106 protein-coding genes, 1 tRNA gene, 1 other RNA gene and 1 pseudogene (2 of these 109 only partly in view) are annotated in these 115343 nt (G+C 61.5%); 56 read left to right on the forward strand and 53 right to left on the reverse strand.

Annotation, left to right across the window (positions count from 1 at the left end; genetic code table 11):
* Positions 1-824 carry the final stretch of a biosynthetic-type acetolactate synthase large subunit gene (ilvB, locus tag ATO7_RS00810; RefSeq protein WP_240499402.1) on the forward strand. 1042 nt of this gene lie to the left of the window's left edge, so the window shows 824 of its 1866 coding nt (coding positions 1043-1866); its start codon lies beyond the left edge, outside the window; the stop codon is at positions 822-824.
* 23 nt (positions 825-847) lie between these two features.
* Positions 848-1750 carry a phospholipase A gene (locus ATO7_RS00815; RefSeq protein ID WP_206044749.1) on the forward strand — a complete coding sequence of 301 codons (903 nt, stop codon included), beginning with the start codon at positions 848-850 and terminating at the stop codon, positions 1748-1750.
* A 14-nt stretch (positions 1751-1764) separates the two neighbouring features.
* Here the strand turns inward: ATO7_RS00815 and tadA are convergent, their stop codons facing one another.
* Positions 1765-2235: a tRNA adenosine(34) deaminase TadA gene (tadA, locus tag ATO7_RS00820; protein ID WP_083559022.1), complete on the reverse strand. Its 471-nt coding sequence runs from the start codon at positions 2233-2235 to the stop codon at positions 1765-1767.
* Between the two features lie 287 nt (positions 2236-2522).
* A complete protein-coding gene (locus ATO7_RS00825) occupies positions 2523-3452 on the reverse strand; it encodes a sterol desaturase family protein (protein ID WP_083559023.1) in 930 nt (309 codons plus the stop codon).
* Between the two features lie 295 nt (positions 3453-3747).
* On the opposite strand from ATO7_RS00825, the gene ATO7_RS00830 reads away from it, so the two are divergent.
* The gene (locus tag ATO7_RS00830; RefSeq protein WP_083559024.1) at positions 3748-4338 is read left to right on the forward strand and encodes a TetR/AcrR family transcriptional regulator; all 591 of its coding nucleotides are present in this window, start codon (positions 3748-3750) and stop codon (positions 4336-4338) included.
* The gene (locus ATO7_RS00835; protein ID WP_083559025.1) at positions 4335-5447 is read left to right on the forward strand and encodes an aromatic ring-hydroxylating oxygenase subunit alpha; all 1113 of its coding nucleotides are present in this window, start codon (positions 4335-4337) and stop codon (positions 5445-5447) included. Before ATO7_RS00830 ends, ATO7_RS00835 begins: the two co-directional genes overlap by 4 nt.
* 49 nt (positions 5448-5496) lie before the next feature.
* Here ATO7_RS00835 and guaA read toward each other — a convergent pair whose 3' ends face one another.
* Positions 5497-7071, reverse strand: a complete 1575-nt coding sequence (gene guaA, locus ATO7_RS00840) for a glutamine-hydrolyzing GMP synthase (protein WP_083559026.1) — start codon at positions 7069-7071, stop codon at positions 5497-5499.
* A gap of 13 nt (positions 7072-7084) precedes the next feature.
* Complete coding sequence (gene guaB, locus ATO7_RS00845) at positions 7085-8554, reverse strand: IMP dehydrogenase (RefSeq protein ID WP_083559027.1); 1470 nt, start codon at positions 8552-8554, stop codon at positions 7085-7087.
* A gap of 42 nt (positions 8555-8596) precedes the next feature.
* Between guaB and xseA the strand changes: the two genes are divergently transcribed.
* The 9 genes from xseA to ATO7_RS00890 all read left to right on the forward strand — a co-directional run bounded on the left by xseA (position 8597) and on the right by ATO7_RS00890 (position 20053).
* A complete protein-coding gene (gene xseA / locus ATO7_RS00850; protein ID WP_083559028.1) occupies positions 8597-9958 on the forward strand; it encodes an exodeoxyribonuclease VII large subunit in 1362 nt (453 codons plus the stop codon).
* Positions 9959-10010: 52 nt separating this feature from the next.
* Positions 10011-11105, forward strand: coding sequence for an OmpA family protein (locus tag ATO7_RS00855; protein WP_083559029.1), 1095 nt, complete (start codon positions 10011-10013; stop codon positions 11103-11105).
* An 84-nt stretch (positions 11106-11189) separates the two neighbouring features.
* The gene (locus tag ATO7_RS00860) at positions 11190-11606 is read left to right on the forward strand and encodes an SUF system Fe-S cluster assembly regulator (protein WP_083559030.1); all 417 of its coding nucleotides are present in this window, start codon (positions 11190-11192) and stop codon (positions 11604-11606) included.
* Between the two features lie 17 nt (positions 11607-11623).
* The gene (gene sufB, locus ATO7_RS00865) at positions 11624-13075 is read left to right on the forward strand and encodes a Fe-S cluster assembly protein SufB (protein WP_083559031.1); all 1452 of its coding nucleotides are present in this window, start codon (positions 11624-11626) and stop codon (positions 13073-13075) included.
* A 250-nt stretch (positions 13076-13325) separates the two neighbouring features.
* Complete coding sequence (gene sufC, locus ATO7_RS00870; protein WP_083559032.1) at positions 13326-14084, forward strand: Fe-S cluster assembly ATPase SufC; 759 nt, start codon at positions 13326-13328, stop codon at positions 14082-14084.
* On the forward strand, positions 14081-15223 hold the full coding sequence (gene sufD, locus ATO7_RS00875) for a Fe-S cluster assembly protein SufD (protein ID WP_083559033.1): 1143 nt from the start codon (positions 14081-14083) through the stop codon (positions 15221-15223). Before sufC ends, sufD begins: the two co-directional genes overlap by 4 nt.
* Positions 15220-16440, forward strand: coding sequence for a cysteine desulfurase (locus ATO7_RS00880; protein ID WP_083559034.1), 1221 nt, complete (start codon positions 15220-15222; stop codon positions 16438-16440). The genes sufD and ATO7_RS00880 overlap by 4 nt, the downstream gene beginning before the upstream one ends.
* A 63-nt stretch (positions 16441-16503) precedes the next feature.
* Positions 16504-19569, forward strand: coding sequence for an EAL domain-containing protein (locus ATO7_RS00885; protein WP_083559035.1), 3066 nt, complete (start codon positions 16504-16506; stop codon positions 19567-19569).
* Between the two features lie 91 nt (positions 19570-19660).
* A complete protein-coding gene (locus ATO7_RS00890; RefSeq protein WP_146680092.1) occupies positions 19661-20053 on the forward strand; it encodes a hypothetical protein in 393 nt (130 codons plus the stop codon).
* A gap of 37 nt (positions 20054-20090) precedes the next feature.
* Here the strand turns inward: ATO7_RS00890 and htpX are convergent, their stop codons facing one another.
* The 3 genes and pseudogenes from htpX to parE form a co-directional block, all read right to left on the reverse strand.
* On the reverse strand, positions 20091-20987 hold the full coding sequence (gene htpX / locus ATO7_RS00895; RefSeq protein WP_083559037.1) for a protease HtpX: 897 nt from the start codon (positions 20985-20987) through the stop codon (positions 20091-20093).
* 190 nt (positions 20988-21177) lie between these two features.
* Positions 21178-23394: pseudogene (gene parC, locus ATO7_RS00900) on the reverse strand (DNA topoisomerase IV subunit A); the annotation flags it as partial.
* Between the two features lie 148 nt (positions 23395-23542).
* Positions 23543-25435 (reverse strand): DNA topoisomerase IV subunit B, encoded by a 1893-nt coding sequence (gene parE, locus ATO7_RS00905; protein WP_083559039.1) that lies wholly within the window; start codon positions 25433-25435, stop codon positions 23543-23545.
* 174 nt (positions 25436-25609) lie between these two features.
* Here parE and xseB point away from each other — a divergent pair, with 174 nt between their 5' ends.
* From xseB to ATO7_RS00925, 4 genes are all read left to right on the forward strand, one after another.
* The gene (xseB, locus tag ATO7_RS00910) at positions 25610-25861 is read left to right on the forward strand and encodes an exodeoxyribonuclease VII small subunit (RefSeq protein WP_083559040.1); all 252 of its coding nucleotides are present in this window, start codon (positions 25610-25612) and stop codon (positions 25859-25861) included.
* Complete coding sequence (locus ATO7_RS00915; RefSeq protein ID WP_083559041.1) at positions 25858-26751, forward strand: polyprenyl synthetase family protein; 894 nt, start codon at positions 25858-25860, stop codon at positions 26749-26751. Before xseB ends, ATO7_RS00915 begins: the two co-directional genes overlap by 4 nt.
* Before the next feature lie 53 nt (positions 26752-26804).
* Positions 26805-28760, forward strand: coding sequence for a 1-deoxy-D-xylulose-5-phosphate synthase (dxs, locus tag ATO7_RS00920; protein ID WP_083559042.1), 1956 nt, complete (start codon positions 26805-26807; stop codon positions 28758-28760).
* An 88-nt stretch (positions 28761-28848) separates the two neighbouring features.
* On the forward strand, positions 28849-29553 hold the full coding sequence (locus ATO7_RS00925) for a Bax inhibitor-1 family protein (RefSeq protein ID WP_083559043.1): 705 nt from the start codon (positions 28849-28851) through the stop codon (positions 29551-29553).
* 54 nt (positions 29554-29607) lie between these two features.
* Here ATO7_RS00925 and cysG read toward each other — a convergent pair whose 3' ends face one another.
* Positions 29608-30996, reverse strand: coding sequence for a siroheme synthase CysG (gene cysG / locus ATO7_RS00930; RefSeq protein ID WP_276206653.1), 1389 nt, complete (start codon positions 30994-30996; stop codon positions 29608-29610).
* Between the two features lie 133 nt (positions 30997-31129).
* Here cysG and cysB point away from each other — a divergent pair, with 133 nt between their 5' ends.
* The 13 genes from cysB to ATO7_RS00990 all read left to right on the forward strand — a co-directional run bounded on the left by cysB (position 31130) and on the right by ATO7_RS00990 (position 43208).
* Entirely contained in the window at positions 31130-32110 is a 981-nt protein-coding gene (cysB, locus tag ATO7_RS00935) for an HTH-type transcriptional regulator CysB (protein ID WP_083560950.1), read from the forward strand.
* Between the two features lie 145 nt (positions 32111-32255).
* Positions 32256-33902 (forward strand): nitrite/sulfite reductase, encoded by a 1647-nt coding sequence (locus tag ATO7_RS00940; RefSeq protein ID WP_083559045.1) that lies wholly within the window; start codon positions 32256-32258, stop codon positions 33900-33902.
* Entirely contained in the window at positions 33895-34392 is a 498-nt protein-coding gene (locus ATO7_RS00945; RefSeq protein ID WP_083559046.1) for a DUF934 domain-containing protein, read from the forward strand. The genes ATO7_RS00940 and ATO7_RS00945 overlap by 8 nt, the downstream gene beginning before the upstream one ends.
* 3 nt (positions 34393-34395) lie before the next feature.
* Positions 34396-34995 carry a molybdenum cofactor guanylyltransferase gene (mobA, locus tag ATO7_RS00950; RefSeq protein WP_083559047.1) on the forward strand — a complete coding sequence of 200 codons (600 nt, stop codon included), beginning with the start codon at positions 34396-34398 and terminating at the stop codon, positions 34993-34995.
* Entirely contained in the window at positions 34989-35951 is a 963-nt protein-coding gene (gene moaA, locus ATO7_RS00955; protein WP_083559048.1) for a GTP 3',8-cyclase MoaA, read from the forward strand. Before mobA ends, moaA begins: the two co-directional genes overlap by 7 nt.
* A gap of 104 nt (positions 35952-36055) precedes the next feature.
* Complete coding sequence (locus tag ATO7_RS16700) at positions 36056-36481, forward strand: hypothetical protein (RefSeq protein WP_146680093.1); 426 nt, start codon at positions 36056-36058, stop codon at positions 36479-36481.
* Positions 36482-36672: 191 nt separating this feature from the next.
* A complete protein-coding gene (locus ATO7_RS00960) occupies positions 36673-39009 on the forward strand; it encodes a TonB-dependent receptor domain-containing protein (RefSeq protein ID WP_206044750.1) in 2337 nt (778 codons plus the stop codon).
* The gene (locus tag ATO7_RS00965) at positions 38996-39670 is read left to right on the forward strand and encodes a PepSY-associated TM helix domain-containing protein (protein WP_083559050.1); all 675 of its coding nucleotides are present in this window, start codon (positions 38996-38998) and stop codon (positions 39668-39670) included. The genes ATO7_RS00960 and ATO7_RS00965 overlap by 14 nt, the downstream gene beginning before the upstream one ends.
* Before the next feature lie 21 nt (positions 39671-39691).
* On the forward strand, positions 39692-40219 hold the full coding sequence (locus ATO7_RS00970; protein ID WP_083559051.1) for a DUF2271 domain-containing protein: 528 nt from the start codon (positions 39692-39694) through the stop codon (positions 40217-40219).
* A 23-nt stretch (positions 40220-40242) separates the two neighbouring features.
* Positions 40243-41064 (forward strand): DUF4198 domain-containing protein, encoded by an 822-nt coding sequence (locus tag ATO7_RS00975; protein ID WP_083560951.1) that lies wholly within the window; start codon positions 40243-40245, stop codon positions 41062-41064.
* A 14-nt stretch (positions 41065-41078) separates the two neighbouring features.
* The gene (locus tag ATO7_RS00980) at positions 41079-42506 is read left to right on the forward strand and encodes a sulfite reductase subunit alpha (RefSeq protein WP_083559052.1); all 1428 of its coding nucleotides are present in this window, start codon (positions 41079-41081) and stop codon (positions 42504-42506) included.
* A 35-nt stretch (positions 42507-42541) separates the two neighbouring features.
* Positions 42542-42784, forward strand: a complete 243-nt coding sequence (locus tag ATO7_RS00985) for a MoaD/ThiS family protein (protein ID WP_083559053.1) — start codon at positions 42542-42544, stop codon at positions 42782-42784.
* Position 42785: 1 nt separating this feature from the next.
* Complete coding sequence (locus ATO7_RS00990) at positions 42786-43208, forward strand: molybdenum cofactor biosynthesis protein MoaE (RefSeq protein ID WP_083559054.1); 423 nt, start codon at positions 42786-42788, stop codon at positions 43206-43208.
* 3 nt (positions 43209-43211) lie between these two features.
* Here the strand turns inward: ATO7_RS00990 and ATO7_RS00995 are convergent, their stop codons facing one another.
* The 5 genes from ATO7_RS00995 to ATO7_RS01015 form a co-directional block, all read right to left on the reverse strand.
* Positions 43212-44174: a hypothetical protein gene (locus ATO7_RS00995; RefSeq protein ID WP_083559055.1), complete on the reverse strand. Its 963-nt coding sequence runs from the start codon at positions 44172-44174 to the stop codon at positions 43212-43214.
* Between the two features lie 85 nt (positions 44175-44259).
* Positions 44260-45912, reverse strand: a complete 1653-nt coding sequence (locus ATO7_RS01000) for a sulfatase-like hydrolase/transferase (RefSeq protein ID WP_083559056.1) — start codon at positions 45910-45912, stop codon at positions 44260-44262.
* 1 nt (position 45913) lies between these two features.
* On the reverse strand, positions 45914-46747 hold the full coding sequence (locus tag ATO7_RS01005) for a formylglycine-generating enzyme family protein (protein WP_146680094.1): 834 nt from the start codon (positions 46745-46747) through the stop codon (positions 45914-45916).
* On the reverse strand, positions 46744-47850 hold the full coding sequence (locus ATO7_RS01010; RefSeq protein ID WP_083559058.1) for a glutathione S-transferase family protein: 1107 nt from the start codon (positions 47848-47850) through the stop codon (positions 46744-46746). Before ATO7_RS01010 ends, ATO7_RS01005 begins: the two co-directional genes overlap by 4 nt.
* 26 nt (positions 47851-47876) lie before the next feature.
* On the reverse strand, positions 47877-48953 hold the full coding sequence (locus ATO7_RS01015) for an MBL fold metallo-hydrolase (protein WP_083559059.1): 1077 nt from the start codon (positions 48951-48953) through the stop codon (positions 47877-47879).
* A 131-nt stretch (positions 48954-49084) separates the two neighbouring features.
* Here ATO7_RS01015 and ATO7_RS01020 point away from each other — a divergent pair, with 131 nt between their 5' ends.
* The 4 genes from ATO7_RS01020 (at position 49085) to ATO7_RS01035 (ending at position 55814) form a co-directional block, all read left to right on the forward strand.
* Entirely contained in the window at positions 49085-50848 is a 1764-nt protein-coding gene (locus ATO7_RS01020) for an arylsulfatase (protein ID WP_083559060.1), read from the forward strand.
* 237 nt (positions 50849-51085) lie between these two features.
* Positions 51086-53644 carry a TonB-dependent receptor gene (locus ATO7_RS01025; protein WP_158522974.1) on the forward strand — a complete coding sequence of 853 codons (2559 nt, stop codon included), beginning with the start codon at positions 51086-51088 and terminating at the stop codon, positions 53642-53644.
* A 7-nt stretch (positions 53645-53651) separates the two neighbouring features.
* Positions 53652-54602, forward strand: a complete 951-nt coding sequence (gene moaCB, locus ATO7_RS01030; RefSeq protein ID WP_169712856.1) for a bifunctional molybdenum cofactor biosynthesis protein MoaC/MoaB — start codon at positions 53652-53654, stop codon at positions 54600-54602.
* A gap of 3 nt (positions 54603-54605) precedes the next feature.
* Positions 54606-55814 (forward strand): molybdopterin molybdotransferase MoeA, encoded by a 1209-nt coding sequence (locus tag ATO7_RS01035; RefSeq protein WP_083559062.1) that lies wholly within the window; start codon positions 54606-54608, stop codon positions 55812-55814.
* Between the two features lie 4 nt (positions 55815-55818).
* Here the strand turns inward: ATO7_RS01035 and ATO7_RS01040 are convergent, their stop codons facing one another.
* The 9 genes from ATO7_RS01040 to ATO7_RS01080 form a co-directional block, all read right to left on the reverse strand.
* Complete coding sequence (locus ATO7_RS01040) at positions 55819-56220, reverse strand: hypothetical protein (RefSeq protein WP_083559063.1); 402 nt, start codon at positions 56218-56220, stop codon at positions 55819-55821.
* A 33-nt stretch (positions 56221-56253) separates the two neighbouring features.
* On the reverse strand, positions 56254-57324 hold the full coding sequence (locus ATO7_RS01045; RefSeq protein WP_083559064.1) for an NAD(P)H-dependent flavin oxidoreductase: 1071 nt from the start codon (positions 57322-57324) through the stop codon (positions 56254-56256).
* A 95-nt stretch (positions 57325-57419) separates the two neighbouring features.
* Positions 57420-58322, reverse strand: coding sequence for a LysR substrate-binding domain-containing protein (locus tag ATO7_RS01050; protein WP_083559065.1), 903 nt, complete (start codon positions 58320-58322; stop codon positions 57420-57422).
* Between the two features lie 10 nt (positions 58323-58332).
* Positions 58333-59604 (reverse strand): serine--tRNA ligase, encoded by a 1272-nt coding sequence (serS, locus tag ATO7_RS01055; RefSeq protein ID WP_083559066.1) that lies wholly within the window; start codon positions 59602-59604, stop codon positions 58333-58335.
* Positions 59605-59636: 32 nt separating this feature from the next.
* The gene (locus tag ATO7_RS01060; protein WP_240499403.1) at positions 59637-60005 is read right to left on the reverse strand and encodes a fluoride efflux transporter FluC; all 369 of its coding nucleotides are present in this window, start codon (positions 60003-60005) and stop codon (positions 59637-59639) included.
* Positions 60002-61294, reverse strand: a complete 1293-nt coding sequence (locus ATO7_RS01065; RefSeq protein WP_083559067.1) for a replication-associated recombination protein A — start codon at positions 61292-61294, stop codon at positions 60002-60004. The genes ATO7_RS01060 and ATO7_RS01065 overlap by 4 nt, the downstream gene beginning before the upstream one ends.
* Complete coding sequence (locus ATO7_RS01070) at positions 61291-61659, reverse strand: VanZ family protein (protein ID WP_083559068.1); 369 nt, start codon at positions 61657-61659, stop codon at positions 61291-61293. The genes ATO7_RS01065 and ATO7_RS01070 overlap by 4 nt, the downstream gene beginning before the upstream one ends.
* Entirely contained in the window at positions 61640-62272 is a 633-nt protein-coding gene (gene lolA, locus ATO7_RS01075; RefSeq protein ID WP_083559069.1) for an outer membrane lipoprotein chaperone LolA, read from the reverse strand. Before lolA ends, ATO7_RS01070 begins: the two co-directional genes overlap by 20 nt.
* Positions 62269-64617 (reverse strand): DNA translocase FtsK, encoded by a 2349-nt coding sequence (locus ATO7_RS01080; protein ID WP_276206654.1) that lies wholly within the window; start codon positions 64615-64617, stop codon positions 62269-62271. The genes lolA and ATO7_RS01080 overlap by 4 nt, the downstream gene beginning before the upstream one ends.
* Positions 64618-64870: 253 nt before the next feature.
* Between ATO7_RS01080 and ATO7_RS01085 the strand changes: the two genes are divergently transcribed.
* From ATO7_RS01085 to infA, 4 genes are read left to right on the forward strand one after another with little or no spacing between them, the layout of a single operon-like run.
* On the forward strand, positions 64871-65203 hold the full coding sequence (locus tag ATO7_RS01085; protein WP_083559070.1) for a hypothetical protein: 333 nt from the start codon (positions 64871-64873) through the stop codon (positions 65201-65203).
* Complete coding sequence (aat, locus tag ATO7_RS01090) at positions 65200-65946, forward strand: leucyl/phenylalanyl-tRNA--protein transferase (RefSeq protein WP_083559071.1); 747 nt, start codon at positions 65200-65202, stop codon at positions 65944-65946. The genes ATO7_RS01085 and aat overlap by 4 nt, the downstream gene beginning before the upstream one ends.
* A complete protein-coding gene (locus tag ATO7_RS01095) occupies positions 65933-66661 on the forward strand; it encodes an arginyltransferase (protein ID WP_158522976.1) in 729 nt (242 codons plus the stop codon). The genes aat and ATO7_RS01095 overlap by 14 nt, the downstream gene beginning before the upstream one ends.
* Positions 66662-66716: 55 nt before the next feature.
* Positions 66717-66935 carry a translation initiation factor IF-1 gene (infA, locus tag ATO7_RS01100; protein ID WP_083559073.1) on the forward strand — a complete coding sequence of 73 codons (219 nt, stop codon included), beginning with the start codon at positions 66717-66719 and terminating at the stop codon, positions 66933-66935.
* 16 nt (positions 66936-66951) lie between these two features.
* On the opposite strand, the gene clpA is transcribed toward infA, so the two are convergent.
* From clpA to ATO7_RS01115, 3 genes are all read right to left on the reverse strand, one after another.
* The gene (clpA, locus tag ATO7_RS01105) at positions 66952-69207 is read right to left on the reverse strand and encodes an ATP-dependent Clp protease ATP-binding subunit ClpA (protein ID WP_083559074.1); all 2256 of its coding nucleotides are present in this window, start codon (positions 69205-69207) and stop codon (positions 66952-66954) included.
* The gene (gene clpS / locus ATO7_RS01110; protein ID WP_083559075.1) at positions 69207-69524 is read right to left on the reverse strand and encodes an ATP-dependent Clp protease adapter ClpS; all 318 of its coding nucleotides are present in this window, start codon (positions 69522-69524) and stop codon (positions 69207-69209) included. The genes clpA and clpS overlap by 1 nt, the downstream gene beginning before the upstream one ends.
* A 63-nt stretch (positions 69525-69587) precedes the next feature.
* Positions 69588-71813: a CHASE2 domain-containing protein gene (locus tag ATO7_RS01115; RefSeq protein ID WP_083559076.1), complete on the reverse strand. Its 2226-nt coding sequence runs from the start codon at positions 71811-71813 to the stop codon at positions 69588-69590.
* Positions 71814-71955: 142 nt separating this feature from the next.
* On the opposite strand from ATO7_RS01115, the gene gspC reads away from it, so the two are divergent.
* From gspC to gspF, 4 genes are read left to right on the forward strand one after another with little or no spacing between them, the layout of a single operon-like run.
* Positions 71956-72867 carry a type II secretion system protein GspC gene (gene gspC / locus ATO7_RS01120; protein ID WP_083559077.1) on the forward strand — a complete coding sequence of 304 codons (912 nt, stop codon included), beginning with the start codon at positions 71956-71958 and terminating at the stop codon, positions 72865-72867.
* Between the two features lie 10 nt (positions 72868-72877).
* Positions 72878-75043, forward strand: a complete 2166-nt coding sequence (gene gspD / locus ATO7_RS01125; protein ID WP_146680095.1) for a type II secretion system secretin GspD — start codon at positions 72878-72880, stop codon at positions 75041-75043.
* A complete protein-coding gene (gene gspE, locus ATO7_RS01130; RefSeq protein WP_083559078.1) occupies positions 75043-76524 on the forward strand; it encodes a type II secretion system ATPase GspE in 1482 nt (493 codons plus the stop codon). Before gspD ends, gspE begins: the two co-directional genes overlap by 1 nt.
* A gap of 16 nt (positions 76525-76540) precedes the next feature.
* Positions 76541-77758, forward strand: coding sequence for a type II secretion system inner membrane protein GspF (gene gspF / locus ATO7_RS01135; protein WP_083559079.1), 1218 nt, complete (start codon positions 76541-76543; stop codon positions 77756-77758).
* A gap of 8 nt (positions 77759-77766) precedes the next feature.
* Here gspF and plsX read toward each other — a convergent pair whose 3' ends face one another.
* The 3 genes from plsX to ATO7_RS01150 form a co-directional block, all read right to left on the reverse strand.
* On the reverse strand, positions 77767-78801 hold the full coding sequence (plsX, locus tag ATO7_RS01140; protein WP_083559080.1) for a phosphate acyltransferase PlsX: 1035 nt from the start codon (positions 78799-78801) through the stop codon (positions 77767-77769).
* Positions 78802-78807: 6 nt separating this feature from the next.
* Complete coding sequence (rpmF, locus tag ATO7_RS01145) at positions 78808-79002, reverse strand: 50S ribosomal protein L32 (protein ID WP_083560956.1); 195 nt, start codon at positions 79000-79002, stop codon at positions 78808-78810.
* Positions 79003-79070: 68 nt separating this feature from the next.
* Complete coding sequence (locus ATO7_RS01150) at positions 79071-79496, reverse strand: YceD family protein (RefSeq protein WP_083559081.1); 426 nt, start codon at positions 79494-79496, stop codon at positions 79071-79073.
* Between the two features lie 36 nt (positions 79497-79532).
* Here ATO7_RS01150 and ATO7_RS01155 point away from each other — a divergent pair, with 36 nt between their 5' ends.
* Positions 79533-80138: a Maf family protein gene (locus ATO7_RS01155; protein WP_083559082.1), complete on the forward strand. Its 606-nt coding sequence runs from the start codon at positions 79533-79535 to the stop codon at positions 80136-80138.
* Positions 80139-80153: 15 nt separating this feature from the next.
* On the opposite strand, the gene ATO7_RS01160 is transcribed toward ATO7_RS01155, so the two are convergent.
* Positions 80154-80816, reverse strand: coding sequence for an HAD family hydrolase (locus ATO7_RS01160; protein ID WP_083559083.1), 663 nt, complete (start codon positions 80814-80816; stop codon positions 80154-80156).
* Positions 80817-80831: 15 nt separating this feature from the next.
* A complete protein-coding gene (locus ATO7_RS01165; protein ID WP_158522977.1) occupies positions 80832-81767 on the reverse strand; it encodes an RluA family pseudouridine synthase in 936 nt (311 codons plus the stop codon).
* 375 nt (positions 81768-82142) lie between these two features.
* Between ATO7_RS01165 and rne the strand changes: the two genes are divergently transcribed.
* The gene (rne, locus tag ATO7_RS01170; protein ID WP_083559085.1) at positions 82143-85058 is read left to right on the forward strand and encodes a ribonuclease E; all 2916 of its coding nucleotides are present in this window, start codon (positions 82143-82145) and stop codon (positions 85056-85058) included.
* A 41-nt stretch (positions 85059-85099) separates the two neighbouring features.
* Here the strand turns inward: rne and kdsB are convergent, their stop codons facing one another.
* From kdsB to ATO7_RS01205, 7 genes are read right to left on the reverse strand one after another with little or no spacing between them, the layout of a single operon-like run.
* Positions 85100-85852 carry a 3-deoxy-manno-octulosonate cytidylyltransferase gene (gene kdsB / locus ATO7_RS01175; protein ID WP_083559086.1) on the reverse strand — a complete coding sequence of 251 codons (753 nt, stop codon included), beginning with the start codon at positions 85850-85852 and terminating at the stop codon, positions 85100-85102.
* Positions 85849-86046, reverse strand: coding sequence for a Trm112 family protein (locus ATO7_RS01180; protein ID WP_083559087.1), 198 nt, complete (start codon positions 86044-86046; stop codon positions 85849-85851). The genes kdsB and ATO7_RS01180 overlap by 4 nt, the downstream gene beginning before the upstream one ends.
* Positions 86047-86062: 16 nt before the next feature.
* Positions 86063-87037, reverse strand: coding sequence for a tetraacyldisaccharide 4'-kinase (lpxK, locus tag ATO7_RS01185; RefSeq protein WP_158522978.1), 975 nt, complete (start codon positions 87035-87037; stop codon positions 86063-86065).
* Positions 87030-88784, reverse strand: coding sequence for a lipid A export permease/ATP-binding protein MsbA (gene msbA, locus ATO7_RS01190; protein ID WP_083560958.1), 1755 nt, complete (start codon positions 88782-88784; stop codon positions 87030-87032). The genes lpxK and msbA overlap by 8 nt, the downstream gene beginning before the upstream one ends.
* A gap of 27 nt (positions 88785-88811) precedes the next feature.
* A complete protein-coding gene (locus tag ATO7_RS01195) occupies positions 88812-91034 on the reverse strand; it encodes a DNA internalization-related competence protein ComEC/Rec2 (RefSeq protein ID WP_083559088.1) in 2223 nt (740 codons plus the stop codon).
* Between the two features lie 2 nt (positions 91035-91036).
* Entirely contained in the window at positions 91037-91717 is a 681-nt protein-coding gene (gene lolD / locus ATO7_RS01200; RefSeq protein WP_083559089.1) for a lipoprotein-releasing ABC transporter ATP-binding protein LolD, read from the reverse strand.
* Positions 91710-92957 carry a lipoprotein-releasing ABC transporter permease subunit gene (locus ATO7_RS01205; RefSeq protein WP_083559090.1) on the reverse strand — a complete coding sequence of 416 codons (1248 nt, stop codon included), beginning with the start codon at positions 92955-92957 and terminating at the stop codon, positions 91710-91712. The genes lolD and ATO7_RS01205 overlap by 8 nt, the downstream gene beginning before the upstream one ends.
* Before the next feature lie 96 nt (positions 92958-93053).
* Between ATO7_RS01205 and ATO7_RS01210 the strand changes: the two genes are divergently transcribed.
* Positions 93054-93416, forward strand: a complete 363-nt coding sequence (locus ATO7_RS01210; RefSeq protein WP_146680097.1) for a phosphodiesterase — start codon at positions 93054-93056, stop codon at positions 93414-93416.
* A gap of 3 nt (positions 93417-93419) precedes the next feature.
* Here ATO7_RS01210 and ATO7_RS01215 read toward each other — a convergent pair whose 3' ends face one another.
* Both ATO7_RS01215 and ATO7_RS01220 read right to left on the reverse strand, forming a co-directional pair.
* Positions 93420-94109, reverse strand: coding sequence for a glutathione S-transferase family protein (locus ATO7_RS01215; protein ID WP_083559091.1), 690 nt, complete (start codon positions 94107-94109; stop codon positions 93420-93422).
* Entirely contained in the window at positions 94106-94741 is a 636-nt protein-coding gene (locus ATO7_RS01220; RefSeq protein WP_083559092.1) for a glutathione S-transferase family protein, read from the reverse strand. The genes ATO7_RS01215 and ATO7_RS01220 overlap by 4 nt, the downstream gene beginning before the upstream one ends.
* Positions 94742-94881: 140 nt before the next feature.
* Here ATO7_RS01220 and ATO7_RS01225 point away from each other — a divergent pair, with 140 nt between their 5' ends.
* From ATO7_RS01225 to ATO7_RS01235, 3 genes are read left to right on the forward strand one after another with little or no spacing between them, the layout of a single operon-like run.
* Positions 94882-95907: an agmatine deiminase family protein gene (locus tag ATO7_RS01225; RefSeq protein WP_083559093.1), complete on the forward strand. Its 1026-nt coding sequence runs from the start codon at positions 94882-94884 to the stop codon at positions 95905-95907.
* Positions 95904-96800, forward strand: a complete 897-nt coding sequence (locus ATO7_RS01230; protein ID WP_083559094.1) for a carbon-nitrogen hydrolase — start codon at positions 95904-95906, stop codon at positions 96798-96800. The genes ATO7_RS01225 and ATO7_RS01230 overlap by 4 nt, the downstream gene beginning before the upstream one ends.
* Positions 96801-96806: 6 nt before the next feature.
* Positions 96807-97598 carry a crotonase/enoyl-CoA hydratase family protein gene (locus ATO7_RS01235; RefSeq protein ID WP_083559095.1) on the forward strand — a complete coding sequence of 264 codons (792 nt, stop codon included), beginning with the start codon at positions 96807-96809 and terminating at the stop codon, positions 97596-97598.
* Here the strand turns inward: ATO7_RS01235 and ATO7_RS01240 are convergent.
* Positions 97595-98845, reverse strand: a complete 1251-nt coding sequence (locus tag ATO7_RS01240; RefSeq protein ID WP_158522979.1) for a hypothetical protein — start codon at positions 98843-98845, stop codon at positions 97595-97597. The genes ATO7_RS01235 and ATO7_RS01240 overlap by 4 nt on opposite strands.
* A 30-nt stretch (positions 98846-98875) precedes the next feature.
* Between ATO7_RS01240 and ATO7_RS01245 the strand changes: the two genes are divergently transcribed.
* The gene (locus tag ATO7_RS01245) at positions 98876-99814 is read left to right on the forward strand and encodes a GNAT family N-acetyltransferase (RefSeq protein ID WP_083559097.1); all 939 of its coding nucleotides are present in this window, start codon (positions 98876-98878) and stop codon (positions 99812-99814) included.
* A 56-nt stretch (positions 99815-99870) separates the two neighbouring features.
* On the forward strand, positions 99871-100479 hold the full coding sequence (locus ATO7_RS01250) for an HvfX family Cu-binding RiPP maturation protein (protein ID WP_083559098.1): 609 nt from the start codon (positions 99871-99873) through the stop codon (positions 100477-100479).
* Here ATO7_RS01250 and ATO7_RS01255 read toward each other — a convergent pair.
* The 5 genes from ATO7_RS01255 to ffs all read right to left on the reverse strand — a co-directional run bounded on the left by ATO7_RS01255 (position 100466) and on the right by ffs (position 104038).
* Complete coding sequence (locus ATO7_RS01255) at positions 100466-101275, reverse strand: crotonase/enoyl-CoA hydratase family protein (protein WP_083559099.1); 810 nt, start codon at positions 101273-101275, stop codon at positions 100466-100468. The genes ATO7_RS01250 and ATO7_RS01255 overlap by 14 nt on opposite strands.
* Before the next feature lie 3 nt (positions 101276-101278).
* A complete protein-coding gene (gene recR / locus ATO7_RS01260) occupies positions 101279-101878 on the reverse strand; it encodes a recombination mediator RecR (RefSeq protein ID WP_083559100.1) in 600 nt (199 codons plus the stop codon).
* Positions 101875-102204 (reverse strand): YbaB/EbfC family nucleoid-associated protein, encoded by a 330-nt coding sequence (locus ATO7_RS01265; RefSeq protein ID WP_083559101.1) that lies wholly within the window; start codon positions 102202-102204, stop codon positions 101875-101877. The genes recR and ATO7_RS01265 overlap by 4 nt, the downstream gene beginning before the upstream one ends.
* 38 nt (positions 102205-102242) lie before the next feature.
* Positions 102243-103865, reverse strand: coding sequence for a DNA polymerase III subunit gamma/tau (gene dnaX / locus ATO7_RS01270; protein ID WP_083559102.1), 1623 nt, complete (start codon positions 103863-103865; stop codon positions 102243-102245).
* 76 nt (positions 103866-103941) lie between these two features.
* Positions 103942-104038: signal recognition particle sRNA small type (gene ffs / locus ATO7_RS01275), an RNA gene on the reverse strand.
* A gap of 124 nt (positions 104039-104162) precedes the next feature.
* Here ffs and ATO7_RS01280 point away from each other — a divergent pair.
* Both ATO7_RS01280 and ATO7_RS01285 read left to right on the forward strand, forming a co-directional pair.
* Positions 104163-104912: an SDR family oxidoreductase gene (locus ATO7_RS01280; protein ID WP_083559103.1), complete on the forward strand. Its 750-nt coding sequence runs from the start codon at positions 104163-104165 to the stop codon at positions 104910-104912.
* 13 nt (positions 104913-104925) lie between these two features.
* Positions 104926-106119, forward strand: coding sequence for a GGDEF domain-containing protein (locus ATO7_RS01285; RefSeq protein ID WP_083559104.1), 1194 nt, complete (start codon positions 104926-104928; stop codon positions 106117-106119).
* An 11-nt stretch (positions 106120-106130) separates the two neighbouring features.
* On the opposite strand, the gene ATO7_RS01290 is transcribed toward ATO7_RS01285, so the two are convergent.
* The 7 genes from ATO7_RS01290 to grxD all read right to left on the reverse strand — a co-directional run bounded on the left by ATO7_RS01290 (position 106131) and on the right by grxD (position 110674).
* Positions 106131-106748, reverse strand: coding sequence for a class I SAM-dependent methyltransferase (locus ATO7_RS01290; protein WP_083560959.1), 618 nt, complete (start codon positions 106746-106748; stop codon positions 106131-106133).
* 95 nt (positions 106749-106843) lie between these two features.
* A tRNA-Leu gene (locus tag ATO7_RS01295) sits at positions 106844-106928 on the reverse strand.
* A gap of 15 nt (positions 106929-106943) precedes the next feature.
* The gene (secG, locus tag ATO7_RS01300; protein WP_083559105.1) at positions 106944-107312 is read right to left on the reverse strand and encodes a preprotein translocase subunit SecG; all 369 of its coding nucleotides are present in this window, start codon (positions 107310-107312) and stop codon (positions 106944-106946) included.
* 21 nt (positions 107313-107333) lie between these two features.
* Complete coding sequence (gene tpiA / locus ATO7_RS01305; protein WP_083559106.1) at positions 107334-108098, reverse strand: triose-phosphate isomerase; 765 nt, start codon at positions 108096-108098, stop codon at positions 107334-107336.
* Complete coding sequence (gene glmM / locus ATO7_RS01310; protein ID WP_083559107.1) at positions 108095-109447, reverse strand: phosphoglucosamine mutase; 1353 nt, start codon at positions 109445-109447, stop codon at positions 108095-108097. Before glmM ends, tpiA begins: the two co-directional genes overlap by 4 nt.
* 6 nt (positions 109448-109453) lie before the next feature.
* Positions 109454-110308, reverse strand: coding sequence for a dihydropteroate synthase (gene folP / locus ATO7_RS01315; RefSeq protein WP_083559108.1), 855 nt, complete (start codon positions 110306-110308; stop codon positions 109454-109456).
* 27 nt (positions 110309-110335) lie between these two features.
* Positions 110336-110674 carry a Grx4 family monothiol glutaredoxin gene (gene grxD / locus ATO7_RS01320; protein WP_083559109.1) on the reverse strand — a complete coding sequence of 113 codons (339 nt, stop codon included), beginning with the start codon at positions 110672-110674 and terminating at the stop codon, positions 110336-110338.
* Between the two features lie 187 nt (positions 110675-110861).
* On the opposite strand from grxD, the gene ATO7_RS01325 reads away from it, so the two are divergent.
* The 3 genes from ATO7_RS01325 to nadC all read left to right on the forward strand — a co-directional run bounded on the left by ATO7_RS01325 (position 110862) and on the right by nadC (position 113342).
* A complete protein-coding gene (locus tag ATO7_RS01325; protein WP_083559110.1) occupies positions 110862-111437 on the forward strand; it encodes a superoxide dismutase in 576 nt (191 codons plus the stop codon).
* Positions 111438-111515: 78 nt separating this feature from the next.
* On the forward strand, positions 111516-112421 hold the full coding sequence (argF, locus tag ATO7_RS01330; protein ID WP_083559111.1) for an ornithine carbamoyltransferase: 906 nt from the start codon (positions 111516-111518) through the stop codon (positions 112419-112421).
* Between the two features lie 51 nt (positions 112422-112472).
* Complete coding sequence (nadC, locus tag ATO7_RS01335) at positions 112473-113342, forward strand: carboxylating nicotinate-nucleotide diphosphorylase (RefSeq protein WP_083560960.1); 870 nt, start codon at positions 112473-112475, stop codon at positions 113340-113342.
* Between the two features lie 263 nt (positions 113343-113605).
* On the opposite strand, the gene metC is transcribed toward nadC, so the two are convergent.
* Complete coding sequence (gene metC / locus ATO7_RS01340; RefSeq protein WP_083559112.1) at positions 113606-114796, reverse strand: cystathionine beta-lyase; 1191 nt, start codon at positions 114794-114796, stop codon at positions 113606-113608.
* A 23-nt stretch (positions 114797-114819) separates the two neighbouring features.
* On the opposite strand from metC, the gene ATO7_RS01345 reads away from it, so the two are divergent.
* Positions 114820-115343, forward strand: the 5' portion of a protein-coding gene (locus ATO7_RS01345; RefSeq protein ID WP_158522980.1) for a glycerophosphodiester phosphodiesterase. Its footprint extends 277 nt past the window's final position; only the first 524 of its 801 coding nucleotides appear in the window; its start codon is at positions 114820-114822; the stop codon falls past the right edge of the window.

Below are 115343 nucleotides of genomic sequence, written 5' to 3' on the forward strand. Positions count from 1 at the left end.
TCAAGGCCACCGACTGGCACCATGTCGGCATTCTCAAGAATGCCCTGCAGGCACTGATCGACTATGCGCGGAAAAATCCGTTGCCACATGACTTCACCGAGTGGGCGGATCACCTCAAAGCGCTCAAAGCCGCCCACCCCATGGCCTACAAGCCGGACGGTGACGACATACAGCCGCAGCATGTGATCGAGGAAATCAACAAAATCACCAAGGGCGAAGCCATTATCAGCACCGGCGTTGGCCAGCATCAGATGTGGGCGGCGCAGTTCTTTGATTTTTGCGAGCCGCGCCTGTGGCTGACCTCGGGCAGCATGGGCACGATGGGCTTCGGTCTCCCGGCCGCCATCGGCGCCCAGTTTGCCCAGCGCGAGCGCTTGGTTATCGACATCGACGGCGACGCGTCCATCCGCATGAACATCGGCGAGTTGGAAACCGCCACAACCTACGGCCTGCCGGTCAAGGTGGTGGTGCTCAACAACATCGGCGACGGCATGGTGCGGCAGTGGCAGAAGCTGTTCTTCAAGAGCCGCTTCTCCGCCACCGACAAGTCTCTGCATAAAAAAGACTTCATCAAGGCCGCCGAAGCCGACGGTTACGAATGGGCCAAACGGGTCGACAACAAGGCCGACCTGCCCGGCGTGATCGCCGACTTCCTGGCCTTCGAAGGCCCGGCGTTTCTTGAAGTCATGGTCGACCGTGATGCCGGCGTGTACCCGATGGTCGGGCCAGGCATGAGCTACCGCCAGATGATCACCGGCGATTACATTGCCAACCGCTACGACACGGCGGCCAGCGAAGAAACCGACGCCTCCGAGATGTTCTGATGCAACGCTTCGGCTTGTGCCTCATGGCAGCCGCGGGAGGCCTGATGCTTGCCAGCACGCACGCCTACGCAGCAACCAACACGACTGACGATGCCACAACAGTCGAACTGCAAGCCGAAGCTCTGCCCCAGGCTCAGCGCCGCGATCTTGAGCTGTCTGCGCGACGCAACCCCTACGCGATCTCACCGCACAAACCGAACTTTCTGCTGCCGCTGAGCTGGTCGCGGCGCACCCATGGCGCGCCCTTCAATATGGCCGACAGCGAACTGCAAAATTTCGAGGTCAAGTTCCAGCTCAGCTTCAAGGTGGCGATCTGGGAAGAACCGCTGTCACTGCCACTGGACCTGTATTTCGCCTACACCGGGCGCTCGTTCTGGCAGGCTTTCAATCGCGACAAATCCGCGCCTTTTCGCGACACCAATCACGAACCCGAAGCCTTCGTGTCGACCTTCGGCGATTGGCAGCTTGGTCCCCTGCGCGACGTTAACCTGCGCGCAGGATTCAGCCACCAGTCCAATGGACAACCGTTGCCGCTGTCACGCAGCTGGAACCGGATCTACACCGGCGTGGAAGCCCGCTGGCGGCGCTTCTTTCTCGACCTGGTGATATGGGACCGCCTGCCCGAAGATCCCAAAGACGGCCCGGATGACCCCAAAGGCGATGACAATCCCGACATCGAACGCTATGTCGGCAATGGGCAATTTTCAGTCGGCTGGGTGATCAACAACAAAACCGTGCGCGTGAGCCTGCGTAACAATCTGCGTGCGGACAATCGTGGCGCGCTGACCGCCGCCTTCACCTACCCGATCAACACACGCCTCAAAGGCTACGTCGAGTTCTTCAGCGGCTACGGCGAAACCCTGATTGACTACAACCACAGCAACGAAAGGTTGAGCTTCGGCATCGCCATCAGCGATTGGCCATAGCGCCCGACCACCATTCAGGTTTTCGTTTTAACCCGGCGCGCGCGGAAAAACTCGCGCAGCAAGCTTGCGCACTCACCCTCAAGCACACCCGGCGTCAATCTCACCGCATGATTCAAGCGTGGCGCACTGAGCACGTCATACACCGAACCGGCTGCGCCTGCCTTGGGGTCCGGGGCACCATAGACCACCCGTGCAACCCGCGACTGCACAATGGCGCCGGCACACATCACGCACGGCTCCAGCGTAACGTACAAGGTCAATCCGGGCAGTCGATAATTCCCGAGCACTTGGCCGGCAGCACGCAGGGCAACGATCTCGGCATGCGCCGTGCAATCGTGGGCACTGATCGGCTGATTGTGACCCTGAGCCACCAGCTGCTCGTCGGCCACCAGCAAGGCCCCGACCGGAACCTCACCCAGCGCCTGGGCAGCGCGGGCCTGCTCCAGCGCCTGTGCCATCCAGTATTGATCCTGCTCAATGCTCATATCTCGACATAAATCCGTTTGCTGCGCTCTAAACGCGTGATCTTCGATACACCGGCGCACCCCGCCGTGGCCGCCAATCAGATGAAACCACCAGCACTGGATGCAGCGCCGTTAAACCGTGCCCAACGACCAAAGCGCGATGACGAACCAAACGAGCAGGATGCTCCAGTAGGCACATGGCTCGCTCACGCGCGAGTACCGCCGATGCAGCCAAGTACGCCCTGTAAGCAAATCGAAGCTTAGCCAAATCAGCAGTCCAACACCGACCACTGGCCATATGTTGCCACTCATGATTGCCCCCTTCCCGTAAGGCCCTTTGATTGAGCGGCTTGTTGCAATCGCAGCGCACGAACAGCAGACCATTCAGGTGGCATGCAGATGTGACCGACGCCCTCAGCAAAGCTTTTTGAAGCTGCAATGTTAACCAGCATGCGCCAAACGCCATGCAAGAACACGACAAACGGGTTTATGGATTCGATCGGGTCGGTCAAGCCATAGATGACCTTCTCCTTCTCGGCTTCAAAACTACCAAAAAACCGGTCCCAAATGATCAGCATGCCGCCGTAGTTTTTGTCGATGTATTGAGCATTGCTCCCGTGATGCACCCGATGGTGGGACGGCGTGTTGAAGACTGCCTCAACCCAGCGGGGCAATTTTCTGACCAGTTCCGTGTGCAGTGCAGTTTGATAGAGCTGCACCAAGGTCTCAGCGAGCAGAATCATCCATGGATTAAACCCCAGCATTGCCATCGGAAGATGGAAAATCAGCGGCAAAATTCCGTCCAGTGGCCCGAAGCGATAAGCCACCGAAATATTGAAGTACGGCGAACTGTGGTGAACCGTGTGCGAGGCCCAACCCAAGCTCACGCGGTGCATAAAACGGTGCTCCCAGTAGTAAATGAAATCTGCCAACAACACCGCCAACACCAACACCCAAAGTGTGTTTGGGAGCTGGATGACGCTTGCGTATTCATAAAACCAGTACAGCGCACCGATATAGACGCCGAAAAACAGCAGGGCTATACCGATAAACGCACCGAGCGTGACAAAGTTGGTCAGCGCATCCCCAACGATCTTCCAACGAATACTTTTGCTCCGAACCTGGCTGCATAGCTCCAACGCCAAAATCCCCAGCGCGGCGTAAAAGAACCATTCACCGATCCATTCTTCCAGCGCATACAACTGCTCTTCGCTAAACCGCGTAATCAGCCAATCCATCTCTACTTCACCTACTCGCCGGAGCAGAACTGCGTGATGCAGTGACCGCTCGCAGGCAGCCCGTCCACAAGCCAACGGCGCGTTTTCTACACAAGGTTTCGGACTCTGAGCGACTCCACCAAGTGCCCCGCACAGGCGCAGGCAGCACCCTGATTTCGGGGGCAAAGCGAGGATTTATACACCGCCATAAAAGCATGTTGAGTCCTGAGTTTTGATGTTTATTGTCAACATTGATCATTTACACCCTAGCCGCGACCTGATAGATTGTCAATGTTGATTATTTACTAGAGAGACCATGCCCAGACCCAGCCTCAAAGCCGAGCGCACAAAAACCATTTTGGACGCCGTAGAAACCTGCGTGGTTGAGTATGGCGTTCACGGCACCACACTCGAGAAAATCGCCGAAGTTGCCGCTTTACGCCGCAGCCTGTTGCGTCACAACATCGGTAATCGCGACGCAATTTTCGAGATGTTCCTCGACCGGTTCTTCGAGCGCTCGGACAACGAAGTGCAGGCAATGCTGTCGTGCCTGCCAGATCAGAACCGGATCCCCCCCCTGCTCGATTTGCTCTTCGATGACTATCAGACGACCCATCAACTTGCACTTGTTGCCTTGTCATTGACGCTTGGCGCTGTCAGCGATGCCAACATCCGTGAACGCCTCCGTGCATGGAACCTGCAATTCATCGAACGTATGAGCGATGAATTACAGCGCTCATACCCAACGGCCCCGAAGAAAGATGTAGACACGATCGCAGCCGGGCTGGTCGGCATCTACTTCAACGCTGAATCACTGGCCCCACTCGGCGCTCTGCAAAGCATTCGTCAATCGTCCAAGGAGGCTGCAAGGAAGTTGATTCAGACACTAGCAGGACACGCGCCATGACAGGCATTGATTGGCATAACTATGTCCAAAAGCTCACCCAACCCATCGAATCAGCCGAGTCCCTACCCTACGAGGCCTATACCGACCCGCAGGTACTCATAAGCGAAACGAAGAACGTATTTCACAAGGATTGGGTCTTCGTTTGCAGCACGTCGCAGCTCCCCAAACCCGGCCACTATTTTGCACTGGATCTTGCGGGCGAACCGGTGGTCATCATTCACGGCCAAGACGGTCGCATTCGGGCCTTATCGAACAGCTGTCGTCATCGGGGCACCCCTTTGTTGGATGCCGGCTTCGGTCAACTCAAGCGCAACATCGTGTGCCCTTACCATGCCTGGACTTACTCCGATTCCGGCTCGCTCAAAGGCGCACCTTACTGCGGAGCTATCAAGGTCGACAGGCCAGCACACAGCCTAAGGTCATTCCCGCTTGAGAGCTGGAACGGCCTGCTGTTCGTCAATCTCAGATCAAACCCTCCACCGCTTTCATCGCGCGTGGCAGGCATCGACGAACACCTCAGACATTTTCAACTGGAACGCTTTACCAAGGGCTACAAGGGCACACCAGAATGCTGGCAAGCCAATTGGAAGCTTGTTATCGAAAACGCGATAGAAAGCTACCACCTGTTCAAGGTGCATCAAAAATCCCTGGAGACTGTCGCACCTACAAAGTATGCGTTCTACGTCGCAGGCAGCGCCGAGTGGTCGCTTACTGCAGGCCTCTTGTCGGACCGCAGATCCAAGCTATCGCGTTGGCTGAGCGGCGAAACCCATAAGACTCAACACCAGTATTTGTTGATCTTTCTGCCGCCTTCTTTTGTCGGAATCCTAACCCCCGCATCTCTGGACTGGCTTTCGGTCTTACCCCATGGCACGGACAGTTGCCGCGTCTACTCTGGTGGCACGGCCGCGTCAGCGACGGCGCTGAGCGAGACATTCACATCCGACCACTCGGCAACTTTTTTGGCCGAAGACAAAGCCATCTGTGAACGTCTACAGCAAGGCATGTCGGCAACGCATGCCAAGGGCGGGAAGCTGGTCGAACTGGAGCGCCCTCTGATTGATTTCAGACAGTTCCTGCTATCGCGGCAGTTCAATCATCCGCCGTAAACGATGTTTATCAGCCCGCCTGCAGACCTGTTTGCACGAGACTGGCGCTCTATTCCCACTCAATCGTGGCCGGCGGCTTGCCAGACACGTCGTAGACCACACGGCTCACACCTTCGATTTCATTGACGATGCGGCGCGACACCTTGTCGAGAAACTCGTACGGCAGATGCGCCCAGCGCGCGGTCATGAAGTCGATGGTTTCGACGGCGCGCAGCGCAATCACCGGGGCGTAACGCCGACCATCGCCGGTCACGCCGACTGATTTGACCGGCAGCCACACGGCAAAGGCTTGGCTGACCTGGTCATACAGACCTGCGGCACGCAGCTCGCTGATGAAAATGTCATCCGCCACACGCAGGGTGTCAGCAGCTTGCGGGTCGACCTCGCCGAGCATGCGCACGGCCAACCCCGGACCGGGGAACGGATGGCGGAACACTGATTCGCGCGGCAGCCCCAACTCCAGACCGAGACGACGCACTTCATCCTTGAACAGCTCACGCAGTGGCTCAACCAGCTTGAGCTTCATCTGTTCGGGCAATCCGCCAACATTGTGATGCGACTTGATCACATGGGCTTTGCCAGTGCTGGCGCCGGCCGATTCGATCACGTCGGGATAGATCGTGCCCTGCGCCAGCCACTTCACATCACTGAGCTTGGCCGCTTCCTCATCGAACACCTCAATAAACAGCCGACCGATGATCTTGCGCTTGGCTTCCGGGTCACTCTCGCCCGCCAGGGCGGCCATGAACCGCTCCTGGGCGTTGACCCGGATGACATTGACCCCGAGATGATCGGCGAAGGTCTTCATGACCTGATCGCCTTCGTTCAGGCGCAGCAGACCGTTGTCGACAAACACGCAGACCAGCTGATCGCCGATCGCCTTGTGCAACAAGGCCGCCACCACCGAAGAATCGACCCCGCCGGACAGCGCCAGCAGGACCTTGTCCTGGCCGACCTGCTCGCGCACGCGGGCGGTCGCATCGTGAATGATGTTGCCCGGGGTCCAGGCGCTGCCGCAGCCACAGATGTCGTGCAGGAAGCGGCCCAGAATGCGCTGGCCCTGCGCCGTGTGGGTGACTTCCGGGTGGAACTGCACACCGTAGATATTGCGCTCGGCATCAGCCATGCCGGCAATCGGCACGTCGGCGGTGCTGGCCATCAACTTGAAGCCATCCGGCAATGCGGTCACGCGATCGCCATGGCTCATCCACACATCCAGCAGACCGTGCCCTTCGTCGTTGACGCGGTCCTCGATATCCCTCAGCAACGCGGTGTGTCCGCGAGCACGAATTTCGGCGTAGCCAAACTCCTGGGTGTGCCCGCCCTCGACCGTACCACCCAGCGACTGGGCCAGCAGCTGCATGCCGTAGCAAATACCCAACACCGGCACATCAGCCGCCAAAACAGCCTGCGGCAGCGTCGGTGCATTGCTGGCGGTGACCGACTCCGGGCCACCAGAAAGGATCACACCACGGGCGTTGAAGTTGCTGATCATCGCAGGATCCACATCCCACGGAAGAATTTCGCAGTACACGCCGGCCTCGCGCACGCGGCGCGCGATCAACTGGGTGTACTGAGAACCGTAATCCAGAATCAGGATTCGGTCGGCATGAATATCCAGCATGGATTTACTCGGTTTAGGATTCGGTGCGGTAGTTCGGAGCTTCTTTGGTGATCGACACGTCATGAACGTGACTTTCACGGACCCCGGCGCTGGTGATGCGAACAAACTCCGCACGCGTGCGCATGTCATTGATGCTGGCGCAGCCGGTGTAGCCCATCGATGCGCGCAGGCCACCAACCAGCTGATGAATGATGGCCGACAAGCCGCCCTTGTAAGGCACGCGGCCTTCAATACCTTCCGGAACCAGTTTTTCTACTTCCGCGGTGGTGTCCTGGAAATAGCGATCTTTGGAACCTTCAGACTGAGACATGGCGCCCATGGACCCCATGCCGCGATAGGACTTGTAGGAGCGCCCCTGATACAGCTCGACCTCACCCGGCGCTTCACGCGTACCCGCCAGCAGGCTGCCAATCATCACGCTATAAGCACCAGCAGCAACCGCTTTGGCCACATCACCCGAGTAACGCACCCCACCATCAGCAATCAGCGGAATACCGCGCCCTTCAAGAGCCTGCGCGACATTGCTGATGGCCGAAATCTGCGGCACCCCTACCCCGGCAACAATCCGGGTGGTACAGATCGAACCCGGCCCGATGCCAACCTTGACTGCGTCCGCGCCAGCTTCGGCCAACGCGATGGCGGCATCGCCGGTGGCGATATTGCCGCCAATAACCTGCAGATCCGGGTAGGTCTTCTTGACCCAGGCCACACGGTCGATCACACCCTTTGAATGCCCGTGCGCCGTATCCACCACGATCACATCGACCCCGGCCGCAACCAGCGCTTCCACACGCTCTTCGGTGCCGGCACCGGTGCCAACAGCCGCCCCGACCAGCAAGCGCTCGCGTGAATCCTTGCTCGCGTTGGGAAAGTCGGTCGACTTCTGTATGTCTTTGACCGTGATCATGCCGCGCAACTGGAAATCGTCATTAACGACCAGCACTTTCTCAATACGATGCTGGTGCAGCAGCTCCTGCACCTCTTCCTTGCTCGCCCCTTCCTTGACCGTGACCAGGCGCGATTTCGGCGTCATGGCCTCGCTCACGGGTTTGTCGTATCCCGTTTCAAAACGCAGGTCGCGGCTGGTCACGATGCCAACCAGCTCGTCGCCATCAACCACGGGCACGCCGGAAATATGATTGGCACGGGTCAGCTTCAAGACGTCGGCAATGGTGGCGTCCGGCGCCACCGTAATCGGGTCGCTGATCACCCCCGCTTCGAATTTCTTGACCATGCGCACTTCCGCCGCATGGCGCTCAATCGACATATTCTTGTGAATGATGCCAATACCGCCTTCCTGCGCCAGAGCGATCGCCAAGCGCCCTTCCGTGACCGTGTCCATGGCGGCAGACAGCAGCGGAATGTTCAGGCGCAAGTCGCGCGTCAGCTGTGTGCTCAGATCAACCTGACGGGGCAGAACCTCAGAGTACGCAGGCACCAACAGGACATCATCAAAGGTCAAGGCTTCCTGTTGTAAACGCATACTCGGCTCCCGGATGAAATAAAGCCGGATAGTATACGCCGCATGAGCCGATTTACGCCCCCCGCAACTGACAATTCGCCACCAAACGCGCGCAGCATTTTTCAGGTCAACGAGCTGCTCGACACCCTCAAACACGGCCTGGAAATGAACTTTCCCCCGCTGTGGGTTGAGGGTGAGATCTCCAACTTCGTGGCAGCCCGTTCAGGGCATTGGTACTTCACGCTCAAGGATGCGCGCGCCCAGATCCGTTGCGCCTGCTTCCGTAACCGCAACATGGGCAAAACCCTGCCGACCGAAGGCCAACGCGTACTGGTGCGCGGACAACCAACTGTTTACACCCAACGCGGCGACCTTCAACTGATTGTTGAAGATGTCCAGGACGCTGGTGCTGGCGCCCTGCATGCGGCGTTCGAGAAACTCAAGCGCAAGCTACAGGATGAGGGCCTGTTTGATTCGGCGCGCAAGCAAAGCCTGCCCGAAAATCCGCGCTGCATCGGTGTGGTCACCTCACCTGCCGGCGCGGCTCTGCACGATGTACTCAGCACCCTGCGACGGCGCAATCCTCTGCTGCGTGTAATTCTCTACCCGAGCCTGGTTCAGGGCGCCGAAGCACCCGCAGCGCTCGACCAGGCGCTGGATACAGCGCTGCGCCGGCGCGAATGTGACGTCATCCTGCTAACCCGCGGCGGCGGCTCCCTGGAAGATTTGCAGGCTTTCAACGATGAAGCTTTGGCGCGCCGTATCGCCGAGGCTGATTTACCGATCGTGAGCGCGGTGGGCCACGAGGTGGATTTCAGTATCAGCGATTTTGTCGCTGACGCACGCGCAGCCACCCCGACGGCCGCCGCCGAGCTACTCAGCCGCGACCAAGCCGAGTGGATCCGCTCGCTCAGCCGCGCACGTCACACCTTGACGCGCGCACTGCAGGAGCGTTTGCGCATGGCCAGCCGCGAACTGGGCCACCAGCAAGCACGCTTACGAGCCCTGTCGCCGCAACGGCGCATGCAGGATCGTGGTCAGTGGCTGGACGATCTAAGCCAGCGTCTGCAGCGCGCCATAGACCTGCAATTGCGACAGTCACAGCGCCAGCTCACAACCGAGCAACGGGCCCTGCGCGACCATTCGCCGGCGCGTCGCATTGCTCAACGCCACGATCAGCTGAGCATGCTTCAATCACGCCTGTCACGTGGCACACGCCAGACCCTGGATCAGGCTCACAACCGCCTGTCTCATACCCAGGCCCGGCTCGGCGATTTGTCACCGCACAACGTGCTGGCTCGTGGCTACAGCATCACACGTCACAATGGCGCGATCGTGCGTGACGCGACATTGCCTGAAGGAAGCCCGCTGACCATTCAACTCGCCACCGGCAGCCTCAAGGCCACCGTAGGCGAAAAAGACTGAGTCCGTTATAATTACAGGCTTACTTAAGCCAATAATATGCAAGGGACTGGACATGCGCATTCTGCTTTCCGTCGCACTCTTTGGGGGGGTCGTCGGCCAAGCTGTAGCAGGCAATTACGACGATCGACTGTACATCTCGCCGAGCGCGTCTTACGTCATCACTGACGCTGGCCGCGGTGAAGACGAAGATGTCGGCTACTCACTGACCCTGGGTATGCCGGTTTCCGAAAGCCGCAACTACGAACTCGATCTGGGTTACGCGGGCCTCGGCGATACCGACCTCTACAACCTCAACGTCAACATGCTGACGTTTTTCGATCCCAACACGCCGGGACTGTTCACCCTGCTGAGCGGCGGTGTGCTGCACGCCGACGGCGGCCCGGGTGATGACTACTTCAGCGCCAATCTGGCCGGCGGTATCGGCGCCATGATTCCTGCCTTTTATGGCAGCGTGCGCCTGGAAGCCTTGCTGCGCGCAGACCTGCACTTCAATGAAGATGCTGGTCTGGGTGGCAAGAAAGCCTTCGCCGAGCCGGTCTTCCGCCTGGGTTACAGCATTCCGCTCGGCGCCAAGCCGCAGGCTGCTGCACCGCAAGGCGACAATGTTGCCGTGGTCGACCCGATGGGCGCCGACAGCGACAGCGATGGCGTCAATGACGATGCCGACCTGTGCCCCGGCACGCCGCTGGGCACCGTGGTTGACGCCACTGGTTGCGCCGTTGGCAACAACGCCGGCAGCGTGACACCGGGCGATTGCCGCCAGCCGCGCCTGGATGAAGCCGTCGACGAATACGGCTGCGCCGTGGACCGCTCGGTCATCCTCAACGACGTCAACTTCGAGTTCGACAGCGACGTGCTGACCGGCCAGGCCGAATCCGTGCTGGATGACGTAGCCCAGGTGATCTCGACCATGCCCGACGCCACCATCGAAATCGCTGGTCACACCAGCGACGAAGGCGACGAGTACTACAACATTGATCTGTCCCAGCGCCGTGCCCAGGCCGTGCGCGAGTACTTGATCAATGCCGGTGTCAGCGCTGCGCAGCTGGCGGCCAAGGGTTATGGCGACAACGCGCCCTTGAAGCCGAACACGACCATCGGCGGTCGGCGGGAAAACCGCCGCGTCGAAGTGCGCGTGGTGCAGTAAAAGCAGCCCTTCAAGGCCATTAGAAAAGGCGCAAAGGAACTTGCGCCTTTTTTATCCGCCTAAATAGGACCAAATGGGTACGATATGCTCAGACTCAGCAAACAGACGGATTACGCCACGGTGCTGCTCTCGCATATGGCGAGCGCGCCGCAGCGCGTCTGTAACGTGAGCGAGCTGGCCCAGGCCACCCATGTCAGCGCACCGATGGCGAGCAAAACCCTCAAAGTGCTGGCGCGCGAAGGCCTGATCGAATCCGAGCGCGGCGCCAGCGGTGGCTACCGCCTGAGCCGCGACCCGTCGCAAATTTCAATTGCTGACATTGTGCGTGCCATCGAAGGGCCGATCGCGCTGACCCAATGCAGCAGTCACGAAGGCTGTTCGCTGCAATCTCACTGCCAGATTCGCCCACACTGGCAGGTGATCAACAGCACCATCATCAACAGCCTGAAACAATTGAGCCTGGCCGAACTGCAAGGACCGGCCAGCCACCTGGGGCTCTGACCCAGCAAGAGGACGCTATGTCGACCGAGACCACAGAACTTGAACAGCTAATCCGCCGCCGCGAGTACCGCGAGGGCTTCGTGACCGATCTGGAATCGGAAACGGTGCCGCCCGGACTCAACGAGGATGTGGTGCGGGCCATCTCCGCACGCAAAAACGAACCGGAATGGATGCTGGAATGGCGCCTCGAGGCTTATCGCGGCTGGCTGCAGATGCGCGAGCCGGAATGGGCCAACGTGGACTACGGGCCGATCGACTACCAGGCGATTTCCTACTATTCCGCACCCAAGAGCATGAAGGACGGCCCCAAAAGCCTGGATGAAGTCGACCCCAAGCTGCTCGAAACGTACGAAAAGCTGGGCATTCCGGTCCACGAGCGCGCCGCACTGGCCGGCGTGGCGGTCGACATGGTGTTTGACAGTGTCTCTGTTGCCACCACCTTTCAGGAAAAGCTGGCCGACGCCGGCGTGTTGTTCTGCCCGATTTCAGAGGCTATTCAAAAGCACCCCGAGCTGATCAAGAAGTATCTCGGCTCGGTGGTACCGCGCAAAGACAATTACTTTGCCGCACTCAACTCCGCCGTGTTCACCGACGGTTCGTTTGTCTACATCCCCAAGGGCGTGCGCTGCCCGATGGAGCTTTCGACCTACTTCCGCATCAATGAGCGCAACACCGGCCAGTTCGAGCGCACCCTGATCATTGCTGAAGACGACAGCCACGTGAGCTATCTCGAAGGCTGCACCGCACCGATGCGCGATGAAAATCAGCTGCATGCGGCGGTGGTCGAACTGGTGGCGCTGGATCGTGCCGAGATCAAATATTCCACGGTGCAGAACTGGTACCCGGGTGACGAGGACGGCAAAGGCGGGATCTACAACTTCGTGACCAAACGTGGCGACTGCCGCGGTGAAAGTTCCAAGATCTCCTGGACCCAGGTCGAAACCGGGTCCTCGGTGACCTGGAAATACCCCGGCTGCGTGCTGCGTGGCGACAACTCGGTGGGCGAGTTCTACTCGGTGGCGCTGTCGCATCACAAACAGCAGGCCGACACCGGCACCAAAATGGTTCACCTGGGCCGCAACACCCGCTCGCACATCATTTCCAAAGGCATTTCGGCCGGTCGTGGCAACCAGACCTACCGCGGTCTGGTCAAGGTTTCGCCGCGGGCCGAAGGCGCACGCAACTACACCCAGTGCGACAGCCTGCTGATCGGCGATCAGTGCGGCGCACACACCGTGCCGTACCTTGAAACCCGCCATTCCACGGCGCAATGTGAGCACGAAGCGACCACCTCGAAGATCGGCGACGATCAGTTGTTCTACCTGCGCGCCCGAGGCATTGGCGAGGAAGAAGCGGTGTCCATGATCGTCAATGGATTCTGCAAAGACGTGTTCCGCGAACTCCCCATGGAGTTTGCGGTGGAAGCCCAGCGTCTGCTGAGCGTGTCACTGGAGGGCGCGGTGGGCTGACGCCAGGCCGGAGCGGGTTTGTCATGAGTTTCTGCAAACACGCTCAAGTACATCCATGTATCGCTTGTCATCGGCCATCCAGGCCTCTGACAGTTCGCAGAAACTCATGACAAACCCTCAAAGCGAGGATGTGCGGAACTGCCGGCTGAGTGATTTTGAATAACGTTTTCACGGCGCCATGAAAACACTGTTCGAAATCCCCACTTCGGTATCGCTACCGCCATCTGTCGCCACAAACTAAAGATTCAACATGCTGAAGATCGAAAACCTCACCGCCAACGTTCAGGACAAGGACATCCTCAAAGGTATCAACCTGAACATCGGCCCCGGCGAAGTTCACGCCATCATGGGTCCTAATGGCTCGGGTAAAAGCACCCTGGCCAACATCCTGGCCGGTCGTGACAGCTATGACATCACCGGTGGCAGCGTCCGCTTCGAGGACCAGGATCTGCTTGAGCTGGATCCGGAAGAGCGCGCCTGCGCCGGCATTTTTCTTGGCTTTCAGTACCCGGTGGAAATCCCCGGGGTGAGCAACATGACCATGCTCAAAGCCGCCGTCAACGCACGCCGCAAGGCCCAGGGCCAGGACGAAGCCACCCCGCTGGAATTGTTGCAGAAGGTCAAGAAAGCGGCGGAAACCATGAAAGTCTCTGACGCCATGCTGCAACGCGGCGTCAACGAAGGCTTTTCCGGCGGCGAAAAAAAGCGCAACGAAATCCTGCAGATGCTGGTGCTGGAACCAAAGCTCGCCATCCTTGATGAAACCGATTCCGGGCTCGACATCGATGCCCTCAAGGTCGTCTCGGACGGCGTCAATGCGCTGCGCTCGCCCGAGCGTTCGGTAGTCCTGGTCACCCACTATCAGCGCCTGCTTGACCACATCAAACCGGATTACGTGCACGTTCTGGCTGGTGGCCGCATCGTCGAGTCCGGCGGCCCCGAGCTGGCCCTGACGCTGGAAGAAAAAGGCTACGCCTGGGTCGCCGACAAGCAGCAGGCGTCGGCATGAGCGAGCAGATCGCACCCAGCGCGATCCGCTGGCCCACACGCAAACAGGAAGCCTGGAAGTACACCGACCTGGCGGCCTGGAGCAAGCTGATGCCCGAAGCATTCAGCCTTGCGCCTGCGCAGGCCGATCAGGCCCCGCGCACCCTGTGGCAAGGCGACTGCGCGCGTCGCCTGGTGTGGCTGGATGGCACGTTTCAGGCGGCCTGGTCGCACGGCGAAGCCCCGCAAGCGAGCGACAAGGCCGATCAGCGCACCTGCAGCGCGCTCAAGGACCTGATCACGCACAGCCGCAGCGAAAGCCACAGCCTTGAACTGAGCAGCGCCGACAAGTTCATCCATCTGGTCTTCGCACACGCCAGCGGTCAGGACGCGCTGTCGCACTTGAGCCTGGACATTGAGGTGCCCGACAACAGCGAAGTCACCATCATTGAGGAACATGTTGGTGGACGCGCCGGGCTGGCCAGCCAGCAACTCAATCTGAACCTGGGTGCCAACGCCCGGGTCCAGCACGTGCGCCTGCAGCACTGCGCCGCAACACAGATGCTGATCGCCGGCCAGCACGCCAGACTGGCCAACCATGCCCGTCTGTTTCAAACCCACATTGAATGGGGCGGCCGCCTGAGCCGCCTGCACAGCACGCTCGGCCTTGAGGGCCAGGGCGCGGAATGCCATTACTACGCCCTGTCCGGCCTGGGCGATCGCCAGCATGTGGATCATCAGGTCGAGGTGCGTCACGAGGCGGCCCATGCGATCAGCCGCCTGCGCGCGCGCGGCATCGTTGGCGACAGCGCCCGGCAGGTCTTCAACGGCAAGGTCTACGTAGCACGCGGCGCTCAGAAGACCGATTCCGATCAGCTGCTGCGCAATCTGCTGCTCAGTGACAAAGCCGAAGTCGACGCCAAGCCGGAACTGGAAATCTATGCCGATGACGTGCGCTGCGCGCATGGCTCTACGGTGGGACGGCTAGACGACGCGGCACTGTTCTACCTGCGCAGCCGCGGCCTGAACCGGGCCGAAGCTCGCCGCCTGCTGATGCTCAGCTTTGCCGAGCGCGTATTGCGTGAAATCCCCGACGAAGCGCTGCGTCATCAAACCCGCGATGCCTTCGCCGACCATCTCAGCCTGCAAACTCCGGCATGACAAACATGATTGATGCGCTGCGTGCGCGCTTTCCAGCCCTGCAGCAGCAGGTCAATGGCCAGCCGCTGGCCTATCTGGACAACGCCGCAACCACGCAAAAGCCCGATACGGTTATCCAGGCGCTGCTCGATTACTACCGTCAGGACAACGCCAACGTACACCGCGCGGTTCATACCCTGGCGGGGCGTGCCACGCGTGATTACGAGGGCGCGCGCGACCGCATCGCGCAATTCATCAATGCCGCCTCGCGCGAGAACGTCATCTTCACGCGCGGCACCACTGAAGCGATCAATCTGGTGGCCTACAGCTGGGCCCGTCATCAGCTCGGTGAAGGCGATGAAATTCTCATCACCGAGTTGGAGCACCACTCCAACATCGTGCCGTGGCAGCTGATCTGCAAAGAAACCGGCGCTGTGCTCAAAGCCGCCCCGGTGAAAGACTCCGGTGAACTCGACATGGCGGCCCTGCAAGGCCTGCTCAGCTCGCGCACCAAGCTGGTCGCCATCGGCGATGCCTCCAATGCCATCGGCACCATCAATCCGGTGGCCGAGATCATCACCCTGGCCCACAAGGTCGGCGCCCGCGTGCTGGTCGATGCGGCACAGGCCATGGCCCACCACAGCTTGGACGTGCAGGCGCTGGACGCCGATTTCGTGGCCTTCTCCGCGCACAAGATGTACGGCCCCACCGGTTTCGGCGTGCTCTACGGCAAAACCGAAGTGCTCGAACAGGCGCAGCCCTGGCAGGGTGGCGGCGACATGATCGAAACGGTGACGCTAGAAGAAAGCACCTGGAACGCGCTGCCCTATCGCTTTGAAGCCGGCACACCGAATATTGCTGACGCGATTGCCACTGGTGCTGCGGTTGATTTCATGCAGTCGCTGGATCTGAACGCCGTTGCCGAACACGAGCAACGTCTGCTGCAGCAAGCCACCGAAGGTCTGAACGCTGTGGATGGCCTGCGCATTATTGGCACAGCGCCGAAAAAGGCTGCCATTGTGTCCTTCGTCATGGACACCGCACACCCGCAAGATATCGGCACCCTGCTAGATGAAAACGGTATCGCGGTGCGCACCGGCCACCATTGCGCCATGCCGCTGATGGCCCGGTTCGACGTTCCCGGCACTGTGCGCGCCTCATTTGCCGCGTACAACACCGCCGAAGAGGTTGAACGCCTGATCGACAGCGTACACAGGATTGCACGCTTGTTCGCCTGAGCAGGCGTAGAGACAAAGCCCAAACTTGTCATTGCAAGCCGCTGAATTTGCTACGCTTGAAGCATGAATTCGGGCAATGACGCTGCTTTAGAAACTCCGGTGCGCTGGCTGCAAAGCCTGCGCTTCGCGTTATTGCTATTGAGCCTGTTGCTAACGCTGATCTTCGGCAGCGTAGCCGTCACGTTGAATCAGCAAGCCGTTGCCACCCCTTTGAGCGAAGCCAGCGCGGCACGCTTTTCCCAGCAACAGCACAGCCTGCAAGGCCAGTTCAACGACAAAATCGGCAATGCCGAGCGCCTTGCACAGGCACTCAACGACCTGACCGCGGAGCTATGGGGACGTGAAGCGGAATTGCGCCATCTCGGCCAGCATCTGCTTGAACAACTGCCCCCCGAATCGCCGGTGATCGCTGCTGGCATCTGGCCCGAACCGCGGGAATTTCAGCGCGACCGGGTCCGCAGCAGCCTGTATTGGACGATCCAGCATGACGGCGAACGCCAAGTTCGCTTCCACAATGACTACAACAACACGGCCAACATCAGCTATCACGGCGAAAGCTGGTACACGCCGACCCGCCATCAGCGCGAGCCTGGGTGCTACTGGACCCAACGCTACACCGACCCGTTTTTGCGCAAAGCCGTCATCACCTGTGCCATCGGCTTGCGTCGTGACAATCGATTTATAGGCGCCACCAGTATCGTCCTGGATCCGCAGCGCCTGCATCCCGATATGGCCACGATGAAACGCGCCTCACCGTTTTACCTGCTGCTCGATCATGGCCAGCATATTCTGAACGCACAAGGCATCGCACTGGAGGGCTCCGACACGTTGCCGGCGTTGGCTCAGCACGACAAACGCTTCGGACAGATCACTGTTCAACTGCATAACGAAGCCGAGCGCCGTGTCAGCAATGTCCGCCAGGACAAGCCCCAGTGGCGCGAAGAGGTCGACAAGCTCAGCCAGCAAAGCCGCCAACTCTCCCAACTGCAGGCCGAACACATCCTGGCGCGCCTGCACGCGGACAGCGACGACGCAACGCCTGGTCGCAGCGTACTGATCAAGAGCGACGCCCTTCACCAGACGGCGGTGAGGATTACACCACTGAGCAACATCGGCATACTGCTCAGCGGTCAAAATCAGGCCAGCCAGCTGGCTGGCGTCCCCTGGGATCGCTGGCTCAGCGCCAGCATCACCGCCGGGGCCATCGCCATCGCATTACTGCTTTCCTTTGTGTTCAGCGGCGGTGTCGTGCTGCGCCCCTTGCACCGACTCATCCGCCAGCTGCGACTGCCGGCTGAAGACACACATGTGGACACCACGCCGGCGCATGAAATTGGCGTCATCGGTGAACTGGTCAACGCACGACACGCCCACATCCGGCGCTTGCTTGAAGCGGCCAACCGCAAATCGCGCGCGGATGCCCGCAAGGCCAAAAACAACCCCGGCCGTGAGCAAAACAGTGATTCCGGATGGGCGGTCATTGATGCCATAGCTGATGCTGTCGCGGTGAGCGACACGCAGGGCAACATCAGCTATCTCAACCATGCAGCGGAAACCCTGACCGGCTGGAATCTTGCCCAGGCGCGTGGCCTGGATTTCGATGAGGTTTTTCACATCCTCGACCAGCACGGCAAACAGCGCCTGGCCCAGCTTGCCACACGTGCACTGCAGGCCTCACCAGCTGCGGAGCAAGCCGTCGCGGTCATGTTCAAGACACGCAGTGGGCATCATCTGCCGAGCAAGCTCAGCAGCGCTCCGATTCGAGACTCACGCGGCGCCGTTGTTGGCGCGGCCATCATTCTCAACGATGCGCGCAGCAGTCTGGGCTCCAGCGGCCCGATTGCAAGCGAATTGCGCGACAAGCTTACCGGCCTGCTCAATCGACAGGCCTTTGACGCCGAGCTGGCTTCACGCTGTGAAGCGGCGCGACAAAACCTCGCCAACACGTTTGCCCTGCTCTACCTTGATGTCGACCACATGCAGGACATCAATCAGGCCTTTGGCAGCGAGGGCGGCGATGAATTTTTGCGCCAGCTGGGGCGTCTGATCCAGAGCGATGTCGGCGAGAACAATCCAGCCTACCGGCTGAACAGCGACAAATTTGGCGTTCTGATCGAAACAGCAGACCCTGCTGCGGCTCAACTGACTGCTGAACTGCTCAGTGCCGATGTGCAAAGCTGGGGCTTCCAGTGGCATGGCGAGCGTCGTGACGTCAGCGTCAGCACCGGTCTGATCATGGTCGACAAGGACAGCGGTCGCCCGGCCGATGTTCTACGGCAGGCCGATGCGCTGTGTCAGCAAGCGCAAAATGAAGGGCGAGGCCGCATCATCAGCGGTCGCGCGCAAGCGGACAAAGAGGACCGCCGTGATGACCGCAACTGGCTGACCAACATCAAGAAAGGTCTGGCTGAAGATCGCTTTCACCTGTCAACACAGCAAATCCGTCCATTACAGCGCAACAGTGATGACGGGCACGTGTTCAGCACCTTGACCGCACTGGAGGACGACGAGGGCTTCTGGACCGGCGCAGACACTTTTATGCCGGTGGCCGAGCGTCACGATCTGGCTGAACAGCTCGATCGCTGGACCATTGATCAGGTTTTCAAGCATCTGATCAAAGATCCAGAACTCACCGTTGGCATTGATTTCTGCATCATTTCGCTCTCAGTCAGCAGCATGCAATCGCCGCGCTTTCTCGATTTCATGATTGAGCATTTCAAGGACAGCGCGGTATCACCAAACAAGATCTGCCTTGATCTGAGCGAAAACAACGTACACACCCGTTTGTCCAGCGCACGTGATTTCTGCCGCACCATGCACCGTGCTGGCTGTCGCCTGAGTCTTTCCGGGGTCTCAACCAGACCGTCCAGCTACAAGCTGATTCGCGAACTGCCCGTTCAGTTGGTGCGCTTCGATCCAGCCCTGACCCACAGTGCGGATCGCGATCCGGTGGAGCGCTTGGCCACCGAATCACTGCACCGCATTGTCCATACGCTGGGCAAGCAAAGCATGGCTTTGCAGGTTAATTCCGCCGAACTGCTGCGCGTGCTGCAGGGTATCGGCATCAACTATGCGCAGGGCGATGCCATCGCCCGCCCCACCCCGATCGTGTTTCAGGCCCAAGCTTAGGCCGTGTCCGGAATCGGCTGGTTTTGCCGTACAGTGACATAGACACAAAAGCAGGGCCTGACAACAAGGCCCGCATGATTGGGGGAACATCATGGCGAAACGCATACTGGCCTGCGTGCTCACACTCTGCCTGCTCGGCTGCACCACCACGCGGGCCGTAGAAAGAATGGAAAACGCCACCTTATCGGCGCTCAAACCAGGTGATCATGTCATCGTTGAGATGGTGTCTGACGACACCCTGGAACTGACCGTGCGCAGTGCTGACAACGACACCTTGCGGGGCATCGCCCCGGACGGTCGATTGTGGGAAATTCCCATGCGCTTGATCACCTCAGTACAACGCGCAGAGATGAATCATGAGCGTGAATTCGCCCCGGGCAGAACACTCGGGCTTGGTTTTCTAACCTACGTTACGCTCATGATCCTTGGCGGCATGGCGCTGTCAAAGGGCATCAAAGACGCGATTGACGATCACGACAACTGAGCCGCAGGAACAACACACTGCGGCTCAATATGTCTGATTAGCGCACGATCTGATCAGCGTCCTGCAGCGCCTTGATCCGCTCTTCCAGCGGCGGGTGCGTCATGAACAAGCGCTTCAGACCACTGCCGAAGTTGGGTGCAATACCGAAGGCGCTGAGTTGCTCAGGCAAGGCCCCTTGGGCCACTGGCTCACGACTCTTGAGTCGCTCAAGGGCGGCAATCATCTTGCGTTTGCCGGCCAGACTGGCACCACCGGAGTCGGCGTGAAATTCACGCCAGCGCGAGAACCAGGCCACGATCGCACTGGCCAGAATGCCAAACACGATCTGCAACACCATCACGGTGGCGAAATAGCCCAGGCCCGCACCACGGTCATTCTTGAACACGGCACGGTCGATCACATAGCCGATAACCCGGGCGAGGAACATCACGAAGGTGTTCACCACCCCCTGAATCAGAGTCAGCGTAACCATGTCACCGTTTGCGACGTGGCTGACTTCATGGCCCAGCACCGCTTCAATCTCGTCCTGGGTCATGCCACGCAACAGCCCGGTGCTGACCGCAACCAACGCGTTGTTCTTGTTCATGCCGGTGGCAAACGCGTTGACATCCGGAGAGTCGTAAACCGCCACTTCCGGCATGCCAATACCGGCCTGACGAGCCTGCCGCTGCACCGTCGACAGCAGCCAGGCCTCGGCCGAATTGCTCGGCTTCTCAATCACTTTCGCACCGGTACCCATCTTAGCCATGGTCTTGGACATGGCCAGCGAGATGAACGAGCCGCCCATGCCGAAAATGGCACAGAAAATCAGCAGCGCGCGCATGTCCAGCCCGTTCTGCGTCATGTAGCGATCCACGCCCAGCAGGTAGGCAACGATGCTCAACACCACGATCACCGCGATGTTGGTTACCAGAAACAGTGCGATTCTTTTCATTGGGGTCTGGCCCTTGGCACACGTGAAGGGGATGCGGCCACCATGGCGGCACCCTCAAATGCCCCGCTCATCCCGGGGCAACCCTTAGATAGGGGCGAACCGGTCCGGTTCAATCCCCGTTATCGCTGGCGGGTGGCGCTTCGTCTGCCGTCGGCTCACCCAGCTCGGTCGCCACCGCGCCATCACCAATAACCTGCAGTTCGTCGACTCGCTGAAGCCCACGCGGCAGCACCTGACCGCGGCTGGCACGCTTGCCGGAGAAGCGCTCAATGTCATCAGCTTTGAGCGTGAAACTGCGCTTACCGGCATCCAGCTTGAGCTGCTGACCCGGCCCCATGAGGCACCAGTGAGCAATCGTTTCACCCGCTTTGAGCCCAATCAACTTGTTGCCCTTGCCGCGCGGCAGCTGGGGCAACTCGGTCAATGGCTGGATCAGCAGACGACCGACATTGCTGATGATGGCCAGACGCAGATCTTCGGGCGGTGCCGTGAGCCTAAGCGGCGACAACACAGCCGAGCCTTTGGGCAGCGTCAGACAGGCCTTACCAGCGCGGTTACGGGTTTGCAGGTCAGCCTGGGTCACGATGAACCCGTAGCCAGCATCACTAGCCAGCACGTAACGCTGCTCCGCAGGCCCAAGCGTGAGGCCGATGAAGGTAGCGCCATCGGCTGGATTGAGCTGTGCGGTCAGCGGCTCGCCCAGACTGCGTGCCGATGGCAAGCCGTGTGAGGCCACGCTGTAAGCCCGCCCGCTGGAGTCGAGGATCGACAGCAGCTGACCGGTGCGCCCGCTGGCGGCCGCCATGAACTCATCGCCGGCTTTGTAGTTGAGGCTTTGCGGATCAACCTGGTAGCCCTTGCCGGCGCGAATCCAGCCCGCCTTGGACAGCACCACGGTGATCGGCTCGCTCGGCATCATCTGGGTTTCGTCGATCGCCTTGGCCTGCTCGCGCTCGACCAGCGGCGTGCGCCGATCATCACCATAGGTTTCGGCGTCGGCCGTGATTTCCTTGGCAATCAGCTTCTTCAGCTTGGCGGCCGAGCCGAGCAAGGCCTCGAGCTGATCACGTTCCTTGGCCAGCTCGTCCTGCTCGCCACGGATTTTCATTTCCTCCAGGCGCATCAAATGACGCAGCTTGAGGTTGAGCACCGCTTCGGCCTGAATGTCGCTGAGCCCGAAACGCTCCATCATCACCGCCTTGGGATCGTCCTCGGTGCGGATGATGTGGATGACCTCATCGATATTGAGGAAGGCAATGAGCAGGCCGTCAAGAATATGCAGGCGGTCGCGGACCACACCCAGGCGGTACTCCAGCCGGCGCCGCACGGTCTGGGTGCGGTACTGCAGCCAGTCCACCAGCAGATCGCGCAGCCCGCGCACACCCGGACGGCCATCCAGCCCGATCACATTGATGTTGATACGGTAGGAACGCTCAAGGTCGGTGGTGGCGAACAGGTGGCTCATCAGGTCGTCCGCATCCACCCGGCGCGAACGCGGCGTGACCACGATGCGGGTCGGATTTTCATGATCCGACTCATCACGCAGATCCTCGACCAGCGGCAGCTTCTTGCTGCGCATCTGGGCCGCGATCTGCTCCAGAATCTTGGAACCGCTGGCCTGGTGCGGCAGTGCGGTGATGACCACATCACCGTTGTCGTCACGCTCCCAGCGGGCACGCAGACGAACCTGGCCATTGCCGCTCTGGTACATCTTGCGAATATCGGCCGCGGGCGTAATCAGCTCGGCTCCGGTCGGAAAATCCGGCCCCGGCACCAGGGTAAACAGGGCCTCATCATCAAGCTGCGGATTGTCCAGCAGGGCCACACAGGCCTTGGCCACTTCGCGCAGATTGTGCGGTGGGATGTCGGTGGCCATACCCACCGCAATACCGGTGGTGCCATTGAGCAGTACATTGGGCAGACGCGCCGGCAGTGTGCACGGCTCTTTCAGGGTGCCGTCGAAATTCGGCTGCCACTCAACCGTGCCCTGCCCCAGCTCGGCCAGCAAAACCTCGGAATAACGGGTCAGCTTGGCCTCGGTGTAACGCATGGCCGCAAACGATTTGGGATCGTCCGGTGCGCCCCAGTTGCCCTGCCCGTCAATCAGCGGGTAGCGGTAACTGAAGTCCTGCGCCATCAGCACCATCGCTTCGTAGCACGCGGAATCGCCATGCGGATGGAATTTGCCGATGACGTCACCGACGGTGCGGGCGGACTTCTTGGGCTTGGCGCTGGCGCTCAGCCCCAGCTCGGACATCGCGTAGACGATACGTCGCTGCACCGGTTTGAGCCCGTCACCCAGATGCGGCAAGGCGCGATCCAGGATGACGTACATCGAGTAATCCAGATACGCGCGTTCGGCGAACTGGGAAAGCGGCAGGCTCTCAGGAGCCTCCATGTCAGTGATATCAACCATCGTTGTTCAACTCCAGTGCAACTCAGCTGCCTTGCAAGCTGTGTTTCGAAACTCGCTCAAGTACATCCATGTATCGCTTGTCATCGGCCATCCAGGCCTCTGACAGTTTCGAAACACAGCTTACAAGGCAAAATCGCACCTAAACTTCTATATCCGCCCGGTCGCCGTTGGCTTCCAGCCAGGCCTTGCGGTCCGAGGCGCGCTTCTTGGCCAGCAGCATGTCGAGCATGCTCGATGCCCCGGCTTCATCGACCAGTTCCAGCCGCACCAGCCGACGGGTATCCGGCGCCATGGTGGTTTCACGCAGCTGCAGCGGATTCATCTCGCCCAGACCTTTAAAGCGCGTCACGCTGATTTTGCCCTTGAGCTTTTCCGCCTGGATACGATCCAGCACACCGGCCCGCTCGGCTTCGTCCAGGGCGTAAAACACCTGCTTACCGACATCGATACGGTACAGCGGCGGCATCGCCACGTAGACATGACCACCCGCCACCAGCGGGCGGAAATGCTGCATGAACAGGGCGCACAGCAGGGTCGCAATATGCAGACCATCCGAGTCGGCATCGGCCAGGATGCAGATCTTGCCGTAGCGCAAGCCGGACAGGTTGTCGCTGCCCAGATCCACTCCCAGAGCCACCGCAATATCGTGAATCTCCTGCGAGCCCATGGCGGTGTCGCTGTCGACCTCCCAGGTGTTCATGATCTTGCCGCGCAGCGGCAGGATGGCCTGAAAGTTACGGTCGCGCGCCTGCTTGGCGCTACCGCCGGCCGAGTCACCCTCGACCAGGAACAACTCACCACGGGCCGGATCATCACTCACACAGTCGGCCAGCTTGCCCGGCAAGGCCGGCCCGCTGACCACACGCTTGCGGGTGACTTTCTTGGCCGCACGCAGGCGTTTCTGGGCGCAACTGATGACCCATTGGGCCAGGATGTCGCCGGTTTCCGGATGACGATGCAGCCACATGCTGGTCGCATCTTTGACCACGCCGGATACAAACGGCGCACATTCGCGCGAACTCAGACGTTCCTTGGTCTGACCGGCAAACTGCGGTTCCTCAAGTTTGACCGACAGCACATAGCTGACCCCGCTCCAGACATCCTCAGGAGCCAGTCGCACCCCACGTGGCAGCAGATTGCGGGTCTCCGCAAAGTCACGCAGCGCTTCGGTCAGGCCCGTACGCAGTCCGTTGACGTGAGTCCCGCCCTGTGCGGTCGGGACTAGATTGACATAGCTTTCGCTCGGTCCTTCGCCCCCGTTGGGCAACCACACCACCGCCCAGGAAGCCTCTTCATGCTCGCCAGCGAACTCGCCGGTCAGCGGCTCAGCAGGCAGAGGCTCGAGGCCGTCAAGCGACTCGCTCAGATACGCGGTAAGGCCTCCCTCATACAGCCAGGTCTCAGTTTCGCCGCTGGCCTCATCACGCAGACTGACTTCCAGCCCCGGGCACAGCACCGCTTTGGCACGCAGGGCGTGACGCAGCTTGGCCAGGGAAAACTTGGCCGTGTCGAAATAGCTTGCATCCGGCCAGAAGCGCACACGGGTGCCGCGACGCTGCTTGCCCACGCTGCCGACCACTTCCAGCTCGCGCACCCGCTCGCCATGAGCGAAGCCGATCAGATACTCCTGCCCCCCCCGCCAGACGGTCACGTTGAGGCGTTCGGACAGCGCATTGACCACCGACACCCCGACCCCGTGTAAACCACCGGAGTAACGGTAATTGTCTTTGTTGAATTTGCCCCCGGCATGCAGGCGGCAGAGGATCAACTCAACCCCAGGCACCCCCTCTTCCGGGTGGATATCCACCGGCATCCCGCGGCCGTCATCTTCCACTTCCAGCGAACCATCGCTGTAGTGAGTGACTTTGATGCGCCGCGCATGACCCTGCAGTGCTTCATCGACACTGTTGTCGATGACCTCCTGGGCCAGGTGATTGGGGCGCGCAGTGTCAGTGAACATCCCTGGCCGGCGCTTAACCGGATCCAGGCCGCTGAGTAGCTCAATCGAGGAGGCGTCGTAGACTTCGCTCATTGATTCCAATGCGTTGAGGAGGGTCGGCCCCCACGGGCCAGCAAGGCGCCGGACTATAGCAGTCATCGTTGCCGCTCCGGAACTGCGAAGCACATCACATGCCCGGTCACGCGACTGTCACATAGCGGGCCCTGTCAGGTTAAACTTGCCGCCCCATTTGGCCTGACCGTCGGTATGCCCGCAGACAACGCAACTCTGGATCAATTCGAGAAAAAATTGGCCGAACTGGAAGAACTGGTTCAGGCCCTGGAATCCGGAGACGCCCCGCTGGAGCAAGCGGTGCAGCATTTTGAGCGCGGTATGGCTCTGTCGAAAAGCTGTGAAGCCTTGCTCAAACAGGCGGAATTGAAGGTGCAGCAGCTGACCCAATCAACTGACGGCGAAGCGGTTCTGCAAGACATGGACAACGGAACCACCGACTCGTGAGCAGCTTTGAACAGTGGGCCCAGTCATGCAGCCAGCAACTCGAAAATGCCATTTCCAAGCGCCTGCCGTCGGGCGAGCAGTTTCCGCAGCGCCTGCATCAGGCCATGCGGTATGCAGCTCTCAATGGCGGCAAGCATTTTCGCCCACTGCTGATCTATGCCACCGCCGCCGCGCTGGATCTGCCACGTGAACGCGTCGACAGCCTGGCCGCCGCAATCGAGCTGATCCACGCCTACTCGCTGGTGCACGACGATCTGCCGGCCATGGACGACGACGATCTGCGTCGCGGCAAACCGACCTGCCACAAGGCCTTTGACGACGCCACCGCGATCCTCGCTGGTGATGCTTTGCAGGCGCTGGCCTTTCGCATTCTGTCTGCCGACGACGCGCTCACCGACGACCCGGCTGTGCGCGTGCGCATCATCCGCCATATTTCCGATGCGATTGGTTCTCACGGCATGGCCGGCGGCCAGGCCATCGATCTGGAATCGGAAGGCAAAAGCCTCAATGCGGCCGAGCTTGAGGCCATGCACATTCACAAAACCGGCGCTCTGATTCGCGCGGCGGTCGTCACCACCGCCTATTGCGCGCCCGACGTGACCCGCGCACAGGAAGAGGCGTTGGATCATTTTGCCAAGTGCGTGGGTCTGGCCTTCCAGATTCATGATGACGTGCTGGATGAGACTGGCGACGCCGAAGAAATGGGCAAAACCGTCGGCGCCGACCGTGCCCGCGACAAGAACACCTACCCCAATTTATTCGGCCTGAGTGAGTCCCGCAGCATGGCGCGCAGTCTGATTGACGATGCCCGCGCCAGTCTGCACGACCTTGGTGCAAAGGCCGAATATTTGCACCTTCTGGCCGAATTCGTGATCAGTCGTCGCGGCTGATTTGCCGGGTACCGTACTGGCGTTGGATAATGCCCGCACAAACAGGGAAAAACATGCCACCTAGCAAGCCGCAACCCGACAGCACGTATGCCCTTCTGGGCCGTGTCGAGAAACCCGCAGATCTGCGTGAACTGGCTCCTGAGCAGTTGCCCCTGCTCGCCACCGAAGTACGCCGCAGTCTGATCGAAACGCTCGGGCGCGTAGGTGGCCACTTTGGTGCAAATCTGGGCGCGGTAGAGCTTGCGATCACCCTGCATTACGCCTTCGATACGCCCAATGATCGCCTGATCTGGGATGTGGGCCACCAGGCTTACCCGCACAAAATCCTGACCGGACGCCGGCGCCAGCTCGACACCATCCGCAAACTTGGCGGCCTGGCGCCCTTCCCGTGCCGCGACGAAAGCGAATACGACGCCTTCGGCGTGGGCCACTCGAGCACCTCGATCAGCGCCGCAGCGGGCATGGCTGCCGCACGCAAGGTAACCGGCCAACAGCGTGATGTGGTTGCCGTGATTGGCGACGGCGGCATGACCGCCGGCCTGGCCTTCGAGGCACTCAACCACCTCGGCTCGACCGGCCTCGACGTCCTCGTCGTGTACAACGACAACGACATGTCGATCTCCGAGAATGTCGGCGGCCTGCGCGAACATTCCGCGCGACTGGTCAAGAAACTGCAGGAATCGGCAGCCACCGAATCCCTGCGCAACTCGGCGTTTGAGCGCCCCAGCGCAAGCCGTAGCGTATCGGCGGAACGTGAAGCAGGTGCGCTGTTCGAGACCCTGGGCATGCATTATTTCGGCCCGGTCGACGGTCATGACACCGATGCCCTGCTGGCGGCTTTCGAAAAAGCGCGCAACACGCCGGGACCAAAGCTGCTGCATGTGCTGACCGTAAAAGGCTACGGCTTCGCACCGGCAGAAGCCGATCCGATCAAATACCACGCGGTGCCGGGGTTTGACCCAGTCACCGGCGCCACGCCACCGAAAAAACCGCACGCCAAGCCGACTTACACCGACGTGTTCTCGGACTGGATCTGCCAGATGGCCGAAGCCCACCCGACCCTGGTCGCGGTCACCCCGGCCATGCGGGAGGGCAGCGGGCTGGTCGAATTCCAGCGGCGCTATCCGGAACGTTATTTCGACGTTGCCATTGCCGAACAACATGCTGTCACCTTTGGTGCCGGCCTCGCCGCTGATGGCGCCAAACCGGTCGTGGCGATTTACTCAAGCTTCCTGCAGCGCGGTTATGACCAGCTGGTTCACGATGTCGCCCTGCAGGATCTGCCGGTGTTGTTCGCGATTGACCGAGGCGGACTGGTTGGCGGCGATGGCGCCACCCATCATGGTGCCTACGACCTCAGCTACCTGCGCTGCGTACCCAATCTCACCTTGATGGCACCGGCTGACGAGGAAGAATGTCAGCGCCTGCTCAGCACCGGGCTGATGCACAACGGCCCCAGCGCCGTCCGCTACCCACGCGGTACCGGCCCCGGGGTCGAGATTTCAGGCGAAGCCAAACCAATTCCAATCGGCAAGGCGCGTATTGTTCGGCAGGGCAAAGGCCGCCGCCAACCGCGTGTAGCCATACTCAGCTTTGGCCCGATGCTGGCCCCGGCGCTGGAAGCCGGTGACATACTCGATGCTGACGTGGTCGACATGCGCTTCATCAAGCCGCTGGACGAGCGCATCATTCTCGACATGGCCAACCAGAACGATCTGATCGTGACCCTGGAAGACAACGCCGTCAGCGGCGGCGCAGGCAGTGCGGTCAATGAAGTTCTGCTGGCCCAGCATGATCAGGTGCGGGTCTTGAATCTCGGGCTGCCGGACCAATTCATAGAACACGGTGAACGTGAAGAACTGCTGCAGCAGTGCGGTCTGGATACCACCGGCATCCTAAGCGCCATTCGCAAGCGCTTGCGGGCCCGTGATCTGGACACCACACTGGACAACCTGCAATCTGGTGGGCGCGGCACAGTCAGCATGACCCGAGGCGGTTCACGCGACTGAGCGCCGCGCCAATGCGGTGCACAGAACTTTGCCGTAACCCGGTAATCTAATACCGCACAAACACTCTTGAGCCTTTTTGGAGACTCTTATGGACCCGTATCGTTCGACTGTTGCCACCCAGCCGGCGAGCTTCACAGCCAGCGGTGCGCTGAGCATCAACAAGGTATTGCGCAATACCTATCTTTTGCTTTCCGCGACGCTGCTGTTCAGCGCCGCCATGGCCGGACTGGCCATGCTGGTTGGCCTGCCCTACGGCGCCGGCCTGATCTGCAGTCTGGTTTCGCTGGGCCTGCTGTGGTTCGTGGTGCCGCGCACCGCCAACTCGGTCAACGGCATTTACGCCGTGTTCGCCGTCACCGGTTTGCTGGGCCTTGGCCTAGGCCCGGTGCTGAACATGTACCTCAGTGCCTTCGGCAACGGTGGCCAGATCGTCATGACCGCGTTTGGTTTGACCGGCGGTATTTTTGTTGGCCTGTCGGCCTACGCGGTCAAATCCGGGCGTGATTTCAGCTTCATGCGCGGCTTTCTGATCGGCGGCATTCTGATCGCTTTCGGCCTGGCCATCGTGTCGTTGGTCGCCAGCCTGATGGGCTTCGCCATGCAACCGCTGGCGCTGGCTGTTTCGGCCATGTTCGCGGTGCTGATGTGCGGCATGATCCTGTACGAAACCGGTGACATCGTGAATGGTGGTCAGACCAACTACATTCTCGCCACCATCAGCCTGTACGTCGCGATCTACAACCTGTTCACCAGCCTGCTGCATCTGCTGGGTTTCGCGGCCGGCGAAGAATAAAGCGTCTACAACGCTGCAAAAAGGGGCCTATGGCCCCTTTTTTATTGCGCACTATCACGCCATGCGCGTGGCTTGAAGCCAGTCGCAACGCTCCCGCAGACGCACGACCTGACCGACAATAAGCAAGCCGGGGCCTGTAATGTCACCCGCAGCCTCAACACGCTGCGGCAGGTTATCCAGCTGCCCAGTAATCACTTGCTGATCCGGGCGCGTGCCATTGAAGATCAGTGCTGCCGGCCAGTCCGCTGCCAGCCCTGCGCGGATCAGCTCAGCGCACAATGCGGGCAATGACCCCACCCCCATGTAGACCACAAGCGTTTGTTGCGCGTGCGCCAGACGCGGCCAATCCAGATCCAGGGTGCCGTCGGCCTTGGGGTGCCCTGTTACAAACACACAACTCTGGGCATGGTCACGGTGCGTGAGGGGAATGCCAGCATATGCGGCACAACCCAGCGCTGAAGTGATCCCGGGCACAACCTGAAACGGCACACCTGCTTCCATCAGTTCTTCGATTTCTTCGCCGCCACGCCCAAACATGAACGGGTCGCCGCCCTTGAGACGCAGTACCCGCTGCCCCTGACGAGCCAAACGGACCAGCAAGGCGTTGATGTCTTCCTGTGGCAAGGTGTGATTGCTCCGCCGTTTGCCCACATCGATGCGCTCTGCATCGCGGCGCACCAGATCCATGATGGGTTCCGGAATCAGACGGTCGTAAAGGACAACATCAGCCAGCTGCATCAAACGGTGCGCCCGCAGCGTCAACAGGTCGGGGTCGCCCGGCCCTACACCGACCAAAAACACCTCACCCTGCGGCATATCGGCGTCCTGCGCCTGACGCAGACTGTCATCGAGCATGGCCCGGGCACTGTCCAGATCCCCGGAAACCGCCCGCTGTGCGACCGGGCCGTCAAACACTCTCTCCCAGAACCGCAAGCGCGACCGGGGTTCCGGCAAGGTCTGCATCACGCGCTCACGGATCGCACCGCTGAGCGCGGCCAGACGGCCGTAACCTGAAGGCAGCGACTTTTCGATCTGATCGCGCAATCGGCGTGCCAGTACCGGGGCCGTGCCTCCGCTGGACAAAGCCACCACCACAGGGGACCGGTCCACAATCGAGGGCATGATCGCGGTCGAGGATTGGGCGTCGTCCACAACATTGACTGGCACACCACGCGCCTGAGCCACACTTGCGACCTGGCGGTTAACCTCTGGTTGATCGGTCGCCGCGATCACCAAGGTCGGCTGCCCGAACGCATCGGCATCAAATGGCTGCTGCAACCAACTCACCTGGCCGTTGCGTTGCTGCTCGGCCAACTCCGCGCACAGCTGCGGTGCCACGACTCGGATGCGCGCCTGGCCCTTGTGCAGCAAGCGCACCTTGCGAGCTGCAATTTCGCCGCCGCCAACAACCAGCACATCGCGCGAGACCAAGCGCATAAACACCGGAAAGAATTCCAAGACTGACGACCTCTGCAAACACCGTGAATTGCTTATTATCGCAAGCTTGTACGCTTCATCACGAGCGATATCGTCCGACTCGCAGTACACTGCCAATGATGACAACACCGACCTGCGCATGAAGCTCCGTCAGCTGATCTACATCCGCGAAGTGGCCCGCTGCAATCTCAACATCACCACCGCAGCCGAACGCCTGTTCACATCGCAACCAGGAATCTCCAAGCAAATCAAACAGTTGGAGGATGAACTTGGGGTCGACATCTTTGCCCGCAATGGCAAACATCTGGCCAACATTACGCCGGCGGGGCAACGCATCCTGGAAATTGCCGAGCGCGTGCTGGGCGACACTGAAAACATTCAGCGCGTAGCCGAGGAGTACCGCGCGGCCGATCGCGGCAATCTCAGCATCGCCACGACGCATACTCAGGCTCGTTACGCCTTGCCGGGCGTGGTCAAAGAATTCAAGGCGCGCTACCCCGACGTGGCCCTGCACCTGCATCAAGGCTCACCGCCACAAATTGCCCGCCTGGCCGCCAATGGTGAGGCCGATTTTGCTATTGCCACCGAAGCGATGGAGCATTTCGATGAACTGGTGATGCTGCCCTGCTATCACTGGAACCGCTGCATTCTGGTGCCGCCGCATCATCCACTGACTCACGGAAGCTCGGTCGGCCTGGCCGATCTGGCCCGTCATCCGATCGTGACCTACACCTTCGGTTTTACCGGTCGCTCCAAGCTGGATCAGGCGTTCACAGCACGTGGCCTCAAACCCAACGTGGTTCTCACCGCGGTCGATGCCGACGTCATCAAGACATACGTGCGTCTGGGCCTGGGTATCGGCATCGTCGCCAACATGGCCTACGACGAAGAACTCGACAAGGATCTGGTAAAAATCGATGCCTCGCATCTGTTCAGCCAGAGCACCACCCATATCGGTTTTCGCCGCGGATTGTTCCTGCGTGCCTACATGTACGATTTCATGCACACCTTTGCACCCCACCTGGGCCGTGAGGACATCAATGAAATTGCTGCGATCACCGACCCGGCAGCGCGACGCCAGCGCTGCGCCGCATTGATGGAAGCACTGCCACGCGTTTGATTCCACCATGCACGTCGCTGCCATTAGCAATATTCGTTATATCAATACTCGTTTTAGCGTCTTTATGGCATAAGCCGTCACTGGTATCCTTCGCGCCCCATGCCTCAGCAATCGCATTCAACCCGGGGCATGCCGACGGACCACCATGTATAAGTACTCCGAACTCGATCAAACCTTGGTCAACGAACGCGTCGAACAGTTTCGTGATCAAACCCGGCGTTTTCTCGACGGTGAGCTGAGCGAAGCCCAGTACCTGCCGCTGCGCCTGCAAAACGGACTGTATATCCAGCGTTTCGCACCAATGCTGCGTATCGCGATCCCCTACGGCACCCTGTCGTCGACCCAGCTGCGCAAGCTTGGCGATATCGCACAGCGCTACGACAAGGGTTATGGCCACTTCACGACACGCACCAACCTGCAGCTGAACTGGCCAAAACTCGAGGATGTGCCGGAAATCCTGGCCGAGCTGGCTACGGTGCAGATGCACGCGATTCAAACCAGTGGCAACTGTATTCGTAACACCACCACCGACGCGCTGGCCGGCGTCGCCGCTGACGAAATCGATGATCCGCGGCCCTGGTGCGAGATTATCCGGCAGTGGTCGACTTTCCACCCCGAATTCGCCTTCTTGCCGCGCAAATTCAAAATCGCGGTATCGGCCACGGCCAAGGATCGTGCGGCCACCCGCGTGCACGATATCGGCCTGCATTTGCGTCATAGCGCCGACGGCGAGCCCTGCTTTGATGTCATTGTTGGTGGTGGCCTCGGACGCACCCCGATCATCGGCGAGGTGATCCGTGAAGCCCTGCCCTGGCCGCACATGCTGTCCTATCTGGAAGCCGTGCTGCGCGTCTACAACCGCCTCGGACGGCGTGACAACAAGTACAAGGCCCGGATCAAGATCCTGGTCAAGGAAACCGGTGCCGAGCGCTTCGCCGAGCTGGTCGAACAGGAATGGGTCCATCTCAAGGATGGCGATCTGACCCTGGACCAGGCCCAACGTGAAGAGGCCATCAGCTGGTTCCCGCTGCCTGAATATCGCAACGATATCGATCGCGACGCACTGGCCCAGGCGCAGCAGCAGGATGCACGTTTCGCACTGTGGTGCCGCAACAATCTGCGCGCACACAAACAGGCTGGCTACCAGGCCGTGATCATTTCGCTGAAAGCCCCCGGCGAAGTACCGGGTGACTGCTCATCCGCTCAGATGGCCGCCGTGGCCGAGCTTGCCGATCAGCACAGCTTTGGCGAAATTCGGGTCATGCACGAGCAAAACCTGGTGCTTACCGATGTGCGCGAAGATGCTTTGTACGAGGTCTGGAAACGCCTCGATGCACTCAATCTGGCCACCCCGAACATCGACAAGGTCACCGACCTGATCTGCTGCCCGGGGCTGGACTTTTGTGCGCTGGCCAATGCCGGCTCGATCGGTGTTGCGCTGGAGCTTAACGAGCGCTTCGAAACCCTTGACGAGCTGTACGACTTCCGTGATCTGCGCCTGAACATGTCGGGCTGCATGAATGGTTGCGGCCATCACAGCGTCGGCAACATTGGCGTTCTTGGCGTGGATAAGAAGGGTGAAGAGTGGTATCAGCTGACACTCGGCGGCTCGTCACGTAATGATGCTCGCCTGGGTGACCGCCTCGGCGCCGCGGTCTCGCGCGACGGTGTGGTTGATGCGGTCATGAAAATCCTCGAGGTGTACGTGGATCAGCGCGAAGGCGAGGAGAACTTCATGGATACTTATCTGCGCGTGGGTCTGCAACCGTTCAAGGAAGCCGTTTATGCCTGATGTACTGAACCCGGACGGCAGCATCAGCGATGATCGGTGGCTGAAGCTAGAAGACGATCAATCCGTGGTGGCTGATGCCGAGATTATCGTGAGCCTGGCGCGTTGGCAGTCCCAGCGCGACGCCCTGCTGGCCGAAGCTGGCGCCGTGGGTGTCTATATAGACAACACCGAAGACCTCGATGCACTGCCGCGCAACACCTTCGATGGTGCCAGCCTGATCACGCTGCACTTCCCCGCTTTCACAGACGGTCGCGCCTACAGCCAGGCCCGCGTGCTGCGCGAACGACTGGGTTTCACGGCAACGCTGCGTGCGTGTGGCGAGGTGTTGCACGACCAATTGTTCTACATGCTGCGTTGCGGTTTCGACAGTTTCGAAATGCCGGCCAACCTGAAGCCTGACCAGGTGCAAAACGTGTTGCGCACTTTCAGCGTGGCCTATCAACCGACGGCCAGCGGCCCTCAGCTACAGCGCGCCGGCTCGCTCAACTGAAGCATGCGCCCACCCCCACGCTCAGCCACGACCGCTGTCATATTGGCAGGCGGGCGCGGGCAACGCCTGGGGGGGCGTGACAAAGCACGCCTGTGCCTGCAGCGCCGCACAGTTCTGGACCGCTTGGCTGGTCAGTTACGGCGGGTCGCCGGCGAAATCATCGTCGTACGGGCGCGCCCGCGCGATAACTTAAGACTGCCAGCCGGCTGCATTCGGGCCTGGGATCAAGATGGCTCGCAAGGTCCGTTGTCCGGTTTGGCCGCCGGCCTGGCCCGCGCCTCTGGCCATTGGTGCTTGTGTGTACCCGTTGATTGCGCGAGCTTGCCTGACAATCTGCCCGCTCAGCTGGCACGCGGTTCGCATCAGGGCGGTTATGCTCAGCACCGCGATGACCACTACTACCTGCATGCACTGCTGCCCCGCCAAAGCCGCCACCGCCTGGCCACCTTTCGGCGCACGGGCGGTCGCTCAGCGGCAAATGCCTGTCGCACACTGCAGTTGGCGCCGGTCAGCATTGTCGGTGCGCACACCGCGTGGAGCATCAACACACCCGAAGAGCGGCGCCGTCTGCACTGGCAGCGCAAGGTGATTAAGCGGTGCTGACCGACAGCTTTGGCCGCGGCCATCGCAAACTGCGCATTTCGATCACCGATCGATGCAATTTTCGCTGCCCGTACTGCATGCCAGAAAAGCCGCGCTGGATGCCGGCCAAGGCCTTGATGTCAGGCGACGACATTGTCGCAATGGCCAGGGTGTTCGTCACCGAACTGGGAATCACCAATCTGCGCATCACCGGTGGAGAGCCACTGTTGCGACGCGATGTCGTGGACATCATCGCGGGCTTGAACACGCTGCGTGGCGAAGGCCTGAAGCGGCTTTCCATGACCAGTAATGCGGCCCAGCTGGCACGTCACGCGTCGGCCCTGAGTCAGGCCGGGTTGCAGGACATCAACATCTCTCTGGATTCACTCAACCCCGACCAGTTTCAGCGCTTGAGCCGAGGGCGCTATGGCCCTGCGGATGTCATCGCAGGCATTGAGGCTGCGCGCAGCGCCGGTTTGGGCGTCAAGCTCAACGGGGTGATCATTCGCGGCTACAACGATGACCAGATCCTGCCGCTGCTCAATTTTGCCGAGACCCACGCTGTTGAGCTTCGCTTTATCGAGTTCATGCCCCTGGATGACGAGGCCCTGTGGAGTCGCGATCGTGTGGTCAGCGCTGCAGACATCTTGAACACCGTAGGCCAGTTCCACGCAGTTGAACACCTGCCCGAAGATGGCGCACCAGCACGACGCTATCGCCTGGCCAGCGGCCAACAGTTCGGCATTATTGCCACCGTGACACAACCTTTCTGCGCGCGCTGTGATCGCCTGCGCATTACCGCAGACGGTCGCTTGTACACCTGCCTTTTCGGACGTGAAGGCACCCTGCTGCGCGGTCTTGAAGGCCCGGCATTGAATCGCGCCATCCATGCCGCTGTCGGGCGCAAACCAGCCGGCTACATCGCTGAGCCGGGATACGCCGAGCGCGACGTACGCATGTACCACCTGGGCGGCTAAGCACCGGCCGCTATCCGCCAATATTCTCAAATTCACTATTGAGAATTACTCTCATTTGCATTACATTTATCAATATTGTTTGCTGATGGCTGGCGAAAACCACCATGACATCCCCGCTTGTCCATGCTGTTCCGCGGCTTTTCGTTGCAGCCCTGCTTTGCGCATGGATAACCCTGCTCAACGCGCCGACGAACGCGCCCCTGGACAGCACCTTCGCTGAATCGACTCAGGTATCCGGCTTGGCGCAAGTCATCTCGCAGGCCCAAAGCCCATTACGCACGGTCTACGGACCAAAAATCCGCCGCCGCGCGTTCACGCTAACGGCTCAAACAGCGGACGACACCGACAGTGCAGCGGCCTACCTGCTGCATGCCGAACGGCGCAGCAACTGCGCATCACACGCAGCACAGCGTATCCACATGGCATCACGCCAACATGGCGTAACTCCATTGGGCGCCATACGTCGCGGCTACCGATCCTGCCGCGACCCCAGCCGCGCGCCACCGCAACTCGTCGCGATCAGCGTCTAAACACCGGGGCATACCTGCCCCACCTCCAAACGCACATCCGCTTCACCTGCCGCTGGCGGCACACCGCTGCGGATACGCACCAACTCCTCTGACTCTGCCTGCACGGGACATGTGCGGGGTCTCTCTGCCACGGAAGCAACATGAAAACTCCAACAAAACCATCATGGATGATGTCTGTCAGCGCATGCGCTATGGCACTCACAAGCCCGGCCGCTTTGGCCCAAACTCCGGACGAGGCTACGGCTCAAGCGATCGATGTGGCCGCCGTCCAGTTCGACGAAATCGTCGTCACTGCCTCAGGCTTCGAACAGAAAATCGTCGACGCACCGGCCAGCATCTCGGTCATCACGCGCGAAGATCTGATCAAACGCCCATACATGACCCTGATTGATGCCGTGCGTGATCTGGAAGGTGTGGATGTGGGCGAAACCGCAGACAAAACCGGCCAGAAGACCATCAGCATCCGCGGTATGGGCTCGGATTACACCCTGATCCTGATCAACGGACGACGCCAGAACAACCATGGCGACATCTACCCGAACAACTTTGGCGGCAATCAGTTCAACCACATACCCCCGCTGGACATGGTCGAGCGCATTGAGGTGATCCGCGGCCCCGCCTCCACCCTTTATGGCGCCGACGCACTGGGCGGCGTGATCAACATCATCACCCGTAAAGTGACCGAGCGCTGGACCGGCTCGGCAACGCTGTCCCACAATTTCCAGGAAAATGATGATTTCGGCACCGACAGCACCTTTGATTTCGCCGCCACCGGCCCGCTGATCAAGGACAAGCTGGGCCTGGGCGTGCGCGGATCGTGGTACCAGCGCGATGCCTCCACACCGGAATACGAAGCCATTTATGACCCTGCCGGTGAGCGCCATGAGCGCGCGCTGGGCTTTGGCCGTGGCGGCAAGACGGTGGACAACACCAATCAATCGCTGGGCCTGAGCCTAAGCTGGGTGCCGGCCGCCAATCAGAGCGTGATCTTCGACATCGACCGCTCGGAGCAGGACTACGACAACGAGCCCTACACCAACAATCTGGGCAGCGTGTCCTATCCGCTGGGGACTGTCGACAGCATTGATACCGTGTGGCAGGAGCGCGGCGGCGTGGTGGCGCCACGCGTCGGCTACGGCGCCGAACAAACCTTCACCCGCGATCAATGGTCGCTAACACATCAAGGTGACTGGGACTTCGGCCGCAGCCTGCTGTCGCTGGCCTACATTGAAACCAACAACGATGGCCGCACCCTGCCCTTCTCGGTGACAGAGCGTGAACGCCTGACCGAGATGTACCGTGCCACCGGCGAATTCGCAGGCCTGGATGAGGATGCACGGCGCGCCCTGGCCGAAGCCGAATTCCTGCCCCGCCCCAAGCGCACGATGCAAAGCAACCAGTACACCCTGGACGGCAAGATCGACATGCCGTTTGAGGGCTTTGTCGGCAGCCACCACGTCATCACCGGTTTTCAGGTCATCGATGGTGAACTCGAAGACGGCGTCTTCGGCATGGAATCCGGTGGTTACGGCAATGGCACGGTGCAGGAACACCGCATGTGGTCAGTTTTCGCCGAGGACAACTGGAGCCCGATCGACGCCCTGACCCTGACCCTGGGCCTGCGTCACGACGATCACAATCTGTTCGGTGGCCATCTCAGCCCGCGTGCCTATGCGGTTTACGATTTAAGTTCCAGCCTGGTGCTTAAAGGTGGCGTCAGCACGGGCTACAAAACGCCCAAGACCACCGATCTGTATGACGGCATCACCGGCTTTGGCGGCCAGGGCACCTCGCCATGGGCGGGCAACCCGGATCTGGAACCGGAAACCAGCGTAAACAGTGAAATCGCCCTGTACTGGAATTCCGCTGACGGCAACCACAACGCCAACATCACGCTTTTCCAGAATGATTTCGAGGACAAGATTGAGCGCGCAGAAGTCAGCCAAAGTTGCACCGAAACGGGTGGCGCACGCCCCTGTGTGAATCTGGGCGATTACTACTCGGTGATCGGGGTGGGCAGCGTCAATCAGTACATCAACGTCGACAAGGCACAAATCCAGGGCCTGGAGCTGGCGGGCAAGCTTCGCCTGGCCGCACCATTGTCGCTGCGAGCCAACTACACCTACACCGACAGCGAGCGCAAAAGCGGTGACGACGCCGGCCTCCCGCTGACCCAGGCGGCCAAGCACATGTACAACGCCACCCTGGACTGGACGGTGAGCGGCCAGCTGAGCCTGCAACTGATCGGCGAAGTGCGCTCCAAGCGTTACCGTGGTAGCGAAGATGCAAACGGCAATCCGCAGTACTACAAGAGCTACGAGATTCTGCACCTGGCCGGCCAGTACCGCTTCAATCCCAATCTGTTCGTCGCCGCGCGCATCAACAATCTGCTTGACGAAGATCTGACCTCGTTCAGAACCACCTTCGACGATCTGGGTGATGGCAGCTTTGAGCCGGTCTACCTGGACGACTACAACAACAAGGACAAAGCGCGCAATCTGTGGCTGAGCGTGAATGTCAGCTTCTAAACGGCTTAACGCCACATCATCCGCCCGTCGCGACACCATGAACGGTGCTCGCGGCGGGCTTTCGCGTGGACACTTGATGGCGCTGATGCGCCAGTGGCACTGGATCAGTTCGGCCCTGTGCCTGATCGGCATGTTGTTGTTCAGCCTTACCGGCATCACCCTGAATCACGCCTCGCAGATCCCGGCCACACCTGTGGTCACCACGCTGACCGGGACGTTGCCTCAACGTGAGCTGGACAACCTGCGCAGTGCCGCCGACCACGCTGCGGCATTACCGCTCAGGGTGCGCGACTGGCTGCGCCGGGAATGGTCGCTGTCACTCGGACCCTATGAAGCGGAATGGCTGGATGATGAGGTCTATCTGAGCCTGCCACGCCCTGGCGGCGATGCCTGGCTCAGCATTGCCCTGGATGATGGTTTCATCGAATACGAGCGTACCGATCGCGGTTGGGTGTCGTACTTCAATGACTTGCACAAAGGGCGCCATGCCGGTCCGGTGTGGAGCTGGTTTATCGACATTTTTGCCGTGGCCTGCCTGATTTTCTGCATCACCGGACTGGTTCTGCTGCACATGCATGCTGCCCAACGCCGTTCCACCTGGCCCTTGGTCGGACTCGGCCTTGTTGTGCCGGCGGTACTGGCACTGCTTTTTATTCACTGAGTTGAAACACGGAGGTTCATCATGCGTTTTGCCCCCTGGGGACTCCTGCTGTGCCTGAGCTGGGCCTTGCCCGCTCAGGCGACAACGCTCGATCTGAGCATTGAAATCCCGCGTCTGGACGTCGCGCAATATCACCGCCCGTACGTGGCCGCCTGGATCGAGAACGACAGCCGCAAGGTCGCAGCCAATCTGCTGGTCTGGTACCAGCAAGACCGTCCTGGCGAGGCCGACGGCGCGGAAAAAGGCAGCAAATGGCTGCCTGACCTGCGCCAGTGGTGGCGCCGCAGTGGGCGTGCCTTGGCCATGCCGGTTGATGGTGTCAGCGCCGCAACCCGCCCGGTCGGCGCACATAGCGTGAGCTTTCAACTCGGCCAAGCCGATCTGGCGCTCGAACCTGGAGCGTACAAGTTGCGCGTTGAAGCGGCACGCGAGGAAGGCGGACGTGAGCTGATCGATATCCCGTTCAGCTGGCCGATCAACGCCCCCCAAACCATCAATGCACAAGGCCACAGTGAACTGGGCGCCATCAGCCTGACGTTCGCCCCGTGATGTCCAACTCCAAGGAACCCCTCATGAAACTCATTTCTGCCGCCGTAATCAGCGCTGCGCTGCTGACCCCGCTGAATGCCTTGGCCCACGACACCTGGCTGCTGCCGTCCAAGACGGTGCTCGCCAGCGGCCAGTGGGTCACCGTGGATGCCGCCGCATCCACCCTGCCGTTCATCAAGGATCACGCGCCGCTGCGTCTCAACGACGATAACCTGCGCATCACCGCCCCCGACGGCAGCGTAGTCGAGGCGCAAAACCTCGCCATCGGCAAATTGCGCAGCACCTTTGACCTGCAACTCACCCAGGAAGGCACTTACAAAATCGCCGTGCTTTTCGACGCCATCATGGCCAGCTGGGAAGATGGCGATCAGCGCCATCGCTGGCCACCGCGCGGCGGCAGCTTCAGCGCCGAGGGCTTTGCCAAGGCGGTGCCCAAAAAGGCCAAGAATCTGCGAGTGACGCAGATGATCCGGCGCATGGAGACTTATGTCACCGCAGGCCAGCCCGACTCAGGCGCACTCAAGCCCCAAGGCAAGGGGCTCGAACTGGTGCCGGTCACGCCATTCAATGACCTGTACAGCGACGAATCAGCCACCTTCCAGTTGCTGCTCGATGGCAAGCCGGCCGCCAATCAGGCTGTTGAGGTGATCGCCGACGGAGTGCGTTACAGAACGGCCGTGAACGAAATCGCGCTCACCACCGATAAAGATGGCCGCTTCAGCATCACCTGGCCCGGCCCCGGCATGTACTGGCTGAAAACCAGCCTGCGCGATGACAAAGCCACAAAACCGGCGACTGAACGCAGCCTCAGCTTCACCGGCATTCTGGAAGTGCTGTCGCCGTAGCTGACCATCCGCTGATGCCTGCCCCCACCACCTACAGACTGATAACCGCCGCACTGCTGGGCGTGGCCGGCCTGTTGTGGTGGTGGCAACCAGCGCCACTGATCTGGACTCAGCCCGATGCCCAGCGCCTGCTCGGCATCGGGTTGTTGCTGGCCGTGTATCTGTTGCTGTGCGCGTGGTGGCTGAAACCACAGCAGCGTGCCCACGCAGCGGGCGCCGCCGACATCAGTGTGGTTTATGCCAGCCAAAGCGGTACCGCTCAGAACATCGCACGACAAACCGCCGATGCGCTGCGCAGCGCGGATTGTGCGGTTCACAGCATGGCGCTGGAGCATTTCAAACCGGAGTTGAGCCACAGCTGCCCGCACTGGTTGTTCGTGGTCAGCACAACGGGTGAAGGCGACCCGCCAGATCATGCTCTGGCGTTCGCCCGCGCAAGCCTGCAAAGCCCGGCGGCACTGGCCGGCTTGCGCTACGCGGTCCTCGCGCTGGGTGATCGCAGTTATCCCCATTTCTGCGCCTTCGGTCACAAGCTGGACAACTGGCTGCGCGAAAGCCAGGCCAGTCCCCTGTTTCCCTGCATCGAGGTCGACGATGCCAATCCCGCCACACTCAAGCGCTGGCAGGAGTCACTGCGCGTAAGCTTCGCCCGCCGCGCGCTGAGCTGGCAGGAATCCGACTATGCCGACTGGATGCTGAGCGAGCGCGAGCATCTGAACCCCGGCAGCCCCGGCGGCGCCATTTTTCGCCTGTGCCTGACACCAACGGATCCCACCGCGCTGAGCTGGCAGGCTGGCGACATTGCCGAAATTCAGGTCCCCGACGGGCGTTCTGGCCAGGCCCACAAACGCGAGTACTCGATTGCCTCAATTGCCCAGGACGGACGCCTGGAACTACTGGTGCGCCGGATGTTTCACCCCGATGGCCGCCCCGGCCTGGGCTCGCAGCACCTGACCGAACAGCTTGAACCCGGCCAGCCACTGCGCCTGCGCATCCGCAGCAACAGCAATTTTCACCCGCCACCTGACCATGCGCCCCTGATTCTGATCGGCAATGGGACCGGTCTTGCCGGTCTACGCGCACATCTGCATGCCCGCCAGCACAAACGCCTCGGGCGCAACTGGCTGTTGTTTGGCGAACGCAGTCGCCAGCACGACGGCTTGCTCGGCGATGAGCTGGAGCAGGCTCAGCGCAATGGCGCGCTGCAGCGTCTGGACCGCACCTATTCACGTGAAGGCGAGACGCTGCGTTATGTTCAGGATGCTGTGCTGGCGGCCGCCGACAGCGTGCGTACGTGGGTGGCCGAAGGCGCCTGCATCTACGTCTGTGGCAGCAGTCACGGCATGGCGCCAGGGGTCAGCGCGGCGCTGGTCGAAATCCTTGGTCAGACTGCCGTGGACCGCCTGCGCAGTGAAGGCCGCTACCGCAGCGACGTCTACTAGCCCTGCAAATCCTCGGTCCGGTTTACAATCGGCGCATGAGGATTAGCCTGATACCTTACGGCCCGCTGGTGGGCGTGCTGGGCGAGCCACCGCTCGATCTGGAGCTGGAAGCGACCGACGCGCAAACCCTGCTGGCCGAACTGCACCAGCGTTTCCCCGCACTCGAACCCTGGACGCAGCGTATTGCCTGCGCCTGTGGTGACAGCCTGCTTGGCCCGCACAGCGCGATTCATGACGGCGACGAGATCGCTCTGATCCCGCCGGTCAGTGGAGGCTGACATGCATCTGACCCACAACGCGATCGCCCTGGAACCCCTGCTTGCCAGCACCAGCAACGCCTGCGGCGCCTCGCTGCTGTTCACCGGCACGGTGCGCGAGCACAACGAAGGTCGTCCGGTCAACGGCATGCGCTACACCGCACACGAACCATTGGCCGAAAAAGCGCTGGCCGAAATCTGCCGGGAAGCCGAACAACAGTTCGCGGTGGCCACGTGCCACATCGTGCACCGTCTGGGCGAGCTGCGCCTGGGCGATATCAGCGTGGCCATTGTGGTGCATTCGGCTCACCGCGCCGCCGCCTACGAGGCATCACGCTTTGCCATCGAGGCGCTCAAGGCGCGGGTTCCGATCTTCAAGCAGGAGTTTTACACCGACGGCGACGCCCGTTATCTGGATGGTCAGACCCTGGACGCCGCCCTGTAAATCTCAGGCCGACGTGGATGGTGTTTTCGGTGTCCAGTTCATGGCGCGAGTCTTCAACTCCCCGAACTTGTCGGACACCGATTCCAGTTTCTGCTCCCACTCCGGATTGGGTTGCTGATCACGGGTGACACTGAAGTACACCTGCATCAATGCGGTCATGCCGAAGGGTTCGATCACGGCCTGCTTCACGCCCCAGGCGAAAACCACGGCGATGACGAAGGTCAGCGGCCCGGCGCTGCCGGGGAACAAGGCCACCAGCCCGGCCACCGGCGCCAGGATCAGCATGAACACCAGCAAGGTCAGGCCCCAGATCACGATCGACAGGACCGCGGCATTGCGCAGAAACGTGGTGTAGTTCTGGGCATACAGCACCAGGGCCGTGCGCGCCGAAGCCCACGGGTTGTCGGAACGCGTGCGGATGTTGTGCGCCAGGATGACTTCATCCAGATAGGTCAGCGACAGCTCGATAACCTTGTTGAGGAACTTCACCAGGCCCTCAAGCCCCGGAATCGGCAGGATCGCTGCAATGGTGAAGAACACCCGGTTGAACGACTTGAGCACCCCCTTGATCAGCTGATCGACGCCAAACAGCACCGATGATTCGGTGAAGCGCTCGCGCACCGCCGCCTGGGCGTACTCGATCTGGCCTTTGCCCTGCGGGATCTCGCCGCCGTCCATGACCTCAACCAGCACCGCAATGTGCCCGGCCTTGACCATGTAGAGCAGATACTCACGCAGGAAATACATCGCCGCACTGGCCAGCCCGAAACCGAACAGGCCGCCGTAGGTGCCGCCGGTGGCCGCATCACCGAAGATGCTGCCCGCGCCATAGCCCATGCCGGCGCCCACACCGGTGATGAGCACGAATGCCAGCGTAATCCCGAAATAGATAAGAAAGCGGAAAACCAGAAACGGCGCGGTCTTGCCGAGCAGGCTGATCACGCCGCCGATCTGAAAATCTTTCATGACTGAACTCCATGCAGTGCCCCGATAGCCACAGCATATAAGTCACGACGCAGGTCGACTGTGACGGTGCTCTCAGTCACATCGCTCAGTTCAGCCAGTACACGTATTCATCGTCGGCGCTCTCGGCATCCAGCAGGGTCTTGTCGATCTGTACCGGCAACTCGACCAGGCTTGGCCAGGCCGGCTCAAGCATGCCCGCATTGTGCTGTGCGAGCCGTGCGCGCAAGGCTTCGACACGCTCGGGAAAGCGCGCCGACACCTCATGTTGCTCGGTCGGATCCGTATCGAGATGAAACAGCCAGGTTTTGCGCGGACGCTCAGCCACCTGCAGCTTCCAGCCGTCGGCGATAACCATCTGGTAGCTGCCTGAGCGCCAGAACAAGGCCTCATGGGGCGCCGCGTCGCGCTCGCCGCGCAGATGCGGCAGCAGATTGACGCCGTCTATGACCCGATCGGCGGGCATCGTCGCACCGGCGGCGGCAGCCGCAGTGGGCACAATATCCATACTGGTCACCGGGTGTGGGTAGTCGACACCCGCCGGCAGATGGGCTGGCCACTGAGCCAGCATCGGCACGTGTACGCCACCTTCAAACAGGGTCAGTTTCCAGCCGCGGTATGGCTTATTGACCTCGGGCAGACCAAGGTAATTTGGCGCCCCGTTGTCACTGGTCACAACCAGCAAGGTGTTGTCCGCCAGGCCGTTGGCAGCCAGCGCATCGCGCACCCGCCCGACGCTGCGATCGACCGCACGCAGCATGGCGCCGTAAACGCGCCGTCGATGATCGCTGATATGGGCCAAGGCCGCGTAATCCTCGCGTGTCGCCTGCAGCGGCGTGTGTGGGGCCCAGTGCGCCAGATACAGGAAGAACGGCCGGTTGCGATTGGCCTCGATCACCTTGACCGCCTCATCGGTGTAGTAATCGGTCAGGTAACCGCCTGGTTCGAACCAGGCTCCGCCGTTGTAGCTCGTTGCGTAGCGCATATTGGCCCACAGGAAACGGTCGATGGGGTCAAAATCCTGGCGTGAATTGACCACCTCGGGATGGTCCTGCGGCAGATACAGACCGTTTTCCAGATACAGGCTTTCATCAAAACCCTGATTGAGCGGACGCAGTTCAGGCGTGCCGCCCAGATGCCATTTGCCGATATGGACGTTGTGATAGCCGCGCTCGGCCAGGATTTCGGCCAGGGTCACCTCGGACGGCGGCAGACCGAGCTGATCGAAATCAGCCACTTCGCCGCTGCGTTGCGGATGTGTCACCACCGGCAGACGGCGCGGCGTCTGGCCGTAGATCAGCGGCGCCACCCGCGCCATATTGCCCGGCAGAGGGGTGAATTCGAAGCCGAAGCGCGTGGCATAACGGCCGGTCAGCAAGGCCGCGCGTGACGGCGCGCAGATGGCATTGGCCGCATAGCCCCGGGTGAAGCGCACGCCCTGCTGCGCCACGGCGTCGATGTTCGGTGTCGGCACTTCCGGCATGCCGCCACCGTAGCTGCTGACATCATTGAAACCCAGGTCATCGAACAGGATGAGCACCACATTGGGCGGGCGCTGCAGCGGGTCTTGCGAGGCCTGAGTCGGCCCCTGCATCCATGCCACCGGCTGGTTAGCCGCCACCGGATGGCGCAGATCGGTGAGCCAGCCACTGATGTGCAACAGGATATAGGTGCGCCCCATGTACACACTGGCGAGCACAAGCGCCAACACCGCAGCACTGATCAGCACGGCACGTTTCATCTTATTCCTTCACATCGCGGGCGCAGCGAAAGCCCACGTGCATGAGGGCCGAATCCGGCGTGGCATGGGCACGCGCACTGACCCGAAAGCCGTAACACACATGCGGATCACACAGGAACGAACCGCCCCGCTGCACCTTCTCGGTTTGCGCTCCACCGCTCGCGGGTGGATAGGGCTGATACCAGTCCGCCGTCCACTCCCAGACGTTGCCGGCCAGGTCCTCGAAACCCAATGCATCCTGGCCGTACGCCCCCACCGGCGAGGTCGCTTTGTAACCGTCCTCGGCGGTGTTGATGGCGGGAAATACGCCGGTCCAGACATTGGCCTTGTACTCGCCCTGCTCGACCAGACGGCGACCAAAGGCGTGCTTGTCACCATGACCGGCAAGACGTGCGGCATACTCAAACTCAATCTCGCTGGGCAGTCTTTTGCCCTGCGCCGCGCAATACGCCTGGGCGTCATGCCAGGACACCTGGGTCACCGGATGATCGGACTTGGCCTCGGGGCCCTGGGGCCCCAAGGGCTGACGCCAGTATGCCCCCTCAAGCAGGGTCCAGCGGCCGCTGCCAAAACGCATCACCGCCGCACTGCCCAATCGCTGCGCATCGGTTTGCACGTCGTTTTGCATCACATAATCCGCAAACGCGCTCACGCTGACCGGCCCACGATCCAGCTCAAAGCTCGGCACATGAACACTGAAAGCGGGTCGCTCATCGGGATGGCCCTGATCGTCCCCGATACGCGTGTCGCCACCTGGCAGGCGAATCATGTCGGCATGCGCCACGCCAAGCATCAAGCTGAGGCCGAGCAGGCCGCACGCCGTGACGCCTCTCACGCTGCGCCCTCACCGATCGGCCGCACGTGCAAAGCCATGCGTTGCAGACGCGGCCATGTTCCATGCATAGCTTGTTCAGCCGCGTAATCGGACAACCAGGTGTCGACCGTGGCCCGCTGCGTGCTGTCCATGTGCGCATAGGCTTCCTGCGCGCGCTGCAGCATCCACAGACTGAACGGGCGTGCCTTGCAGCGAAAGGGTCGCCCGGCCAGACTCAAGGACACCTCGCCAAGCGCACGCGAGTAACCGCGCCCCGGCGCCGGTTCGGGCACTTTTTCCAGCGCCTCGCGGGTTGCTTCCAGATAGGTCCAGAATTCGCCGAACACCGATTCGAACAGCGGTGCGAGGGTCGCGGCGATGGCGTCGTCGGGGAGAAATTCACCATCCTGCCCGTCCGGCTGCTGCATACGTTCGATCCATGCGGCAAGGTGCGGGCGCGCGGCGATCAGATGCTCCGCTGGATAGGGGTCCCGTCCCAGATGCGCGTACAGCGGGCCAATCAATCCGTAGTCGCCCAGACTGGGACGCCCGCCCAGCAGATAGCGATGTTCAGCAAAGTGGCGATCCAGCGCATCACACATGTGCTCGCTCCAGGCTTCGATCGCGTCGACCTGATCGGGCAGCACACCCAGCCCGGGCAGGAACGAACGCATGCTCATGGCGACCCGTTCGATGACCCGGTTCTTGAGCCAGCGCGGCGCATAGGGCAACAGATTGTCGCCACCCTCGGGCTGGAAAATCTCGCGGTAATTCTGTGCGAAGTGCCAGCGATAATGCATCGCGCTGGCCAGCCAGAATTCGTCCCCCCAGGCTTCCAGAAGATAGGCGGCGATGCGCTGACGCGGGCCGTCAGGCACCACCGGCGCCTGCGGAAAGCGACCTTCCAGCACATCGATGATGTGCGAGGTGTCCTGCAGCCACTCACCTTCCGGCGTAACCAGCACCGGCATCACCTGGGCGCCGGTCTCGCGGCGGATCTGGCGCATGTCCCAGAGGGTTGCCCGGCGTTCTTCATAGGGAATGTTCTTGTGGCGCAGATAGGCGCGCAATTTGCCGCTGTACAGCGACATCTCCCAACCGAAAAAACGGTACGTTTCACGCATACTTAAATCCCTGGTCTGTGCTGCGCCTAACCGCGGCGCCCGAGCACGACTTTGTCACTGTGCGGCGGCAAGGCCAACCAGGTGCCGTCACGTCCCACGGTGGCGGGGCCGTCATAGATCTCGGACACGCCCTCCACGAACAGGGCCTCCAGGCGCCGGACCGGCAGCGCCGGCACGATGTGGTAGTACAGCAGATGCTTGACCCCCGCGGCCTGGGCGATTTGGGCGACCTCCTGTGGGCTGGCGTGATAGTCATGGATATCCTGGGTGATCCGCGCCATGTGTTCGGCACCCACGGCCTGCGCGCCCGCGCTGATCACGTCGACCAGATGCCCGGCCAGGGCTTCATGCACCAGCACATCGACGCCCTTGGCCATCTGCGCCAGATTGTTTGAGCTGACCGTATCACCCGAGATCACCAAGCTGCGACCGCGATAGTCAAAGCGGTAGCCCACGGCCGGCGCAACCGGTGCATGGTCGACGCGAAATGCGCTGATACGCAAACCGTCGCGTTCGACGATGAGGCGTGCCTCACCCTCGTCCGGCAACCCGAAAGCTTGTGCCTTAGCACCCGCGCCCTGCGGCGGGATAACCGCGGCGCCATGGTGAGCCACGCGATACCCGAAATCATGGCTGTAGGCCTGATTGAAGCCCTCGACAATCGCCTCGACACCGGGTGGCCCATGAATCGGCAAGGGGCTGGTCCGTGCACCGCCGGCCCAGCGCTGCAGCATCAGCTCACCAACGCCATCAATGTGGTCGGAATGAAAATGGGTCAGCAGCAAGGCCTCGACATGCCCCGGCGGCAAACCCAGGTGCAGCATGTTGCGCACCGCCCCGCTGCCCACATCGACAACAAAAATCTGCCCGCCAGCCACCACCGCCACGCATGGCCCGGCACGTTTGGGGTCGGGCATGGGCGAGCCCGCACCACACAACACCACATGCAGGCCATCAGCGTACTGGGAGAACACCGCATCCGACAGATTGGCCTCGACCTGACGCTGCATCACCCGCAACAAAATCCGGTCACCGACCACAGCTAAAAGCCCGGCCGCGATCAATCCGAGCCCGATCAGGCCCCACACCCATTTCCTGCGCATGCTGTCTCCTCAGGCGTGATCCTGGTGCCACGCCAATTTGTTTACAGTATGTCTATAACTGTATTGACTGCCAAGCCCGGGCCGCTTCAAGCCTGCTACAGTGCTCACAAAAAAGAAGGAGACCTCCTCGCATGGACGACTTGCGTATCAGTGCATCGTGCCGCTGCCTCATCGCCGTCACGCTCGCGCTGGGCGTGTTCGGCAACGCCGCCGCCAGCACCGCCGAACGACCCAATATCGTGCTCATCATGGCCGATGATCTGGGCTACACCGATCTCGGGGTTTACGGTGGCGAGGTCAGCACGCCGAACATCAACGCACTGGCCGAACGTGGCACCCTGCTGACCAGCTATCACACCTCGCCACTGTGTTCGCCTTCGCGGGCCATGCTCATGACCGGGGTGGAAAGCCATCGCGCCGGCCTTGGCAACCTGCCGGAAACCACACCTTTGAGTTTTCGTGGCGAGCCGGCCTACCTCGGCCGCCTGAATGAGCGCGTGGAAACCCTGGCCACACGCCTCAAACGCGCCGGCTACCGCACCTACATGACCGGCAAATGGCACCTCGGCAAGGACCCGCGCTCGCTGCCCAATGCGCGCGGCTTTGACCGCTCATTTGCGCTGGAAGCCTCGGGTGCCGACAACTGGGAACAAAAACCCTATTTGCCGATTTACCCCGAAGCCCCGTGGTACGAAGATGGCCATCCCACGACCCTGCCGGATGACTTCTATTCCTCTCGTTTTCTGGTCGACAAGCTGATCGAATACATCGATTCCGGCGCCAACCAGAACAACCCGTTCTTTGCCTATCTTGCCTTCCAGGCCGTGCACATCCCGGTGCAAGCACCACGCGAATACGTGGAGCGCTACAACGGCGTTTACGATGCCGGCTGGGACGCCATCCGCAAGGCCCGCCATGAGCGCGCCGTGGAACTGGGCATCGTCGATGCCGACGCCCCGATCGGGGCCATGCCTGAGGGCCTGCGTGACTGGAACCAGCTGGACCAGCCCACGCGCGAACGGCTGGCCATGAACATGCAGGTCAACGCCGGCATGATCGAGGCGATGGACCATCACATCGGTCGTCTCATCGAACATCTCAAGGCCAGCGGCGACTACGACAACACCACCTTCGTATTTCTCTCCGACAATGGTCCGGAGCACAACGATCCGCTGGAAACCCCGGGCATGGCCCTGTGGCTGGACTGGGTGGATTATTCGCTGGATCTCGACACGCTTGGCGAGAAAGGCACCTACGGATACATCGGCCCCGAGTTCGCCAGTGCGGCCGCCTCGCCACACGCATTGTTCAAGTTCTACACCGGCGAAGGCGGCGTGCGCGTGCCGGCGATTTTTTCCGGCGCCTCCATTCCCGGCCCTGCGCAGATTCGCCAGCCCAGTTTTGTGATCGACATCGCGCCGACTCTGCTGGAGATTGCCGGAGTCAGCCGGGACAGCCCCGAGGGCATCGAAGCCATACGCGGCCGTTCCCTGCTCTCGGCCCTACAGCAGTCCGAGCAGCCGGTGCGCGAGGATCAAGACATCGTGGCCTTCGAAACCGCCGGCAACGTGGCGCTGTTCATGGGCGACTACAAACTTTCTCGCAACCGTCCGCGCTACGGCGACGGCCAATGGAAGCTGTTCAACATCGCCACCGATCCGGGGGAAACCCGCGATCTGTCCGCCGACCAGCCCGAGCGTTTCCGCTTGATGCGCGAACACTACGACGCCTGGGCCGAGGATGTCGGCGCGCTGGAGGTGCCGGAAGGCTATGACGCCCGTCGTCAGCTCAGCATCAACAGCATGCACGACCGCGCCTTGCGCTACGGCCCCTGGCTGTTGCTTGCCCTGGTTGTGCTGGTCATGTGGCGACGCCAGCGCAAGAACGCCGCCTAAGCGGAATTCCGCTCAAGCTCACCGAGCTGTCGGGCGGCGCGCATCGCAGCGCGCCGCCCTGATTTTATTGACATATTGTCCACTTCTGTCCTGAACACGCGCTCAGGCGCATTGACGGCGCTGCCCGACTGTTACAAATTAGACACACTGTAAAACTTTAAATCGGCAGCAAGCGACTGCCGTTATCGCATGCCAGCAGACCGCCCATTCAAACAAGGCGGCGTGGAGGAGACCTCAATGCGAGCCAAACGCGCCGTGGCATGCCTCGGCCTCAGTGTGATGATGGGCGTCATCAATCCGGTTGTGGCGGACGACGCCCTCGACCAGCTGTTCGCCAACGAACCCGACAGCACGCCGCAAGCAACGCCGAGCCCTGCTCCGACGCCAACACCGGCGAGTATCCAGCTGCCCGAGGCACCTGCTCCAGACCCTACGGGCCCCAGACGGGCGATCGAAGAGATCGTGGTCACCGCGCAGAAAACCGAGCAAAGCCTGCAAGATGTGCCGATCTCGGTCTCGGCCCTGGGTCGCGCCCAGATCCAGGACGCCGCCATCGTCGAAGCCCAGGAGCTGATGCAGTACACCCCGAACGTGAAATATGCCCAGGCGGCCAGCTTCCTGCCCACCATCAACATCCGCGGATTCGGCTCACCACCGCTGGGGCGCAATCTGGAGCCTTCGGTCGGCCTGTCCATCGACGATGTGTTCTACGGCCGCTCAACCTTCATCGCCGATGCGATTTTCGACATCGACCGGGTCGAGGTTCTGCGCGGCCCGCAGGGCACGCTGTTTGGCAAGAACACCATCGCCGGCGTGCTCAACTTCACCACCGCGCAACCCGACTTCGACAATCAGGGCTTTGTAGCCCTGGCTCGCGGCAGCCTGTCGGAAACGCGTGTGGAAGGCGCGCTGGGCATGGGTTTGATCGATCAGCTGCTGGCGGCCCGGGTCTCGTTTCGAGCCCGCGACCGCAAGCTTGGCATGTACAACACCCTGCGCGATGAAACCGCCACATCCGACGATCTCAGCGGCCGTATCAAACTGCGCTGGCTGGCCAGCGATACGCTGACGGTGGATCTGGGTGCGCTGCTGGCCCGCACGCGAACCACCGGCAACGCATTCGAACTGCAGCAGGCCTCACAACGCTCGCTGCTGCGCTATCAACAGGTCGATCCGGATGCCGATGCCGAAGCGTTCAACGGCCACAACTCGTTCAATGAAGCCAACCACTCCAGCCGCGATGCGCGCAGCTTGTGGATCAAGCTGGAACAGTTTGTCGGCGCGCTGGGTCCGATCAACGATCTCAACATCAATCTGATCCTGGCCGACGCACAGATCGAAACGCCCTATCTGCTGGACAGTGATTTCTCACCGGTGGATTCACAATCCGTGGCCTCTCAGGGGCCGGAAACCTACCACCAGCGCTCCTTCGAACTGCGCAGCGCATTCAGCAGCGCGGGCCTGTTCGGTTTTGGCCAGCACATGGACTGGATCGTCGGCATCTACGGCATGCAAAGCGCGGCCGACGTGACCCAGAACGTCCACGTCAACTTCAACGGGGTGATTGATTCCCTGATCGCCGGCGGCACCGCACCGGGCAGCCGCATTCCACAGGTTCCCGAGGCGCTCGGTGATGTGCTGGAAAGTCTTGGTCTGCCGCGAGACATCAGCGACATTCCGGGTCCGTTCAACCTGATTCCCGAAGCCGTGGCGGTGGAGATACTCGATAACGCCACGCTGATCGACGCGCGCACGCTGGCCGCATTCTTTCAGACCACCTGGTCGCTGACCGAGGCGCTCGACCTGACCGTGGGCTTTCGCTACGGACGCGAGCGCAAGCAGGGCGAGCAATCATCTAAGTGCGCCAACCGTCCGCTGTGCCCGGCCGCGGCCGCCTTCGCCGGCCAGCGCCAGTTCGAAACCCGCAGCACACGCGACGAGATCGAACGCTCGCCCAAGATCGCGCTGAGCTATCGCCTGGCCGAGGACATCAGCCTGTTCGCCAACGCCACCCGAGGCTTCAAGAGCGGTGGCTATTCCGGCCCGCTGCTGGCACCGCGCAACCTGGAGTACGAGCCGGAAAGTGCGCTGTCGTTCGAGGCCGGCATCAAAAGCCGCTGGCTGGATGACAGCCTGATGCTCAACGCCACGGCCTACCGGGTCAGCTTCGACGATCTGCAGGTCAACCTGTTCGACGGCACCAACATCAGCACCATCAATGCCGCCAGCGCGGTCTCACAGGGCCTGGAAATCGATCTTCAGTGGCTGCCGCCGCTGGATTTTCTGACCCTGGCCGGCAGTCTGGGCATCAGCGATGTGGCGTACGGCGACTTCCGCTGCGGTCCGGCCCAGGCGGGCTCCACCGCCAGCGACCCCGCCTGCAACAGCAGCGGCGAAGCCAATCCGCCACCGACCCAGGATCTGAGCGGGCGCGAAACACCATTCGCGCCGCGCCTCAGCGCAAGTTTCACGCCCTCGGTCAAATTCCCGCTGTGGCCGCGGCGTCAGATCGGCGGGTTGTTCGGCATTGATGTGCTGTACCAGGGCGAACAATTCCTGGATGTCGACCTCGACCCGGCCAGCCATCAGGCCGCCACCACACGTATCAATGCTCGGCTGGGGATCGCCCCGCTGGACCGGCGCTGGTCGCTCATCGTCAACGCCAAGAATCTGACCGGCGAGCGCGAACGCGCCGTGCTCATCGACCAGCCTCAGTTTCCCGGCAACTACGCCACGGTGGCTTTGATTGATGAACCACAGTACGTAGTCGAGCTCCGCTACAACTTCGGCGACTGAGCCGTGCATGCGTACAATGCGCTGCGCCAATCGAGACTACCGGGGCCGCAGCTTGAGAGACATCAGCGACAAACCATCCACGGCGCGCCAGGCGCGAGCCGAAGCCTGGGTACGCATGCCCGCAGACTGCGCCCAACGGGTGCTTGACGGGACCATCGACAAAGGCGACGTGCGTGAAGCCGCACGCATCGCCGGCATGATGGCGATCAAGCGCTGCTGGGAGCTGCTGCCGCACTGTCATCCCCTGACCCTGCAGCACAGCGCCATCGACTTCGAGCTGCACGACGATGCCCTGCGCATTGAAGCCCTGGTCGCTACCATCGGCCCAACCGGGGTGGAGATGGAAGCCCTGACCGGCGCCAGCGTGGCCGCATTGACCGTGTACGACATGCTCAAACCGCATGCCGGCATGGACTTGAGCATTGATGGGGTGCGCCTGCTGGAGAAAACCGGCGGCAAATCCGACCATCGGCGCAGTCTCAAATCGGCCCGCCCCGCGCACATCATCACCGTATCGAGCCGGATCGCCAGCGGCGGCAAGCCCGACGCGGCGGCCGACTGGCTGGCCGGCGCGCTGGATGAGGCCGGCTTTGCCCCGTTGCAGCGTCAGGTCATCAAACCCGATGCAACTAACGTGCGTGAAGCGGTTCGCGCAGCGGTGGATGACCATGCCGCGTTGATCATCACCGTTGGCGGCACTGGCCTCGCGCCGGACGACTGCAGCGCCGAAACCGTCGCCGCCATGCTCGACAAGGATGTGCCGGGCATCATGGAAAGCGCGCGTCAGTTCGGCCAGCAGCGAACCCCGCTGGCCCTGATTGCGCGCGGTGTGGCCGGGACCATCGGCCGCTCGCTGGTCATCACCCTGCCCGGCAGCCTGGCCGGCACGCGCGAGAGCTGGGCCGCGATCCGAACCGGCGTGGTGCACGCCGTGGGCGTGCTGCACCGACCGGGCTAGGCCATGCTGAGCCTGGACCAAGCACTGGCGCATTATGCGCAGCTCAAGGCCCTGCCCACGCAGCAGTCGCTAGCGCTTGAAGATGCCCACTGTCGCGTGCTTGCAACGGATCTGACCAGCACGCTGGATTTGCCGCCGATGCGGCAGAGCGCCATGGACGGTTACGCCGTGCATGCATCGGATCTGCGGCACGCCACAACGCAGCCTGTTGAGCTGCCGGTAACGCAATCGATCGCCGCTGGCGACACACCCAGGCCACTGCCGGCGGGCCAATGCGCCCGCATTTTTACCGGTGCACCGCTGCCTGACGGGGCGGACAGCGTGGAGATCCAGGAAAACGTGCACGCCGATGCCACGCGTGCGGTGTTTACGCAAACCGTGCAAAGCGGTCGCCACGTGCGCCAGCGCGGCGAAGAGGTGCAGGCCGGCCAAGTTCTGCTCCACGCCGGACAGCGTCTCAACGCCGCCCGCCTGTCCATCGCCGCCGGCGCCGGACACGCACAGGTGCCGTGCCGGGCCCAGTCACGCGTGGCAATTATCGTCAGCGGCAGCGAACTGGTCGCGCCCGGCAGCGAACGTGGCCCCGCACAGATTTTCGAATCCAACGGCAGCTTTTTGGCCCATTTTGTCCGCGATCAGGGCGCCCGCGTCAGCCGCCTGACCCGCTGCCCGGACGACCCGGCTCAACTGAGCGCGTGCGTGGGCGCAGCGCTGGATGATTGCGACATGCTGCTGATCAGCGGCGGTGCATCGGTTGGCGATCATGATCACAGCCGCGCTGCCTGTCAGGCCAACGCTGTTCACGAGTTGTTCTGGAAGGTCGCTCAAAAACCCGGGAAACCCTTGAGCTTTGGCCGCGGACCAGACGGACAGGCGGTGTTTGTCCTGCCCGGCAACCCGGCCTCTGTTTACGCCTGTGCGATGTTGCACGTGCGCATCGCGCTGGCGCATTTGTGTGGTGTGACGGCGCCCGCGCCGCTACACGCCAAGCTGACCCAGCCGGTCAGCGGCGACCAACGGCGCACGCGACTGCTGCGGGTCTGCGTCGCGGCCGATGCGAGCGGACAGCTCACGGCCCGCCCTCTGCCTCATCAAGCCTCACACATGACCAGCAACCTGGCCTCAGCCAATGCCCTGGCCAGAATCGAAGCCGGCCAGGACTGGCCAGCCGGGCACATCGTGTCCTGCTGGCTCAACACTGACTTGGGCTAGCAACTCAGCGTTGCTCGGCATGCTGCGCGTGTAAAGCGGCGTGGGTCTGCTCAGGAGATGAAGCAAACAGGGTCAAACTGGCGCCCAGCATGTCGATCAAGGCAAATAGCAGGATGGCGATGCCGGCTTCACCCGCAATCCACAGGCCAACGAAGAAAGCCGCCGCACCGTATCGCTGCCAAACCGTCAGCCGATAAAGACGCTGGATCTGCAGCCGCGCAATGGTCAACTGATAGCTGCCAATGATGAACGCCAGCAAGCCCACAACCCGCGCCGTCCATAACGCATCAGCGTGATGCAGTGCGAACAGATCAAGCACAAAAGCAGGCATGATCATCAAGCCCAGGCCCGGGATGAACATCATGTACAGGCCAAAAATCTTCAGACTTGTGGTGGCAATACGCATATTCGGATTCCTTTGCAGATGCTCAGCGTCTGTTCAGCCGCTTACAGCGACTTGGTTGTTCCCAGCCTCAAGTCCACGCGCCAGTTCACGCACGACGTTGGCCGCAGACTCAAGACGACGAATGCGTGCAATGTGCTCGCCGGCGTACAAAGCCGTGGCCTCTACCAGCTCGGCCGGCATATGACTGTCCATTAAAGCCGGCGAGAAAAAGGGCCGCCCCGGCTGCTGAGCTTTTGCAATCCCGGCCTTCATCGGCACGATTTTGCGGGTGAAGGAAAAGGCGGCATTCAGCCTGTGCAGCCAGGTCGGAATGGCGCCATCCTCATCGCACCAGCGATCCGTGGCCGCGTTCGGTACAACTCGGTGCAAATCGGGCCAGCCCAAGCCGAACAGATGCGTCAGCATCGTGGAATCCGCATCCAGAAGGCGCTGGCGGTAAGCCTCGTGAATATGGCTTTCGGGTGTGAGCAGAAAGCGCGTGCCGCTACACACGCCGTCAGCGCCCAGGGCGACGGCGTGCGCCGCATCCTTGGCGCTGTAGACACCGCCTGCGGCGAATACGGGAAGCTCAGCGGACAGCTCGGAAATACGCGGCAGCAGCGTTTCCAAACGCGCTTGCGCCCGCACATGGCCACCGGCTTCGAGCCCCTGCACGATCAGACCATCGATGCCGGCATCCAGCGCCTTGCGCGCCTCCTCCTCGGAACCAATCTGCTGAAAGACGAACACGTCATGAGATTGAAGCTGACGAATCAGTTGAGGCGCGTGTCCCCAGAACAGCGTCACCATCGGGACGCGTTGGCGAATCAGTATCTCGACGTGCCGCCTGCGGGTATACGGCAGCAGCAGGTTGGCACACATGGGTCGCCCCTGTGCCTCGGCTTTGGTCTGCTCGATCACCGATTCCCAGACCGACACATCGTGCAAGCCCAGGGTGCCGATGCCACCCACAGCGGATACCGCGCCCGCCAGCTTCGGCCCCGACGCCGTAGACATACCCGCCTGCATCACGGCGTGACGCACGCCCAGGGCGTGTAAGTTCGCCAGCGCTGAGGACACGCGATGCTGACCGCCAGATACGTGTGCTGAATCCTGCAAGCTCATGTGCCCCTCGTTGTCGCGCTTTGAATACGCCACAAGTCTGCGGGTGCCCCTGCAGCCTGACAAACGATGATTGCTACAGCATGATTAAGCCAGGCTTAACTGTCGGTATCGCGACTCGGCGCGATCTGCTCACAAATCCAGGCAAATACCTCTCTCAGCAAATCAGCTTTTGCATCGTTTGGGCGGAACACGAACCAGGCTTTCAGTGATGTCTTGAAGGGTGGCATGACCGCCCTCAGCTGGTCCTCCGGCCACAGCACGGACGGCGCCACTCCCGCGGGCAAAAAACTGAGCGTCACACCCTGCCCGCGCTGCGCCGCGTTCAGCGCAGCGAGATCGGAATCGACCAGCAACTCATTGCGACCTGAGACCCCGGGCATCTGCATCAGGCGGGCCAGGTCGGCCCAACCAAACTGTTCCTGCCGACGGCGAATCAGGGTGTGATGAACCAGATCGTCGATACGCCGAATGGGTTGCGCGGCGAGCAAAGACGGCGCCGCCAGCGCAACGGCGACACATTCGCACAGCAGCCAGGCCTCAAGGCCGGGCCATTGCCCAGCGCCGACCCGAACCGCCGCGTCAATCGGCTCCTGATCGAAGTCGACCAGATCCATGCTGCTTTCAATCGACAGACTCAACTCAGGGTGAGCGGACTGAAAATCCTGAATCCTGGGAATCACGAACTCGTTAGCGATCAGCGGCGTCATGCTCAAGCGCAATTGCGCCCTTGCAAACTTTTGCACAAAGGCGGCATGACCCGAGCGGTAGGCACCCAATGTTTTCGCCGCAACCAAGGCAAACTCGTGGCCTGCCTCAGTCAGTTCAACCCGGCGGGTCAAACGCCGAAACAGCGGCATGCCCAACTGCGCTTCAAGCTGTTTGATCTGCTGGCTGATCGCCGATGTGGTCAGGTGCAGTTCCCGCGCGGCCTTGCTGAAGCTCAAATGCCGCGCGGCGGCGTCGAACGCCGGCAACAGCTGCAAGGGCGGCAAACGCACGTTCAGTCACTCACGGTTTGAGCGTCAGCGAGCCCTTCCAGTAGCCCTTCAAGGCTTCAGGCAACTGGATGCTGCCATCCGCCTGCTGACCGTTTTCGAGCACCGCCAGCAGAGTCCGCCCCACAGCCAGCCCCGATCCGTTCAGGGTGTGCACCAGTTCGGGCTTCTTCATGTCCGGGCTGCGCCAGCGAGCCTGCAGGCGACGCGCCTGGAAATCCAGGAAGTTGCTGCATGACGAGATTTCGCGATAGGTCTGCTGCGACGGCAACCACACTTCCAGATCGTAGGTTTTGGCTGCCGAAAAGCCCAGGTCGCCACCGCACAGTTTGACCGTGCGGTAAGGCAATTCGAGCAACTGCAGAATGGTCTCGGCATCACTGGTGAGTTGCTCCAGCGCCTGCCACGACTGCTCCGGATGAACGATCTGAACCAGCTCGACCTTCTCGAACTGATGCTGGCGGATCATGCCGCGCGTGTCGCGGCCGTAGGAACCGGCTTCCGAGCGGAAACACGGCGTGTGGGCAACGAACTTCAGCGGCAGCTCGCCCTGCTCGATGATGCGGTCACGCACCAGATTGGTCACCGGCACCTCAGCGGTCGGCGCCAGATACCATTCGCGCCCGGTCAGGCCGAACAGATCTTCCTCGAACTTGGGCAGCTGTCCGGTGCCCTGAAGACTCTCGCGGTTGACGATGAACGGCACGTAGACTTCCTGATAGCCGTGCTTTTCGACATGCACGTCCAGCATGAACTGGACCAGGGCACGCTGCAGGCGCGCCAGCTGACCACGCAGGACCACAAATCGCGAACCGGTGATGGTGGCGGCGGCATCGAAGTCCATCCCACCCAGCGCTTCACCCAGATCGACGTGATCCTTGGCCTCGGCGATGTCACGCGGGCTGCCCCAGCGCCGCATCTCGACGTTGTCTGACTCATCCTTGCCCGGCGGCACATCGTCGGCGGGCAGATTGGGCAGCCCCAGGCTCCAATCACGCATGGCCTGCTGCACCTGCTCCAGCTGCTCCTTGAGCTGATCCAGCTGTTCACCCAGGGCGCTCATTTCCTGACGCAGCGGGGTGATGTCTTCGCCGGCAGCCTTGAGCTTGCCGATGTCCTTGGAACGACTGTTGCGCTGGGATTGCAGCTCTTCGGTCTTGACCTGCAACGCTTTGCGCTGCTCTTCCAGGCTTTGATAGGCGGCAATGTCCAACTGCATATTGCGCTTGGCCAGCGTCGCGGCGACCTGTTCGATGTCGTTGCGGAGAAGTTTGGGCTCCAGCATCGCGGCAATCCCTCGTCAAAAAGGGCGCAATTTTACATCAGCCGCCGGCCCAGCAGGACGCCCATTGCCGCCATGCCGATACACAGCGCCAGCGTGCTCAGCACATAAACCAGGGCCAGGTTCCAGCGACCCTGCTCCAGCAAGCGCACGGTGTCCATGGAAAACGTTGAATAGGTGGTGAATCCGCCGAGCAGCCCCACCCCGAGCAACTGCCATGCTACGTGCTCATTGCCCCAGCGCATGGCCACCTGCACGAACAGCACGCCGATCAGAAAGCTGCCCGCCACGTTGGCCAGCTGTATCGCCCAGGGATAACCGCCCAACGGCGGCAGCGCACGCATCAAACCGTAACGCATACAGGCACCCAGCGCGCCGCCCAGCGCCACGGCCAGCCAGTTCAACGGCGCCCTCGCTGCTGCCGCACCTGGCCCAGGGTCTTGTCCTGTTCGGCACGGATGCGCTGCAATTTGTCGCCGATGCTGCGCTCCAGGCCGCGCTCGGTCGGCTGGTAGTAACGCTGGCCGAGCAAGGCATCGGGCAGATAATGCTCGCCCCAGGCCACCGCATCGGGCTCATCGTGGGCATAGCGGTAACCCTGACCGTTGCCCTGAGCTTTCATGAAGCGTGTTGGCGCATTGCGCAAATGCGGGGGAACGGGCTGACTGCCACCATCACGCACCGCCTGCTGCGCCGCCATCCAGCCCATTTCGATGGCATTGCTCTTGGGCGCACAGGCCAGATATACGGCAGCCTGGGCCAGGGCCAGATCACCCTCGGGACTGCCCAGGCGTTCATAGGCTTGCGCGGCGTCCAGACACAAGCCGAGCAAGCGCGGGTCTGCATTGCCGATGTCTTCGCTGGCCATGCGGATCAGGCGCCGAGCGATGTACTGCGGATCGCAACCGCCATCCAGCATGCGCGCCAGCCAGTACAGCGCCGCATCCGGGTCCGACCCGCGCACGGATTTGTGCAGGGCGGAAATCTGGTCGTAGAACTCATCGCCGCCCTTGTCGAAAGCCCGCGGCTGACTTTTCAGCGCTGCTTCGATAAGCGCCAGTGTGAGCTGACCATCCTGGGCCAGTGTCGCGGCCTGCTCGAGCAAGCCCAGTGCGCGGCGCGCATCACCATCAGCCAGCTGGGCAATGCGCTCAATCACCTCCGGCTCGGCCTTGACGTCACCCGCCAGCCCCTGCGGCGCACTCAGTGCACGCGCGATGAGGGCAACCAGATCGTCCGCCTGCAAGGCTTTGAGCACCATGACCTGCAAACGTGACAGCAAGGCCCGGTTGACGCTGAACGAGGGATTTTCGGTGGTCGCGCCGAGCAGGATGATGCGCCCGCTTTCGACCCATGGCAGCAAGGCGTCCTGCTGGGCTTTGTTGAAGCGATGGACTTCATCGATGAACACGATGCCGGCCGGCGATTCGGGCAACTCATCGACCGCCTTGCGCAAATCCTTGACCCCACATTGCACCGCCGAAAGACTGCGCAGTTCGCGGCCGCTGTCGGCTGCCAGCACCCGCGCCAGCGTGGTCTTGCCAACACCTGGCGGCCCCCAGAACAGCATCGAACTCAGACGGCCGCTGGCCAGCGCGCGGCGCAATGGTCCGCTTGGAGCAAGCAAGGCACGCTGCCCACTGACCTCATCCAGGGTACGCGGGCGCATGCGTTCGGCCAGAGGCGCACTCATGTCACATGCTCCGCCGACCTGAACAGTGGCCGTACCAGAGTAAAACCAAGCACCAGACCGAGCCCGTCGGCAATGCCATCCGCCCACTCGGCACTGCGTGTCGGCAGCTGCAGCTGCACCAGTTCACTGATCAGGGCAAAACCCAGCAGCGCCAGCAACCATGGCCAGGCGCTGTGCCAGCGTGGCTGACGCCACGCAATCCAGCCTCCGGCCAGCGCAAATAGGGCCAGATGCCCCAGCTTGTCGTTGTATGCGCTGGAGGTGGACAGCTCGGGCGCCGGCGTAAACAGCAACCAGGCTGCGCCGCAGATCCACAACAGCAGGCCGCCCAGCCACAAGCGCGGATCAGGCGCCGGGACGTTCATCAACCACCGTCACACCCTCCGGTACCTGCAGGGAAAAACGCTCAGCGCCGATTTTCGGATTGCGCTTGAGGTCATGCAGGATCATCGCGGTGGTCTGGCCCAGACGATCACTGAGCAGCACCTGAGCCGGCTGACCACCGGCCATACCGATGCGAATCTCCTCGAAATCCGAACTGTCGCTGTGCGGCAGCAACTGCAGCCATTCCAGACCATCCGCATCGGACAGACGGGTCAGCTTGTATCTGTCGAGCTGAGACAGATCGCCGCCCAGCAATTCAGCCGGCGTACCACTCAGACTGGTCGCCGCATCGCGCATGGTGATCTGGCGCAGGTCCACATCGTAGTGCCAAAGGGTTTCCCCATCGGCACCCAGCTGCTGCTCGTAAGGGGTGTCGTAGAGCCACAGAAAACGCCCCGGACGCTGCATCCAGAAACGCCCGGCGTAGCGCTCCAGGGTATCGCCATCCTCATCCAGCAGGCGCTGCTCGAAGTCGCCCGACAAGCTGCTGACCTCGGCGTAGAACAATTTCAGATCGGCCAGCGGATCCGCGCTGACCAGCGCACTTGAAAGCAACAATGCAGCGCCACACAGCACCTGCCACAAACGCATCATGATTCCACCGGCGGCGGTGCCAGCACTTCACGCTGGCCTTTTTCGTTGGGCGCGCTGACCACCCCGGCGGCCTCCATGTCTTCGACGATACGCGCAGCGCGGTTGTAACCAATCTTGAGGCGGCGCTGAACCCAGGAAATCGAGGCCTTGCGTGTCTCGGTCACGATCGCCACGGCCTGATCGTAAAGCGCATCGGTTTCGGCGCCGCCATCGCCACCATCGACCGGATCGATGCCCGGTACAGCGGTGTCGCTGGCCCCGGACAAAATGTCGTCGTGATAGTCGGCCGGCGCCACCTGCTTGAGGTAATCCACCACTTTGTGCACCTCATGATCGTCAACAAACGCGCCGTGCACACGCCGCGGCACAGGCGAATTGGCCGAGTACAGCATGTCACCATGCCCGAGCAGCGCCTCAGCACCCGGCTGATCGATGATCACGCGCGAATCCATCTTCGAGGCCACCTGAAAAGCGATACGTGAGGGCACGTTGGCCTTGATCAGGCCGGTGATCACATCAACCGAAGGACGCTGCGTGGCGATGATCAGATGCAGACCGGCAGCACGCGCCTTCTGGGCCAGACGGGCAATCAGCTCTTCCACCTTCTTGCCTACGACCATCATCAGGTCGGCGAGTTCGTCGATGATGACCACGATGTAGGGCATGTTTTCGAGTTCCGGCGCGGCAGCCTGATCATCAAACTCCTCGGCCGGCTTCCACAGCGGATCGGCGATCGGATTGCCCGCCGCCCGCGCCTCGTCGAGCTTCTTGTTCAGGCCGGCGATGTTGCGAACGCCCAGCGCCGCCATCAGTTTGTAGCGCCGGTCCATCTCGGCCACGCACCAGCGCAGCGCATTGGCGGCTTCCTTCATGTCGGTCACGACCGGGGCCAGCAGATGCGGAATCCCCTCGTAAACCGACAGTTCCAGCATTTTTGGATCGATCATGATCAGGCGTACTTCGTCTGCCGTGGCCCGATACAACAGACTCAGGATCATGGCGTTGACCGCGACCGACTTACCCGAGCCCGTGGTCCCGGCCACCAGCAGATGTGGCATCTTGGCCAGATCAGCCGTTGACGGCACGCCGGCGATGTCCTTGCCCAACGCTAGAGTCAGCGGCGACTTGGCATTCTGATAGGCCGCCGACTCGAACACCGCACGCAGGCTGACGATGGCCCGCTCGCGATTGGGAATTTCGATACCGATCACCGACTTGCCCGGAATCACCTCGACCACACGCAGGCTGACGATCGAAAGCGCGCGAGCCAGATCCTTGGCCAGGTTGGTGATGCGGCTGACCTTGACGCCCGGCGCCGGCTGCAGCTCGAAACGGGTGATGACCGGCCCGGGCGCCACATTGACAACCTCGGCATCGACACCGAAATCAGCCAGATGGCCTTCCAGATCACGCGACATCTGCTCCAGATCGGCGTCCGAATAGGTCAGCACATCCTGACGCGCCATATCCAGCATCGACACGGGTGGCAACGGATTGCCGGTGAACTCCACCGGCTCGCCATCGGTTGCGCCCTCGTGGATCGGCAAGGCCAGCTGAGCCTCGGGCACCGCGTCGCGCTTTTTGCGCTTGATCTTGCGCGTCACCCGCTCGGTGGTGGAAACCGGTGTGACGGGTGCACTCGGCGCGGCAGCAACGGGTGCTTCCTCGACCACGGGCTGCGCTCGCTGCTGACGCAGTTGCTGGGCGGCGCGCGCCTGACGCTCTTCGCGGCGCTGCGCCAGCGTCGCGCCGACGTTCTCCCACAGACTCAAGGTGCGCGCACCGATGGCGTCCATCAGTTGCAGCCAGGAAAAACGCAGCGCCAGCGGCAAGGAACCGAGCACGATCATCAGCAACAGCAAGGTGGCACCCACCGGGCTGAACAGCTGGATCAGCATCAGTGCCACCGACGCGCCGACAATCCCGCCACTGCCTTGCGGCGTCAGGCTGGTATGCCCGGGCGCATGCATGCCGCTGATCGCACAGGCGGCAATCAACACGATGAACAGGGCCGCGCCACGCACCCCCGGGTTCTCACCCAGGCGCTCGCTTTTCTCGCGGTAGAGCATCAGGCCGATGCTCAGAATCATCCACGGCACCGCGAAGGCCAGCCAGCCAAATACGCTGAGCAGGATATCCGCCACCCAGGCACCAATCAGCCCGCCCAGATTTTGCGGGCTGACATTCATGCCGGTGCTCGACCACCCTGGATCGGCCCGGTCATAGCTGACCAGCGCCAGAATCAGGAACAGCGCCAGAAAGGTCGCGCTCAATAGAACGGCTTCGCGCACACCGCGCATCAGCCAATGGGGGCGGTCATCTCCCGCCCGGGCCTGTGCACTCACCAGCCGTACCCCAATATCTTGTGTTTGAATTCAGTCAACAGGGCTTTTCACCACAATATAGGGGAGTATACTCCCAGAGAACCTGATTGATCGCCCACCCCTCAAGGAGCGCACAGTACACCGTCCCCAGTCATCGCGAATCAAGCCATCTTGATTCTTCACGTCGTGACCACATTGTTTAGTCCAGAATCCTTCTTACCGCTGCATTGATACCCTGACGGGTCGCATGCCGGCCCGGACAACGGAGTACGACATGACTCAGATTCGACACTTCCTGCTCAGCGCGGACGGCGTTATTGAGCAGATTTCATCCGAAAACGCAGCTCTGGTAGCCGCCGGCCAAGGCCGTCTGCCCAATTTCGCCGCCCAGAGGGCGCACTACCTTCAGGTCATCGTTGACGACCCCAACGATGAGGACAACAGCATTCAGGTCCGCACCGCGGGGGCTTTGGTCGGTTTTGACGCCGAGGGGCGCATCAAGAGCGACGATATCGACGTCAGCGACGACATCGGCAGTTTCGAGCACGACACGTGCGTGCAGCTGGCCCTGGACGGGGTTGTCGCTTCAGACATCATCCATCATTGACCACACAGAGCAGACTCAGTCTGTACTGGTTGGACCCGCGCAACCCGCGCGAGCCCTTCCCGCCCGGCGAACGCGCCCTGCGTGATCCGGATGGCCTGCTTGCGGTCGGCGGCGACCTGAGTGTCAGCCGCCTGCTGCAGGCCTATCGCCATGGCATCTTCCCCTGGTTCAATCCCGACGAACCGATCCTGTGGTGGACCCCCAACCCGCGCGCCGTGCTCTATCCGGCGCAATTGCACGTCAGCCGCAGCCTGCGCCGCGCGGTCAATCGCGCCGACTACTCGGTCAGTTTTGATCGCGCATTTACCGCCGTGCTCGATGGCTGCTCGGAAGGCCGCCGTGAAGGCACCTGGCTGGGCCCGGCCATGCGCCAGGCCTACACCGAACTGTTTCGACGTGGCTATGCGCATTCCATCGAAATCTGGCGTGATGGCCACCTGATCGGCGGGCTCTACGGTGTAGCCCTGGGCAAAGTGTTCTTCGGCGAATCCATGTTCAGCCGCGCCAGCAATGGCTCCAAGCTGGCCATGGTGTGGCTGTGCCGGCAACTTGAAGCGTGGCACTACGCCGTGCTCGATTGCCAGGTCGCCTCCCCTCATCTGGAGCGCATGGGCATCTCGCGCATCGCGCGCAACGACTTCGAACGCATCCTCGACAGCGCCATTGACGATGCGCCGACACCCGGTGGCTGTTGGTCCTTCGATATTGCGGTGCCTGACGATCCCAAACATGTCGCACATTAGGTCACAGCTCGAATCGTTGCCGCTGTTCCTGAGCGCGCCGTCAGACTGCAGCTATCTGGCCAACCGGCAAACCCGCAATGTCTTCGTCGACCCGCGTCTGCAGCTCAACGCCAGCCAGCGCGACGCGCTGGCCCAGATGGGTTTCAGGCGCAGCGGCCCCAGCCATTACCGCCCGATGTGCCCAAGCTGTCAGGCCTGCGAATCCACGCGTATTGATGTCGCCGCTTTTGCCCCGAACCGGGCCCAGAGGCGCTGCCTCAAGCGCAATGATGACCTGATCGCAAGTTGGGCCACGCCGGTGGGAACAGACGAGCGCTATGCCTTGTACCGCGACTATCTGGCCCAACGCCACGCCGATGGCGGCATGGATCCGGATGACCGCGAAGGGTTTGAACAATTTCTGTGCAGCCCGTCGGCCAGCACCACCCAGCATCTTTTGATTCGCGACAGCGCGGGCACCCTGCTGGCGGTCTGCGTAGTTGATCGCCTGCTCAGCGGCCTGTCGGCGGTGTACACATTTTTTGCGCCGGATGCCGCCCAGCGCTCGCTGGGGCGCTATGCCATCCTGCGACTGATCGAGTCCTGTCGGGCCGCCACGCTGCCCTGGTTGTACCTCGGCTACTACGTCGAAGGCAGCGAAAAGATGCATTACAAGGCCGAATATCAGCCCCAGCAGCGCCGCAAAGCCGAAACCTGGACTGACATCAAAGATTGATGACAGGCCGAAAACCACCGATAATGGTCGGCTTTGCTAACTCTAGACGCTCTACATGCCGAAAGAAGATCTCATCGAAATGGAAGGCACGGTTACCGAAACCCTGCCCAACACCACATTTCGCGTACAGCTGGAAAATGGTCACAGCGTGACGGCACACATCTCCGGACGTATGCGCAAGCACTACATCCGCATCCTGACCGGCGACACCGTCACGGTACAGTTGACGCCCTACGACCTGTCTAAAGGGCGCATCACCTACCGCGGTAAATAAGCCGCGCGGGCTGGCGTTAAGCCAGCGCCGCCGCGTCTTCGATATCCAGCTGCAAACCATCCTCGTTTGCACTGACCCGGATCTGCCCACCTTTGCTTAACTTGCCGAACAGCAGTTCTTCGGCAAGCGGTCGCTTGATCTGATCCTGAATCAGCCGCGCCATCGGGCGCGCGCCCATGGCTTCATCGTAGCCATGTCTGGCCAGCCAGGCCCGTGCCGCATCATCAAACTCGATGTGCACGTTCTTGCTCTCCAGCTGCACTTCCACCTGGACCAGGAACTTGTCGACCACGTGGCGCACCACTTCCGGTTTGAGCGCCTCGAACTGGATCACCGCATCCAGGCGATTGCGGAATTCCGGGGTGAACAGGCGCTTGAGCGCTTCCATACCGTCGCTGCGGTGATCCTGACTGGCGAAGCCGATGGACGGGCGCGCCATGTCTGCGGCACCCGCATTGGTGGTCATCACCAGAATCACGTTACGGAAATCCGCCTTGCGGCCGTTATTGTCGGTCAGGGTGCCGTGGTCCATGACCTGCAGCAGCAGGTTGAACACTTCCGGGTGGGCTTTTTCGATCTCATCAAGCAGCACAACCGCGTGCGGTTGCTTGATTACCGCTTCGGTGAGCAAACCGCCCTGGTCAAAACCGACATACCCCGGCGGCGCACCGATCAGACGCGACACGGTGTGGCGCTCCATGTATTCGGACATATCGAAGCGGACCAGATCGATACCCAGCAGATCGGCCAGCTGACGCGTCACTTCGGTCTTGCCCACCCCGGTGGGGCCGGCGAACAGGAAACTGCCGATCGGACGATCAGGCGGACCAAGGCCGGAGCGCGACATTTTGATCGCACCGCAGAGGGTTTCCACCGCCGCGTCCTGACCAAAAATGGCCAGCTTGAGATCGCGCTCCAGTGTGCGCAGAACATCACGATCCGATGCGCTGACGCTTTTCGGCGGAATACGCGCGATCTTGGCCACGATTTCCTCGATGTCCTTGACCTGCACCGTCTTGCGCCGCTTGGCCGCAGGCTGCAGCTGCAGACGCGCACCGGCCTCGTCGATGACATCAATGGCCTTGTCGGGAAGGTGGCGGTCATTGATGTGACGCGCAGCCAGCTCCGCCGCCGCCTGAATGGCGCTGTTGGTGTAACGCACTTCATGATGCTTTTCGAAGCGCGACTTCAAACCCATCAGAATCTGCTGAGTTTCGCTGACGCTGGGTTCCGGCACGTCAATTTTCTGGAAGCGTCGGGCCAGCGCATGATCTTTTTCGAAGATGCCGCGGAACTCGCTGTAGGTGGTAGACCCAATACAGCGCAGTTCACCGCTGGCCAGACCGGGCTTGAGCAGATTGGATGCATCCATGACCCCGCCGGAGGCCGCGCCGGCACCGATCATGGTGTGAATTTCGTCAATGAACAGCACCGAACCGGGATCTTCGTCGAGTTCCTTGAGTACGCCTTTGAGGCGTTTCTCGAAATCACCACGGTATTTGGTGCCAGCCACCAACCCACCCATGTCCAGGGCGTAGATAGTCGCCTTACCCAACACCTCGGGCACTTCACCCTCAACAATCGCCAAGGCCAGCCCCTCAGCGATAGCGGTTTTGCCCACGCCAGCCTCACCGACCAGCAGGGGGTTGTTCTTGCGCCGCCGGCACAGGGTCTGGATCACCCGTTCAACCTCTAGCGCACGCCCGATCAAGGGGTCGATACGACCCTGGCGGGCTTTCTCATTCAGATTGACGGTGTATTTGGACAGGGCGGATTCAGACTCGCCGCCATCTTTTTTGTCGTCCGTCTCGCTGGCGCCCGGGTTGGCCTCGCCTTCGTCGCGGGTGATGCCATGCGAGATGTAGTTGACCACATCGAGGCGGCTCACTCCCTGCTCGGCCAGCAGATACACCGCATGGGCATCGCGCTCGGCAAAGATCGCAACCAGCACGTTCAGCGGCGTGACTTCTTTCTTGCCGGATGATTGCACATGGTAGACGGCGCGCTGCAGCACGCGCTGAAAACCCAGCGTGGGCTGAACTTCGTAGCCATCATCGACCTCACCCACGGTCTGCACGTTGGTGCGGATGAAATCCCGCAAACCCTGCTCCAGCGGCTCCAGCTGGGCACCCACCGCACGCAGCACCTCGGCCAGCTGGGCATCATCCAGCAGGGCCAGAAGCAGATGCTCAACGGTCAGCAGATCATGGGCTTCGGTTTTGGCCGATTTGAATGCCGCATCCAGAGCGGCCTGTAGATCCTGACTGAGCATCACGCTTTCTCCATCGTACACATCAGCGGGTGTTCATTTTCCCGCGCATACCGGTTGACCTGAGCCACCTTGGTCTCGGCAATCTCTGCCGTGTAGGTTCCGGCCACACCTGCACCTTTGGTGTGAACCTCGAGCATGACTTGCACCGCCTGCTCATGCCCGAGCCTGAAATACTTCTGCAGGATATGGACCACAAACTCCATCGGGGTGTAGTCGTCGTTCAACAGCACAACCTTGTACATCGGCGGGCGCTGCAGTTTGGGCGGCGCCTCTTCGACGGCGGTGTTGCCGTAGCGTTCTGTCTCATGTTCAGCCATGACCCAATTGTATGACGATTGACGCCCTCTTGGACCCCATCGATCGTTCGATGTTCACGTTCCTCACTTGCTGGTGTGAGTAAAGACACCGTCCCATTCCGGCCCCGGCGGCATGCGCTTGAAGATCTCGATGCGATCCAGATACACCTGATAAATGGGATGTGGATCCGGCCGCGATTTCTGCAACTGGTAGAACTGCAACTCCGCCTCAGACCAGCTTTGATTGCGGTAAGCCAGCAAGGCATCACGGTAGTGCTTGAGCTCCTTGCGCGTCTGTGCATCCAGTTCGGCGCGCACACCCAGCGGCTCAAAAATCCCCACCGGCTCGACCTTGCCCTTGACCCGGACCCGGTCAAGGTCACGGTAGGCCCAGTCATCCACCAGACGACGGGTGCTGTCACCACAAATCACCGACACACCGTACTGCTTGGTCAAACCTTCCAGCCTTGAGCCCAAGTTCACAGCATCACCAAGCACGGTGTATGCCATGCGGAACTGCGAACCCATGTTGCCGACACTCATCACGCCGGTGTTAATCCCCACTCCAATGCGCAGTTCGGGCAGGCCCCGGGCACGAAACTCATCGGCCAGACGGCGCATGCATCCGACCATCTCCAGGGCCGCCTGCAGCGCGCGGCGCGCATGCTGCTCATCCGGCAACGGCGCCCCCCAGAAAGCCATGACGGCATCCCCCATGTACTTGTCGATGGTGCCGCGGTGACGATGGATAACCTCGGTCAGCGGAGTCAGGAACTCGTTCATCAACGCGGTCAATTCCTGCGGCGGCAGACGCTCAGAAATGCTGGTGAAGTTGCGAATGTCGGAAAACAACACGGTCATTTCCCGGCTGTCTGAGCGCATCTCCGCCGCCAGCGTATCCTGGGCCATCTCGCTGACCAGTTCGGGCGGCACATAATGGCCAAACAGGCGCGCCACCTCACGCTTGGCCCGCGCCTCCACGAAATAGCCGTAGGTCATCTGCACCAGCACAAGGATGAACAGGAACAGCAACGGCCCACCCAGCGGCACAACAAAATCTGCGGTGCGCCACAAACCAAACGACAAACCCGCCAGCCCGACCACCATACCGCCAACCATCAGGGTGCCCAGCAACGGCGAAACCCGTGGAAACAGCAGGGTAAAAATCAAACTGATCACCACCAGCATGGTGGTTTCAATACCAACCAGGTAAGGGACCTTGTGCTTGATGCGGTCGTCGAGAATGCCGGAGATGATATTGGCGTGGACTTCGACCCCCGCATAGGCCACGCCCACTGGCGTGGTGCGGTGATCCTTCAAGCCCGGCGCGGTGGTCCCCAGAATCGCAATCCGGCCGCGCAGTGCTTCAGGGTCAACCCGTTGATGCAAGACATCCGAAACAGAGAAGTACGGAAAGCTGCCTTGCGCGCCTCTATAGGGCACCAGGACGGCCACGTTTTCGTCGACCGGCACCCGGTAGGTGCCAACACGCAGATACTCCAGGTTAAGCGCATTGCGCGGACCGCCGCGAGCGTCATATTCCAGTTCAATCTGAGCAGGCTCGCGGGTGTCACTCAATGCCCGCGCCAGAGTCATCAAAGCCAGTGATCCGTAAACCGCGTCATCATGTTGCTGCAGCAGCGGTACGCGCCGGAACACCCCATCACTGTCCAGCGTGGGGTTGTCAAAAAAACCGGCATACGGCGTGGCCGCCTGCAAGGTGTCGAGATTGGCCGTATAACTGGTTGCGCGTATGTAGGAAGCCGGCATCTGGCGCGCATCATCAACCACCGCCGGCGGTAACTGACCAAGCTGCGCTTCTGCACCGCCCAAGCCCTTGAGCACGAAACCCAACACCGGCTCATGGCGCTGCAAAGCGGCCGCGAATACACGGTCGTCATCCCACACCTTGCGCTGTTGACCGATCCAACGCTGCACCCCTTCAAGCTGGCCAACATCCGAGCCCTCCAGAGCCCCTAGCCAGGGCAGGCCGGAATGGCCATCGGGTTCTGGAAACACCGAATCCAGCGCCAGCGCCTGGATGCCATAGTGCTGGTAAAGCACGTCGACCACTGCCCCCAGCTTGCGCCGAGGCCAGGGCCACTGGCCCTCTTCGGCCAGCGATTTTTCGTCGATGTCGATGATCGCAATACGATCGTCAACTTCATTCAGCACACTGGCTCTAACGCGCGCGTCATAGGTCAAGCGCTCGACCTGTTCGATCAAACTGATCGTCCAGAACCCGTTAAGGTGCAGAAGAAAGCCGACGAGTATGAAACTCGTCAGCACAAATCGAATCAGAGTGTGCATCGCGTGCCCCCGGGGCGCTCCCACTGCCAGCCATATTACTTGCCCTGAATTTCGCCGCAAACGCACGCTAAAACAATGAGAAAAGCCGACAAAATCTTTATGATGTCGGGTTTGACTTACGCTACTCGCAGATCGCCCGTCCTTGAACTCGCAACTTTCCCCTCAAACCATCGCCCGGCTGCAGAAAACCGTCCCGCTGCTGGCGGCATTGCTGCTCGCGGTGCTGTTGGGAGTTCAGCTGGCCAAGCTGATCTGGCTGCTGGTGCCAGCACCGGAACAAGGCCTGTGGGCACCACGCCCGGCTGAGCCTGCTCAGGCCTCTGCGGCGCAAAGACCAAGCTCAACCATCAATGTGGCGGCAATACAGCAGGCCAAGCTTTTCGGCGAGTTCCGCCCTGAAGCGGCCATCGCCCAGGCGCAATCCACCGAAGATGCACCGGATACCAACTTGCGTCTGAAATTGCGCGGCATTCTGGCCATGCAGGATGCGGCCGATTCTCGCGCCTTGATCGAGCAAACCCGCGGCGAGCTCAAAGCTTACGCGGTGGGCATGGCGATTCCCGGCGGCGCAGAGCTGCACAGCATTTATGTCGACCGTGTGCTGCTCGAACGCGGCGGCCGGCTGGAAACCTTGCGCCTGGAAAAAGATGAGGTTGTCGACACTTCACCGCGCAACACGGCCTCAGCAACCAGCTCACGAGCGCTTGGCGGCTCCGCCCCCCGCATACTCGACGCGGCCACCTCGGCCAAACTTTCGACCATCCGCAACGAATTGCTCAACGATCCGACCAAGGCCTCGCAATACCTGCGCGTACAGCCGGCCCGAAGCAATGGCGCAATGCGCGGCTACAGAATTTACCCGGGCCGCAACCGCGAACTGTTCCAACAGGCCGGCCTGCGCCCTGGCGACATCGTGACCTCGGTCAACGGTGTCTCGCTGGACGACCCGAGCAAGAGCTTTCAGTTGCTGGGCGATCTGAGCTCAGCCCAACAACTCAATCTGCAAATAGAACGCGGCGGGCAGTTGCAGTCCGTCAGTGTGAATCTCAACTAGTGGTAAATCTATGACTCTGGCGACACACCCGGTGCTGCGACCGGTGATGGCGGGCCTGCTGCTTGGCAGCAGCGCAGCCCTGTTCAGCACGGCAGGCCTGGCCCAGCAAGCGACACAGCCGGTCGGCTCGACCTTGAACCTCAAGGACGCCGACATCGGCACGCTGATCACCACGGTGGGTGAAATCACCGGCCAGAATTTCATTGTCGACCCGCGCGTCAAGGGCCAGGTCACCGTGATCTCGACCACCCCGATGTCGCCCGAAGACATCTACGGCGTGTTCCTGTCGGTGCTGCAAGTGCATGGCTTTGCCGCCGTACCGGCCGGCCCGGTAACCAAGATCGTGCCGGAAGTCGGGGCCAAGCAGGATGGCGGCAGCCACTTTGATTTCTACGGCATGGCCGACGATGAAATCGTCACGCGGGTGATTGAGATCGTCAATGTCCCGGCCGCCCAACTGGTGCCGATTCTGCGCCCGCTGGTGCCGCAATACGGTCATCTGGCGGCGTACTCGCCGTCAAACATGCTGATCATTTCCGACCGTGCGGCCAATGTCGGACGCATGACCGAAATCATCCGTCGCATCGACCAAGGTGGCGATGACGAGGTCGAAGTGATCCGCCTGCGCAATGCATCAGCCGCCGACGTGCAGCAGACACTCAATGGCCTGCTGCAATCGCAGCAGAGCAAGCGTGACCCCAGCCAGCAGCCGATCACGCTGATCGCGGATGAACGCACCAACAGCCTGATCCTGAGCAGCGACAAAGCGCAGCGCATGCGCATTCGCGCCCTTATCGCCCACCTCGACATCCCGCTCGAAGAAGACGGCGACACCCAGGTGATCTACCTGTCCTACGCCGATGCCGAAACCCTGGCACCAATTCTGGAAGGCTATGCCGAGACCCAGACCAACGCCAAGGGCGGCGCCAAGAAGGAAGGCTCTGGCGGCAGCAATCCCGATGTGCGTATCGTGGCCGAGCCCAACACCAATGCGTTGGTCATCACCGCACCGCCGAAGATCATGCGCGGCCTGCGCAGCGTGATCGCCCAACTCGACATCCGCCGCGCCCAGGTGCTGGTCGAGGCCATCCTGGCCGAGGTCAGCATCAACCGCTCACGCCAGCTTGGCATCGATTGGGCGGTATTGAACGATGAACGCATCGCTGCAGCGTCGATCTTCAACCAGAATGTCATCACCGGCGCTGCGGCGGCGGCCAGCGGCAACATCGCCGGCGCAACCGGCTTGCTGCGCACCGGCTTCAATGTCGGTGGCGGCAGCATCAAAGATGACGGCACCAGTTTCGCGCTGCTGCTCAACGCCCTCGCCGGCGATGGTGAAACCAACGTTCTGTCCACACCCTCGCTGGTGACCATGGACAACGAAGAGGCCGAAATCTCGGTGGGCCAGGAAGTGCCCTTCCTGACCGGCTCCTATGGCAACTCGAACACCGGCAGCACGGTCAATCCGTTCCAGACCATTGAGCGCCGTGATGTCGGCCTGACCCTGGGCATCACGCCGCAGATCAACGAAGGCGACACCATCAAGCTGACGATCAAGCAGGAGTCCTCCAACGTCAGTGCTGGCACCGCGGGCGCAGTTGACCTGATCACCAACAAGCGCACCCTCAACACCACGGTCATGGTCGGCAACGGCGACATCCTGGTGCTGGGCGGACTGATTGATGACAACGTCCAGCGCACCGAGCAGAAAGTCCCGATCCTCGGCGACATCCCGCTGCTGGGCGCCCTGTTCCGTTCCAGCAGCGTGGAAAACGCCAAGCAGAACCTGATGATCTTCATCCGCTCGACCATCCTGCGTGACCGCGAGAGCGCCAGCTACTACACCCGCGTCAAATACGATCGTATGCGTCACCTGCAGGATCTGGCCAACGAGCAGCCCATGCGCGTGCTCGGACGCACCCGCGGGCCGGTGCTGGAACAACTGGACGAGCAGTTCGTACCGCCGCCCCAACCAGCACCGGTGGCAAGCCCTGCCCCGGCCCAGGCCGCTGATGACAGTGCCGCCGAGCTGCCGCCCGGCGCCGCTGAAAGTGACACAAACGAGCCGCAAAACAGCGCACCGGTTGCCACACCGCAACCGAGCATGGAGCCGCTGATCAGCACCGAGCCGGTGCTCACACCGCGCAAGAAAATGGGTCGGGGTCACCTGCGCTGATGGACACCGCGCTGCGCCTGCCCTCGTTTGCCTTCGCCAAGCGCCACGGCCTGCTGGTCGGTCAGCTGACCGATGATGGCCACGTGGAGTTGTTCGCGCGCCCGGATGTCGCGCCGGAAGCGCTGCTTGAGATGCAACGCTTCCTGGAATACCCGATCGCACTCAAACCGCTGGCGATCGAAGATTTCGACCGCGCCTTACAACAGCGCTACGAAAACAATTCCAGCGAAACCATGCAGGCCATGCAGGGCCTGGATGATGATGCCGATCTGTCCAGCGTGGCCGAGTCACTGGCCGAACCTCAGGATCTGCTCGAAGCCGATGACGACGCACCGATCATCCGGCTGATCAACGCCATGCTGTCCGAGGCGATCAAGGACAACGCCTCGGATATTCACATCGAGCCGTTCGAGAACCGCCTGGTCGTGCGCTTTCGCGTCGACGGCGTGCTGCGCACCGTGCTGACCCCGCAGCGCGCGCTCACACCGCTGATCGTCTCGCGCATCAAGGTCATGGCCAAACTGGATATCGCCGAAAAACGCCTGCCCCAGGATGGTCGCATCTCGGTCAAGATCGCGGGTCGCCCGGTCGACGTCCGCGTCTCCACCATCCCGTCGGGCCATGGTGAGCGCGTGGTGCTGCGTCTGCTCGACAAACAGGCCGGCCGCCTCGACCTGACCCATCTGGGCATGGAGCCCAAACAGCTCGAGGTGATGAAAGAGCTGATCAAGAAGCCGCACGGCATCATTCTGGTTACCGGCCCCACCGGCTCGGGCAAAACCACCACGCTGTACGCGGCGCTGGCCAGTCTCAACGACAGCTCGCGCAACATTCTCACCGTGGAAGATCCGATCGAGTACTACCTCGACGGGATTGGCCAGACCCAGGTCAACACCAAGGTCGACATGAGCTTCGCGCGTGGCCTGCGTGCCATCCTGCGCCAGGACCCCGACGTGGTCATGGTCGGGGAAATCCGCGACCTGGAAACGGCCGAGATCGGGGTGCAGGCATCACTCACCGGTCACCTGGTGCTGTCGACCCTGCACACCAACACCGCGATCGGCGCGGTTTCGCGTTTGCGCGACATGGGCGTCGAACCGTTCTTGCTCGCCTCCAGCCTGATCGGCCTGATCGCCCAGCGCCTGATCCGTACCCTGTGCCACGATTGCCGGGAAGCCTACACCCCGGATGCCGCGGAGTGCCGGCTGCTCGACATTCCGGCCGACAACCCTCCGCAGATCTACCGTGCGCGCGGCTGTGACAAATGCCGCAACACCGGCTACACCGGACGTAATGGCATACAGGAAGTGATCGCGGTCGACGATGCCATGCGCACCATGATTCACGACGGGGCCTCCGAGCAGACCATGGAAAAGCATGCCCGGCAGCGCTTCCCCAGCCTGCGTGCGGAAGGCCGCGCAAAGATTCTCGAAGGTGTGACCACGATCGAAGAAGTCGTGCGCGTCACCCGCGAAGACTAGGACTCGCCACGACACTATGGGCGCCTACAGCTACACCGCACTGGATGCACGCGGCCGCAACAAGAAAGGCCTGATCGAAGGCGACACGCCGAAGATGGTGCGCGCGCAACTGCGCGAGCGCGGCCTGACCCCGCTGGAAGTGGTCGAGGTCGAGCAGAAATCACGCGGCGGCAGCGGCGGCGGCTTCAATCTGGCCCGGGGTATTTCCGGCACCGAACTGGCCCTGGTCACACGTCAGCTGGCGACCTTGCTGAAATCCGGCCTGCCGCTGGAAGAAACCCTCAAGACCGTGGCCCAGCAGATCGAGGGTCGCCGCACCCAGGGCATCATCATGGGGGTGCGCGCGCGGGTGACCGAAGGCCACACGCTGGCCTCGGCTCTGCGCGAGTTCCCGCATGTGTTCAATCACCTGTACTGCGCCACGGTGGAAGCAGGCGAGCAGTCCGGCCATCTGGACACCGTGCTCGACCGTCTGGCCGACTACGTGGAAAAGCGCCAGGAACTGCAGAAGAAGATTTTCGCCGCCCTGTCCTATCCGATCATCCTGGTGCTGGCCTCGGTGGGCATCGTCAGCTTTCTGCTGGCCAGCGTGGTGCCGCAGGTCATAGGCGTGTTCGACAGCCTGGATGCCGAACTGCCGCCGCTGACCAAAGGCATGATCGCGGCCAGTGACTTTCTGCGCGATCACTACATCGCGCTGGGCATCGTTCTGCTTGTGCTGGTGGTTGGCTGGCAATTCCTGATGCGCCGACCCGCCGCCAAGTACCGCTGGCACGCCGTTCAGTTGCGCTTGCCACTGTTCGGCAAACTCATCCGCGGGGTCAATGCCGGCCGTTTCACCCGCACCTTCAGCATTCTGGTTTCCAGTGGCGTACCGGTGCTGGAAGCCCTGGATATCTGTTCACGCGTGGTGCAGAACATTCCGATGCAGGAACTGATCAAGTCTGCCGCGGTGAAAGTGCGTGAAGGCGCGCCGATTCACCGCTCGCTGGCGGCCGGACGTCTGTTTCCACCGATCACCCTCAACCTGATTGCCAACGGCGAGGCCTCCGGCCAGCTCGACGAAATGCTTGAGCGTGCCGCACACAATCAGGAACTCGAGGTCGACACCATCATCTCGGCGATCATGGGGGTGCTGGGACCGGCCTTGATTTTGATGATGGCGGGTATCGTGCTGACCATCGTGCTGGCCATCATGCTGCCGATCTTCGACATGAACCAGCTGGTTCAGTAAGGCGCTGCTTAGCTCGGGTTATCGAGATTGGCCGCCACATCGGGCAGCAAATGCGCTTCGACCTGGTCGCGAATGCTTTCGGTGACCCGCGCATGACATTCCAGCACGGCAATATGAATGGCATTTTCCAGCGACATGGCATCGGCGCTGCCGTGTGACTTGATCACGATCCCATTCAAGCCGAGCAAGCTGGCGCCGTTGTAGGCTCGCGGATCAACCCGCTTGCGAAAGCGCTGCAGCACGCCATAGCTGGCCAGCGCCGCAAGCTTGCTGAGCAGGCCGCGCCGGTACTCTTCGCCCAGGAAATCAGCAATCAGGCGCGACACGCCTTCCATGCTCTTGAGCGCAACATTGCCGGAAAAACCGTCACAGACCACCACATCCACATTGCCCAGGAAGATGTCGGTCCCTTCCACATAGCCGATGTAGTTGAGATCACTCTGGCTCAACATGGCGGCAGCCGATTTGATCGACTGGGTGCCTTTGATGTCTTCGGAGCCAATATTGAGCAGACCAACCCGCGGATCTTGCAGATTCGACACCGCACGGGCCAGCACAGCGCCCATCACGGCAAACTGATACAGGTGCTCGGGGCTGCACTCGGCGTTGGCGCCAAGGTCCAGCATATGGGTGTGCCCGTTGCGCGACGGCAACTTGGACACAATTGCCGGGCGGTCGACCCCGGGCAGGGTCTTGAGCACGAAACGCGCGGTGGCCATCAGGGCGCCGGTGTTCCCGGCACTGACACAGGCCTGAGCCGTGCCAGCGTGGACCAGATTGATGGCCACGCGCATGGAGGAGTCTTTCTTGCCGCGCAGCGCTTTGGCCGGCTCCTCATCCATGCCCACAATCTCGCTGGCCGGCTCGACGCGCACGCGCGGGTGCGCCTGCAAGCCGTGCTTGGCCATGGCCGCCTCAAGTACCGACGGCTGGCCGACCAAGATCAACTCCAGCGAGGGGTGCCGCTCCAGCGCTCGGCGGGCGGCAGGTACGGTGACGTCAACGCCGACGTCACCGCTCATCGCGTCTAGCGCGATGATCATGCCGTCTTAGATGTCGTCTTCAGCGACTTCCGGCTTTTCAATCACGCGACGACCACGGTAGAAACCGTCCTTGGTCACATGATGACGCAGGTGCATTTCGCCGCTGGTCGGATCTTCCGACAGCGTGGGTGCACTCAGGGCATCGTGAGAACGACGCATGTCGCGCTTGGAACGGGTTTTACGGTTCTGTTGAACGGCCATCACGGCCTCCTTGGCTTCAAATTCTGCGACGCGTGCGCTTGCGCGCATCCGCCACACGGTTATCTCTTCTACGACTGAGCCGGAGGCTCACACGTACCATCGGCATGACGCGGCGTCATCGGCAGCGCCAATATCGATTCATCGCGGGCCAGCTCGTGCAAATGCACGCGCCCACCACGAGCGATGTAAATGTCCAGCGCGGTTTCAATCCGCTCGGCCTGCTCCTCGCTGTCCACCAGTTCAAGTAGGAATTGGGCATTCCAAACCTGATCCATAGGTTGCAAACAACGCTGACACAGCATTTCGCTTTGGCCTTGCAGATCACCCTTGAGTGCCAGCCGACCAGACGGTGCTTGCGTGATGTCCAGCGTCAGCTGCACACTCGCTCCGCCCGCAGGCCAGCCGTCCAGATCCGACAACGGCACCGTTCCGGCAAGTTGCTGGCCAGGTGCCAGCCGTATCAGGTCAACCCAAGCGGGCAATCGATCGCGCATGGCGCGCGGATTCTAGTGATTTGTGGTGAAAAGTCAATGAATTCCGACAATTCAAAGGCCCAGGAACTGGTCCTCGCCTCCTCCTCGCGCTACCGCCGCGCACTGCTGCAACGCCTTGGCCTGCGCTTTATTGCAGCCAGCCCCGACGTCGATGAATCACCTCAGGTTGATGAAGACATTTCGCGCATTACGCAGCGCTTGGCCCAAGCCAAGGCCGCAGCGCTGCGCCCGCGCTTTCCGCAGGCCTGCATCATTGGCAGCGATCAACTCTGCGTCACCACCGGCCCCTCGCCCACATTGCTGGGCAAACCAGGCACGCGCGACGCGGCCGTTCAACAACTGCAAACCTTGTCAGGAAGAACCGTTCACTTCCACACCGCGGTGTGCGTGCTGCAACAGCAACATGTGCGACTGGCCAGCGACATCACCCAGGTGAGATTTCGCGAGCTAACCCCATCGGAGATCGAGCGCTACCTTGATGCCGAACCCGAGGCCATTCATTGCGCCGGCAGCTTCATGTCGGAGGCGCTGGGCATCAGCCTGTGCGAAACCATCAGCAGCGATGATCCCAGCGCCCTGATCGGCTTGCCTTTGATCGCTACCGGGCGACTGCTACGCGAGGCTGGCTACGCAATACCGTAAGGCCGCTCTGAGGCACTAACAACGCGCGCGCATCCACGCCGGCAGCTTATCCAGGCTGTCGAGCACGCTCAGCGCCCCCGCCTCAGCCAGCTCGTCCACCTCGTGCACCCCCCAGCCCACCGCAACTGCATCCATGCCGGCCTGACGCGCCATCTCCATGTCATAGGTGGTGTCACCAATCATTAGCGCCTGCTGCGGCAGCAGCTGCAGCTCGTCGAGCAACTCATGCAGCATCTTGGGGCTTGGCTTGGGCTCGGTTTCGTCTGCACAGCGCGTCGCGACAAAACGCGCCGACCAGCCAGTGCTATCCAGGGCTTTGTCGAGCCCACGACGGCTTTTGCCAGTGGCCACCGCAAGCTGACGATGTGCCCCGGCCAGCTCATCCAGCATCGCCTCGACACCTGGAAAAACCTGCCCATAAACCTGCGGGCGTGCGCCAAAGCGACGCCGGTACTCATCCGCCACCTGGAGCAACGCACCGCGCTCTATTTCCGGAAACAGTCGAGTGAAGGCGTCTTCCAGCCCCAGCCCGATCATGCGACGCACACTGCGGTCATCACGCGACGGCAGCTTCATCGCGCCAATCGCCTGTTGAATCGCGTCCACGATATCGCCCGCTGAATCCATCAGCGTGCCGTCCCAGTCGAAAATCACCAACTTATAAGGAGAATTCTGCATAACGTTTCGGGGTCTTCAGGATTGCGCCGTAATCACGGCTTCAAACGACTCAGGCAAGGGGGCACTGACATCCAGGCTGCGTCCGCCCAGCTCCAGCTGCAGTGCGCACGCATGCAGGCACAAGCCTGGGCGCATCGGCAATTCGAGCGCCGCATCCAGCGCGCGCCGTCCATATTTTGCGTCGCCGACAACCGGATGCCCGGCGTCTGCCGTTTGCACCCGGATCTGGTGCATGCGCCCCGTTTCGATGCGTATCTCCAGCAGGCTGGTGGCACGCAACCACTGCACCTTGTCAATGTAGGTCAGCGCCCGCTTGTTCGGCGCATCATCCCCGGATGCAACACGCCGCTCACCACTGCCATCACGATATTTGCCCAGACGACTCTCCAGCTGGCATTGCTGTTCAGACCAGCGCCCATGCACCAGACTCTGGTACTGCTTGCGTATGCTCCCGGCATCGTGCGCGCGCTGAAACTCATGCTGTAATTCGCGCCGCGCCACCAGAAGCAGGCAACCACTGGTCTCGCGATCCAAACGATGGACCAGTTGCCAACGCTCACCCCACAGCGCCCGAGCCGCATCGATCAGGCCGAAACGCACACCGGAACCGGCATGCACAGCCATGCCTGCGGGCTTATTCACCACCAGAACGTCGTCGTCGCGGTACAACACCGCATCGCTCAAAGTCTGCGTCATACCATCCGGCACGGGGCCGGCGTGGTCCTCGGTGTCACGCCGCACCGGTGGCACACGCACGCTGTCCCCTGCAGCGAGCCGCGAGGACGGCTTTGCCCGCCCCTTGTTAACCCGCACCTCGCCGCTGCGAATGATGCGGTAGATTCGGCTTTTCGGCACGCCTTTGAGGCGCGCCAGCAGCCAGTTATCGAGACGCTGACCCGTTTCGTCCTCGCCAACGCTTAAATATGAAACTTTCGCAATATTCTGTGGCACAATAGCCGTCCATCGGATGTCAGCACCTTAACGGTGCCGGATTTGCGCAGGCTTTTCAGAACGATAAAAACTGATCCTGCTGCCGCGAACCGAATGATACGCACCCGATCGCGCATGAGGCAGTTCCTGCCGGTTTTTGTAATCACCCTGGATGCTGTCGCATGAGCGCTATGCCGTGCTGATCAGCGCGCTGCGGCCTTTTTGGTCTCCCCACGCTTGGCACGAATCGCGGCTGCATAACCCTTGTGGTTTGCGCTGCGAATACAACCGCTGGAGCCGGCAGGATGCCGGGTCTGGCTTTGAGCAACGAATTAACCGCGCTCCCCGCGGCGGCCACAAGCCCCTGGGTCAGAGCGCCAAGGACAATACGACAACATGAAACGCATTCTGGTGAATGCCACGCAGCCTGAAGAGCTGCGTCTGGCGATCGTCGATGGTCAGCGTCTGCTTGACCTGGATTTGGAGTCCCCCGGCCGCGAACAGCGCAAGGCCAACATCTACAAGGGACGCATCACGCGGGTTGAACCCAGTCTCGAAGCGGCCTTCGTCGACTACGGCGTAGACCGCCACGGCTTCCTGCCGATGAAGGAAATCTCCAAGGAGTTTTTCCAGAAAGAGCCGGAAGACGGCAAGCTGCAGATCAAGGACCTGATCAAGGAAGGTCAGGAAATCATCGTTCAGGTCGAGAAAGAAGAACGTGGCAACAAGGGCGCCGCCCTGACCACCTTCATCTCTCTGGCCGGTCGCTACCTGGTGCTGATGCCGAACAATCCGCGCGCCGGTGGCGTGTCGCGGCGTATTGAAGGCGACGACCGCTCGGAGCTGCGCGATGCCCTGGCCCAGCTGGAACTGCCTGACGGCATGGGCGTCATCGCTCGCACTGCGGGTGTTGGTCGCACCGCCGAAGAGCTGCAGTGGGACGTGAACTACCTGGTCGAGTTGTGGGAAGCCATGACCAAAGCGACCAGCGAGCGCAAAGGCCCGTTCCTGGTTTATCAGGAATCCAACATCATCATTCGCGCGCTGCGCGACTACCTGCGCCCGGACATCGGCGAGATCGTCGTCGACAATCCGGAAATCTACCAGCAGGCGATGGACTTCATGCAGGCGGTGATGCCGCAGCTGCAAAACAAACTCAAACTGTACAGCGACACCATCCCGCTGTTCTCGCGCTACCAGATCGAAAGCCAGATCGAGACCGCGCACCAGCGTGAGGTGCGCCTGCCCTCCGGTGGCGCCCTGGTTATTGATGCCACCGAGGCGCTGACCTCCATCGATATCAACTCGGCGCGCTCGACCGGCGGCGGCAACATCGAGGAAACGGCGCTCAATACCAATCTGGAAGCGGCCGATGAAATCGCTCGCCAGTTGCGTCTGCGTGACTTGGGTGGCCTGGTGGTCATCGATTTCATCGACATGGGCCCGAACAAGAACCAGCGCGAGGTGGAAAACCGCCTGCGTGATGCGGCCAAGATGGACCGTGCGCGGGTACAGATGAGCCGCATCTCACGCTTCGGCCTGCTCGAGATGTCGCGCCAACGCCTGCGCCCCTCGCTCAGCGAGCACGCCCATATCACCTGCCCGCGCTGCGAAGGCCACGGCACCATCCGCACGGTGGAGTCGCTGGCCCTGCAGATCCTGCGCCTGATCGAGGAAGAGTCGCTGAAAGACCGGACTGCGCGGGTGATCGCCCAGTTGCCGGTGTCGGTTGCTGTGTTCCTGCTGAATGAAAAGCGCACGGCGCTGACCGATATCGAAAATCGCTCTGGCTGCCGTCTCTCGCTGGTTGCCAACCCGAACTTTGAAACCCCGCATTACGAAATCAAACGTGTGCGCGGCGATCAGCTCAAGACTGACGACAATGACGTGTTGAGCCACGAGTTGCTCAGCCAGGCCAGCGTCAGTGAAGACGTGGCGGAAGAAAAACGCCCGACCAAAGCCCAATTGCAGAAACCCGCAGTCAGTGCCTTCCTGCCCTCGCAGCCTGCCCCGGCCCCGGCCGCAAAAGCCGAAGAGCCGAGCGCACCAGAAGCCGTAAGCCCGGGCCTGATCGCTCGTCTGATCGAAGCCTTGCTCAAGTTGTTCAAACCCGCTGAAAAGCCGCCTGCTCGCGACGCCAATAGCAAGAAGAGCGACGGGCGCCGTCGCGACGGTCAACGCGCATCTGCAAGCCGTGGCAATGGCAACGGCAACAGCAAACGGGGCGCCAACAACAAGCGCGGCGCCGGCAACGGTCGACGCAACAACAACAATCGCGACGACCGCGGGCGTCGTGATGACAAACTGATCACCAATCGCGCCACCCCTGAAGAGCTTGCCAGTGGCAAGGCCGGCGAAGCCAAAGGCAAGGGACGTGGCAAATCCCAAAGTAAGGATGGCAGCAAAGACGCGCGCAACAGCGCCAGCGGCGATGCTGCAGCCAAGCCGAAAGACGGCAACCAGAACACAAACCCGGCTGCCGAGGGCGACGACAAGCCCAAGAGTTCACGTCGGCGGGGACGCCGCGGAGGCCGTCGTCGTCGTAGTGGCGACCGCAACCCGGCGGAAAACACCGAGAACACGCAGAGCGCCGAAGGTAAAGCCGGAAGCGATGCCCCGGCCAGCCCCGAGCAAGGGCGTGAAACGCCAGCCGCCGCAAGTGCGCCAGCGGCTGGCAAAGGCGATGCCGACGCAAGCTCAGACAAGCCACCACGCACGCGCAGCCGTCGCAGCAGCAAGCCCAAAGCGGGTGCAGGTGAAGGCGACACCACGGCCAGCAAGGTGAGCAGCCAAGACGCAGCAGAGGCAACGCCTAAAGCCAGCAGCCCTGCTCAGGAGCATGCACCAGCTAAAGCCTCAGCCCCTGTGGAAGCCGCTCAGCCTGCCAAGAAGGAAAGCAGTGCCGCAGCGCCGTCTACCCCGCCTGCAAGCCCGAAGGACACCGCCACGGCTAGCACGGCACAGCAAGACAAGCCTGTGAAGCCAGCAAGCCCGGTGGTGGAAAAAGCACCGAGCGCAACAGCACCAAGCCGCGAGGCTGCAAAACCCTCAGCCGTGGAAGCCAAACCGGCGACACCTGCTGCCACACCGGCGCCGAAGGCCAATACCGAAGCACCAGCCGCTGCACCGACCGCAAAGCCTAAAACCGAGGTGCCAGCCGCTGCGAGCAAACCGAGCCCGGAACCGGCCAGCAAGCCAGCAGCCGCCAAACCGGCCTTGAAGATGGTCGAGACACGCACGGATTTGCCGGCCAAGCCACAGTCCTCAGGTGGCGACAGCAAGCCGCGCGCAACAACCGATAGCGAGTCTTAAGTCTGAATCAAGCAACGCGGTGTTCGCACCACCGCGTTGCTTCAGCCTTCGGCGTCGAGCGCTTGACGCACGCGCTCTAGATCCTCGGGCGTATCCACGCCTGCAGGCGGTGGTTCCTCGCACACGGTCACCGCGATACGCATGCCCAAACTAAGGGCACGCAACTGCTCCAGTGACTCACAGCGCTCGACATCCGCCTGAGCAGCTGCGCAATAGCGCCGCAATGCTGAGGTGCGATAGGCGTACAAACCAATATGCCGCAAGGCCTGCATGCCCTGCGGCAAAGCACGTTGCGGGCCTTGCGCCCGGTCCCAAGGAATCGGCGCGCGGCTGAAATACATGGCGTCGCCGGCGCGGTTGCACACCACCTTCACCGCGTTCGGATCAAAATACTCGCTGGCATTGTGGATGGGCGTAGCCAAAGTGGCCCAATCGGCGCCATCACTCAAGCCCTGCGCCACCGCATCAATCAGTGGTGCGGGCAAAAGCGGCTCATCACCCTGTAAGTTGACGATGACATCGTCATCATCCCAACCCTGCGCATCCGCAACTTCGAGGATGCGATCGCTGCCCGAGTGATGATCTTCACGGGTCAGCTGAACACGCGCAGGCCAATCCTGCGCCCGTGCCATAACGGTGTCGTTGTCGGTCGCGACCCAGACCTCGGCCGCCGCACTTTCGCGGGCACGCTCAACCACATGCTGCAACAGCGGTTTTCCAGCCAGATCCAGCAACACTTTGCCCGGCAGGCGGGTGGACTGCATCCGTGCCGGGATGACAACGCGAAAACTCACGGTGCAGTCGAAGTTGGCGAGGTATCAGTATCGTCCAATGAGCGTGCTTCCGACTCGATCATGACCGGGATGCCATCTTTCACCGGGTAAGCCAGTCGCGAGACCTTGCACACCAGTTCCTGTTTCTCCGGATCCCATTGCAACGGCGCCTTGCTCACCGGACAAACCAGAATATCGAGCAGTTTTTTATCCATGAATTCAGAACTTGTATTAAAGGGTTAAGGGCCGCGGTAAGCGCGCACGTATGATTTGCCAGGCCGCCGCGGGCATGTGCGCATCATACTCAACCGCCCATGTGCGTGAATCGCGAAAGGCCTGGCATTTCACCGCGTCCTTCTCCGTCATCAGAATGGGCAGATCGCCGTCCAGGCGCAGATCCCGGGCGTTAAAACGGTGATGATCCGAAAACGCATGGGCCGTAACCAAAAGCCCGGCCTGGGTCAGCGCATCGAAGAATTTGCCCGGATTGCCGATGCCGGCGATCGCATGCACCGCATTGAACTCGCTCACGGGGCGGCGCTGCCCGCTGAGCAGGTGGCGCGCCTGCCCCAGCTGTCCGACCACACCAAACTCACCCGCTACAGAGCTGCCGGTGACCAGCACCAGATCAGCTTCGTCAGCGCGTTCAGGCGGCTCACGCAACGGCCCGGCGGGCAGCAGCCAGCCATTGCCATGGCGACGTTGACCATCCACCACCACGATTTCGAAGTCGCGAGCCAAGGCGTAGTGCTGCAGACCGTCATCCGCGACAATGATATTGACGCCCTGCGTGGCCAGCAGACGCGCTGCCTGTGCCCGGCGCGCACCCACCACCACGGGGCACGCGGTGCGTTGCGCGATCAACACCGGCTCATCGCCAACCTGCTCCGGGTCTGACTGCGCCGACACCGGTGTGGCCTCACGCACACGCCCGCCGTAACCACGGCTGACCACCCCGGGACGCCAGCCCTCAGCCTTGAGGCGCTGAACCAGATCAATCACAACCGGGGTCTTGCCAACACCGCCAACACTGATATTGCCGACGATGATGACCGGCACCGACACACGCTGCTGTTTGAGCAGGCCGAGCTGGTAGGCTCGCCGACGCAAGCGGGACACCACGCCAAACAGCATGGCCAGTGGACGCAGCAGCACCTGCAACGGATGTTCGCCGTACCACAGCCGCGAAAGCAGCGGCTCACTCATCGTTGAATTGCATGTTGTACAGCGATGCGTAGTAACCGCCGCGCGCCAGCAGTTCTTCGTGACGACCGGTTTCCACAACACGCCCCGCATCCATCACCACAATCAAATCTGCGCCCTGAATGGTCGACAGACGATGTGCAATCACCAGCGTGGTACGCCCTTGCATCAACGTGGTCAGCGCCTGCTGAACGGCGCGCTCGGACTCGGTATCCAGCGCTGAGGTGGCCTCGTCGAGTATCAAAATGGGCGCCGGTTTAAGCAAGGCCCGCGCAATTGCCAATCGCTGGCGCTGGCCGCCCGACAACAGCACACCGTTTTGCCCCACACGGGTATCAAACCCCTGAGGTAAAGCTTCTATGAACTCCAGGGCATGCGCTGCGCGAGCCGCCTCGCGAACTTGCTCGAGGCTCGTATCGGCCAAGCCGCCGTAAGCAATGTTGCGCGCAATAGTGTCATTGAACAGCGTGATGTTCTGATCCACCAAAGCAAATTGGTGGCGCAGGTCCGTCAGGCGGAACTCACGGATATCCGCACCATCCAGCAACACTTGCCCCGCGCTCGCATCATAAAAGCGTGGCAACAGTGACAGCAGCGTACTCTTGCCGCTCCCGGAACGCCCAACGAAAGCCACCGTCTGACCAGGCTCAACATGCAGATTGATGTTCTCCAGAACCTGAGGACCTTGTTCGGTGTAGCGAAAATTCAAATCCTGAATTTCGATCCGCCCCTGAGCCTGCTGCAACGCGCGGTCACCGCCGGCCGGTTCAGGCGGCTCTTCTAGAAGCGCGAAAATACTGCTCGCCGCCGCGATCCCGCGCTGCAGCTTTTCGTTGACCGTGGTGAGATGCTTGAGAGGCTGAAGCAAGCTCATCATTGCACCAACAAACGCGACAAAAGTACCCGGCGTCATGCTGTCGATCATCGCCGGCGAAGTGGCGAAATAAACGATGGCCGCCACCGCCCAGGCCGCAATGAACTGAACCATCGCTGTACTGCCCGCCCGAGTGCTGACCAATTTCAGATGCTGACGACGATTGGTCTCATTGGCACTGGCGAAATGCGCGGCCTCGTAATCGGCACCGTCATACAGTTTGATCACGCGCTGACCACTGATCGCTTCCTCAGCGACGTGCGTGACATCACCCATCGAGTCCTGAATACGTGTGCTGATCTTGCGAAAACGCCGACTCACGTAGGTCACCAACAAGGCGATCAAGGGCCCGACCGCGAGGATAAAGCAGGTCAGGCGCCAGTCGAGGTAGAGCATCAGGCAAATCAGCCCGATCACGGTCAAACCGTCACGCACCACCGACGTCAGCGCATTGGTAGTGGACTCCGCCACCTGCTCGGTGTGATACGTCAGTTTGGCAATCAAATTGCCCGAACTGGATTGATCGAAAAATGCCACCGGCAAGCGCAGGTACTGGTCGAAAATCTGACTGCGTAGCGCCTTGATCACCTGACGCCCCACCCAGGCCATGCAATATGCCGACACGAACGCGGACACCCCACGCAGCAAGAACAGGCCAAGAATGACCCACGGCATGCGCGCGATGATCGCCGGATCCTTATCGACGAAACTGCCATCCAGCAACGGCCGCATCAAGGCGACAAAAGAAACATCCGCCGCGGCGAAACCTGCCATGCCCAGCAGGCTGAACAGAAACATGCGCCAGTGCGGCTTGGCGTACTCCAGCAGCCGCAGGTATACATCCATGCCGCTGCCGTCGGATTTGCGATCACTCATGCCGCGCATAATAGGCGATGGACGCCTCTACGGCGCGTTCTGCGCGGAAAAATCCCGCCACAGGCGGGGCCGCAACGCGCGCCAAGTGGCCACCTCGACCGCCTCACCGACCTCAATGCGCAAAGCTCCGGCATCGCCACTGACAAAGATTTCAGCGCCGCTGTTGCGATAGCGCTGGCGCACCACATCAGCAGGAAATCCCCATCGGTTCTGCCAACCGGCTGATGCCAGCGCAAGCTGCGGGGCAAGCTGTTGAACGAAGCGCTCAGTGGACGAACTGCGGCTGCCGTGGTGCGGCATCAGCACCACATCGGCGCGAAGATCCGGGTACGCATCCAGTATCACGTGCTCGGCAGCGGCCTCGATGTCGCCCGGCAGCAGAATCTGACGACCACCGGCCGTGCGCAGCAACAGAACGCAGGAACGGTTGTTGTCCGAAGTCGGGCCGCTGGGTGGATGCAAAATGGTGAACACCACCTCATCCCATTGCCACGTCTGACCGGCCTGACAGCGTGTGTGTGACGCGCTCCAGACACGCCGTGGGCGCAAGACCTCAATCAGCGCATCGGCACCACCTGCGTGATCGCTGTCCGGATGGCTGATCATCAGCGCGTCGAGCTGATCCACATCCAGCGCCTGCAAGGCAGGCAACACCAGTCTTTGCGCCGCGTTGAAACGACCCCATGCGGGCCCGGCGTCATACACAAGATCATGCTCGGCAGTCTGCACCAGCACGCTCTGGCCCTGCCCCACATCCCACACCCAAATGCGAACATCGCCGGGCGCTGGCCTGGCTGGTTGCAACGCCACCAACGGTAAAACCAAGGCAACACCCAGCACCTGCCCGCCGCGCCGTGGGCGTGTCCACAGCATCACGCCGAGGGTGGCCAACACCACGCTCCACAGCGCCGGCTGGGCCAGACTGGCATAGGCCGCAGGCCAGGACGCTGCGGTTTCAAGTGCTGCCCACATGAGGTCGAGTAGCTGCAGTGCCCAGTCCAGCGGGCGGTCCCAGCCACTGACCAGCTGTGTCACGCTGCTCAGTAGCAGCAGCGGCAGCAACACGCTGAACAGGGGCACCAGCAACAGGTTGACGGACGCACCCAACAGCGAAACCCCACCGAAAAACCAGGCACTGAGCGGCAACAGCAAAAACGCCAGCAGCACCTGGATGCCAAACAGTTGCCTGAGCCAGGATTGGTCAGCACGATAGTGCAGATAGGCGATGATCCCCCCTGCCGCCGTAAAAGACAGCCACAGCCCTGGCATCAGCACGCTCAGCGGATTGATGGCAACCACCACGACAAAGGCCAGCGCCAGCACATGCAGCGCCTGCCGCTGGCGCCCACCGAGCATCGCAAGAGCGGCGAACACGCACATGATCAGCGCCCGCTGCACGGGCAGCCCGAAGCCCGACACCCAGGCGTAGAGCAACGCCAGCATGACGGCGCCCAGCGCGCCCCATTCACGCCCGCGTGGCCACACATGCACGCCCACCAGCTTCCACAGCGCCAGGCCCAGCGCCCAGCCCAGGGCGGCGATCAAACCCAGGTGCAAACCGGAGATCGCAAACAGGTGGCTGGTGCCGGTGCGCCGCAAAATCTCCCAGTCGGCATCCGAGATATCGCGGCGATCACCCAGCATCAGCGCACGCAGCGTGGCGCTGGCTCGCGGGTGTTGCAAGGCATCCAGCTCGCTGACCCAGCGCTGCCGCCAATCCGGCGCGCGACGCCCGCACAGCTTTCCTTCGCGCACGCTGGCCTTGCCCGCGTAGGCTTCGCGAAACAGCCACGCTTCATAATCCAGGCCGCCCGGATTGGCATTGCCATGCGGCGCGCGCACACGCAAAGTCAGAATCCAGCAATCGCCGGCCTGCACCTGTGGCGCATCGCGATACCAGGCCACTCGCAGCAGGCCGGGCGCTTCGGCCTCCGGCGCAAATGCGAAATAGGCGTTACCGTCGCGCTGCTCGGGCTGACCCACGATATGGCCAGGCACGAGCAGATCCTGGGCCGGGCCCATGACACGTTGGGCCCAGGCCTGCTCGTAGGTCCACGCCATCCACATGCCGAGCACGCCGATAAGCAGCCACAACAGGGTCTGACGAGGCCAGATGAGCGCCGGTAGAAAAGCCAGCGCGGGCCATAACGGCGCCACAGGTTGATCGCGCATCAGCAGCAACGCCGCCCACGCCATGGCGGCAATGGCCAGCCCCGGCCAGGTCAGCTCGGTGACCCTGAGGCGCGACATGGTCAGAGCGCGAGCAAGCGTCCTTCGCGCAATTCCAGCTGACGATCGGCCCGCGCGGCCAGGCCGGTATCGTGCGTGACAATGACCAGACTGGTGCCCAGTTCCCGATTCAACTCGAGCATCAGCTCGAAAACACGCTGAGCATTTTGCGCGTCCAGATTGCCGGTCGGTTCATCGGCCAGCACGCACTTGGGCTGGCTGACCAGCGCCCGGGCAACCGCCGCGCGTTGACGCTCGCCGCCCGACAGCTCACCGGGCTTGTGATCCAGACGCTCGGCCAGACCGACCCGCGCCAGCATCTGCTCGGCCTGCTGCTCGGCCTGTGAGGCCGGCATGCGCCGCAGCAGCAAGGGCATCGCAACATTTTCCCGCGCGGTGAATTCGGGCAGCAGATGATGAAACTGATAGACGAAGCCCAGATGCTGATTGCGCATGCGCCCACGCGCCGCCTGGCCCAGCCCGCTGAAGGTCTGGCCGGCGACCCTGACCTCACCCGCGCTGGGCTCATCCAGACCACCGAGCAGCTGCAGCAGCGTGCTTTTCCCCGAGCCGGATTGCCCGACAATGGCGGTGACTTCGCCGGTTTCGATCCGCAGATCGACGCTGGAAATCACCTCCAGCGTGCGCCCGACATCATTGAATTGGCGCGACAATCCAACACATTCGATGACCGCATCACTCATAACGCAGTGCCTCCGCAGGCTCTACTCGGGCGGCCCGCCAAGCCGGATACAGGGTCGAAATCAGCCCCAGACCGAGTGACAGCAGACCAATCTTGATCACATCCGCCCAGACCAGATCCGACGGCAGATTGCTGATGTAATAGACATCATCGGCGAGCAGATCACGGCCCAGCCATGACTCGATCGCCGGCACCAGCGTTTCGATATTCAGGGCCAGCGCGATGCCTCCAGCCAGACCGATCAGGGTGCCGACCACGCCGATTAAGGTGCCGTTGACCATGAACACCGCCATGATGCTGCGCGGCGAAGCCCCCAGCGTTCGCAGGATTGCGATATCGGCCTGCTTGTCGGTCACCGCCATGACCAGGGTCGATACGATATTGAAGGCGGCAACCGCGACGATCAGGCTGAGGATGATGAACATCACCCGCTTCTCGGTCTGGATCGCGGCGAAGAAATTGCGGTGCTGCCGGGTCCAGTCGCTAACCTGATAAAACCCGGGCAGGCTGGCCTGCAGATCACGCGCCAGATAAGGCGCCTGATAGACGTCATCGAACTCCACCCGCAGACCGTTGACCGCATCACCCAGACGATACAGCGCCGCCGCATCGCGCCGGTGCATCAGCACCAGGCTGCGGTCGTATTCATACATGCCGATCTCGAACACCCCGACCACGCTGAAACGGCGGAAGCGCGGTGCCACGCCGGCTGGCGTCACATTGGCCGTGGGGATCATCAAATCCAGCGTATCGCCGGGTACCACGCCCATAGCCATGGCCAGGTGGCGACCGATCACCACGCTGAATTCGCCGGCCTGCAAATCCTCCAGTGCCCCCACCAGCATGTGCTGGCTGATCCGCGAAATCGCCGCTTCGGCAGCCGGCTCGATACCGCGCAGGAGCACACCGGACAGCTGCTGGCCACGTCGCACCATGCCCTCGCCTTCGATGAACGGGGCACTGCCGACTACATGTGGCGAGTCATCCACGATCTCGGCCAGTGCCTGCCAGTCGTGGATCGCACGTCCGGCCTGATTGATCACCGCGTGCGAGGTCATGCCCAGGATGCGCGCGCGCAGCTCATTTTCGAAGCCGTTCATCACCGAAAGCACGGTGATCAGCGCCGTCACGCCCAGAGCAATCCCCACGATCGAGGTCCCGGAAATGAAGGAAATGAAATGATTGCGGCGCTTTGCGCGGGTATAGCGCAGGCCGATAAAGAGTTCGAAGGGCTGTTTCATGGCGGCGTCAGTATACGCAAGCATGGGGATGCCACCGGCGGGATGCAGGCCTGCCGCGGGCACGCTAATATCGGGGTCTTGCTGGAGACTGTGACCATGACGCGCACCTTTTTACTCACTGGCCTGCTCGCCGCCATGCCTTTGCATGCTGAAGTGCTGACCCTGCCTGGCGGCCCTGTTCCGGAACAGCCCGCAGAGATGGCGCCGGATTATCAGCATCTGCCGGTCGACCGCAGCCATCTGCCGAGCACCGGCAGCAGCAAATCCGCGGTGCTCAATGCCTACGGCGAACCGGTCAGCATGTCCGGACCGGTTGGCGATCCACCGATCAGCCGCTGGGTTTACGGCGACTTCATCGTATTTTTCGAGTACGACCACGTGATCAATGCGGTCATCCCCGGCAAGCCACGGGAGATTTACAACCGCGACCAGCTGCGTGCCGGGGACCCCACCTACTAAGCCTTATTTTTCGACGATGTTGCGCGCGCCTTTGATGAATTCTTCGGCGCTTTTCTCGCTGCCCTCGTCGGTCAGGTCCGGCAGTTTGACCGGCACATCCTTGCCCTTGACGCAGGCCGGGCGGGCGTACATGGCGTCGATCCAGCGCTGAAGATTGTCCAGCCCCTCAACCGATGCGCCCGACCATTTGTGCGTGCGCACCCAGCACCAGTTGGCGATGTCCGCAATGGAATAATCATCGGCCAGCCATTTGGATTCACCCAATCGCTTGTCCAGCACCTCGAACAAGCGACGGCACTCGTTCTGGTAGCGGTCGATGGCCGGCTGAATTTTTTCCGGGAAATAGCGGTAGAACACATTGGCCTGGCCCATCATCGGGCCGACCCCGCCCATCTGAAACATCAACCACTGCAGCACGCGTGAACGCCCCTTGGCATCACTGGGCATCAGGCGGCCTGTTTTTTCGGCCAGGTAGATCAAGATGGCGCCCGACTCGAAGACCACGAAATCATCGTTGTCGGCATCGACGATCACCGGAATCTTGCCGTTGGGATTGAGCGCGCGAAATTCCGCCTTGTGCTGATCCCCGCCCATGATGTTGACCGGATGCACGCTGTACGGCAGCGCCAGCTCTTCCAGGCAGACCGAGGCTTTCCAGCCGTTGGGGGTGGGCGCGGTATACAGATGGATCATGCGCCGGCTCCGGCGCGCAAGGCCTGGGCACTGGGGCGCGCTGCGATGGTCTTGAGGTAGCGCACCACATGCGGATGTTCCTGTTCATCCGGTGCAATCTTGCTGATACGCCCGAAGCCCAGACCGATGTAAGCGGTGATGTCGGCCACGGTGAAGTCATCACCGAGCAGGAATTCGCGATCGGCCAGTTCCTTGTTCAGCACCTTGATGCGTTTGAGCGCAACCGTGCGCTGCAACTCGGCAAAGTCATTGACCTGGATCGGCTCCAGCGCCTTGGCCGCCGGGTGGCCATGACGAAAGGTCATGGCGATCGGCATCATCAGTTCCAGTTCCATGATGCGCTGATACATCTCGACCTGAGCGCGCTGCACCGGTGTGGCACCAAACAGCGGCGGTTGCGGATGCAGCTCTTCGATATAACGACAGATGGCGATGCTTTCACGGATCACCGTGCCATCATCCAGCACCAGCGCCGGCACCTTGCGATTGGGTGCAATCGACTTGTATTCCTCGGCGTGGTGCTCGCCTTTCATCAACTCGATCTGGCGGAACGGAATCTCCACCCCTTTCTCATGCAGATACATTTCAACCCGGTCTGAGTTGGGGGCCATCTTGGAACCGTAAAGCAGCATCTTTGTCTCCTGGCGGGTGAAGCCCGATCCGATCAGGCAGGCTCACGTGTGGTCAATTATGATGCGCGGCATCCGCGTCCACGGTTGCGCGTGCGCTGACCTTTATACACCGCCCCACCGCTTATTAACACAGTGTAAAAATGACTCGACTGCCTGCTGAATGGGAAGCGCAATCCGCGATTCTGCTGACCTGGCCCAATCCGGATGGCGACTTTGCCGCCTCACCGGACGCGTTTGACCAGGTTTGCCGTTGCTTCGAACAATTGACCCTGAGCATCGCGCGCTATCAGCCGGTGCGCATCAGCGTCGGCAGCGACAGCGAGCACACCCGCCTCAAGAGCTGGCTAGCCGCCCAATCGCTGGCTCACGCGGTGACCCTCTACCGCCTGCCGAGCAACGATGTGTGGGCCCGTGATCACAGCCCCATTGGGGTGTACCGGGATGGCCAAACGCAGTTGCTGAAGTTCGGCTTTGACGGCTGGGGCGGCAAGTATCCGGCCGATAAGGACAACGCGCTGGCGCCGCAGCTGGCAGCGCAGGGTGCTTTTGGCAACACCCCGCTTGTGCCTGTCGATCTGGTCCTGGAAGGGGGCGCCATCGACAGCGACGGTCAGGGCACCCTGCTGGCCACACGCAGCAGCGTGCTGGACCCGCGGCGCAATCCCGCGCGTTCGGTTCAGGACATCGAGCAATGCCTGCTTGAGGCCTTCGGCCTGCAGCGCATCCTGTGGCTCGACCATGGCGCCCTGCAAGGTGACGACACCGATGGTCACATCGACACCCTGGCGCGCTTCGTCAGCGCCGACAGCATCGTTTATCAGGCCGCCGGCGACGCCGATGATGTCAACCGCGAAGAGCTGGAACGGATGGCCGACGAACTGCGCGCCCTGCGCACCCTGGACGGTCGGCCCTACCGCCTGATCGCGCTGCCCTGGGCCGGCGTTCACCGCAATGAGGACGGCGATGATCTGCCCGCCAGCTACGCCAATTTTCTGATCCTGAACGGCGCCGTCCTGATGCCCACCTACGGCAGCCCGGCCGACGCCGTCGCCCTGGACGCGCTGCGCGGCGCGCTGCCTGAGCACGACATCGTCGGAGTCGATTGCCAGGCCCTGATCCGGCAATATGGCAGCCTGCACTGTGTCACCATGAATTTGCCCGCATGAGTTCCCGAATCCTCAAAACTGGTCTGGTCCAGCAAAGCTGCGGCGACAGCCGCGACGACAATCTCGCCACCAGCGTGGCCGCGATTCGCGCGCTGGCCGCCGAAGGTGCGGAACTGGTGGTGTTGCAGGAGCTGCACACCAGCCGCTACTTCTGCCAGATCGAAGATCCGGCCCTGTTCGATCTCGCCGAGCCCATTCCCGGCCCCAGCTGCGACACCCTGTCCGCCGTGGCCCGTGAGTGCAATGTGGTGCTACTGGCCTCGCTGTTCGAACGCCGCGCGCCGGGACTGGCGCACAACACTGCGGTGGTGTTCGAACGAGATGGCCAACTGCTCGGGCGTTATCGAAAAATGCACATCCCCGACGATCCGGGCTACTACGAAAAATTCTATTTCACGCCGGGCGATCTGGGCTTCAAACCGATCGACACCAGCGTTGGCCGCCTCGGCGTGCTGGTGTGCTGGGACCAGTGGTTTCCGGAAGGTGCACGCCTGATGGCCCTAGCCGGGGCCGATGTGCTGATCTACCCCACCGCGATCGGCTGGGACCCCAACGACAGCGCCGAAGAACAGGCGCGTCAGCGTGACGCCTGGATCACCGTGCAACGCGGCCACGCGGTGGCCAACGGCCTGCCGGTCATCGCCTGCAACCGGGTTGGCCATGAGCCGGATCCGGCCGGCGGCCCCGGTGCCCAGTTCTGGGGTTCAAGTTTCGTGTGCGGACCGCAAGGCGAATTTTTGGCCCGTGCCGACGGCGACGCCACGAACCTGCGCGTTGACATCGATCTCGGCCGGGCCGAGAGTGTGCGCCGCATCTGGCCGTTCCTGCGCGACCGGCGCATCGATGCCTACGCTGGCCTGACACAGCGCTATCTCGACCATCAACAGGATTGAATCCGCATGAGTGATCGCATCACCTACACCCTCAACGACGGCGTGGCCGACGTGCGCTTCACCCGTGGCGAGCGCCACAATGCGCTGGACGCGCAGCAGATGCAGGCGGTGTACGAAACCGGTGCCGAACTGGCCGCACGCAAGGACGTGCGCGCCGTGGTCTTGTCCGGCGAAGGGCCGAGTTTCTGCTCTGGCCTGGATTTCCCCAGTTTCCAGCAACCCGGACAGAGCCTGAGCAGCGCGTTCGAAGTTGAAGACGGCCAAACCGCCAATCGCGCTCAACGCGTGGCCACCGTGTGGCGCGACATCCCGGTCCCGGTGATCGCGGCGCTGCACGGCGCCGCCTTCGGTGGCGGTTTTCAGATCGCGATGGGGGCCGATCTGCGCATCGCCACGCCGCAGACCCGTTTGTGCATCATGGAGATCGACTACGGCTTGATTCCCGACATGGGCATCTCGCAGACGCTGCCGCCGTTGCTGCCCTATGACGTTGCACTGGAATTGACCCTGAGCGGACGTCAGATTGAGGCTGCTGAAGCCCTGCAGCTGGGCCTGATCACGCGGGTGGCCGAAGATGCCCACAGCGCCGCACTCGATCTCGCCAGGCAGTTCGCCGCGCGCTCACCCGATGCGGTGCGCGGCACCAAGGCGTTGTACCTCAAAAGCTGGCCGCAGCAGCCGCAATGGCTTCAGTTGGAAGCCGAATTGCAGCAAGCCATTGTCGCGCGCAGCAATTTTGCCGAAGCGGTCAGCGCCAAAATGCAAAAGCGCGCGGCTCGCTTCGAAGACGTCAGCTAGCGCACTTCGTCGCGGGCAATGACCTGCTCACCCGCGTCAACATGCCAGGCTTTGGACGGATTGTCGGGGTCCAGATTGCCATTCCAGGTGATACCCCGGGTCAGGCTTTTCGGCGGACCGTAGCTGTCCAGAAACGCACTGATCGGGGCATCCGGCAGGATGCGTTCGCCGACCAGACGAACCCGCTCGATCACGTGCGGGTCGGTGATGCGCCGGCGCTGCCCCCAGTCCACAATGTGCGGCTCGCCTTCGGCTGGTCGTGGCGCCACCGCAACATCGCGTTCGACGCCGAAGTTCATGGCCATCATGAGTTCTTCAAAAAGCATCGCCACATCTTCGAAGCGGCTGGCATAGGCGTAATCATCATTGGCCCCGTCCGGAGCAAACTGCGCCGAGATATCTTCTGCGCGCAAAGCCAGTTGCGCATCGCTGGGGGTCTGGCCAAAGAAATTCACTGCCGCCAGATCAAACAGCAACTGTGCATTCAGCGGCTGACTCCCCTGCAAGGCCTGTGACAGCTGCAACCCCTGATTTTCGATGTAGCGGGTCGCGTCCAGCACGGTCCAGGTCGGGTTAAACCCGCCCATACGGTCGGGCGGCAGGAAATCTGCCGCATGGGCCAGTTCGTGATATAGCAGTCGTGCGGTGGGCAGGACGATGTCGTCGAGCGTACGCTCGGATTCATCACTGAGGCTGTAGCCGTACCAGGCATAAGTGTTGTTGAACACGTAGCGGTTGATCACCCGATAGGCCAGGCCCGAGCCAAAACCACTGCGATAATCCGGCGCCGGATCGATGGTGCGTTTCTCCTCGACCGTGAGCCACAGCCCCGCCGGATCAAGATAGATCGCGCCGGTCAGACTCCAGTAGAACGAGGGCCGAACATCAGAGCCGATAATGATCGCCGTCACGCTGCGCATCATGCTCAGGATGTCGCTCGGCAGCACATCCAGCAATTCAGAAAAACGCTGCGCCATCCACGGATGGGTGGTGGCCACCCGCGCCATCACCGCCGCCTTGTCCGGCGACGGGCTGCTCATACCCAGCAGTGGAAGCTGGCTCAGACGACAGCTGCGCTGATCACCGGATTCCCGTGCACAAGGCGCCAGCATGGCCGCGTAGGGACTGTCCGGATTGGCCGCATACACCGGCGCAACCTCGGCCCCTCCACCATCGCTGCAAGCGGCAACAAACAACACGCTCAACAGGGCGATAGAGACGCGGCGCATGATGTTCTCGACTAGCATGTTCACTCTCTCAGTATAGGCCGCCCACTAATGCCACGCCCGCTGTCAAAAATTCGTTTGCTGCGCCCTGCCAGCACGCCCGACTGGCAGGCCTATCAGGCCCTGCGCTGGGCCATATTGCGCGCGCCGTGGTTGCCTGGGCAATCGCCTCAGATCGAACCCCAGGGCGCCGCCGCCGACGTCGATCATGTGATCGCCAAGAATGACACCAACGAGGTGGTGGGCTGTGGTCGCATCCACTGGCTGGGGCAAGGCCGCGCCCAAATTCGCGCCATGGCCGTGGCCACCGCCTATCAGGGCAGCGGGCTGGGCCGTATGATCATGCAGCATCTTGAGACCCTGGCACGCGGACGCGGGGTGGACATGCTGATCCTGCAAGCGCGTGAGCATTCGATTGCGTTCTATCAGCGTTGCGGCTTTCAGGTCACCGGACCGGGCGAAACACTGTTCGGCACGATTGACCACCAGTGGATGAGCAAAGCCCTGGACTGTCATGACTTCAGCGGCTTCGAACTGAAGCGTCGCGCGGCCACCGACAGCGATGCGACGCTGCTCGCGGACTTCGTATTTGAGATACTCGCAAGCTACGGCCTGGCCCCGGAACGCGATGGCATCGACCGCGATCTGGAACGCCCGGCAAGCCACTACGCAGGCGGCTTCTTTGACCTGCTGTTCGACCACGACAACACCCTGGCCGCAAGCTGTGCGCTGCTGTCGCAAGGCGACGGCCAGGCCGAGCTGCGGCGCATGTATCTGGCTCCGGCATGGCGCGGGCGCGGACTGGGCCGGGCCTGTCTGGGGCATGCCCTGGCCTGGGCACGCACTCATGGCTTTGACACGATCAGTCTGGAAACCGCCAGCGTGCTGACCGAGGCGCGGGCGCTGTATCAGTGGGCCGGTTTTACTCCACAGCCCGGCCACATGGCCGCGCAGCGCTGCGACCTGCGCCTGGTTCTGAGTAACGCCTGAAAGCGAACCTGCACTAGGCAGGTCTAGATCGTTACACCCACCGCCACGGCCACCTCATGCTCACCCTGCCCCTGCGCCTGCAAACCCTGCTCGACAAAACCCGTACATTGGATTTTCTCGCCCCACTGGCCCTGCGCCTTTACCTGGTGCCGGTGATGTGGATGGCCGGGATGAGCAAGCTGCAGCATTTCGACGATACCGTGGCCTGGTTTGGCAACCCGGATTGGGGGCTTGGCCTGCCCTTTCCGGCGCTGATGACCGCCCTGGCGATCTTCGCCGAACTGGGCGGCGCCGTGTGTCTACTGCTAGGCCTGTTCACCCGCTGGATGGCCATTCCATTGATGATCACCATGGCGGTCGCCGCCACCACCGTGCATGCCGAGTATGGCTGGCAGGCCATTGCCGACCCGAGCGCACCGTTCGCCAACGAACGGGTTGAAGCCTCCGCCGAAAAGCTCGAGCGCGCACGCGATATCCTGCGCACCCACGGCAATTACGACTGGCTCACATCCAGCGGCAAACTGGTGGTGCTCAACAACGGGATCGAATTTGCCGTGACCTATCTGATCATGCTGCTGAGTCTGTTCTTCACCGGCGCGGGCCGCTATGTCAGCCTTGACTACTGGCTGCGCCGCCGCTTCATGGGGCCGGCTACAGCGACTTGATGCGCCGCCGCGCGAATGGCTTGTCGGAGCCGGCCAGGTTGCGTTTGACCGCGATGCGCTGATTGTCACCAACCAGCAGGCGCCGCTGCCAGCGGCGTTCCGCGGCCAGCGCCTTATCGTCATCAGCCTGCCAGGTTTCGTGCAGCAGGCCCTTGGCCGCCGCCACGGCATCGGGTGAACGCTGCGCAATCTGGCCGAGCAGATCCCGCGCGGCCTGTTCCGGCTCGTCGGTCAGCTCGGTGACCAGATTCCAGGCTCTGGCCTGCTCGCCTGAGAAGACCTCAGCCGTCATGACCAGGCGCTTGGCCAGATCGATAGGAATCAACTCACGCAGGGTGATCATGCCGCTCATGTCCGGAATCAGGCCCCACTTGGCCTCCATCAGAGAAAACTCCGCATCGGCCCGGGCGAAACGAAAATCGGCGCCCAGCGCCAGCTGAATCCCACCGCCAAAACAATGCCCATGGATCGCCGCTGCGACCGGCACCGGCAACTGACGCCAGCCGATGCAAGCCTGCTGAAACAGGTTCGCATCGCGACCGCCGGGCTGGAAAAAGGCCTGCACGATCCGCGCCGGCGTCTTGCCAAAGGCGGCAAAGTCCAAGCCGGCGCAGAACGATGCACCATGACCGCGGATGATCACTCCGCGCAAGCCAGCGGTCTTGCCCAGCTGCTTTTGCGCATCAATCCAGGCCCTGAGCATGGGCCAGTCAATCGCATTGCGTTTGTCCGGGCGGTTCAGGCTGACCGTGGCAATACCCTGATCATCGATTTCTATATCCAGCCGATCACTCATCACTTATTCCACCTGACGACGGCCGCTCAGCGCATGAGCCAGCGTGCCACCATCGACATATTCCAATTCCCCGCCCACCGGCACACCATGAGCAATCCGGGTTACCGCGATGCCGGCGGCACGCGCCAGCTCCGCAATGTAATGAGCGGTCGCCTCACCTTCCACGGTCGGGTTGGTGGCCACAATCACTTCCTGCACCGCGGCATCAGCCATGCGCTCGGCCAGCCGGGCCAGCCCCAGCTCCTCCGGACCGATACCGTCCAGCGGGGACAAGCGCCCCAGCAGCACGAAGTAGCGTCCGCGATAATCGGTATGACTCTCCAGGGCGGCCACATCTGCGGGGCTTTCAACCACGCACAGCAGTGCATCGTCACGCTTGTCGGAGGCACAGATCGGGCACAGGTCGCCCTGACTGAACATGCGGCAATCGCGGCAGTGCCCAAGCTCGTCCAGGGCCTGATCCAGCGAGCGAGCCAGCTGGCGCGCCCCGTCCCTTTCGCGTTGCAGCAGCTGGAAGGCCATCCGTTGAGCAGTTTTCTGACCCACCCCGGGCAAGCAGCGCAACGCCGCCATCAGCGCCTCTAGCGCTGGCGGGTAAATCACTGCCCGAACGGAAGATTCATGCCCGGCGGCAGATTCAGTCCACCGGTCACTTCAGCCATCTTTTCTTTCTGGGTCCGCTCCAGCTTATGGCTGGCATCGGTAATCGCCGCCGCGATCAAATCTTCGAGCAGATCTTTGTCGTCACCCAGCAAATCCGGATCCAGCTCGACACGGCGTGCCTCATGCTTGCCGTTGAGCGTGACCTTGACCATGCCTCCACCGGCTTCGCCGATGACTTCCAGTTTGGCGATCTCATCCTGCATGGCCTGCATCTTGGCCTGCATCTGTTGCGCCTGCTGCATCAGGTTGCCCAGAGCACCTTTCATAGCTGTCCTCGTCTTGTGCCGCGCACCGCGGCTACTGATCAATGTATGGCGTTGTCGCCCGGCGCATCGCTGTGCATGCGAAAGCTGCCGGGCTGAATTTCCGCATCGAACATGTCGATGGCTTTTTGAACCGACGGCAGGGCGAGAAATTTCTCTTCCGGACTGCGCGCGATGTCCTCGACGGACTCACCACTGTCGGTTTTGGCGGGGCGTTCAAACTTGACCACCAGGTCGGGGCGTGAGAAATGTTGGCGCAGCGCCTCACGCATGCGCGTTTCCACGCTGGCCGTGCACAGCGCCTGAACCTGTGGACTGACCTCCAGGGTGAGTTGCTGCTCCTCCTGGCCGGCAATGCGACAGCCCTGCGCTACTACCTCGGTCGAACCGCTGAAATCGAGCTGTTTGATCAGCGTATTCCACTGCACGCCATCCAGGCTGGGAGCCGGCTGTGCCGCCGGCGCAGGCTGTGGTGCAGCCGTTGCGCGGGCTTGCACCGGCGCCGCGGTCGCGGGCTTGGCTGCGGCGGCCACGCTGGCACGGGGCGCTGCACCACCGGCAGGTGCAGCACCTGCGGCAGGCCCTTGATCGGGTAGAAAGGCCAGCGTGCGCAACACGGTCATTTCAAAACCGCTGCGTGGATCAGGCGCCCAGTCCAGGTCACGTCGGGCATTGACCGCAATCTGATAGAACACTTGCAGATCGGCGGCACTGAAACGTTCCAGCAAAGGCCCCAAATCGGCCTGTTCGAGCTCGTCCAGCGCCTCCGGAACCTGCTGCCCTACCGCCAGGCGCTGCCACAGGCGGCAGAATTCCTCCAGAACTTCGGCGAAATCCAGGCCCTGCTCGGCAATGTGCTCGATGGCCTGCCACGCCACCGCACTGTCCTGATCGGCTATGGCGCTGGCCAGTGCCAGCAAATCACGCCGTTCAATGCTGCCCAGCATGTCGCGCACGCTGTCATCCGTGACCTGGCCGCCACCAAAAGCAATCGCCTGATCAAGCAGGCTCAGGCCATCACGCAAGCTGCCGTCTGCAGCACGGGCCAGACGGCGCAGGCCATCATCTTCGGCCTGAATGTTCTCTTCGCCCAGAATGAAACGCATGCGCTGCGCAATGTCGTCCACCGAAATCCGCTTAAGGTGGAACTGCAAACAGCGTGACAAGATGGTGATCGGCAGCTTCTGCGGGTCGGTCGTGGCAAACAGAAACTGCACATGCCCGGGCGGTTCTTCCAGGGTCTTCAGCAAGGCATTGAACGAGTGCTTGCTGAGCATGTGCACCTCGTCAATCAGGTAGACCTTGAAACGCCCGCGCGCCGGCGCATACGGCACGTTGTCGAGTAGCTCGCGGGTGTCTTCGACCTTGGTGCGCGAAGCTGCGTCGATCTCGATCAGATCAACGAAGCGCCCTTCCTCAATCTCGCGACAGGCGCTGCACTCGCCACACGGCGTTGCAGTGACACCGGTTTCGCAGTTGAGGCTGCGCGAAATAATGCGCGCCAGTGTGGTTTTGCCCACCCCACGCGTGCCGGAAAACAGCAAGGCCGGGTGCAGGTGACCCTGCCCCAGGGCATTTTCCAATGCCGTGCGGACGTGGCTCTGTCCAACCAGTTCGGAGAAGTTACGCGGCCGCCATTTGCGGGCCAGGGCGAGATAGCTCATAGCGCTATCTTAGCCGGTCTACCGCGCCAAGACACGGGCAAGGTGACGGCGCTACGCGCAAGAATTTGGAGGTGTCCCGTGCCAGCCACATCCCGGCGCCCAAACCTGCTGCTACCGTTGCTCCCTTCCGGGCCTGGCGGGGTTTACAGAGATCTGCCGCGAGAGGACCGGCACGGTCCACCATAGAGCCCGCACACGCTAGCGGCGCGTCCGGGGCGCGGGATTGTAACAGTTTGGATTTTATTCGCACGCCCAATCCGTTTAGCATGCCAACAATTCCTTTGATTCCATTACAACATGACTCGCAAACGCATACTGATCACCGGGGCCAGCGCCGGTCTTGGGCTAGGCATGGCCAAGCGCTTTGCCGCCATGGGCCGCGATCTCGCACTGTGTGCCCGGCGCCTGGACGCGCTGGAAAGCGCACGCGACGAGCTGCTCGCCATCAACCCCGACATCAAGGTCAGCCTGCGCGCACTGGACGTGAATGACCACGCCCAGGTGTTTGAGGTGTTTCGCGCGTTTCAAAACGAATTTGGCGAACTCGACCGGATCATCGTGAATGCCGGCATTGGCAACGGCGCCCCCATTGGCACCGGTGGCTTCCAGCACAATCTGGCCACCGCACAGACCAATTTTTGCGCGGCGCTGGCCCAATGCGAAGCCGCGGTGGAAATTTTCCGCGCGCAGAATCATGGCCATCTGGTCACGCTTTCTTCGATGAGCGCATGGCGCGGCCTGAAAGGCTCGATTGCAACCTACGCCGCCACCAAAGCCGGCCTGGCGAATCTGAGCGAAGGCATCCGCATCGATCTGCTGGACACCCCGATCAAGGTCACCACTCTGTTCCCCGGCTACATCCTGACCGACATCAATCGCGACTTTAAGAATGCACCGTTCCGGGTGGATCTTGAGACCGGCTGCAAGGCCTTGGTCAAAGCGATTGAGTCGGAAACCGCCGAAGCCTGTGTTCCCTCCTGGCCATGGACGGCTATGAAGCGCGTCATGCTGGCAGCTCCGCTGTCGATGCTGGCGAAGCTGTCCTAATCTGGGCACCGCCATGAACTCACCCACCACGCTGGGTTTGTTCCGCAGACAACTTGATAAGGGCTTTCGCTCTCTGCGCTTCACGCCCACGCTGGAGGTGGCGTTCGTCAATGACCACCAGCGCCGTCGGCTGGCTTTTACCCGCACCGGGATGCTGCTGGCCGCGGTCTTCTACACCGCTTTCATCATCATCAATGTGAGCTTCGGTGATGGCGCCATCTGGACGCCCATCGCCATCTTCCGAGGCTGCGCCATTCTTAGCGTGTTGCTGATGATGCATGTCATCAGCATCGTCCCGGAAAGCTGGCGAGACGGCTTGATCATCTCGTTCTACATCGCCTTCGCCCTGGTTCTGACCACAATCGACATCCAGGTCGCAAAAAGCGGCGGCGTTCAGCATTACGAAGGCATGATTTTTGCCATTTTCCACTGCTGCTTGTTTAGCGGCCTGTTGCTACGCCCATGTATTTCAGTCATTGCGGCAATGGTTTCGACCTACGTTGGGATCAGCCTGCTGTTTGAATTGCCCGGCGATCGTCTGGGCTTTCAGGCCCTGTTTCTGGTGCTTGCCGCGATGATGGGTGCCGTCGGCGTCTATCTCACCGAGCACCGCGAGCGCGACAACTTTCTGCGCCGGCAAATGATGTCGATCGGGGCCAATTTTGATGAACTGACCGGGCTTGCCAGTCGTGCCGCATTCGACCGCTACCTGCGTCAGTACCTGCGCCAGGCCGCCCTGCATGACAGCGAGATGGAAGCCTTGATCCTGGTCGACATCGACCATTTCAAGCAACTCAACGACACACGTGGCCACGACACCGGCGACAAATGCCTGCGCCTGATTGCCGATATGCTGGGCAGCACCATCAACGGTGATCCGGAAGCCGTCGCACGCTGGGGCGGCGACGAGCTGATTGCGGTGATGCCGGTCGACAGCGCGGTGCAACTTGAAGCTGAGCTCAACGACCTGCGCGATCAAATCAATCATTTGCACATGAGCAACCCCGGCGCACCGCGCGGCATACTCACAGTGAGCATCGGCGCTCTGCTGATTCAGCCGGCCCAGCGCATGGAAGAAAAGCTGCTGTTCCGGCAAACCGATGCTGCGCTGTATGCCGCCAAGGAAGGCGGCCGCGACCAGGTGGTTATTCGCCACGCCGAAGCCTCATGGAACATACAAACCTTACCGGGGCGGCGCAGCGCCTGAACGTGCGCTGACTACGCGCGGCGTGCGTGGCCCCAGGTATTGAAGGTCATGGCTTTGGGCCCGGGCAGATACATGCTCTGCAGCGAATCCACCACAAAGCCTGCGTGCGCAATAAGTTCGGGGATGTCTCGATTGAGATTGCAGCCACCCGTAAGCGGCTTCCACCACGGATTCAGACGATTCTGCCAACGACGGATGTGCGCATCCGGTGCTCGCCCGTGCTCGCAGAACAGCAACTCGCCATGTGGGGCGAGCACCCGGTACATCTCGCGTAACGCCTGCGCCGGGTCTGGAATGGTGCACAAGGTATAGGTGCAGACGATGGTGTCGAATTGACCATCGCAGGCCGGAATCTCCTCAGCCGGTAGCGGTAGCAAACTCACCTCCAGGCCGGCTTTGCGCATCCGCCGCCGGGCCAGCCCATGCATTTCCAGGGCCGGGTCCAGCCCCCACAACTCATCCAGTTTTTCAAGATCGTAATGGCGCAGGTTGAGACCCGTGCCAATGCCGATTTCGAGAATTTTGCCGCGTGCCTTGGGCACCAGCTTGGCGCGCTGGCGATGGATGGGCTTCAAACCGCATGCCATATCGATGAGATGCGGCAGGATGTATTTGTCATAAAAGCTCATGCAGCCCTCCTCCATGCTCCTGGTCCTGTGCGCCGGAGTCTACCCGAGCCGCGCGCACAAAAAAGCCCGAACTGCAAAGCAGTCCGGGCTGATGATGGTGCCGACGATGAGACTCGAACTCATACGGCTTTCGCCACTACCCCCTCAAGATAGCGTGTCTACCAATTCCACCACGTCGGCAATTTTATTGAGCGCTTATTCCTCGGAAGGCGGCAGCGGCTGGGTCTCGACCTGCAACGGCGAACTCGGCTGGGCCGGTGCCTCAGCCGGAACCGCCGGCTGGCTGGTGTCTGGCTCGCCCAGCCCGGTCGTCAAGCTCTGACGCTCTGCTGAACCACGCGCCACCAGAATTGCGAGAACCAGGCTGGTGACAAAGAACAGGGCGGCCAGCATGGCTGTGCCACGGCTCAGAAACGTTGCGGCACCACGGGCGCCAAACACCGTGCCTGATGCGCCACTGCCGAAGGCAGCACCTGCATCCGCACCTTTGCCGTGCTGCATCAGGATCAGCCCAACCAGGCCAATCGCCAGCACCACCTGAACCACTACCAAAACTGTGTACATAAGTCGCTACAAAAAGAAATTTTAGTCGGCGTTGCGCGCCGCTTCACAGATCGCCAGAAACGCAGCAGCGTCCAACGCTGCCCCGCCAATCAGGCCTCCGTCAATGTCGGGTTGCGCAAACAAATCCGCAGCATTGTCGGGTTTTACGCTGCCGCCGTAGAGGATACGCAGCGAATCAGCAATTTTAGCATCCTTTTGCGCAACAGCGCCACGCAAAACTGCATGAACCTGCTGGGCCTGCTCCGGCGTCGCGGTACGCCCCGTACCAATCGCCCAAACTGGCTCATAAGCAACCACCGCATTGGCCAGCGCGGCAACGCCACAACGCTCGATCACAACCTCAAGCTGCGACAGCACGATAGTCTCGGTTTCGCCATCTTCACGCTGCGCCAGGGTCTCACCGACACAGATAATCGGAATCAGCCCAGCATCCTGAGCGCGTTCCACTTTCTGGGCCACTGTTTCATCCGATTCGCCCATCAAGCCACGTCGCTCGGAGTGCCCGACGATAGCGTAACGGCACTCGAAATCACCCAGCATGCGGCCACTGATCTCACCCGTATAGGCACCGCTATCGGCCCAGGCGCTGACATTTTGAGCGCCCAGTGCAACGCTGCTGCCTGCTACGGCTTTGCGCACCTTGGGCAGATACACATACGGCGGACAAACCGCCACATCGACTCCAGCTGGCGCCGCTTTGGCGATCTGACCGGCGAGTTCCGCCGCCTGATTCAGGCTGCCGTGCATTTTCCAGTTGCCGGCAACGAAATAGGTTCTGTTGCTCACCCTTGTTCCCCAGTTTGCTCTTCTACGATGGCGGCCAATTGTGTGACCACACGTTCAATTTGGCCAGCATCACGCCCTTCTGCCATAACCCGGATCAAGGGTTCTGTGCCGGAGGGGCGCAAAAGTATACGCCCGGCCTCACCCAACTCGGCTGTGAAAGCATCAACCGCCTGCTTCACCGCATCGGACTGCATCACCGCCTCGGCCCCACGCCCCGCGCCAAGCCTTACATTGATCATCTGCTGCGGATATTTGCTCACCCCATCAAGCAGATCACGCAACGACATGCCGCTGCCGGTCATTTCAGCCAAGACCTGCAGCGCGGCAATCAAACCATCTCCTGTGGTGCTGCGATCCAGGCAAATGATATGCCCCGAAGATTCGCCCCCCAGAACGCTGTCGTGCTGTTTCATCCGCTCCAGCACGTAACGGTCACCGACTTTGGCCCGCTCGAACGCAATACCTTGGGCTTTGAGCGCATTTTCCACGCCCAAATTACTCATCAAGGTGCCCACCACCGGGCCGCGCAATCGATCACGAGCATGGCGAGCACGCGCAATCACGTAGAGCAGTTCATCACCGTCAACGATATCGCCCTGATCATCCACCATGATGCAGCGATCCGCATCACCATCAAGGGCAATCCCCACATCTGCCGCGGCGTCTATGACAGCTTTCTGCAAGCGCGCCGGCGCGGTCGAGCCGCAGGCCGTGTTGATATTGATCCCGTCTGGTGCACCGCCGATAACCTGCACATCAGCCCCCAGCTCACGCAGCACGTGGGGAGCAACGTGATACGCCGCACCGTTGGCGCAATCCAACACCACGCGCAGCGCTTTGAGCGAACTGCCGCGGAAGCTCGATTTACAAAATTCGATGTAGCGCCCGGCGGCATCATCCACGCGCTTGGCGCGACCAAACTCGGCCGGCTCCACGCAGTTCAGCGTCGAATCCAGCGCGGCTTCAATCTCAAGCTCAAGCTCATCAGACAGCTTGTAGCCATCCCCGCCAAAAAGCTTGATGCCGTTGTCATGAAAGGGGTTGTGAGACGCACTGATCACCACGCCGGACTGGGCCCGGAAAGTTTGTGCCAGATACGCAACCCCCGGCGTCGGCATCGGCCCCAGCAGCAGCACGTTGCAACCGGCTGCGGACAAACCCGCCTCCAGTGCCGACTCCAGCATATAGCCTGAAAGCCGGGTGTCTTTGCCGATCACGACCAGGGGATTGGATACGTGATGGCGCAAAGTCTGCCCCAGCGCCATACCCAGCTTCATGACGAAGTCCGGCGTCATAGGCGCTTCGCCCACACGCCCGCGTATACCGTCGGTTCCAAAGTACTTGCGCATATCCCCTCAAAACTCCGCGTGACTTATGGCGCGAAGCAAGCTTAATGCTTCGCGGGTTTGTTTGACGTCATGGACGCGCAAAATGGCCGCACCGGCCTGCGCCGCGAGCATGGCGGTCTGAACGCTCGCCTCAACGCGCTGCCGTGGCGGTCGATCTCCCAGCAGCTGAGCGAACATGGATTTGCGTGAAACCCCAAGCAAGACAGGACCAAAGCGCTCTACCAACTGGCCAGTAGCACGCAACAGCGTCAGGTTGTGCTCAAGCGTCTTGCCGAAGCCGATACCTGGATCGACAACCAGACGCCGCGCAGCGATACCCGCCTGCGTGCAGATCTGGCGGCGCTGCTCGAGAAAGTCAGCCACCTCGGACACCACGTCATCGTAGCAAGGCGCCTGCTGCATGCTGCGCGGCGCACCCTGCATGTGCATCAGCACAATGCTGACCTCGGGATGCGCGGCCATCAGTTCGACCGCCCCCTCGGCACGCAAGGCATTGACATCGTTGACCATGCCGGCGCCAGCGGCGACGGCGTCGGCCATTAACTGCGGCTTGCTGGTGTCGATGGAAATCGGGATATCAAGCTGAGCCGCCAAGGCCTCAATCACCGGCACGACGCGACGTCGCTCCTGCTCGAGGCTGACCGTTGCCGCACCTGGGCGGGTCGATTCGCCGCCGACATCGATGATGTCGGCCCCTTCATCACGCATGCGTTGCGCATGCGCGACAGCGGCAGCTGGCTGCAGCCAGTCGCCACCGTCAGAAAACGAATCAGGCGTTACATTGAGCACGCCCATGATTAATGGGCGCTCAAGGCTCAATTGATGCGCGCCGCAGGGCAAACAGTCCGTAGCACGGATCATGGCCGCAGCGCGATCAGTTCACGAAAATCAGTTGCCGGCGGCGTCGCTTGCCGCGCCCGCGGCTTCCTGCACCATGGCTTTGAGCTCGCCGGAGTTGTGCAGGTCCAAGGTGATGTCGCAACCGCCAATCAACTCACCATTGATGTACAGCTGCGGAAACGTCGGCCAGTTGGCGTACTGCGGCAACGCCTTGTAGATATCCTGATCTTCGTAGATATTCACGTAGGCGAAAGGCGCCCCACATTGGCCCAACGCTTGGGATGCGCGAGCTGAGAATCCGCATTGCGGAAAATCCGGCGTACCTTTCATGAAGATAATGACGGGATTATCCTGAATCGCCTTGCGGATTCGGTCCATTGCGTCCATCGGTAGTCCTCCTGGAAACGCGACAATCGGGCCATAACCAGCCCCAAAGGGCGCGGGAGTATAACGAAAGTTTTTAGGAATACCAGCCCACGCGAGAAGAAACTGACAAATCCTTCTGACTCTTGCTACCCTGCCGTGTTCCATCCCCTTCAATTTCTGACTGCATCAGCAAAAAGGAAATATCGTCATGGCTTTCACGCTTCCTGAACTTCCTTACGCACGCGACGCCTTGGAGCCGCACATGTCCAAGGAAACGCTGGATTTCCACTACGGAAAGCACCACCAGACCTACGTGGACAAAGCCAACGGCCTGGTTGCCGGCACCCCGGACGAAAACAAGTCGCTGGAAGAACTGATCAAGTCCAGCTCAGGCGGCCTGTTCAACAACGTGGCGCAGATCTGGAACCATACCTTTTTCTGGAACTGCCTGACCCCGGGCGGCAGCACGCCGAATGAAACCGTAACCTCGGCCATCGCCAGCGCCTTTGGCTCAATGGACGCGTTCAAGGAGCAGTTCACCAACTCCGCCATCAACAACTTCGGCTCCGGCTGGACCTGGCTGGTCAAGAATGCCGACGGTGGCCTGGAGATCGTGAACACCTCCAACGCCGGCAACCCGATGACCGACGGCAAGACCCCGCTGATGACCGTTGATGTGTGGGAGCACGCCTACTACATCGATCATCGCAATGCGCGTCCCAAGTTCCTGGAATCCTTCTGGGCTCTGGCCAACTGGGATTTTGTAGCGCAGAATCTGGGCTAATCACGGCGCGGCCATCAGGGCCGCGCTGCAGCGCTCTACAGGTTCGCTCGGGCCACCGGGCGAACTTTTTTTTTTGCCATGAAAAAACGCGACTTCCTCAGCCTGTTCGATTTCAACGCAAGCGAACTGACGGCGCTGATCCAGCGTGCCATCGAAGACAAAAAGGCCTTTAAGGCCGGTCGGGCCGAGCCCCTGCTGGCAGGCCGCACGCTGGCCATGATCTTCGAGAAAAGCTCAACCCGCACACGCGTGTCGTTTGAAGCCGGCATGGTTCAACTCGGCGGCCACGCGCTGTTTCTGAGCTCACGCGACACCCAGCTGGGCCGGGGCGAACCGATTGCCGACACCGCCCGGGTGCTTTCCGGCATGGTCGATCTGGTCATGATCCGCAACGATGACCATGCCCAGCAGGTGTGCTTTGCCGAAAATGCACAGATCCCGGTGATCAACGGCCTGAGTGATTACAACCACCCCTGCCAACTGCTTGCCGACGTCATGACCTTCGAGGAAGCCCGCGGCAGCATCCAGGGCGCCAAGGTGGCCTGGGTTGGCGACGGCAACAATGTGTGCCACTCATGGATGGCTGCTGCCCAGCAGTTCGGCTTCGAACTGGCCGTGGCCTGCCCCGATGGCTTCCAGCCGGATGCGGCGCTGAGCCAGCGCACCGCTGAACAGGTGAGCATCAGCGATGATCCCAAATCCGCCTGCGAGGGCGCAGATCTGGTCGTCACCGACGTCTGGACCAGCATGGGCCAGGAAGCCGACAACGCCGTCCGCTTGCAGGCTTTCAAGGGTTACCAGATCAATGATGCATTGATGGCCACGGCCAAGGCCGATGCGCTGTTCATGCACTGCCTGCCGGCCCATCGCGGCGAAGAGGTCAGCGCCAGTGTGATCGATGGTCGCCACAGCATTGTCTGGCAGGAGGCGGAAAATCGCCTGCATGCGCAGAAAGCCCTGATGCTGACCCTGCTCAACAAGTAGCCTGTCCCACCGTACAATGTGCGCCGCAACAACGCACGATCCAAGCAAGCCATGAGCGTCAAGATCAAAGTCCCGGAAAAAACCGTCGCCCTGAATGTGCAGCTGGCGCTGCGCGAAGACCTGGGCCCGGGGGATGTCAGTGCTCGCCTGATGCCGGCGGACAAGATGATCAAGGCCCAGCTGATCTCGCGTGAGTCTGCGGTGTTGTGTGGCCAGGCCTGGCTGAGCGAAACCTTCCGCCAGCTGGATGAACGCATCACGGTCAACTGGCTGGTCGAAGAAGCCAGCTACGTGGCGCCCAATAAACCGCTGTGTGAAATCACCGGCCCCGCGGACAAAATCCTCAGCGGCGAACGCACCGCGCTGAATTTCGTCCAGCTGTTCTCCGGGGTCGCGACTTCAACACGCCGCTATGTGGAACGCATCAAGGGCACCAAGGCTCGCATCCTGGACACCCGCAAAACCCTGCCTGGCCTGCGTGCCGGGCAGAAGTATGCAGTGGCCTGCGGTGGCGGCCAGCCCCATCGCATGGGGCTGTACGATGCGTTCATGATCAAGGAAAACCACATCGCGGTGGCCGGCTCGATCAGCGCCGCGGTGGACGCTGCACGTCAGCACAACCCGGACAATCTGCCGATCATCGTCGAGGCGGAAAACCTGCAGCAGACCGAGGAGGCGCTGAACAAGGCTGTCGACGTGCTGCTGCTCGACAACTTCGCCACCCACCTGCTGGCCCGTGCGGTCAACATGGGCACCACGCAAAAACGCTACAACCGCGGCAACACGCTGCTTGAAGCCTCCGGTGGTATCTCGCTGGAAAACGTGCGCGAAATTGCCGACACCGGTGTGGACCGCATCTCCATCGGCGGGCTGACCAAGAACGTCAACGCCATTGATTTGTCGCTGCGGGTGATGGACTAGGGCCTGCTAACACGAAATAGATCGCCGCGCCGGAGACTGTTTTTTCGCAAGATCAGGCGCTGTGAGTGCCGTGTAGTTGTTCTACACAAGCGATCAGCAACGCAAGATTGCGGAAAACAGTCCCGTCCCTTCGGGTTGTGTTCCAAAAAGCGGCATACGGCGTTAGTCGTCGTTCATTTGCACTGACCAAACTTCTCTCCTCCTGTCTTGTCTGCCGCTTTTTTGGGGCGACAATACGACGATCTATTTCGTGTTCACAGGCCCTAGACCGCACGCAACGCGGCCAGAGCATGCGCCAGGTCAGCAAGCAGATCTTCAGGGTCTTCCAGGCCAGCATGAAAACGCACGCAAGTGCCACAATCTGACCAGTCTGTGCCCTCACGCTGCCCGCGCACATCAAAGGGCAGACACAGACTTTCGTAGCCGCCCCATGAATAGCCCAGGCCGAACAGACTCAGGCTGTCGGCAAAAGCCGCCAGGCGGGCCGGGCTGAGCGGCTCGAATTCGACCGAAAACAAGCCGTTGGCACCGCTGAAATCGCGCTGCCACAGCGCATGCTGCGGGTGAGCAGGATCGGCCGGGTCGAGGATGCGGCGCACCTCGGGCTGATCACGCAACCAGTCTTTGAGCACACGCGCATTGTGCGCATGGGTGCGCAAACGCACATCCAGCGTGCGCAAACCGCGCAGGGCCAGATAGGCATCGTCGGCGCTTACGCAATAGCCCAGCGATTGAGAGCGGCGACGCACCCGCTCGAGCACATCGTCACGACACAAGGCCGCGCCCAGCATGACGTCGGCATGACCGGTGAGGTATTTGGTCCCGGCCTGAATGTCCACGGCAGCGCCCATGGCCAGCACCGGCGCATGCAGCGGCGTGGCCCAGGTGTTATCGACCAGCACCGGGATATCGCGCGCGTTGGCAGCCGCACAGATGGCCGGAAGATCCTGCAATTCCATGGTCAGCGAGCCCGGTGATTCGCAGAACACCAGCCGCGTATCCGCGCTGAACTGCGCCGCAATCTGGCCCCCTTCAGTGGCCGAAAAGAAACGCGTGCGCACCCCCAGCCTGGCCAGATCCTGGGTGCAGAAATTGCGCGTGGGCCCATACACGCAATCGGCCACGAGAATTTCATCGCCGGCCTCGACCAGACTCAGCAAGGTGCCGGCGATCGCGGCCAGGCCGGAAGGATAGAACACGCTGCCAGCCGCTCCGGACAGCGCATTCAGGGCGTGCGCCAGCGCCTCGTGGGTGGGCGTTCCGAAGCGTCCGTAGTACAGCCCCTGGAATGGACGGGCACTGGCCTCATGCAATTCCTGTAGGCTGTCAAACAGCACGGTCGAGGCCCGCACCAGCGGCGGATTGACCGGCTTGGCGCCCGGCGATGACGGTTTGCCAGTGTGTTTCAACAGGGTGGATCGCCGCATCTGGCGGTCCGGTTCTTGCGCACTCATTCAGGCACTTTGACAGTATGGCTATGCCTTGGCTAGACCCTTACCTGCTGGCGCTGGTCGACACCTGGTATCGCGCTATTCCGCGCGCGCGCCCCAGCCCGGAGCAACTGGCCGCAGTACGCATCATCTCGCATCGCGGGGAACGCTCGGCCCGGGTGCCGGAAAACACCTTCGCCGCCTTCGACGCCCTGCCCGGTAAGGTCTGGGGGCTAGAGTGTGACGTGCGCTTCAGCCGTGATGGCGTACCCATGGTCTTTCACGACCCGGATCTGGCCCGCATCTACGGCTGCGACCAACGTCTGTGCGACCTTGATGCCGCCGAACTGCGCCAGCGCTTCCCGTTCACCCCGACACTTGCCGAACTGGCCCAGCGCTATGCTGGACGCATCCACCTGATGCTGGAATTCAAGGCCGAGGCACGCCCGCAGTCAGAGCGGCGCCTGCAGGCCGTGCGCGAAGCGCTGGCCGCACTGAGGCCTGGCCAGGACTACCACCTCATGTCGCTGGACTGCACAAGCCTGGACTGGCTCGGCCAGGGCTTTCCGAG

This window comes from Oceanococcus atlanticus, from assembly GCF_002088235.1.
GTDB classification, from domain to species: domain Bacteria; phylum Pseudomonadota; class Gammaproteobacteria; order Nevskiales; family Oceanococcaceae; genus Oceanococcus; species Oceanococcus atlanticus.

What these genes read in the sequence shown, in the direction of transcription:
- ATO7_RS00815 (WP_206044749.1), top strand. Translation starts at nt 848, where the DNA reads ATGGCAGCCGCGGGAGGCCTGATGCTTGCCAGCACGCACGCCTACGCA.
- tadA (WP_083559022.1), bottom strand. Translation starts at nt 2,235, where the DNA reads ATGAGCATTGAGCAGGATCAATACTGGATGGCACAGGCGCTGGAGCAG.
- ATO7_RS00825 (WP_083559023.1), bottom strand. Translation starts at nt 3,452, where the DNA reads ATGGATTGGCTGATTACGCGGTTTAGCGAAGAGCAGTTGTATGCGCTG.
- ATO7_RS00830 (WP_083559024.1), top strand. Translation starts at nt 3,748, where the DNA reads ATGCCCAGACCCAGCCTCAAAGCCGAGCGCACAAAAACCATTTTGGAC.
- ATO7_RS00835 (WP_083559025.1), top strand. Translation starts at nt 4,335, where the DNA reads ATGACAGGCATTGATTGGCATAACTATGTCCAAAAGCTCACCCAACCC.
- guaA (WP_083559026.1), bottom strand. Translation starts at nt 7,071, where the DNA reads ATGCTGGATATTCATGCCGACCGAATCCTGATTCTGGATTACGGTTCT.
- guaB (WP_083559027.1), bottom strand. Translation starts at nt 8,554, where the DNA reads ATGCGTTTACAACAGGAAGCCTTGACCTTTGATGATGTCCTGTTGGTG.
- xseA (WP_083559028.1), top strand. Translation starts at nt 8,597, where the DNA reads ATGAGCCGATTTACGCCCCCCGCAACTGACAATTCGCCACCAAACGCG.
- ATO7_RS00855 (WP_083559029.1), top strand. Translation starts at nt 10,011, where the DNA reads ATGCGCATTCTGCTTTCCGTCGCACTCTTTGGGGGGGTCGTCGGCCAA.
- ATO7_RS00860 (WP_083559030.1), top strand. Translation starts at nt 11,190, where the DNA reads ATGCTCAGACTCAGCAAACAGACGGATTACGCCACGGTGCTGCTCTCG.
- sufB (WP_083559031.1), top strand. Translation starts at nt 11,624, where the DNA reads ATGTCGACCGAGACCACAGAACTTGAACAGCTAATCCGCCGCCGCGAG.
- sufC (WP_083559032.1), top strand. Translation starts at nt 13,326, where the DNA reads ATGCTGAAGATCGAAAACCTCACCGCCAACGTTCAGGACAAGGACATC.
- sufD (WP_083559033.1), top strand. Translation starts at nt 14,081, where the DNA reads ATGAGCGAGCAGATCGCACCCAGCGCGATCCGCTGGCCCACACGCAAA.
- ATO7_RS00880 (WP_083559034.1), top strand. Translation starts at nt 15,220, where the DNA reads ATGACAAACATGATTGATGCGCTGCGTGCGCGCTTTCCAGCCCTGCAG.
- ATO7_RS00885 (WP_083559035.1), top strand. Translation starts at nt 16,504, where the DNA reads ATGAATTCGGGCAATGACGCTGCTTTAGAAACTCCGGTGCGCTGGCTG.
- ATO7_RS00890 (WP_146680092.1), top strand. Translation starts at nt 19,661, where the DNA reads ATGGCGAAACGCATACTGGCCTGCGTGCTCACACTCTGCCTGCTCGGC.
- htpX (WP_083559037.1), bottom strand. Translation starts at nt 20,987, where the DNA reads ATGAAAAGAATCGCACTGTTTCTGGTAACCAACATCGCGGTGATCGTG.
- parE (WP_083559039.1), bottom strand. Translation starts at nt 25,435, where the DNA reads ATGAGCGAAGTCTACGACGCCTCCTCGATTGAGCTACTCAGCGGCCTG.
- xseB (WP_083559040.1), top strand. Translation starts at nt 25,610, where the DNA reads ATGCCCGCAGACAACGCAACTCTGGATCAATTCGAGAAAAAATTGGCC.
- dxs (WP_083559042.1), top strand. Translation starts at nt 26,805, where the DNA reads ATGCCACCTAGCAAGCCGCAACCCGACAGCACGTATGCCCTTCTGGGC.
- ATO7_RS00925 (WP_083559043.1), top strand. Translation starts at nt 28,849, where the DNA reads ATGGACCCGTATCGTTCGACTGTTGCCACCCAGCCGGCGAGCTTCACA.
- cysB (WP_083560950.1), top strand. Translation starts at nt 31,130, where the DNA reads ATGAAGCTCCGTCAGCTGATCTACATCCGCGAAGTGGCCCGCTGCAAT.
- ATO7_RS00940 (WP_083559045.1), top strand. Translation starts at nt 32,256, where the DNA reads ATGTATAAGTACTCCGAACTCGATCAAACCTTGGTCAACGAACGCGTC.
- ATO7_RS00945 (WP_083559046.1), top strand. Translation starts at nt 33,895, where the DNA reads ATGCCTGATGTACTGAACCCGGACGGCAGCATCAGCGATGATCGGTGG.
- mobA (WP_083559047.1), top strand. Translation starts at nt 34,396, where the DNA reads ATGCGCCCACCCCCACGCTCAGCCACGACCGCTGTCATATTGGCAGGC.
- ATO7_RS16700 (WP_146680093.1), top strand. Translation starts at nt 36,056, where the DNA reads ATGACATCCCCGCTTGTCCATGCTGTTCCGCGGCTTTTCGTTGCAGCC.
- ATO7_RS00960 (WP_206044750.1), top strand. Translation starts at nt 36,673, where the DNA reads ATGGCACTCACAAGCCCGGCCGCTTTGGCCCAAACTCCGGACGAGGCT.
- ATO7_RS00965 (WP_083559050.1), top strand. Translation starts at nt 38,996, where the DNA reads ATGTCAGCTTCTAAACGGCTTAACGCCACATCATCCGCCCGTCGCGAC.
- ATO7_RS00970 (WP_083559051.1), top strand. Translation starts at nt 39,692, where the DNA reads ATGCGTTTTGCCCCCTGGGGACTCCTGCTGTGCCTGAGCTGGGCCTTG.
- ATO7_RS00975 (WP_083560951.1), top strand. Translation starts at nt 40,243, where the DNA reads ATGAAACTCATTTCTGCCGCCGTAATCAGCGCTGCGCTGCTGACCCCG.
- ATO7_RS00980 (WP_083559052.1), top strand. Translation starts at nt 41,079, where the DNA reads ATGCCTGCCCCCACCACCTACAGACTGATAACCGCCGCACTGCTGGGC.
- ATO7_RS00985 (WP_083559053.1), top strand. Translation starts at nt 42,542, where the DNA reads ATGAGGATTAGCCTGATACCTTACGGCCCGCTGGTGGGCGTGCTGGGC.
- ATO7_RS00990 (WP_083559054.1), top strand. Translation starts at nt 42,786, where the DNA reads ATGCATCTGACCCACAACGCGATCGCCCTGGAACCCCTGCTTGCCAGC.
- ATO7_RS00995 (WP_083559055.1), bottom strand. Translation starts at nt 44,174, where the DNA reads ATGAAAGATTTTCAGATCGGCGGCGTGATCAGCCTGCTCGGCAAGACC.
- ATO7_RS01000 (WP_083559056.1), bottom strand. Translation starts at nt 45,912, where the DNA reads ATGAAACGTGCCGTGCTGATCAGTGCTGCGGTGTTGGCGCTTGTGCTC.
- ATO7_RS01010 (WP_083559058.1), bottom strand. Translation starts at nt 47,850, where the DNA reads ATGCGTGAAACGTACCGTTTTTTCGGTTGGGAGATGTCGCTGTACAGC.
- ATO7_RS01015 (WP_083559059.1), bottom strand. Translation starts at nt 48,953, where the DNA reads ATGCGCAGGAAATGGGTGTGGGGCCTGATCGGGCTCGGATTGATCGCG.
- ATO7_RS01020 (WP_083559060.1), top strand. Translation starts at nt 49,085, where the DNA reads ATGGACGACTTGCGTATCAGTGCATCGTGCCGCTGCCTCATCGCCGTC.
- ATO7_RS01025 (WP_158522974.1), top strand. Translation starts at nt 51,086, where the DNA reads ATGCGAGCCAAACGCGCCGTGGCATGCCTCGGCCTCAGTGTGATGATG.
- moaCB (WP_169712856.1), top strand. Translation starts at nt 53,652, where the DNA reads ATGCGTACAATGCGCTGCGCCAATCGAGACTACCGGGGCCGCAGCTTG.
- ATO7_RS01035 (WP_083559062.1), top strand. Translation starts at nt 54,606, where the DNA reads ATGCTGAGCCTGGACCAAGCACTGGCGCATTATGCGCAGCTCAAGGCC.
- ATO7_RS01040 (WP_083559063.1), bottom strand. Translation starts at nt 56,220, where the DNA reads ATGCGTATTGCCACCACAAGTCTGAAGATTTTTGGCCTGTACATGATG.
- ATO7_RS01045 (WP_083559064.1), bottom strand. Translation starts at nt 57,324, where the DNA reads ATGAGCTTGCAGGATTCAGCACACGTATCTGGCGGTCAGCATCGCGTG.
- serS (WP_083559066.1), bottom strand. Translation starts at nt 59,604, where the DNA reads ATGCTGGAGCCCAAACTTCTCCGCAACGACATCGAACAGGTCGCCGCG.
- ATO7_RS01065 (WP_083559067.1), bottom strand. Translation starts at nt 61,294, where the DNA reads ATGAGTGCGCCTCTGGCCGAACGCATGCGCCCGCGTACCCTGGATGAG.
- ATO7_RS01070 (WP_083559068.1), bottom strand. Translation starts at nt 61,659, where the DNA reads ATGAACGTCCCGGCGCCTGATCCGCGCTTGTGGCTGGGCGGCCTGCTG.
- lolA (WP_083559069.1), bottom strand. Translation starts at nt 62,272, where the DNA reads ATGATGCGTTTGTGGCAGGTGCTGTGTGGCGCTGCATTGTTGCTTTCA.
- ATO7_RS01085 (WP_083559070.1), top strand. Translation starts at nt 64,871, where the DNA reads ATGACTCAGATTCGACACTTCCTGCTCAGCGCGGACGGCGTTATTGAG.
- ATO7_RS01095 (WP_158522976.1), top strand. Translation starts at nt 65,933, where the DNA reads ATGTCGCACATTAGGTCACAGCTCGAATCGTTGCCGCTGTTCCTGAGC.
- infA (WP_083559073.1), top strand. Translation starts at nt 66,717, where the DNA reads ATGCCGAAAGAAGATCTCATCGAAATGGAAGGCACGGTTACCGAAACC.
- clpA (WP_083559074.1), bottom strand. Translation starts at nt 69,207, where the DNA reads ATGCTCAGTCAGGATCTACAGGCCGCTCTGGATGCGGCATTCAAATCG.
- clpS (WP_083559075.1), bottom strand. Translation starts at nt 69,524, where the DNA reads ATGGCTGAACATGAGACAGAACGCTACGGCAACACCGCCGTCGAAGAG.
- ATO7_RS01115 (WP_083559076.1), bottom strand. Translation starts at nt 71,813, where the DNA reads ATGCACACTCTGATTCGATTTGTGCTGACGAGTTTCATACTCGTCGGC.
- gspD (WP_146680095.1), top strand. Translation starts at nt 72,878, where the DNA reads ATGACTCTGGCGACACACCCGGTGCTGCGACCGGTGATGGCGGGCCTG.
- gspE (WP_083559078.1), top strand. Translation starts at nt 75,043, where the DNA reads ATGGACACCGCGCTGCGCCTGCCCTCGTTTGCCTTCGCCAAGCGCCAC.
- gspF (WP_083559079.1), top strand. Translation starts at nt 76,541, where the DNA reads ATGGGCGCCTACAGCTACACCGCACTGGATGCACGCGGCCGCAACAAG.
- plsX (WP_083559080.1), bottom strand. Translation starts at nt 78,801, where the DNA reads ATGATCATCGCGCTAGACGCGATGAGCGGTGACGTCGGCGTTGACGTC.
- rpmF (WP_083560956.1), bottom strand. Translation starts at nt 79,002, where the DNA reads ATGGCCGTTCAACAGAACCGTAAAACCCGTTCCAAGCGCGACATGCGT.
- ATO7_RS01150 (WP_083559081.1), bottom strand. Translation starts at nt 79,496, where the DNA reads ATGCGCGATCGATTGCCCGCTTGGGTTGACCTGATACGGCTGGCACCT.
- ATO7_RS01155 (WP_083559082.1), top strand. Translation starts at nt 79,533, where the DNA reads ATGAATTCCGACAATTCAAAGGCCCAGGAACTGGTCCTCGCCTCCTCC.
- ATO7_RS01160 (WP_083559083.1), bottom strand. Translation starts at nt 80,816, where the DNA reads ATGCAGAATTCTCCTTATAAGTTGGTGATTTTCGACTGGGACGGCACG.
- rne (WP_083559085.1), top strand. Translation starts at nt 82,143, where the DNA reads ATGAAACGCATTCTGGTGAATGCCACGCAGCCTGAAGAGCTGCGTCTG.
- ATO7_RS01180 (WP_083559087.1), bottom strand. Translation starts at nt 86,046, where the DNA reads ATGGATAAAAAACTGCTCGATATTCTGGTTTGTCCGGTGAGCAAGGCG.
- lpxK (WP_158522978.1), bottom strand. Translation starts at nt 87,037, where the DNA reads ATGAGTGAGCCGCTGCTTTCGCGGCTGTGGTACGGCGAACATCCGTTG.
- msbA (WP_083560958.1), bottom strand. Translation starts at nt 88,784, where the DNA reads ATGAGTGATCGCAAATCCGACGGCAGCGGCATGGATGTATACCTGCGG.
- ATO7_RS01195 (WP_083559088.1), bottom strand. Translation starts at nt 91,034, where the DNA reads ATGTCGCGCCTCAGGGTCACCGAGCTGACCTGGCCGGGGCTGGCCATT.
- lolD (WP_083559089.1), bottom strand. Translation starts at nt 91,717, where the DNA reads ATGAGTGATGCGGTCATCGAATGTGTTGGATTGTCGCGCCAATTCAAT.
- ATO7_RS01205 (WP_083559090.1), bottom strand. Translation starts at nt 92,957, where the DNA reads ATGAAACAGCCCTTCGAACTCTTTATCGGCCTGCGCTATACCCGCGCA.
- ATO7_RS01210 (WP_146680097.1), top strand. Translation starts at nt 93,054, where the DNA reads ATGACGCGCACCTTTTTACTCACTGGCCTGCTCGCCGCCATGCCTTTG.
- ATO7_RS01215 (WP_083559091.1), bottom strand. Translation starts at nt 94,109, where the DNA reads ATGATCCATCTGTATACCGCGCCCACCCCCAACGGCTGGAAAGCCTCG.
- ATO7_RS01220 (WP_083559092.1), bottom strand. Translation starts at nt 94,741, where the DNA reads ATGCTGCTTTACGGTTCCAAGATGGCCCCCAACTCAGACCGGGTTGAA.
- ATO7_RS01225 (WP_083559093.1), top strand. Translation starts at nt 94,882, where the DNA reads ATGACTCGACTGCCTGCTGAATGGGAAGCGCAATCCGCGATTCTGCTG.
- ATO7_RS01230 (WP_083559094.1), top strand. Translation starts at nt 95,904, where the DNA reads ATGAGTTCCCGAATCCTCAAAACTGGTCTGGTCCAGCAAAGCTGCGGC.
- ATO7_RS01235 (WP_083559095.1), top strand. Translation starts at nt 96,807, where the DNA reads ATGAGTGATCGCATCACCTACACCCTCAACGACGGCGTGGCCGACGTG.
- ATO7_RS01240 (WP_158522979.1), bottom strand. Translation starts at nt 98,845, where the DNA reads ATGCTAGTCGAGAACATCATGCGCCGCGTCTCTATCGCCCTGTTGAGC.
- ATO7_RS01245 (WP_083559097.1), top strand. Translation starts at nt 98,876, where the DNA reads ATGCCACGCCCGCTGTCAAAAATTCGTTTGCTGCGCCCTGCCAGCACG.
- ATO7_RS01250 (WP_083559098.1), top strand. Translation starts at nt 99,871, where the DNA reads ATGCTCACCCTGCCCCTGCGCCTGCAAACCCTGCTCGACAAAACCCGT.
- ATO7_RS01255 (WP_083559099.1), bottom strand. Translation starts at nt 101,275, where the DNA reads ATGAGTGATCGGCTGGATATAGAAATCGATGATCAGGGTATTGCCACG.
- ATO7_RS01265 (WP_083559101.1), bottom strand. Translation starts at nt 102,204, where the DNA reads ATGAAAGGTGCTCTGGGCAACCTGATGCAGCAGGCGCAACAGATGCAG.
- dnaX (WP_083559102.1), bottom strand. Translation starts at nt 103,865, where the DNA reads ATGAGCTATCTCGCCCTGGCCCGCAAATGGCGGCCGCGTAACTTCTCC.
- ATO7_RS01280 (WP_083559103.1), top strand. Translation starts at nt 104,163, where the DNA reads ATGACTCGCAAACGCATACTGATCACCGGGGCCAGCGCCGGTCTTGGG.
- ATO7_RS01285 (WP_083559104.1), top strand. Translation starts at nt 104,926, where the DNA reads ATGAACTCACCCACCACGCTGGGTTTGTTCCGCAGACAACTTGATAAG.
- ATO7_RS01290 (WP_083560959.1), bottom strand. Translation starts at nt 106,748, where the DNA reads ATGAGCTTTTATGACAAATACATCCTGCCGCATCTCATCGATATGGCA.
- secG (WP_083559105.1), bottom strand. Translation starts at nt 107,312, where the DNA reads ATGTACACAGTTTTGGTAGTGGTTCAGGTGGTGCTGGCGATTGGCCTG.
- glmM (WP_083559107.1), bottom strand. Translation starts at nt 109,447, where the DNA reads ATGCGCAAGTACTTTGGAACCGACGGTATACGCGGGCGTGTGGGCGAA.
- folP (WP_083559108.1), bottom strand. Translation starts at nt 110,308, where the DNA reads ATGATCCGTGCTACGGACTGTTTGCCCTGCGGCGCGCATCAATTGAGC.
- grxD (WP_083559109.1), bottom strand. Translation starts at nt 110,674, where the DNA reads ATGGACGCAATGGACCGAATCCGCAAGGCGATTCAGGATAATCCCGTC.
- ATO7_RS01325 (WP_083559110.1), top strand. Translation starts at nt 110,862, where the DNA reads ATGGCTTTCACGCTTCCTGAACTTCCTTACGCACGCGACGCCTTGGAG.
- argF (WP_083559111.1), top strand. Translation starts at nt 111,516, where the DNA reads ATGAAAAAACGCGACTTCCTCAGCCTGTTCGATTTCAACGCAAGCGAA.
- nadC (WP_083560960.1), top strand. Translation starts at nt 112,473, where the DNA reads ATGAGCGTCAAGATCAAAGTCCCGGAAAAAACCGTCGCCCTGAATGTG.
- metC (WP_083559112.1), bottom strand. Translation starts at nt 114,796, where the DNA reads ATGAGTGCGCAAGAACCGGACCGCCAGATGCGGCGATCCACCCTGTTG.